The 115,343-nt window shown below is 43.5% G+C and carries 115 protein-coding genes, 13 tRNA genes, 9 rRNA genes, 1 pseudogene and 2 other annotated features (2 of these 140 cut by a window edge); of the genes and pseudogenes, 135 read left to right on the plus strand and 3 right to left on the minus strand.

Translation table 11 applies throughout. The features are described from left to right. The 124 genes and pseudogenes from ridA to MHB66_RS00925 all read left to right on the plus strand — a co-directional run. A protein-coding gene (gene ridA, locus MHB66_RS00310) for a 2-iminobutanoate/2-iminopropanoate deaminase (protein ID WP_024425639.1) crosses the window boundary here: on the plus strand, positions 1 to 238 show its 3' portion. The gene continues 140 nt to the left of window position 1, outside the view; 238 of the gene's 378 nt are visible here — the last part of the coding sequence; its start codon lies beyond the left edge, outside the window; its stop codon occupies positions 236 to 238. A gap of 224 nt (positions 239 to 462) precedes the next feature. Continuing rightward, a complete protein-coding gene (gene spoVG, locus MHB66_RS00315; protein ID WP_008357439.1) occupies positions 463 to 759 on the plus strand; it encodes a septation regulator SpoVG in 297 nt (98 codons plus the stop codon). A 198-nt stretch (positions 760 to 957) separates the two neighbouring features. Then, positions 958 to 2,328 carry a bifunctional UDP-N-acetylglucosamine diphosphorylase/glucosamine-1-phosphate N-acetyltransferase GlmU gene (gene glmU, locus MHB66_RS00320; protein ID WP_024425640.1) on the plus strand — a complete coding sequence of 457 codons (1,371 nt, stop codon included), beginning with the start codon at positions 958 to 960 and terminating at the stop codon, positions 2,326 to 2,328. 22 nt (positions 2,329 to 2,350) lie between these two features. After that, positions 2,351 to 3,304: a ribose-phosphate diphosphokinase gene (locus MHB66_RS00325; RefSeq protein ID WP_024425641.1), complete on the plus strand. Its 954-nt coding sequence runs from the start codon at positions 2,351 to 2,353 to the stop codon at positions 3,302 to 3,304. A 138-nt stretch (positions 3,305 to 3,442) separates the two neighbouring features. Further along, entirely contained in the window at positions 3,443 to 4,069 is a 627-nt protein-coding gene (locus MHB66_RS00330) for a 50S ribosomal protein L25/general stress protein Ctc (protein WP_034284155.1), read from the plus strand. Between the two features lie 140 nt (positions 4,070 to 4,209). Continuing rightward, complete coding sequence (gene pth, locus MHB66_RS00335) at positions 4,210 to 4,776, plus strand: aminoacyl-tRNA hydrolase (protein ID WP_024425643.1); 567 nt, start codon at positions 4,210 to 4,212, stop codon at positions 4,774 to 4,776. Between the two features lie 55 nt (positions 4,777 to 4,831). Then, positions 4,832 to 5,062 carry an anti-sigma-F factor Fin family protein gene (locus MHB66_RS00340; RefSeq protein ID WP_003217967.1) on the plus strand — a complete coding sequence of 77 codons (231 nt, stop codon included), beginning with the start codon at positions 4,832 to 4,834 and terminating at the stop codon, positions 5,060 to 5,062. 68 nt (positions 5,063 to 5,130) lie between these two features. Continuing rightward, positions 5,131 to 8,664 (plus strand): transcription-repair coupling factor, encoded by a 3,534-nt coding sequence (mfd, locus tag MHB66_RS00345; protein ID WP_041115203.1) that lies wholly within the window; start codon positions 5,131 to 5,133, stop codon positions 8,662 to 8,664. 139 nt (positions 8,665 to 8,803) lie between these two features. Then, positions 8,804 to 9,340 (plus strand): stage V sporulation protein T, encoded by a 537-nt coding sequence (gene spoVT, locus MHB66_RS00350; RefSeq protein WP_046314451.1) that lies wholly within the window; start codon positions 8,804 to 8,806, stop codon positions 9,338 to 9,340. Between the two features lie 187 nt (positions 9,341 to 9,527). Then, on the plus strand, positions 9,528 to 11,132 hold the full coding sequence (locus tag MHB66_RS00355) for a polysaccharide biosynthesis protein (protein WP_046314454.1): 1,605 nt from the start codon (positions 9,528 to 9,530) through the stop codon (positions 11,130 to 11,132). After that, positions 11,122 to 12,606: a nucleoside triphosphate pyrophosphohydrolase gene (gene mazG, locus MHB66_RS00360; protein WP_046314456.1), complete on the plus strand. Its 1,485-nt coding sequence runs from the start codon at positions 11,122 to 11,124 to the stop codon at positions 12,604 to 12,606. Before MHB66_RS00355 ends, mazG begins: the two co-directional genes overlap by 11 nt. Further along, positions 12,603 to 12,863, plus strand: coding sequence for an RNA-binding S4 domain-containing protein (locus MHB66_RS00365; RefSeq protein ID WP_008341839.1), 261 nt, complete (start codon positions 12,603 to 12,605; stop codon positions 12,861 to 12,863). The genes mazG and MHB66_RS00365 overlap by 4 nt, the downstream gene beginning before the upstream one ends. A gap of 73 nt (positions 12,864 to 12,936) precedes the next feature. Next, on the plus strand, positions 12,937 to 13,245 hold the full coding sequence (gene yabP / locus MHB66_RS00370; protein WP_024425646.1) for a sporulation protein YabP: 309 nt from the start codon (positions 12,937 to 12,939) through the stop codon (positions 13,243 to 13,245). Then, positions 13,242 to 13,880: a spore cortex biosynthesis protein YabQ gene (yabQ, locus tag MHB66_RS00375; protein ID WP_041115217.1), complete on the plus strand. Its 639-nt coding sequence runs from the start codon at positions 13,242 to 13,244 to the stop codon at positions 13,878 to 13,880. Before yabP ends, yabQ begins: the two co-directional genes overlap by 4 nt. A gap of 18 nt (positions 13,881 to 13,898) precedes the next feature. Further along, positions 13,899 to 14,273 (plus strand): septum formation initiator family protein, encoded by a 375-nt coding sequence (locus MHB66_RS00380; RefSeq protein ID WP_003217952.1) that lies wholly within the window; start codon positions 13,899 to 13,901, stop codon positions 14,271 to 14,273. Between the two features lie 82 nt (positions 14,274 to 14,355). Next, the gene (locus MHB66_RS00385; protein ID WP_008357409.1) at positions 14,356 to 14,751 is read left to right on the plus strand and encodes a S1 domain-containing RNA-binding protein; all 396 of its coding nucleotides are present in this window, start codon (positions 14,356 to 14,358) and stop codon (positions 14,749 to 14,751) included. A gap of 177 nt (positions 14,752 to 14,928) precedes the next feature. Next, positions 14,929 to 15,002 (plus strand) — tRNA-Met (locus MHB66_RS00390). 25 nt (positions 15,003 to 15,027) lie between these two features. Further along, positions 15,028 to 15,099: transfer RNA gene (locus MHB66_RS00395), tRNA-Glu, on the plus strand. Between the two features lie 203 nt (positions 15,100 to 15,302). Further along, complete coding sequence (gene spoIIE / locus MHB66_RS00400) at positions 15,303 to 17,786, plus strand: stage II sporulation protein E (protein WP_024425648.1); 2,484 nt, start codon at positions 15,303 to 15,305, stop codon at positions 17,784 to 17,786. 76 nt (positions 17,787 to 17,862) lie between these two features. Then, complete coding sequence (locus MHB66_RS00405; protein ID WP_034284249.1) at positions 17,863 to 18,600, plus strand: VWA domain-containing protein; 738 nt, start codon at positions 17,863 to 17,865, stop codon at positions 18,598 to 18,600. Next, a complete protein-coding gene (locus MHB66_RS00410) occupies positions 18,584 to 19,591 on the plus strand; it encodes a serine/threonine protein kinase (RefSeq protein ID WP_080943506.1) in 1,008 nt (335 codons plus the stop codon). Before MHB66_RS00405 ends, MHB66_RS00410 begins: the two co-directional genes overlap by 17 nt. 97 nt (positions 19,592 to 19,688) lie before the next feature. Beyond that, positions 19,689 to 21,092 (plus strand): tRNA lysidine(34) synthetase TilS, encoded by a 1,404-nt coding sequence (gene tilS / locus MHB66_RS00415; RefSeq protein ID WP_046314462.1) that lies wholly within the window; start codon positions 19,689 to 19,691, stop codon positions 21,090 to 21,092. A 15-nt stretch (positions 21,093 to 21,107) separates the two neighbouring features. Continuing rightward, on the plus strand, positions 21,108 to 21,647 hold the full coding sequence (gene hpt, locus MHB66_RS00420) for a hypoxanthine phosphoribosyltransferase (protein ID WP_008357399.1): 540 nt from the start codon (positions 21,108 to 21,110) through the stop codon (positions 21,645 to 21,647). A 95-nt stretch (positions 21,648 to 21,742) separates the two neighbouring features. Then, positions 21,743 to 23,644, plus strand: a complete 1,902-nt coding sequence (gene ftsH, locus MHB66_RS00425; protein WP_034284252.1) for an ATP-dependent zinc metalloprotease FtsH — start codon at positions 21,743 to 21,745, stop codon at positions 23,642 to 23,644. Between the two features lie 162 nt (positions 23,645 to 23,806). Beyond that, positions 23,807 to 24,583 carry a type III pantothenate kinase gene (locus MHB66_RS00430; protein ID WP_024427185.1) on the plus strand — a complete coding sequence of 259 codons (777 nt, stop codon included), beginning with the start codon at positions 23,807 to 23,809 and terminating at the stop codon, positions 24,581 to 24,583. Between the two features lie 14 nt (positions 24,584 to 24,597). Continuing rightward, positions 24,598 to 25,473 (plus strand): Hsp33 family molecular chaperone HslO, encoded by an 876-nt coding sequence (gene hslO, locus MHB66_RS00435; protein WP_041105733.1) that lies wholly within the window; start codon positions 24,598 to 24,600, stop codon positions 25,471 to 25,473. A 46-nt stretch (positions 25,474 to 25,519) separates the two neighbouring features. Continuing rightward, positions 25,520 to 26,428 (plus strand): peptidyl-prolyl cis-trans isomerase, encoded by a 909-nt coding sequence (locus tag MHB66_RS00440; protein ID WP_041115232.1) that lies wholly within the window; start codon positions 25,520 to 25,522, stop codon positions 26,426 to 26,428. Between the two features lie 77 nt (positions 26,429 to 26,505). Further along, on the plus strand, positions 26,506 to 27,429 hold the full coding sequence (gene cysK / locus MHB66_RS00445; protein ID WP_024425655.1) for a cysteine synthase A: 924 nt from the start codon (positions 26,506 to 26,508) through the stop codon (positions 27,427 to 27,429). 124 nt (positions 27,430 to 27,553) lie between these two features. Next, entirely contained in the window at positions 27,554 to 28,972 is a 1,419-nt protein-coding gene (locus MHB66_RS00450) for an anthranilate synthase component I family protein (protein WP_046314475.1), read from the plus strand. Between the two features lie 13 nt (positions 28,973 to 28,985). After that, positions 28,986 to 29,579, plus strand: coding sequence for an aminodeoxychorismate/anthranilate synthase component II (gene pabA, locus MHB66_RS00455; RefSeq protein WP_024425656.1), 594 nt, complete (start codon positions 28,986 to 28,988; stop codon positions 29,577 to 29,579). Beyond that, positions 29,576 to 30,424 (plus strand): aminodeoxychorismate lyase, encoded by an 849-nt coding sequence (gene pabC / locus MHB66_RS00460; RefSeq protein WP_046314466.1) that lies wholly within the window; start codon positions 29,576 to 29,578, stop codon positions 30,422 to 30,424. The genes pabA and pabC overlap by 4 nt, the downstream gene beginning before the upstream one ends. 9 nt (positions 30,425 to 30,433) lie before the next feature. Continuing rightward, a complete protein-coding gene (gene folP / locus MHB66_RS00465) occupies positions 30,434 to 31,291 on the plus strand; it encodes a dihydropteroate synthase (RefSeq protein WP_046314468.1) in 858 nt (285 codons plus the stop codon). Beyond that, positions 31,284 to 31,646, plus strand: coding sequence for a dihydroneopterin aldolase (gene folB / locus MHB66_RS00470; protein ID WP_024425659.1), 363 nt, complete (start codon positions 31,284 to 31,286; stop codon positions 31,644 to 31,646). Before folP ends, folB begins: the two co-directional genes overlap by 8 nt. Further along, positions 31,643 to 32,146: a 2-amino-4-hydroxy-6-hydroxymethyldihydropteridine diphosphokinase gene (gene folK / locus MHB66_RS00475; protein WP_024425660.1), complete on the plus strand. Its 504-nt coding sequence runs from the start codon at positions 31,643 to 31,645 to the stop codon at positions 32,144 to 32,146. The genes folB and folK overlap by 4 nt, the downstream gene beginning before the upstream one ends. Beyond that, a complete protein-coding gene (locus MHB66_RS00480; protein ID WP_024425661.1) occupies positions 32,098 to 32,331 on the plus strand; it encodes a helix-turn-helix transcriptional regulator in 234 nt (77 codons plus the stop codon). The genes folK and MHB66_RS00480 overlap by 49 nt, the downstream gene beginning before the upstream one ends. Further along, entirely contained in the window at positions 32,324 to 33,325 is a 1,002-nt protein-coding gene (gene dusB, locus MHB66_RS00485) for a tRNA dihydrouridine synthase DusB (RefSeq protein WP_024425662.1), read from the plus strand. Before MHB66_RS00480 ends, dusB begins: the two co-directional genes overlap by 8 nt. Positions 33,326 to 33,415: 90 nt before the next feature. Next, positions 33,416 to 34,915, plus strand: a complete 1,500-nt coding sequence (gene lysS, locus MHB66_RS00490; RefSeq protein WP_034284259.1) for a lysine--tRNA ligase — start codon at positions 33,416 to 33,418, stop codon at positions 34,913 to 34,915. A gap of 342 nt (positions 34,916 to 35,257) precedes the next feature. Then, positions 35,258 to 36,806 (plus strand): 16S ribosomal RNA (locus tag MHB66_RS00495). 182 nt (positions 36,807 to 36,988) lie between these two features. Next, positions 36,989 to 39,919, plus strand: a 23S ribosomal RNA gene (locus tag MHB66_RS00500). A 61-nt stretch (positions 39,920 to 39,980) separates the two neighbouring features. Continuing rightward, positions 39,981 to 40,096: ribosomal RNA gene (rrf, locus tag MHB66_RS00505) — 5S ribosomal RNA — on the plus strand. 821 nt (positions 40,097 to 40,917) lie between these two features. Continuing rightward, positions 40,918 to 40,993: transfer RNA gene (locus MHB66_RS00510), tRNA-Val, on the plus strand. A 33-nt stretch (positions 40,994 to 41,026) separates the two neighbouring features. Next, a tRNA-Thr gene (locus tag MHB66_RS00515) sits at positions 41,027 to 41,102 on the plus strand. Between the two features lie 37 nt (positions 41,103 to 41,139). Then, positions 41,140 to 41,215 (plus strand) — tRNA-Lys (locus tag MHB66_RS00520). Between the two features lie 8 nt (positions 41,216 to 41,223). After that, a tRNA-Leu gene (locus MHB66_RS00525) sits at positions 41,224 to 41,306 on the plus strand. A gap of 30 nt (positions 41,307 to 41,336) precedes the next feature. Beyond that, positions 41,337 to 41,408: transfer RNA gene (locus tag MHB66_RS00530), tRNA-Gly, on the plus strand. Positions 41,409 to 41,420: 12 nt separating this feature from the next. Beyond that, positions 41,421 to 41,506, plus strand: a tRNA-Leu gene (locus MHB66_RS00535). Positions 41,507 to 41,516: 10 nt separating this feature from the next. Further along, positions 41,517 to 41,593 (plus strand) — tRNA-Arg (locus tag MHB66_RS00540). A gap of 7 nt (positions 41,594 to 41,600) precedes the next feature. Continuing rightward, positions 41,601 to 41,677, plus strand: a tRNA-Pro gene (locus tag MHB66_RS00545). 8 nt (positions 41,678 to 41,685) lie between these two features. Next, positions 41,686 to 41,761: transfer RNA gene (locus MHB66_RS00550), tRNA-Ala, on the plus strand. Between the two features lie 125 nt (positions 41,762 to 41,886). Then, a 16S ribosomal RNA gene (locus tag MHB66_RS00555) occupies positions 41,887 to 43,435 on the plus strand. Between the two features lie 182 nt (positions 43,436 to 43,617). Continuing rightward, positions 43,618 to 46,548, plus strand: a 23S ribosomal RNA gene (locus tag MHB66_RS00560). 61 nt (positions 46,549 to 46,609) lie between these two features. Beyond that, a 5S ribosomal RNA gene (rrf, locus tag MHB66_RS00565) occupies positions 46,610 to 46,725 on the plus strand. Together the 16S, 23S and 5S rRNA genes with 9 tRNA genes alongside form the textbook arrangement of a ribosomal RNA operon. A 177-nt stretch (positions 46,726 to 46,902) precedes the next feature. Continuing rightward, positions 46,903 to 47,367 (plus strand): CtsR family transcriptional regulator, encoded by a 465-nt coding sequence (locus MHB66_RS00570; protein ID WP_003217184.1) that lies wholly within the window; start codon positions 46,903 to 46,905, stop codon positions 47,365 to 47,367. A gap of 14 nt (positions 47,368 to 47,381) precedes the next feature. Beyond that, positions 47,382 to 47,939: a UvrB/UvrC motif-containing protein gene (locus tag MHB66_RS00575; RefSeq protein ID WP_024425862.1), complete on the plus strand. Its 558-nt coding sequence runs from the start codon at positions 47,382 to 47,384 to the stop codon at positions 47,937 to 47,939. Positions 47,940 to 47,943: 4 nt separating this feature from the next. Next, positions 47,944 to 49,035, plus strand: coding sequence for a protein arginine kinase (locus MHB66_RS00580; RefSeq protein WP_024425579.1), 1,092 nt, complete (start codon positions 47,944 to 47,946; stop codon positions 49,033 to 49,035). Next, positions 49,032 to 51,467, plus strand: a complete 2,436-nt coding sequence (gene clpC, locus MHB66_RS00585) for an ATP-dependent protease ATP-binding subunit ClpC (RefSeq protein WP_007496263.1) — start codon at positions 49,032 to 49,034, stop codon at positions 51,465 to 51,467. Before MHB66_RS00580 ends, clpC begins: the two co-directional genes overlap by 4 nt. Before the next feature lie 93 nt (positions 51,468 to 51,560). After that, complete coding sequence (radA, locus tag MHB66_RS00590) at positions 51,561 to 52,940, plus strand: DNA repair protein RadA (RefSeq protein WP_025092231.1); 1,380 nt, start codon at positions 51,561 to 51,563, stop codon at positions 52,938 to 52,940. A 2-nt stretch (positions 52,941 to 52,942) separates the two neighbouring features. Then, positions 52,943 to 54,022, plus strand: coding sequence for a DNA integrity scanning diadenylate cyclase DisA (disA, locus tag MHB66_RS00595; RefSeq protein ID WP_024425581.1), 1,080 nt, complete (start codon positions 52,943 to 52,945; stop codon positions 54,020 to 54,022). Positions 54,023 to 54,175: 153 nt separating this feature from the next. Then, on the plus strand, positions 54,176 to 55,276 hold the full coding sequence (locus MHB66_RS00600) for a PIN/TRAM domain-containing protein (RefSeq protein WP_024425582.1): 1,101 nt from the start codon (positions 54,176 to 54,178) through the stop codon (positions 55,274 to 55,276). A 13-nt stretch (positions 55,277 to 55,289) separates the two neighbouring features. Then, positions 55,290 to 55,979, plus strand: a complete 690-nt coding sequence (gene ispD, locus MHB66_RS00605; RefSeq protein WP_041115162.1) for a 2-C-methyl-D-erythritol 4-phosphate cytidylyltransferase — start codon at positions 55,290 to 55,292, stop codon at positions 55,977 to 55,979. Positions 55,980 to 55,982: 3 nt separating this feature from the next. Further along, on the plus strand, positions 55,983 to 56,459 hold the full coding sequence (ispF, locus tag MHB66_RS00610) for a 2-C-methyl-D-erythritol 2,4-cyclodiphosphate synthase (protein ID WP_003216928.1): 477 nt from the start codon (positions 55,983 to 55,985) through the stop codon (positions 56,457 to 56,459). Between the two features lie 94 nt (positions 56,460 to 56,553). Then, entirely contained in the window at positions 56,554 to 58,005 is a 1,452-nt protein-coding gene (gltX, locus tag MHB66_RS00615) for a glutamate--tRNA ligase (protein ID WP_046314367.1), read from the plus strand. After that, positions 58,005 to 58,235: a binding site (T-box leader), on the plus strand. Its footprint overlaps the gene before it by 1 nt. Before the next feature lie 82 nt (positions 58,236 to 58,317). Further along, complete coding sequence (gene cysE, locus MHB66_RS00620) at positions 58,318 to 58,971, plus strand: serine O-acetyltransferase (protein ID WP_034283914.1); 654 nt, start codon at positions 58,318 to 58,320, stop codon at positions 58,969 to 58,971. Beyond that, the gene (gene cysS / locus MHB66_RS00625) at positions 58,968 to 60,368 is read left to right on the plus strand and encodes a cysteine--tRNA ligase (RefSeq protein WP_046314369.1); all 1,401 of its coding nucleotides are present in this window, start codon (positions 58,968 to 58,970) and stop codon (positions 60,366 to 60,368) included. Before cysE ends, cysS begins: the two co-directional genes overlap by 4 nt. A gap of 3 nt (positions 60,369 to 60,371) precedes the next feature. Then, positions 60,372 to 60,803, plus strand: coding sequence for a Mini-ribonuclease 3 (locus MHB66_RS00630; protein ID WP_046314371.1), 432 nt, complete (start codon positions 60,372 to 60,374; stop codon positions 60,801 to 60,803). After that, positions 60,787 to 61,536 carry a 23S rRNA (guanosine(2251)-2'-O)-methyltransferase RlmB gene (rlmB, locus tag MHB66_RS00635; protein ID WP_024425588.1) on the plus strand — a complete coding sequence of 250 codons (750 nt, stop codon included), beginning with the start codon at positions 60,787 to 60,789 and terminating at the stop codon, positions 61,534 to 61,536. Before MHB66_RS00630 ends, rlmB begins: the two co-directional genes overlap by 17 nt. Before the next feature lie 2 nt (positions 61,537 to 61,538). Beyond that, positions 61,539 to 62,051: a ribosome-dependent mRNA decay endonuclease Rae1/YacP gene (rae1, locus tag MHB66_RS00640; protein ID WP_024425589.1), complete on the plus strand. Its 513-nt coding sequence runs from the start codon at positions 61,539 to 61,541 to the stop codon at positions 62,049 to 62,051. 63 nt (positions 62,052 to 62,114) lie between these two features. After that, positions 62,115 to 62,771 (plus strand): RNA polymerase sporulation sigma factor SigH, encoded by a 657-nt coding sequence (sigH, locus tag MHB66_RS00645; RefSeq protein WP_008345424.1) that lies wholly within the window; start codon positions 62,115 to 62,117, stop codon positions 62,769 to 62,771. 76 nt (positions 62,772 to 62,847) lie between these two features. Beyond that, positions 62,848 to 62,997, plus strand: coding sequence for a 50S ribosomal protein L33 (rpmG, locus tag MHB66_RS00650; RefSeq protein ID WP_008356502.1), 150 nt, complete (start codon positions 62,848 to 62,850; stop codon positions 62,995 to 62,997). Between the two features lie 34 nt (positions 62,998 to 63,031). Continuing rightward, the gene (gene secE / locus MHB66_RS00655) at positions 63,032 to 63,208 is read left to right on the plus strand and encodes a preprotein translocase subunit SecE (RefSeq protein ID WP_008345422.1); all 177 of its coding nucleotides are present in this window, start codon (positions 63,032 to 63,034) and stop codon (positions 63,206 to 63,208) included. 171 nt (positions 63,209 to 63,379) lie between these two features. Then, complete coding sequence (gene nusG, locus MHB66_RS00660) at positions 63,380 to 63,913, plus strand: transcription termination/antitermination protein NusG (protein WP_003217197.1); 534 nt, start codon at positions 63,380 to 63,382, stop codon at positions 63,911 to 63,913. Between the two features lie 171 nt (positions 63,914 to 64,084). Continuing rightward, a complete protein-coding gene (rplK, locus tag MHB66_RS00665; protein ID WP_003216956.1) occupies positions 64,085 to 64,510 on the plus strand; it encodes a 50S ribosomal protein L11 in 426 nt (141 codons plus the stop codon). Positions 64,511 to 64,609: 99 nt separating this feature from the next. Beyond that, positions 64,610 to 65,308, plus strand: coding sequence for a 50S ribosomal protein L1 (rplA, locus tag MHB66_RS00670; protein ID WP_017359164.1), 699 nt, complete (start codon positions 64,610 to 64,612; stop codon positions 65,306 to 65,308). 49 nt (positions 65,309 to 65,357) lie between these two features. Continuing rightward, positions 65,358 to 65,498: a sequence feature (ribosomal protein L10 leader region), on the plus strand. A 69-nt stretch (positions 65,499 to 65,567) separates the two neighbouring features. Then, positions 65,568 to 66,068, plus strand: a complete 501-nt coding sequence (rplJ, locus tag MHB66_RS00675; protein ID WP_024425590.1) for a 50S ribosomal protein L10 — start codon at positions 65,568 to 65,570, stop codon at positions 66,066 to 66,068. A gap of 48 nt (positions 66,069 to 66,116) precedes the next feature. After that, entirely contained in the window at positions 66,117 to 66,482 is a 366-nt protein-coding gene (gene rplL, locus MHB66_RS00680; protein ID WP_008345418.1) for a 50S ribosomal protein L7/L12, read from the plus strand. Between the two features lie 96 nt (positions 66,483 to 66,578). Beyond that, the gene (locus MHB66_RS00685) at positions 66,579 to 67,184 is read left to right on the plus strand and encodes a class I SAM-dependent methyltransferase (RefSeq protein WP_034283897.1); all 606 of its coding nucleotides are present in this window, start codon (positions 66,579 to 66,581) and stop codon (positions 67,182 to 67,184) included. A 256-nt stretch (positions 67,185 to 67,440) separates the two neighbouring features. Further along, positions 67,441 to 71,022, plus strand: coding sequence for a DNA-directed RNA polymerase subunit beta (gene rpoB, locus MHB66_RS00690; protein ID WP_046314374.1), 3,582 nt, complete (start codon positions 67,441 to 67,443; stop codon positions 71,020 to 71,022). Positions 71,023 to 71,083: 61 nt separating this feature from the next. After that, a complete protein-coding gene (rpoC, locus tag MHB66_RS00695) occupies positions 71,084 to 74,683 on the plus strand; it encodes a DNA-directed RNA polymerase subunit beta' (RefSeq protein WP_041115160.1) in 3,600 nt (1,199 codons plus the stop codon). A 145-nt stretch (positions 74,684 to 74,828) separates the two neighbouring features. Then, positions 74,829 to 75,077 (plus strand): 50S ribosomal protein L7ae-like protein, encoded by a 249-nt coding sequence (locus MHB66_RS00700; protein ID WP_046314377.1) that lies wholly within the window; start codon positions 74,829 to 74,831, stop codon positions 75,075 to 75,077. A 113-nt stretch (positions 75,078 to 75,190) separates the two neighbouring features. Then, positions 75,191 to 75,610 (plus strand): 30S ribosomal protein S12, encoded by a 420-nt coding sequence (gene rpsL, locus MHB66_RS00705; RefSeq protein ID WP_003216962.1) that lies wholly within the window; start codon positions 75,191 to 75,193, stop codon positions 75,608 to 75,610. 121 nt (positions 75,611 to 75,731) lie between these two features. After that, complete coding sequence (rpsG, locus tag MHB66_RS00710; protein ID WP_003216884.1) at positions 75,732 to 76,202, plus strand: 30S ribosomal protein S7; 471 nt, start codon at positions 75,732 to 75,734, stop codon at positions 76,200 to 76,202. A 54-nt stretch (positions 76,203 to 76,256) separates the two neighbouring features. Next, positions 76,257 to 78,335 carry an elongation factor G gene (fusA, locus tag MHB66_RS00715; RefSeq protein WP_024425594.1) on the plus strand — a complete coding sequence of 693 codons (2,079 nt, stop codon included), beginning with the start codon at positions 76,257 to 76,259 and terminating at the stop codon, positions 78,333 to 78,335. Positions 78,336 to 78,453: 118 nt separating this feature from the next. Then, positions 78,454 to 79,644: an elongation factor Tu gene (tuf, locus tag MHB66_RS00720; RefSeq protein ID WP_034283892.1), complete on the plus strand. Its 1,191-nt coding sequence runs from the start codon at positions 78,454 to 78,456 to the stop codon at positions 79,642 to 79,644. A gap of 109 nt (positions 79,645 to 79,753) precedes the next feature. Beyond that, entirely contained in the window at positions 79,754 to 80,713 is a 960-nt protein-coding gene (locus tag MHB66_RS00725; RefSeq protein ID WP_034283889.1) for an alpha/beta hydrolase, read from the plus strand. 218 nt (positions 80,714 to 80,931) lie between these two features. After that, entirely contained in the window at positions 80,932 to 81,240 is a 309-nt protein-coding gene (rpsJ, locus tag MHB66_RS00730) for a 30S ribosomal protein S10 (protein WP_003156464.1), read from the plus strand. A 37-nt stretch (positions 81,241 to 81,277) separates the two neighbouring features. Beyond that, positions 81,278 to 81,907 (plus strand): 50S ribosomal protein L3, encoded by a 630-nt coding sequence (gene rplC, locus MHB66_RS00735; protein ID WP_024425597.1) that lies wholly within the window; start codon positions 81,278 to 81,280, stop codon positions 81,905 to 81,907. A 27-nt stretch (positions 81,908 to 81,934) separates the two neighbouring features. Then, the gene (gene rplD, locus MHB66_RS00740; RefSeq protein WP_024425598.1) at positions 81,935 to 82,558 is read left to right on the plus strand and encodes a 50S ribosomal protein L4; all 624 of its coding nucleotides are present in this window, start codon (positions 81,935 to 81,937) and stop codon (positions 82,556 to 82,558) included. Further along, positions 82,558 to 82,845, plus strand: coding sequence for a 50S ribosomal protein L23 (gene rplW, locus MHB66_RS00745; protein ID WP_003217016.1), 288 nt, complete (start codon positions 82,558 to 82,560; stop codon positions 82,843 to 82,845). Before rplD ends, rplW begins: the two co-directional genes overlap by 1 nt. Before the next feature lie 28 nt (positions 82,846 to 82,873). Beyond that, positions 82,874 to 83,707: a 50S ribosomal protein L2 gene (gene rplB / locus MHB66_RS00750; protein ID WP_024425599.1), complete on the plus strand. Its 834-nt coding sequence runs from the start codon at positions 82,874 to 82,876 to the stop codon at positions 83,705 to 83,707. Positions 83,708 to 83,764: 57 nt separating this feature from the next. After that, positions 83,765 to 84,043: a 30S ribosomal protein S19 gene (rpsS, locus tag MHB66_RS00755; protein WP_003216920.1), complete on the plus strand. Its 279-nt coding sequence runs from the start codon at positions 83,765 to 83,767 to the stop codon at positions 84,041 to 84,043. A 17-nt stretch (positions 84,044 to 84,060) separates the two neighbouring features. After that, positions 84,061 to 84,402: a 50S ribosomal protein L22 gene (rplV, locus tag MHB66_RS00760; protein ID WP_007496316.1), complete on the plus strand. Its 342-nt coding sequence runs from the start codon at positions 84,061 to 84,063 to the stop codon at positions 84,400 to 84,402. Between the two features lie 3 nt (positions 84,403 to 84,405). Then, on the plus strand, positions 84,406 to 85,062 hold the full coding sequence (gene rpsC / locus MHB66_RS00765) for a 30S ribosomal protein S3 (protein WP_003217241.1): 657 nt from the start codon (positions 84,406 to 84,408) through the stop codon (positions 85,060 to 85,062). Position 85,063: 1 nt separating this feature from the next. Then, entirely contained in the window at positions 85,064 to 85,498 is a 435-nt protein-coding gene (gene rplP, locus MHB66_RS00770; protein WP_003156478.1) for a 50S ribosomal protein L16, read from the plus strand. Next, on the plus strand, positions 85,488 to 85,688 hold the full coding sequence (rpmC, locus tag MHB66_RS00775; protein WP_003217155.1) for a 50S ribosomal protein L29: 201 nt from the start codon (positions 85,488 to 85,490) through the stop codon (positions 85,686 to 85,688). The genes rplP and rpmC overlap by 11 nt, the downstream gene beginning before the upstream one ends. A 25-nt stretch (positions 85,689 to 85,713) precedes the next feature. Further along, positions 85,714 to 85,977 carry a 30S ribosomal protein S17 gene (gene rpsQ / locus MHB66_RS00780; protein ID WP_003216906.1) on the plus strand — a complete coding sequence of 88 codons (264 nt, stop codon included), beginning with the start codon at positions 85,714 to 85,716 and terminating at the stop codon, positions 85,975 to 85,977. Positions 85,978 to 86,016: 39 nt separating this feature from the next. After that, entirely contained in the window at positions 86,017 to 86,385 is a 369-nt protein-coding gene (gene rplN, locus MHB66_RS00785; protein WP_003216882.1) for a 50S ribosomal protein L14, read from the plus strand. A gap of 35 nt (positions 86,386 to 86,420) precedes the next feature. Beyond that, positions 86,421 to 86,732: a 50S ribosomal protein L24 gene (gene rplX, locus MHB66_RS00790; protein ID WP_008356538.1), complete on the plus strand. Its 312-nt coding sequence runs from the start codon at positions 86,421 to 86,423 to the stop codon at positions 86,730 to 86,732. A 25-nt stretch (positions 86,733 to 86,757) separates the two neighbouring features. Next, on the plus strand, positions 86,758 to 87,297 hold the full coding sequence (rplE, locus tag MHB66_RS00795; RefSeq protein WP_003217159.1) for a 50S ribosomal protein L5: 540 nt from the start codon (positions 86,758 to 86,760) through the stop codon (positions 87,295 to 87,297). A 22-nt stretch (positions 87,298 to 87,319) separates the two neighbouring features. Continuing rightward, on the plus strand, positions 87,320 to 87,505 hold the full coding sequence (rpsN, locus tag MHB66_RS00800; protein WP_008356542.1) for a 30S ribosomal protein S14: 186 nt from the start codon (positions 87,320 to 87,322) through the stop codon (positions 87,503 to 87,505). Positions 87,506 to 87,536: 31 nt separating this feature from the next. Further along, positions 87,537 to 87,935: a 30S ribosomal protein S8 gene (gene rpsH / locus MHB66_RS00805; RefSeq protein ID WP_007496327.1), complete on the plus strand. Its 399-nt coding sequence runs from the start codon at positions 87,537 to 87,539 to the stop codon at positions 87,933 to 87,935. A gap of 31 nt (positions 87,936 to 87,966) precedes the next feature. Further along, a complete protein-coding gene (rplF, locus tag MHB66_RS00810) occupies positions 87,967 to 88,503 on the plus strand; it encodes a 50S ribosomal protein L6 (RefSeq protein WP_024425602.1) in 537 nt (178 codons plus the stop codon). A 32-nt stretch (positions 88,504 to 88,535) separates the two neighbouring features. Then, positions 88,536 to 88,898, plus strand: coding sequence for a 50S ribosomal protein L18 (gene rplR, locus MHB66_RS00815; RefSeq protein WP_008356544.1), 363 nt, complete (start codon positions 88,536 to 88,538; stop codon positions 88,896 to 88,898). Positions 88,899 to 88,922: 24 nt separating this feature from the next. Then, entirely contained in the window at positions 88,923 to 89,423 is a 501-nt protein-coding gene (gene rpsE / locus MHB66_RS00820) for a 30S ribosomal protein S5 (protein ID WP_007496332.1), read from the plus strand. 13 nt (positions 89,424 to 89,436) lie between these two features. After that, positions 89,437 to 89,619, plus strand: a complete 183-nt coding sequence (gene rpmD, locus MHB66_RS00825; RefSeq protein ID WP_003217067.1) for a 50S ribosomal protein L30 — start codon at positions 89,437 to 89,439, stop codon at positions 89,617 to 89,619. A gap of 30 nt (positions 89,620 to 89,649) precedes the next feature. Continuing rightward, the gene (gene rplO / locus MHB66_RS00830; RefSeq protein ID WP_003216888.1) at positions 89,650 to 90,090 is read left to right on the plus strand and encodes a 50S ribosomal protein L15; all 441 of its coding nucleotides are present in this window, start codon (positions 89,650 to 89,652) and stop codon (positions 90,088 to 90,090) included. A gap of 1 nt (position 90,091) precedes the next feature. Continuing rightward, complete coding sequence (gene secY, locus MHB66_RS00835) at positions 90,092 to 91,384, plus strand: preprotein translocase subunit SecY (RefSeq protein WP_007496334.1); 1,293 nt, start codon at positions 90,092 to 90,094, stop codon at positions 91,382 to 91,384. Positions 91,385 to 91,439: 55 nt separating this feature from the next. After that, the gene (locus MHB66_RS00840) at positions 91,440 to 92,093 is read left to right on the plus strand and encodes an adenylate kinase (protein ID WP_034283883.1); all 654 of its coding nucleotides are present in this window, start codon (positions 91,440 to 91,442) and stop codon (positions 92,091 to 92,093) included. After that, positions 92,090 to 92,836, plus strand: coding sequence for a type I methionyl aminopeptidase (gene map, locus MHB66_RS00845; RefSeq protein ID WP_003217210.1), 747 nt, complete (start codon positions 92,090 to 92,092; stop codon positions 92,834 to 92,836). Before MHB66_RS00840 ends, map begins: the two co-directional genes overlap by 4 nt. A 45-nt stretch (positions 92,837 to 92,881) precedes the next feature. Further along, positions 92,882 to 93,170: pseudogene (locus tag MHB66_RS00850) on the plus strand (RNA-binding protein). Beyond that, the gene (gene infA / locus MHB66_RS00855; protein ID WP_003217190.1) at positions 93,148 to 93,366 is read left to right on the plus strand and encodes a translation initiation factor IF-1; all 219 of its coding nucleotides are present in this window, start codon (positions 93,148 to 93,150) and stop codon (positions 93,364 to 93,366) included. The pseudogene MHB66_RS00850 and the gene infA overlap by 23 nt, the downstream one beginning before the upstream one ends. A gap of 31 nt (positions 93,367 to 93,397) precedes the next feature. Next, positions 93,398 to 93,511: a 50S ribosomal protein L36 gene (rpmJ, locus tag MHB66_RS00860; protein ID WP_003156543.1), complete on the plus strand. Its 114-nt coding sequence runs from the start codon at positions 93,398 to 93,400 to the stop codon at positions 93,509 to 93,511. A 21-nt stretch (positions 93,512 to 93,532) separates the two neighbouring features. Beyond that, positions 93,533 to 93,898, plus strand: a complete 366-nt coding sequence (gene rpsM / locus MHB66_RS00865) for a 30S ribosomal protein S13 (RefSeq protein WP_003217023.1) — start codon at positions 93,533 to 93,535, stop codon at positions 93,896 to 93,898. 20 nt (positions 93,899 to 93,918) lie between these two features. Further along, positions 93,919 to 94,314: a 30S ribosomal protein S11 gene (gene rpsK / locus MHB66_RS00870; RefSeq protein WP_003217231.1), complete on the plus strand. Its 396-nt coding sequence runs from the start codon at positions 93,919 to 93,921 to the stop codon at positions 94,312 to 94,314. Positions 94,315 to 94,489: 175 nt separating this feature from the next. Further along, a complete protein-coding gene (locus tag MHB66_RS00875) occupies positions 94,490 to 95,434 on the plus strand; it encodes a DNA-directed RNA polymerase subunit alpha (protein ID WP_003217009.1) in 945 nt (314 codons plus the stop codon). A 75-nt stretch (positions 95,435 to 95,509) separates the two neighbouring features. Beyond that, the gene (gene rplQ, locus MHB66_RS00880; protein WP_003216944.1) at positions 95,510 to 95,872 is read left to right on the plus strand and encodes a 50S ribosomal protein L17; all 363 of its coding nucleotides are present in this window, start codon (positions 95,510 to 95,512) and stop codon (positions 95,870 to 95,872) included. A gap of 125 nt (positions 95,873 to 95,997) precedes the next feature. Then, a complete protein-coding gene (locus MHB66_RS00885) occupies positions 95,998 to 96,840 on the plus strand; it encodes an energy-coupling factor ABC transporter ATP-binding protein (RefSeq protein ID WP_046314383.1) in 843 nt (280 codons plus the stop codon). Beyond that, a complete protein-coding gene (locus tag MHB66_RS00890) occupies positions 96,816 to 97,685 on the plus strand; it encodes an energy-coupling factor ABC transporter ATP-binding protein (protein WP_046314386.1) in 870 nt (289 codons plus the stop codon). The genes MHB66_RS00885 and MHB66_RS00890 overlap by 25 nt, the downstream gene beginning before the upstream one ends. Continuing rightward, positions 97,682 to 98,479 carry an energy-coupling factor transporter transmembrane protein EcfT gene (locus MHB66_RS00895; protein WP_034283880.1) on the plus strand — a complete coding sequence of 266 codons (798 nt, stop codon included), beginning with the start codon at positions 97,682 to 97,684 and terminating at the stop codon, positions 98,477 to 98,479. Before MHB66_RS00890 ends, MHB66_RS00895 begins: the two co-directional genes overlap by 4 nt. Before the next feature lie 11 nt (positions 98,480 to 98,490). Further along, on the plus strand, positions 98,491 to 99,234 hold the full coding sequence (truA, locus tag MHB66_RS00900; protein WP_034283879.1) for a tRNA pseudouridine(38-40) synthase TruA: 744 nt from the start codon (positions 98,491 to 98,493) through the stop codon (positions 99,232 to 99,234). A 165-nt stretch (positions 99,235 to 99,399) separates the two neighbouring features. Then, positions 99,400 to 99,837 (plus strand): 50S ribosomal protein L13, encoded by a 438-nt coding sequence (gene rplM / locus MHB66_RS00905; protein WP_003217042.1) that lies wholly within the window; start codon positions 99,400 to 99,402, stop codon positions 99,835 to 99,837. A gap of 20 nt (positions 99,838 to 99,857) precedes the next feature. After that, complete coding sequence (gene rpsI, locus MHB66_RS00910; protein WP_034283876.1) at positions 99,858 to 100,250, plus strand: 30S ribosomal protein S9; 393 nt, start codon at positions 99,858 to 99,860, stop codon at positions 100,248 to 100,250. Between the two features lie 175 nt (positions 100,251 to 100,425). Then, the gene (locus tag MHB66_RS00915; RefSeq protein ID WP_041115151.1) at positions 100,426 to 100,950 is read left to right on the plus strand and encodes a GNAT family protein; all 525 of its coding nucleotides are present in this window, start codon (positions 100,426 to 100,428) and stop codon (positions 100,948 to 100,950) included. A gap of 122 nt (positions 100,951 to 101,072) precedes the next feature. Then, positions 101,073 to 101,546 (plus strand): GNAT family N-acetyltransferase, encoded by a 474-nt coding sequence (locus MHB66_RS00920; RefSeq protein ID WP_041115149.1) that lies wholly within the window; start codon positions 101,073 to 101,075, stop codon positions 101,544 to 101,546. Positions 101,547 to 101,654: 108 nt separating this feature from the next. After that, a complete protein-coding gene (locus tag MHB66_RS00925) occupies positions 101,655 to 102,734 on the plus strand; it encodes a serine hydrolase (protein WP_235362393.1) in 1,080 nt (359 codons plus the stop codon). Positions 102,735 to 102,770: 36 nt separating this feature from the next. Here the strand turns inward: MHB66_RS00925 and MHB66_RS00930 are convergent, their stop codons facing one another. Continuing rightward, on the minus strand, positions 102,771 to 103,340 hold the full coding sequence (locus tag MHB66_RS00930) for a DUF4825 domain-containing protein (protein WP_046314389.1): 570 nt from the start codon (positions 103,338 to 103,340) through the stop codon (positions 102,771 to 102,773). Positions 103,341 to 103,493: 153 nt separating this feature from the next. Here MHB66_RS00930 and MHB66_RS00935 point away from each other — a divergent pair, with 153 nt between their 5' ends. The 3 genes from MHB66_RS00935 to MHB66_RS00945 all read left to right on the plus strand — a co-directional run bounded on the left by MHB66_RS00935 (position 103,494) and on the right by MHB66_RS00945 (position 105,871). Further along, positions 103,494 to 103,937, plus strand: a complete 444-nt coding sequence (locus tag MHB66_RS00935) for a DUF2521 family protein (RefSeq protein ID WP_044333888.1) — start codon at positions 103,494 to 103,496, stop codon at positions 103,935 to 103,937. A gap of 58 nt (positions 103,938 to 103,995) precedes the next feature. After that, positions 103,996 to 104,709 carry an N-acetylmuramoyl-L-alanine amidase CwlD gene (gene cwlD / locus MHB66_RS00940; protein ID WP_034283867.1) on the plus strand — a complete coding sequence of 238 codons (714 nt, stop codon included), beginning with the start codon at positions 103,996 to 103,998 and terminating at the stop codon, positions 104,707 to 104,709. Positions 104,710 to 104,812: 103 nt separating this feature from the next. Beyond that, positions 104,813 to 105,871: an Mrp/NBP35 family ATP-binding protein gene (locus MHB66_RS00945; protein WP_024425873.1), complete on the plus strand. Its 1,059-nt coding sequence runs from the start codon at positions 104,813 to 104,815 to the stop codon at positions 105,869 to 105,871. Between the two features lie 41 nt (positions 105,872 to 105,912). Here MHB66_RS00945 and gerD read toward each other — a convergent pair whose 3' ends face one another. Beyond that, complete coding sequence (gerD, locus tag MHB66_RS00950) at positions 105,913 to 106,497, minus strand: spore germination lipoprotein GerD (protein ID WP_024425617.1); 585 nt, start codon at positions 106,495 to 106,497, stop codon at positions 105,913 to 105,915. A gap of 90 nt (positions 106,498 to 106,587) precedes the next feature. Between gerD and MHB66_RS00955 the strand changes: the two genes are divergently transcribed. After that, positions 106,588 to 107,190: a KinB-signaling pathway activation protein gene (locus tag MHB66_RS00955; protein WP_046314392.1), complete on the plus strand. Its 603-nt coding sequence runs from the start codon at positions 106,588 to 106,590 to the stop codon at positions 107,188 to 107,190. On the opposite strand, the gene pdaB is transcribed toward MHB66_RS00955, so the two are convergent. After that, complete coding sequence (gene pdaB, locus MHB66_RS00960) at positions 107,183 to 107,947, minus strand: polysaccharide deacetylase family sporulation protein PdaB (protein ID WP_024425619.1); 765 nt, start codon at positions 107,945 to 107,947, stop codon at positions 107,183 to 107,185. The genes MHB66_RS00955 and pdaB overlap by 8 nt on opposite strands. Positions 107,948 to 108,323: 376 nt before the next feature. Between pdaB and MHB66_RS00965 the strand changes: the two genes are divergently transcribed. From MHB66_RS00965 to MHB66_RS00995, 7 genes are all read left to right on the plus strand, one after another. Beyond that, positions 108,324 to 109,872: ribosomal RNA gene (locus MHB66_RS00965) — 16S ribosomal RNA — on the plus strand. Between the two features lie 182 nt (positions 109,873 to 110,054). Then, positions 110,055 to 112,985: ribosomal RNA gene (locus MHB66_RS00970) — 23S ribosomal RNA — on the plus strand. Between the two features lie 61 nt (positions 112,986 to 113,046). After that, positions 113,047 to 113,162, plus strand: a 5S ribosomal RNA gene (gene rrf / locus MHB66_RS00975). 42 nt (positions 113,163 to 113,204) lie between these two features. Continuing rightward, positions 113,205 to 113,279, plus strand: a tRNA-Asn gene (locus tag MHB66_RS00980). Position 113,280: 1 nt separating this feature from the next. Continuing rightward, positions 113,281 to 113,353, plus strand: a tRNA-Thr gene (locus MHB66_RS00985). A 355-nt stretch (positions 113,354 to 113,708) separates the two neighbouring features. Continuing rightward, complete coding sequence (locus MHB66_RS00990; protein ID WP_046313577.1) at positions 113,709 to 115,148, plus strand: SulP family inorganic anion transporter; 1,440 nt, start codon at positions 113,709 to 113,711, stop codon at positions 115,146 to 115,148. Between the two features lie 62 nt (positions 115,149 to 115,210). Continuing rightward, a protein-coding gene (locus MHB66_RS00995; RefSeq protein ID WP_046313579.1) for a bile acid:sodium symporter family protein crosses the window boundary here: on the plus strand, positions 115,211 to 115,343 show its 5' portion. Its footprint extends 833 nt past the window's final position; the window shows 133 of its 966 coding nt (coding positions 1-133); the start codon lies at positions 115,211 to 115,213; its stop codon lies off the right edge, out of view.

The raw sequence follows: 115,343 nt of genomic DNA on the forward strand, positions 1-115,343 counted from the left end.
AGAACAAACACATCAAGTATTCCGTAATCTTGAGGCTGTACTTGAAGCAGCAGGTGCTTCCTTTGAAACAGTCGTGAAAGCAACTGTTTTCATCAAAGATATGGAACAATTCGCTGAAGTGAATGAAGTGTACGGTGAGTATTTCCATACACATAAGCCAGCTCGTTCATGTGTGGAAGTGGCAAGACTTCCAAAGGATGCGCTTGTAGAAATAGAAGTAGTTGCATTAGTGAAATAAACAGGCACTCTCAATGAAAGCCGTTTGGTTTCATCATATGCAGGGAAAGACATCATCATGATGTCTTTTTTTATGCTGAGAATGTAAGCGTAGTCACGAATATGACAAATAATGTATAAATATCCCGATATTTCAAAAAAAGTTTAAAAAAAGAGCAGGAGAATCACCACGATCGTTGAATACCTAAGTAATGCTTTTATATTGGGAAAAGGTGGTGAACTACTGTGGAAGTTACTGACGTAAGATTACGCCGCGTGAATACCGATGGTCGCATGAGGGCGATTGCATCCATCACGCTGGACCACGAATTTGTTGTTCATGATATTCGTGTGATTGATGGAAATAATGGGTTGTTTGTTGCAATGCCTAGCAAACGCACGCCCGATGGAGAGTTTCGCGACATTGCACATCCAATTAATTCAAGCACTCGGGGTAAAATCCAAGATGCTGTATTAAATGAATATCATCGCTTAGGCGAAGAGGAAGAAACAATTGAATATGAAGAAGCTGGAGCTTCTTAATCATACGTGAACCTAAAAAGACAGCTTTAAGAGAAAATGAATGTTTTCTTTTAAATGCTGTCTTTTTTGCGTTCTTTCTCTTGTTTCTTAAGTCTTTCATCTGTTAGAAAATTATTGTACTTCCTTATGTATCCTTGAAATCAGTCTTTATTTAGGATATATTTTTCTATGGATAATAGGGATATTGGAGGCCAATCAATGGATAAGCGGTTCGCAGTGATTTTAGCAGCGGGAAAAGGAACGAGAATGAAGTCAAAGCTATATAAAGTACTTCATCCAGTTTGCGGAAAGCCAATGGTCGAGCATGTGGCAGATGAAGCGTTAAAGCTTTCTTTAGCCAAGCTGGTGACGATTGTCGGTCATGGTGCAGAGGACGTGAAAGAGCAGCTTGGAGACAGAAGTGAGTATGCACTTCAAGAAGAACAGCTGGGAACAGCCCATGCCGTTAAACAAGCAAAGTCGTTCCTCGCGCAGGAAAAGGGAACAACCATTGTCATTTGTGGTGATACGCCATTATTGACAGCGGAAACAATGGAAGCCATGTTAAGCGAGCATCAAAAACATCAAGCAAAAGTCACTATTTTAACAGCACATGCGGATGATCCAACAGGCTATGGCCGTATTATTCGTGACGAAACAGGTGCTGTCGTGAAAATTGTGGAGCATAAAGATGCGAACGATGCAGAGCGTCAAGTGAATGAAATTAATACAGGGACTTATTGCTTTTCAAATGAAGATCTCTTCCGTGTGATTGAGCAAGTGTCGAATGAAAATGCACAGGGTGAATACTACTTGCCAGACGTTATTGAAATTCTAAAAAATGAAGGGCAAACAGTTGCAGCTTATCAAACACCGCATTTTGAAGAAACACTTGGAGTTAATGACCGTATCGCTCTATCACAAGCAGAGCAATTCATGAAGCGACGTATTAATCATCAGCATATGAAGAATGGTGTGACCTTGATTGATCCTGAGAACACGTATATTTCGCCAGATGCTGTCATCGGTGAAGATACAGTTATTTATCCTGGGACGGTCATCAAAGGGAATGTAAAAATCGGTGCAGACGCCACTATTGGGCCAAACACTGAAATTGTTGACAGCATCATCGGAGATCGAACAGTTATTAAGCAATCTGTCGTCTGCGATAGTGAGGTTGGAGTTGATGTGACAATTGGACCGTTTGCTCATATTCGCCCGTTGTCGAAAATTGGCGATGAAGTAAAAATTGGGAATTTTGTCGAAATCAAGAAAACAGTTTTCGGAGACCGTAGCAAAGCATCTCATCTAAGCTACATTGGAGACGCAGAGGTCGGAACTGATGTAAATCTTGGCTGTGGTTCCATTACAGTCAACTATGATGGGAAAAACAAATTCTTAACGAAGATTGAAGACGGCGCATTTATTGGCTGTAATTCAAATCTCGTTGCACCAGTCACTGTCGGAAAAGGGGCATATGTTGCAGCCGGTTCAACGGTTACAGAAGATGTACCGCAGGATGCATTGTCTATTGCTAGAGCAAGACAAGTCAATAAAGAAGATTATGTGAAAAATATTCATAAAAAATAATCCAAATACCCGGAGGTTTACCATGTCTAATCGTTATGCTGATGCGAATTTAAAGATATTCTCTTTGAATTCAAACCCTGAACTTGCCAAAGAAATTGCAGATCGTATCGGAGTTGATGTAGGAAAGAGCTCTGTTAAACGCTTTAGTGACGGTGAAGTCCAAATCAATATTGAAGAAAGTATCCGCGGCTGTGATTGTTATGTTATTCAATCAACAAGTGCGCCAGTCAATGAGCATATTATGGAACTGCTCATTATGGTGGATGCACTAAAACGCGCTTCTGCGAAAACTGTCAATATTGTGATCCCTTATTACGGATATGCACGTCAAGATCGTAAAGCAAAACCTCGTGAGCCAATCACTGCGAAGCTTTTTGCAAACTTGCTTGAAACAGCAGGTGCTACACGTGTGATTGCGCTTGATCTTCATGCGCCGCAAATCCAAGGTTTCTTCGATATTCCAATCGATAACTTAATGGCTGTGCCAATCTTAACAAACTATTTCGAACAGAAGAACTTAAATGATATCGTTGTTGTGTCTCCTGACCACGGTGGTGTGACACGTGCGCGTAAAATGGCAGACCGCCTGAAAGCGCCAATCGCAATTATCGACAAACGCCGTCCAAAGCCAAACGTTGCTGAAGTCATGAACATTATTGGTAACATTGAAGGCAAAACGGCGATTCTGATCGATGATATTATTGATACGGCTGGTACTATTACACTTGCTGCAAATGCGCTAGTCGAAAATGGAGCAGCTGAAGTATATGCTTGCTGTACGCACCCAGTATTGTCTGGACCAGCAGTAGAACGTATCACAAACTCTAAAATTAAAGAATTGGTTGTGACAAACAGTATTCAATTAACTGATGACAAGAAAGTTGGAAAATTCATTCCGCTTTCGGTTGGGCCTTTGCTTGCAGAAGCCATCATCCGTGTACATGAAGAAGAATCTGTGAGCTACCTTTTTAGCTGATTTTCTGATTAAAAAAGGCCCTAGGCATCAAGCTTGGGGTCTTTTTGCTATCATCATTCACGGCAAATAGGTTTAAAATGATTCGGTTATGGGTAATTATGAGAGTAGTGACAAAAAAGAAATAGGATGGTGCTGAATATGGCAACTTTAAAAGCAAATAAAAGAACTGATTTCAAACGTTCCACACTGCAAAAAATCCGTCATTCAGGACACGTTCCTGGTGTCATATACGGAAAAAATACAGACAATCTGGCTGTTTCATTAGACAGCATCGATTTATTAAAAACCTTACGTGATGAAGGGAAGAATACAATCATCACCTTAGACGTGGGTGGTGAAACGAAATCTGTGATGGTGACAGAATTACAAACAGATCCGTTGAAAAACGAACTTGTTCATGCTGATTTCCAAGTCGTTGACTTACAGCGTGAAATTGAGGCAGATGTACCAATACAGCTGATTGGCGAGTCTAAAGGGGTAAAAGATGGCGGTGTGCTTCAGCAGCCACTATTTGAACTATCTGTTACAGCGAAACCAAAAGATATTCCGCAGAATATTGAAGCTGATATTACAAACTTAGAAGTCAATGATGTCTTAACAGTTGCTGATCTGCCTGTTCAGTCATCTTATCAAATCAATAACGATCCAGAAGAAGTCGTTGCCTCCATTCTGCCGCCTCAGCAATCAGAGGTTCCTGAGCCAGATAGCGAAGAAGAGCCGCAAGAGCCTGAGGCCATTAAAGAAAAGGATGACGATGGAGAATAACTGGTCATTTAGAGACGTAACCCTCCCGCGGTTGCGTCTTTTGTGCTAGAATGAAAAGAATTCATACGTTTTTACATGAGGCAATCTGATTGGCTCATTTTTTAGGCGTGTGCTGTGTGACAAAGGAGGTTATTGGTTTCATGATTGCATTCGTTGGATTAGGCAATCCAGGAAAAGAATATGAAAAAACAAGACATAATGTCGGGTTTATGACAATAGATGAATTATCAAAAAAATGGGACATTCCTTTAAATCAATCAAAATTCCATGGACAATTTGGAACTGGGTTTGTTTCGGGGCAAAAGGTTCTACTTGTAAAGCCGCTTACATATATGAACTTATCAGGAGAATGTGTGCGTCCGCTGATGGACTATTACGATATTCCCCTTGAACATTTGAAAGTGATCTATGATGATCTTGATTTGCCAACTGGCCGGATTCGCTTACGTACAAAAGGAAGTGCAGGCGGGCATAATGGAATCAAATCATTAATTCAGCATTTAGGTTCACCTGAATTTGACCGGTTCCGTATCGGCATTGGACGTCCTCAAAACGGCATGAAGGTCGTTGATTACGTACTAGGACGTTTCTCAGAAGAAGAACAGCCTGACATCGCATCAGCCATTCAATCGTCTGTCGAGGCTTGTGAAGCGGCTTTAAAAAAGCCATTTTTAGAAGTGATGAATGATTTTAACAAGAAGGTATAAGAATGATAAGCGAAGCACATACTGATCATAAAATCTCAGCATGGGAGGATCACGTATGGCTTTGCATTATTACTGCCGCCACTGTGGTGTAAAGGTTGGCAGTCTAGATGAATCTGCTGTCCAAAGTGAAGCACTTGGATTTCATCACTTAACAAATGAGGAAAGAAACGATATGATTTCTTATAGGGAAAATGGTGATTTACATGTACAAACCATTTGTGAGGATTGCCAAGAGGCGCTTGAAAGAAATCCTGATTACCATCAGTATCATACTTTTATTCAATAAAAAAGCTTTGGTGTAGATATTAGACCAAAGCGTTTTTCTGTTTTAAACAAACAGGGAGGAGGAGCCAAATGAAAAACATACAATCATTTATCAAACAAAGTGATGATTTTCAGTCTATTTTTAATGGGCTAAAGGAAGGGTTAAAAGAACAGCTGCTTGCCGGACTATCAGGCTCCGTCAGATCTTTATTTACAGCCGCGATATCAGACGAACTGAAGCGGCCAATGTTTATTGTGACTCACAATTTATATCAGGCGCAGAAGGTAACAGATGATCTAGCAAGTGTGATGCCGGATCGCTCGGTTCTTCTCTATCCTGTCAATGAACTCATCGCTTCAGAAATTGCAGTGGCCAGTCCTGAGCTGAGAGCACAGCGTTTGGATGTCTTGAATCGACTTGCGAATGGAGAAAACCCCATTATCGTCACTCCCGCTGCTGCGGTTCGCAGGATGCTTCCGCCAGTTGAGCTCTGGAAGGAGAGTCAGATCCATTTAAAGATCGGTGAAGAAATTGATTTGGAGGCGTTTTCAAAACAGCTCGTACAAATTGGTTATGACCGGACGTCGATGGTTGCAGCGCCCGGAGATTTTAGTGTGCGCGGAGGAATCATCGACATCTATGCGTTAACGGAAGATCATCCAATCCGTATTGAACTGTTTGATACAGAAGTAGACTCGATTCGAACGTTTCATTCGGATACACAGCGTTCATTAGAAACCCTTCAAGAAATCAAAATAGGTCCTGCAAAAGAGTTAATTGTGAGAGGTCCTGAACGAGTGAGAGCCATTGAACAGCTTGATCAAGGGCTGGCGAAGAGCTTAAAGAAATTCAACTCAGATCAGCAAAAAGAACTGCTTCATCAAAATATTTCTGCTGATCGCGAGAAGCTGCTTGAAGGCATCGTGACACAGGAAATGACGAAGTACCTGTCCTATTTCTATGAAAAGCCTGCTAGTTTGCTAGATTACACATCGCAGGATACGATTATTATTTTAGATGAAATCAGCAGAATTCAGGAGATGGAAGAACAGCTTGAACAGGAAGAAGCCGATTGGACAATTAGTCTGCTTGAAGAAGGCAATATTCTCCATGATTTATCTCTATCTTTCCCGTTCCAAGAACTGATCAATCAGCAATCGAGATCCATTCTGTACTACTCTTTGTTCCTGAGACATGTCCAGCAGACAAATCCGCAAAATATCGTCAATGTATCTAGTAAGCAAATGCAGAATTTCCACGGGCAGATGAATGTGCTGGCGAGTGAAATTGAACGCTATAAAAAACAGCAATACACGGTTGTCTTCTTAGGTGCTGATGAAGAGCGGACAGAAAAGCTGTCGTCTGTTCTGCATGATTATGACATTGAAGCCGCTCTTGCTAAACCGGACGCTGAGCTTGTAAGCGGACAGGTGTATATTTTACAAGGTGAGCTGCAAACGGGCTTTGAATTGCCGTTATCAAAAATTGCTGTAATCACAGAAGGTGAACTCTTCAAGAAACGTGTGAAAAAGCAGGCACGTAAGCAAAAGCTGACCAATGCAGAGCGGATCAAGAGCTATTCAGAGCTTCAAGTCGGCGATTATGTGGTGCACATTAACCACGGGATCGGTAAATATTTAGGAATTGAAACGCTTGAAATCGGCGGCATTCATAAAGATTATTTAAATATTCATTATCAAGGAAGCGATAAGCTTTATGTACCGGTTGAACAAATTGATCAGGTGCAGAAATATGTAGGATCAGAAGGTAAAGAACCAAAGCTGTACAAACTAGGCGGCAGCGATTGGAAACGTGTGAAGAAAAAAGTGGAAACATCTGTACAGGACATCGCAGATGATCTGATTAAACTGTACGCAGAACGCGAGGCAAGCAAAGGATATGCTTTCTCGCCTGATCATGAGATGCAGCGCCAGTTTGAATCCGCGTTCCCTTACCAGGAAACAGATGATCAAATCCGTTCGATTCACGAAATTAAACAGGATATGGAGCGGGAACGTCCAATGGACCGTCTGCTTTGTGGAGATGTGGGTTACGGAAAAACGGAGGTGGCTATTCGTGCGGCCTTCAAAGCGATTGCTGATGGGAAGCAGGTAGCCCTGCTAGTTCCGACAACCATCTTAGCGCAGCAGCATTTTGACACAATCATGGACCGATTCCAAGACTACCCTGTCAAAATTGCGCAGCTGAGCCGTTTCCGTACAAGAAAAGAAACAACTGAAACGTTAAAAGGGCTGAAAAACGGAACGATCGATATGGTTATCGGCACACACCGTCTTCTTTCAAAAGACATCGTCTACAAGGATTTAGGACTGTTGATCATTGATGAGGAACAGCGTTTTGGTGTGACGCATAAAGAGAAAATTAAACAGATGAAAGCCAATATCGACGTACTGACATTAACGGCTACGCCAATTCCGCGTACGCTTCATATGTCCATGCTAGGCGTGCGGGATTTATCAGTGATTGAAACACCGCCTGAAAATCGATTCCCTGTTCAAACCTATGTGGTCGAGTACAATGGCGCTCTAGTCAGAGAAGCGATTGAGCGAGAATTAGCACGCGGCGGTCAAGTGTACTTCCTTTATAACCGTGTTGAGGATATTGAACGAAAAGCAGACGAAATCTCCATGCTGGTCCCAGACGCAAAAGTCAGTTATGCGCACGGGAAAATGAGTGAGAACGAGCTGGAATCAGTGATGATCAATTTCCTTGAAGGTGAATCAGATGTATTGGTCAGTACCACCATCATTGAAACGGGAGTCGATATTCCAAATGTGAACACGCTCATCGTCCACGATGCCGATAAAATGGGGCTCTCTCAGCTGTACCAGCTAAGAGGACGAGTCGGGCGTTCGAACCGTGTCGCTTATGCTTATTTCACGTATCGAAAAGATAAAGTTCTTTCTGAAGTTGCGGAGAAAAGACTTCAAGCCATTAAAGAATTCACAGAGCTCGGATCTGGGTTTAAAATTGCGATGCGTGATTTAACGATTCGAGGAGCAGGGAATTTACTTGGTGCTCAGCAGCATGGCTTCATTGATTCGGTTGGATTCGATCTCTATTCTCAAATGCTGAAAGAAGCCATTGAGGAAAGAAGAGGCGATACAACGGCTCAAGATAAATTCGAGCCAGAAATTGATCTGCAAATTGATGCTTACATCCCAGACACTTATATTTCGGATGGCAAGCAAAAGATTGAAATGTATAAACAGTTCAGAGCAATTGGATCGATTGAAGAGAGAAAAGAGCTTCAGGATGAAATGATCGACCGATTTGGTGAATATCCGCAAGAAGTGGCTGACTTGTTTACGATTGCGACAATGAAGGTGTACGCTGTCCAGGAACGTGTCGAGCTGATCAAGATGGAGAAAGGCATTGTCAGAATGACCCTTGATGAGAAAGCAAGCGGTGAAATCGACGGTCAAAAATTATTTGAGCTCGGCAGTAAATATGGACGTGAAATCGGATTGGGAATGGAAGGCAGCAAGCTGATTATTTCTGTCCAAACGAAAGGCAAGAAGACAGAGGAATGGCTTGAGGTTGTTCTTAACATGCTTCGAGGCCTTCAAGATGTGAAAAAAGAAACCATTCCATCTTCATAAAATTTTGTTTGTCTCTCGTGTATATTACGTTTGATGTGACGGATACTAAACTCAGGGTCAAGTGGTGAATGTTGCATAAAGTGGACGCTTTTGTTCCATTCACCCAACACATCATCAAACGAAAGAGAGGCAGCAGTGAATGAAAGCAACTGGAATTGTACGCCGCATCGATGATCTAGGTAGAGTGGTTATTCCGAAGGAGATTCGCAGAACATTGCGCATTCGGGAAGGAGATCCGCTTGAGATTTTCGTCGACCGCGATGGAGAAGTGATTTTGAAGAAGTATTCGCCGATTAGTGAGCTAGGAGACTTTGCGAAGGAATATGCTGATGCATTATTCGACAGTTTGGGTCATTCCATCCTGATCTGTGATCGAGATACGTATATTGCTGTATCCGGCAGTTCGAAAAAAGAGTACTTAAACAAATCCATCAGTGATTTACTTGAACGAACAATGGATCAGCGTAATTCTGTGTTAGAAGAAAACAAAAAAGAAATTCAACTTGTCGATGGTATTGATGATGACGTATCTTCTTATACCATTGCACCTATTGTTGCAAACGGAGATCCGATTGGCGCTGTCGTCTTATTTTCTAAAGAGCGTTCAATGGGAGAAGTGGAGCATAAAGCGGCAGAGACAGCAGCTGGCTTCTTAGCCCGTCAAATGGAACATTAGGTCTAATAACTCTATATCATTTTGATAAAACGAAAGAATGCCGATGAAATCATTTGATTTTGTCGGTTTTTTATATGGAATGAAACAAAACGAGACATGTGCCGTCTACTCCTTAGAAAGGAACGTCTTTTTCACGTATGATATAATGAGTGCGTTTAACTGTAGATCTATTTTAAAGGAGTCATCCATGAAAAATGCTGTGAATCAGCCGCACTGGCTTTTCCAGGGTGCGGTGATTTTGACCATCGCAGGCTTGTTATCAAAGGTACTAAGTGCCGTTTACCGTGTCCCGTTTCAAAACATCGTAGGGGACACAGGGTTTTATATTTATCAGCAGGTATATCCTTTCCTTGGCATTGCCATCATGCTTGGTACAACAGGTTTTCCTGTCATGGTGTCCAAGCTTTTGAGTGAGCATGGGGAAGAGAATCGACGGATCATTACAAGGGTATCCTTGATCTATATCACTTTACTGAGCCTGGTCTTATTTCTTTGTCTTTACATAGGAGCAGGCACAATTGCGGGTCTTATGGCAGACAGTCAATTAATTCTGCTCATCCAGATGAGTGCTTTTGTGTTTCTATTTCTGCCGCTCACTGTGATGCTGAGGGGAGTTTTTCAGAGTGACGGTCTGATGCTTCCAACGGCTGTTTCTCAGTTGGTTGAGCAGCTCATCAGGGTAGGTGTCCTGCTTGTTTTATCCTTCTATTTCGTGAGGCATGGCTATTCGCTTTATGAAACAGGGGCGGGTGCAGTGTTCTCTTCTATCGCGGGAAGTGCGGCCTCGCTCATTTTGCTTCTTTTCCTTTGGCTGACCTATCGAAAGCAGTCTGCTGCAAGTATGTCAGGCAAACAGGTGACACTTCGAAAAAAAGATGTTATGAAGAGTTTGGTGCTGTATACATTGACGATTTGTGTCAGCGGTTTGCTCATTTTATGGATGCAAATGATTGATGCTTTTCATCTGTATGCGTTGCTGCGCAGCGAGGGTCTCAGTGAAGCGGCGGCAAAGGCGGCGAAAGGTGTATATGACCGAGGCCAGCCTTTCTTACAGCTCGGAACGGTGTTTGCCATCAGCATCGGAACCTCACTTGTGCCATTTTTATCGGCAGCCATGAGGAATGGAGAGCATGAAACGATACGGCAAAAAGTTCGGTCATCGGTTAAGACCACGTCGGTATTAGGGATAGGGTCAGCGGTTGGACTGATTTGTATTTTAGCACCAGTAAATACAATGCTTTTTCGTAATGATTTAGGCACCGATGCCTTGCAAATATTCTGTATATCGATCGCCTTTACATCGATTGCCATTACGCAGACGGCTTTACTGCAAGGGCTCGGGCATACTGTGTACCCTGCTGTTGTGGTGGTCCTCAGCGTGCTGGTGAAATGGATTCTAACGATTGCGCTTGTACCGTTATTTGGCATCCAAGGTGCCGCATGGTCAACTGTATGTGGTTTTCTCACAGCAGCCGTGCTCAATGCCGTTTATTTGAAGCATAAAGGATGGATTTCGTTGAGAGAGCTGTTCCCGGTGAAAATTCTTTTATCAGCCGCCTTCATGGCTGTGGTCTTAATAGGATATCAGGCTCTGTTTTCATGGGTCATCCCCTTTGAAAAACGTCCGTTTTCCGTTTTAGAGAGCCTGACATCAGTTTTTATTGGTGGTTTCGCCTTTTTATATAGTATTCTTAAGCTAGAAGTATTTACGGACGAGGAATGGAGACTCATTCCATTAGGAGAAAAGATTTTATATTTTAAACAGATGAGAGGGAATCAAAATGGCAGGTAAGATTACCGTCGTCGGTCTCGGGGCAGGCGACATGGATCAGCTGACGCTCGGTGTATATAAGCAGCTGAAGCAGGCGAAAGAAGTATTTATGAGAACGCAGGATCATCCGCTTACCGCAGAGTTGATGCAGGAGGTCCCAGCTCTCACCTTTTTTGATGAAATTTATGAAAAGCACGATCAGTTTGATCAGGTGTATCAGGAAATTACCGAAATATTATTTTCAGAGGCAGCGGAAAAAGACATTGTGTACGCAGTACCTGGTCATCCATTTGTGGCAGAAAAGACCGTACAGCTGCTCGTTTCCGGGCAGAAAGAGCGCGGGATTGAGGTGTCTGTCGCTGGTGGACAAAGCTTTCTAGATGCGACATTCAACTCCTTGCAGATTGATCCCATCGAGGGATTACAATTCGTTGATGCAGGGGATATGAGAGCGGATGATCTGAAATTAACCCAGCACGTCCTGATTTGTCAGGTATATGATCAGATGACAGCTTCGAATGTGAAACTCACACTGATGGAAAAGCTTCCCGACGATTATGAAGTTTATATTGTGACTGCAGCTGGAAGCAGTCAGGAACAGATTACTGCCGTTCCTTTATTTGAACTTGATCGAGATGTGTCGATAAATAACTTAACGAGTGTTTATGTTCCTCCAATTCAAGATGAACAGCTGCTTTATCAACAATTTGACACCTTCCGTGACGTTATACGTACATTAAGAGGTCCGGGCGGCTGTCCATGGGATCAAAAACAAACAAATGAATCACTCAAACCATATTTAATTGAAGAATGCTATGAACTGCTTGAAGCGATAGATGAAGATGACACAGATCATATGGTGGAAGAGCTTGGCGATGTGCTGCTGCAGGTGCTGCTTCACGCTCAAATTGGCGAAGATGACGGTTATTTCTCAATCGATGACGTCATTCAGCATGTCACAGAAAAAATGATTCGGCGGCACCCCCATGTGTTTGGTGACACGAATGTTTCTGAGGCAGCAGATGTGGTTGCCAACTGGGAAAAAATCAAGCAGCAGGAGAAGCCAGAGCGGACCGGTTCTATTTTGCAATCGATTCCGGCGACACTTCCAGCACTAACAAAGGCATATAAGCTCCAAAAGAAAGCTGCCAAGGTAGGCTTTGATTGGACAGATGTTCAAGATATTTGGAACAAATACGAAGAAGAAAAGCAGGAATTTCTCGATGAAGTGGCAGAGAAGACGGACGAAGGTGCAACGAAGCAGATGAAAGATGAATTTGGAGATCTTTTGTTTGTTCTTGTCAATATTGGCCGGTTCTATCACTTAGAGCCTGAAACGGCGCTCGCTTCTGCCAACACAAAATTCATACGGCGCTTTCAGCATATCGAACAAAAAGCAAAGGACATAGGCCGTTCATTAGATGACTTAACGCTAGAGGAAATGGACGAGCTATGGAACGATGCGAAACGCATAGAAAGAGGTGAAGACACATGAGACTAGATAAATTTTTAAAAGTGTCCCGTTTAATTAAAAGAAGAACATTGGCAAAAGAAGTAGCTGATCAAGGCAGGATTTCTATTAACGGAACACAGGCGAAAGCAAGCTCTGACGTGAAAGAAGGAGATGAGCTGCAAATCCGCTTTGGTCAAAAACTAGTGACTGTTCAAGTCAACGAGTTAAAGGACACGACGAAAAAAGAAGAAGCGGCTGGCATGTATACTGTGCTAAAAGAAGAAAAAACAGCAGAATAGGGCTTGTTCTAAATGACCCTCTTATCACATACAATGCAGTAACATGCAAGTATGAGATATGGGGGATGTATAGATGAATCAATATTATAATCAACCTCAAGGCACGAAGCTGTCATCAGACGCGGAGCATAATGTCACAATGCGAAACAGAAAGCATTTAGATATTACTGGTGTCAAACAAGTGGAAAGTTTTGATAGTGAGGAATTTCTGCTGGAGACGGTCATGGGGATTCTCGCCATCCGCGGAGAAAATCTGCAAATGAAAAACCTAGACGTCGAAAAGGGCGTTGTGTCGATTAAAGGGCGTGTTTTTGATTTAATCTATGTGGATGAGCAGCACGGGGAGAAAGCTAAAGGATTTTTTAGCAAGCTGTTTAAATGACGCTGACAGTCCAGTTTTATACGATGCTTTCCATGGCGGCGATGGGCATCTGGCTGGGCGCATCGCTTGATACGTACAAGCTGTTTGTGAATCGGGAAAAAACAGCAAAATGGCTTTTGGTTATCCACGATCTCCTTTTTTGGATGGTACAGGGTCTCTTATTCTTTTACGTCCTGCTGCTGACAAATGAGGGAGAATTCAGGCTTTATATTTTTCTAGCCGTTGCTCTAGGTTTCTCGATGTATCAGGCATTGATGAAACATCTGTATCTTAAGATTCTCAAGTTTATCATGATGTGTGTATATCAGACCGTTCTCTTCCTGAAAAGGCTGGTCATGTCGATTGTCTTCCAGCCGATCCGCTGGATGATCACATTGGTCATAAGTGCTATACTGTTCTTGCTCCACTCGCTCTTACGTCTAGTTCGTTTTACGTTTCGGCTCGTGTGGAAGGTGCTGTCGATTGTTTGTTATCCGCTCATCTGGTTACTCAATGTGACCATTATTCATCGGATTCCCGAAAAATGGCGAACATCAATGAGATTGTTTTTCTCAAAAGGAGCAGGAATTTTACAAGGGGCCAAGAAATTATCTGGTACCATCAAAACGAAATGGAAACAATTCTGGACAAAGTGAGAGAGGAGGCCTTCAATCTTGAACAAGAGAAAAAGAAATATCGCACAAATTCAAAATGATTACCAAAAACAAATGGAACAGCAAGCGCAGCGCTTAAAACGCAAACGTCGCGGACTCCTTAGAAGGCTTACCGTGTTTGGTGTAATCGTGCTCATGTTTGCTGTCTTGGTGACAAGTGCCCTCTGGTCGCAATCGTCTTCACTAAAGGAAAAAGAAGAGAAGAAGGTTGCGCTCGAAAAAGAGTTGAAGCAATTACAAACAAAGCAGGAAGATATTTCTGATGAAATTAAGAAGCTGAAAAGCAAGGAATACGTACTCGAACTGGCACGACGGGACTATTATATGTCCAAAAAAGGCGAAAAAATCTTTGATGTGGGCAATAAGAGCGATTAGCCTTGTTGACACTTAAAATTCAGTTTATGTATAATTGAACAAATGAGATTTTTTTATAAGTCTAAGGAGGAGCACTTTTTTTATGTCGATTGAAGTTGGCAGCAAGTTACAAGGGAAAGTTACGGGCATTACAAATTTTGGAGCTTTTGTGGAGTTGCCAGGCGGTTCAACTGGTCTCGTTCATATCAGTGAGGTAGCCGATAACTATGTAAAAGATATTAATGAGCATTTAAAAGTCGGTGAACAAGTTGAAGTGAAAGTGATTAACGTTGAAAAAGACGGTAAAATCGGCTTGTCCATTAAAAAAGCAAAAGATCGTCCTCAACAACAATCAAGACCAAGCAGAAATGATTTCCGTCCGAAGGAATCGTTTGAACAAAAAATGAACAAATTCTTAAAAGATAGCGAAGATCGCTTAACATCTTTAAAACGTAACACGGAATCAAAACGTGGGGGGCGCGGAGCAAGAAGAGGTTAACTTGTTGCTGCTTTCTATATATTTTCACAACAAAGCATCTGCTGTTCAGCAGGTGCTTTTTTTCATGATCCATACGACATTTTTTGAGATTTCGTCATTTAATTTAAAACTTTCTATTGACGGACAAGCGAATCCTTTGTATTATAGTTCTTGTGCTTCTTAGCGCATTTTCATTATGGCGGTGTAGCTCAGCTGGCTAGAGCGTACGGTTCATACCCGTGAGGTCGGGGGTTCGATCCCCTCCGCCGCTATCCTTTTAACTAGAACATAAAGCAAGGCCCGTTGGTCAAGCGGTTAAGACACCGCCCTTTCACGGCGGTAACACGGGTTCGAATCCCGTACGGGTCATCTTCGAAACAGCTTTCTATAGGAAAGCTGTTTTTTTGTGCCTTCGTAAAATTCTGATGAAAGACATCGACTTTCATGAAAGTATGCCTCTTTGACGAATAAAGCGTCGAACGTTTTATGGAAACGACAACTTCTTTTGACAAAATTTCTTTTTCACCTTCGCTATAATGACAAGCAACGAATATCAGGTGGGGGATGAGAAGATGGAAAAACTAGAAAGAAGAACTGATTTAACAGGAGCGGGGTTTGAAAGAATCAGTGCGGGATTAAAAAAGATGAAAAACCTGTTTCTTCATCACACGCATTCTCTTTTTTTCTATAAAGGGTTTATTTATGTTGTTCTAGGCTTTTTATTAGGACGAGCCTTTATATTATCTGAAATTATGCCGTTTGCTCTGCCTTTCTTTGGCTCCATGCTGCTTATTAAAAGAGATAAGGCGATGCTTGCTTGTCTAGCTTTACTCGCAGGGGCGATGACGATATCACCTCAAAATGCATTGTTTGTGTTTGCGTCGCTGCTCATGTTTCTCCTTATGTCAAAGGTGGTTTCTTTCATCATCAAAGACCCAGTGAAAACATTACCGGTTGTCATTGTTCTCTCAATGCTGATCACCCGAGGAGCGTTTGTTTACTTAGAGCAAGGTGCTGTGCAAAGCTATGATTACGTCATGGCGGGTGTCGAAGCAGGACTTGCCTTCATTTTGACTCTGATTTTTCTTCAAAGCCTGCCGATTTTTACAGTCAGGAAAATTAAACACTCATTAAAGGTCGAAGAAATTATTTGTTTTATGATTTTAATTGCCTCAGTTTTAACTGGTCTTGCTGGGATCACATTTCAAGGAATGCAGGCAGAGCATATTTTGTCACGTTATGTAGTGCTGACATTTGCCTTTATTGGCGGAGCCAGTATTGGTTGTACGGTCGGTGTTGTGACAGGATTAATTCTCGGTCTCGCTAACATCGGAAACCTTTATCAGATGAGTCTTCTTGCCTTTTCAGGCTTATTAGGCGGATTGCTGAAAGAAGGGAAAAAAGCAGGGGCAGCCATCGGCTTAATTGTGGGTTCCTTACTCATTTCACTGTACGGGGAAGGATCAGCAGGTCTCATGACCACACTGTATGAATCACTTATAGCGGTTGCACTCTTTTTGCTCACGCCGCAATCAGTCACCTCCAAGGTAGCGAAATACATTCCTGGTACGGTAGAGCATGTACAAGAGCAGCAGCAATATGCTCGGAAGGTACGAGACGTGACAGCAAAAAAGGTAGATCAGTTCTCTCATGTATTTCATGCGCTGTCTGAGAGTTTTGCGACATTTTACGAATCCATTCCTGAAGAGAAGAAGCAGGAAGAGGATGTAGATCTTTTTTTAAGTACGATCACAGAACGATCCTGTCAAACGTGCTATAAGAAAAATAAATGCTGGGTGCAGAACTTTGATACAACCTATGAACTAATGAAACAAGTTATGCATGAATCTGATGAAAAAACGTATGAGCATAACCGAAAATTGAAAAAGAAATTTAGTCAGCACTGCTCAAAATCAAAACATGTCGAGGAATTGATCGAAGAGGAGATCGCTTACTATAAAGCCAATCAGACATTGAAGAAAAAAGTCCAAGACAGCAGACGTCTTGTGGCTGAACAGCTGATGGGGGTCTCGCAAGTAATGGAGGATTTTTCCCGGGAAATAAAACGAGAAAGAGAACAGCACTTTATTCAGGAAGAGCAGATGATAGAAGCGCTTCAGCACTTTGGCATTGAAATCCAGCAAGTAGAAATCTATAGCTTGGAGCAGGGAAATGTGGATATTGAAATGAGAATCCCATATTGCCAAGGGCATGGGGAATGTGAAAAAATCATTGCTCCAATGCTTTCAGATATTTTAGAAGAACAGATTTTAGTCAAAGCAGAGCAGTGTGCAGAGCATCCAACAGGCTATTGCCACGTTGTATTTGGCTCTGCTAAATCATACCGAGTGGCTACAGGCGTGGCACATGCAGCAAAAGGCGGAGGACTGGTATCTGGAGACAGCTACAGCATGATGGAGCTTGGTGCGGGCAAGTATGCTGCAGCTATTAGTGATGGAATGGGCAACGGAGCACGGGCTCATTTTGAAAGCAATGAAACGATTAAGCTGTTAGAAAAAATATTGGCGTCAGGTATCAATGAAAAAGTGGCGATTAAAACCATTAATAGTATTTTATCTTTAAGAACGACGGACGAGATCTATTCAACATTGGATTTATCGATCATTGATTTACAGGATGCGAGCTGTAAGTTCCTCAAAATTGGTTCAACACCCAGCTTTATTAAACGGGGTGATCAGGTGATGAAGGTACAAGCAAGCAACTTGCCAATCGGTATTATTGATGAATTCGAAGTCGAGGTTGTGAGTGAACAGATGAAGGCAGGAGATCTATTGATTATGATGAGTGACGGCATTTTTGAAGGGCCAAAGCATATTGAAAATCATGATCTGTGGGTGAAACGGAAAATGAAAAGCTTTAAAACAGAAGATCCCCAAGAAATTGCTGATTTATTAATGGAAGAGGTCATTCGAACAAGAGCAGGCCAAATTGATGACGATATGACAGTTGTTGTCATCAGGCTCGACCACAACACACCAAAATGGGCTTCCATTCCGACCGGTACATTCTATCTTGAGAAACAAGAGATTTCTTAAAATATCGTATAATATGAATTTCTTCTGGCGATGATGGGGATATAAGCATTCAGTTACAATCCCAGGAGGAATGAAGATGCGAAAAGGTCACGTCAACCAAATCTTATTGATTACAGATGGCTGCTCAAATCACGGGGAAGATCCGCTTGCGATTGCCTCATTGGCAAAGGAACAAGGGATTACAGTCAATGTCATTGGCATTATGGAAGAAAACAGACACGATCATGAAGCGATGAAGGAAGTAGAGGGGATTGCTCTCGCAGGCGGAGGTATCCATCAAGTTGTCTACGTCCAGCAGTTATCTCAAACAGTACAAATGGTCACAAAAAAAGCGATGACACAAACCTTGCAAGGTGTTGTGAATAAAGAATTGCAGCAAATTCTCGGCAAAGATGCTGAAATTGAAGAACTTCCACCTGATAAGCGCGGGGAAGTAATGGAGGTTGTAGATGAGTTAGGAGAGACGGTTCACCTTCAAGTACTCGTGCTTGTTGATACAAGTGCAAGTATGAAACCGAAGCTGCCGACCGTAAAAGAAGCACTCATCGACCTTTCCATCAGTTTAAATTCAAGAATTGGAGAAAATCAGTTTGGGATGTGTGTATTTCCCGGGAAAAACTCAGATGCTGAAATTGTGTTGAATTGGACGCCTCGATTCGATTCATTATCATCTATTTTCCCAAAACTGACCACTGGAGGAATCACCCCAACGGGACCAGCGCTTCGGGAAGCACTTCAGCATTTCAAATCAGTTCGTTCACGCAAAGGGCTGCTTGAAGCAAAGGAAGAGCATGATGATGAATTCGGCTTCTAACATACCGTTAGGCACGGTGATTCAAGGGAAATGGCACCACCATCATTACCGTATTGTAAAAGAGCTTGGAAAAGGGGCGAACGGTGTTGTCTATCTGGCCGAATCGCCACATGGGCAAGCGGCCCTTAAAGTGAGTGATGACAGTATGCTCATTGCATCTGAAGTCAATGTTTTAAAATCCTTTTCAAAGGCTCCTGTGAAAACCATGGGGCCTTCTTTTTATGATATGGATGATGCGATTTATCCTGGTATGCCTCAAAAACGCTCTTTTTATGTGATGGAATATGTCAGAGGCCCATTACTGCTTGAATTTGTGAAACAAAAGGGTGATGAGTGGATTGTGGTTTTAATGATTCAGCTTTTATCTAGCTTGGCTCATTTACATCAGGAAGGCTGGATTTTTGGTGATTTAAAGCCGGATAATCTCATTGTTTCTGGGCCCCCGGCCACGATCCGGTGCATTGATGTGGGAGGAACGACGAAAGCGGGCAGGGCAATTAAGGAGTATACCGAGTTTTTTGATCGAGGCTATTGGGGATTCGGTACACGAAAAGCTGATCCAACTTATGATTTATTTGCTCTGACGATGGTGATGGTGAACTGTGCGTATAAGAAAGAATTCAAAAAAGGAGCAGAACCAGAAAAGCAGCTTTATCGAGCTATTGAAGGACATCCTTTATTAAAGCGATATGAAAGGGTGTTAAAGGCTGCTCTACAAGGTAAATATCAATCAGCAGCAGACATGAAAAGTGCGATGTTGAAAGAAGGACAGCTGATTGCATCAAGGAAATCGCGCCAGAAGAAGCAGCAGCAAAAAAACGCGCCAAAACCTGCTGTTAATCAAAATCAACAAGTGACCTCACGATCGCGGGCTGCAGCAGCAAAGAGAACGTCAGTGCGTAAAAAATCAGGCGGACTTTTTGAAACCATTCTTATCGTGTGCAGTGTACTCGCTCTTTACTGTGCATATGTGGTTTTGTTCCTGTTGTAGAGCCGGAAAAAAGCAGGCTTCTTCTTTGCTTGGAGCTACTGAAAGTGATAGGATATGTATATCTTTAAATTACCTGCTCTTTTGTGAGGAGGAAGTTGTGAGTAGAATTGAATCTTTTTTGAAAAAACATGATGTTTACCTTGAAAATACGACAGTCATTGTCGGGGTTTCCGGCGGACCGGATTCCATGCTCTTACTGCATGAACTTAACAAGCGTCGCAAAGGTTCCTATCAGCTGATTGCAGCCCATGTAGATCACATGTTCAGAGGAGAAGAGTCCTTCGCTGATTTGGCATTTGTTGAGGCTTACTGTAAGGGGCACGAGATCCCTTTTGAATCGTCCCGCATACAGGTCACCCAATATGCAAAAGAAAACCGCTTAAACAAACAGGCAGCTGCAAGGGAGTGCAGATATGCTTTCTTTCGTCAATTGATGGAGCAATACAACGCTCAATTTATAGCGCTTGCACATCATGGAGACGACCAAGTAGAAACAATGATGATGAGACTTGTGAGAGGGACTGTTGGTATTGGACTCGCGGGTATCCAAGCAAAACGTCCTTTTCAAGGCGGATGGCTGATTCGTCCGCTCATTGGATACTCTAAAGACGACGTGCTAAAAGTTTGTGAAAAAGAACATGTCCCCTATGTCATTGATCAAAGCAATCATACGGATGACTACTTGAGAAACCGGGTAAGAAGACATATTCTTCCCGTGTTAAAAGAAGAGGCACCTCATGTACATGAAAGCTTTCAGTTTGTAAGTGACATGCTGACTGAGGATGAGCAATACTTGCAGGCTTTAACAAAGGAACAAATGAACCAAGTGATAACGAGTCAATCGCCTAAGCAAATTGAGATCAAAACGAAGCCTTTGCTTGACCTGCCTTTGCCTTTACAAAGAAGAGGCATTCAACTAATATTAAACTATCTTTATGAAAACACTCAATCAGCGTTTTCAAACCAGCATATTCTAGGGACTTTAGACTGGTTATCTCATACAGATCAACCGTCTGGATCATTAGATTTGCCAAAAGGTTTACAAGCTGTCAAGTCTTATGATCACTGTATGTTTACCTTTGAACGATCGCATGTATTAGACCAGTCTTATGCTCTTCACTTAAAGGCTGAGCTCGGAGAAGAGCTTTTTCTCCCAAATGGACAGTCTATCGTCGTATCAAATCATGTTCCGAAGGATGCACGGAACGGAAACCATTTTTTCTTGCTTCAAAAAGATCATGTTCGTCTCCCTTTGATCATTCGCTCACGAAAAAATGGTGATCGAATCAAACTTAAAGGGATGAATGGATCAAAAAAGGTGAAGGATATATTTATTGATAAAAAAGTGCCTCTTGCAGAAAGAGACAGCTGGCCGATCGTCACTGACTCGGATCATCAAATCATCTGGATCCCAGGTCTGAAAAAATCCGTTTTTGAAGAAATTGATATGACAAACAGCGATCTCATTGTATTACAATATAGACAGCACGAAAATTTGTAGGGGGCAAGCAAAAGCATGAAACAAGATATTGAAAAGATTTTGATCTCAGAAGAAGAGATCCAGCAAAAAGTGAAGGAACTGGGTGCAACATTAACCAGCGATTATGATGGTAAATTTCCCCTGGCTATTGGTGTTTTGAAAGGGGCTCTTCCATTCATGGCAGACCTGATCAAACACATTGATACATATTTAGAACTTGATTTTATGGATGTATCTAGCTACGGAAAGTCTACCGTATCTTCTGGAGAAGTAAAGATCATTAAGGATCTAGATACTTCTGTTGAAGGAAGAGATATTTTGATTATGGAAGATATCATCGACAGTGGGTTAACTTTGAGCTATCTGGTAGAGCTTTTCCGATACCGTAAAGCAAATTCCATTAAAATTGTGACATTGCTTGATAAACCAAGCGGCCGCAAAGCAGACATCAAAGCAGATTATGTTGGATTTGAAGTGCCAGATGCATTTGTTGTCGGCTATGGATTGGATTTCGCTGAACGTTACCGAAACCTCCCGTATATTGGAGTGTTAAAACCATCTGTTTACGAAGGCTGATCAGCATACGTATACATGAGGTTATTGGTTGTGTTGGAATGATTTTCTATGATACTATTGAACATAGTTGTGCTTACTGTGGGAGGAGGTAAGGAATGAATCGGGTTTTTCGTAATACGATTTTTTATATACTTATTTTATTACTTGTGATAGGGGTCGTCAGTTGGTTAGGATCCCCAAATCAAAAGCCTGAGAACATGTCTTACAGCAAATTTTCGCAAAATCTAAGTGCGGGAAAAGTGGAGAGTATCTCCATTCAGCCTGTAAGAGGGGTTTATGAAATTCGTGGTCAATTAGATGGCGCGAAGAAAGATCAATACTTCATTACCCATGTTCCAGATGGTCAAGGTGTTGACCAAATTTACAGTGCACTGAAGAATACAGATGTAAAAGTAGAACCAGCACCTGAAACAAATGGATGGCTGCAAGTTCTGACAACCATCATTCCGTTTATCATCATCTTTATCCTGTTCTTCTTCTTATTGAACCAAGCTCAGGGCGGCGGAAGCCGAGTCATGAACTTTGGTAAGAGTAAGGCGAAGCTTTACACAGAAGAGAAGAAACGTGTGAAATTTAAAGATGTTGCCGGTGCAGATGAAGAGAAGCAAGAGCTTGTAGAAGTGGTTGAATTCCTGAAGGATCCACGTAAATTTGCGGAGCTTGGCGCAAGAATCCCTAAAGGGGTTTTACTAGTAGGACCTCCAGGTACAGGTAAAACATTGCTTGCGAGAGCATCTGCAGGAGAAGCAGGCGTTCCTTTCTTCAGCATCAGTGGTTCTGACTTCGTCGAGATGTTCGTCGGTGTCGGTGCATCACGTGTACGTGATTTATTCGAAAATGCGAAAAAGAATGCACCTTGCTTAATCTTTATTGATGAGATTGATGCAGTGGGTCGTCAGCGTGGAGCCGGTCTTGGCGGCGGTCATGATGAGCGTGAACAAACGCTTAACCAGCTTCTTGTTGAAATGGATGGTTTTAGTGCCAACGAAGGTATTATTATCATTGCTGCGACGAACCGTGCAGATATTCTAGACCCTGCATTGCTGCGTCCGGGACGTTTTGACCGTCAAATTACGGTTGACCGCCCAGATGTTATTGGCCGTGAAGAAGTACTGAAAGTTCATGCGAAAAACAAACCGCTTGACGAGTCAGTCAACTTAAAAGCCATTGCTAGCAGAACACCAGGGTTCTCTGGAGCAGATCTTGAGAACTTACTAAACGAAGCAGCACTTGTTGCTGCCCGTCAAAACAAAAAGAAAATCGATATGCGTGATATCGATGAAGCGACTGACCGTGTCATCGCTGGGCCGGCGAAGAAAAGCCGCGTCATTTCGAAGAAAGAACGTAATATCGTGGCTTACCATGAAGCAGGTCATACCGTCATTGGTCTTATCCTAGACGAAGCGGATATGGTGCATAAAGTAACGATCGTTCCTCGTGGTCAGGCAGGCGGATATGCGGTCATGCTTCCAAGAGAAGACCGTTATTTCCAAACGAAGCCAGAGCTTCTTGATAAAATTGTCGGCTTGCTCGGCGGTCGTGTTGCAGAGGAAATTACGTTTGGCGAAGTAAGTACAGGCGCTCACAACGACTTCCAGCGTGCAACAGGCATTGCAAGAAGAATGGTTACAGAGTTCGGTATGTCTGATAAACTTGGTCCGCTTCAATTCGGTCAATCACAAGGAGGTCAAGTATTCCTTGGCCGTGATTTCAACAATGAGCCGAATTACAGTGAAGCGATCGCTTACGAAATTGACCAAGAAGTTCAGCGTTTCATTAAGGAGAGCTACGAACGTGCGAAGCAAATTCTCACTGAGAATAAAGATAAGCTAGAAATCATCGCACAGGCCCTTCTAGAAGTTGAAACATTAGATGCTGAGCAAATTAAATCTCTTTACGAAACTGGAAAGCTTCCAGAGCGTGTATACGCAGATGACGAAGAGAAAAACGATGATGTGAAAGTAAACATCAAGAAAAAAGAAGATGAGGAGATCTAATCTCCTTCTGTGAAAGCTGCCGGGATCACCGGCAGCTTTTTTTATTTCGATTCATGAATGGATCGGTTTCGAATTGTTTACAAATGGAACTCAATTCGTGTATGGTATGATAGAAAGTCGAAAAATGCTCTTTTTGAGAAACTATTCAAAGTGGTGATGAAGTTGTTACTCGTGATAGATGTAGGAAACACAAATACCGTTTTAGGTGTTTATCATAATGGCGATCTAAACTACCATTGGCGAATTGAAACAAGCCGTCATAAAACAGAAGATGAATTTGGTATGTCCATCAGGGCTTTATTCGATTATGTGGGGCTGATGTTTGACCAAATAGAAGGGATCATCATCTCGTCTGTTGTCCCGCCTATGATGTTCGCACTTGAAAGAATGTGCGAAAAGTATTTTCACATAACACCCCAAATTGTAGGGCCTGGAATGAAGACTGGATTAAACATTATGTGTGACAATCCAAAGGAAGTCGGGGCAGATCGAATTGTCAATGCAGTAGCAGCCATTCACCTATATGGGGCGCCTCTTATTGTGGTAGACTTTGGAACAGCAACAACCTACTGTTATATCAATGAACAAAAACAATACATGGGTGGAGCGATTGCACCGGGTATTACCATTTCAACTGAGGCTTTATATACAAGAGCGGCGAAGCTGCCGAGAATTGAAATTGTCCGTCCAGATCACATTGTTGGAAAAAACACCATCAGTGCGATGCAATCCGGCATCCTTTATGGATATGTTGGCCAAGTCGAGGGAATAGTGAAACGGATGAAGCAGCAAGCCAAACAAACACCGAAAGTCATTGCAACAGGCGGTTTGTCTACATTGATTGGAAATGAATCAGACTGTATTGATATTGTCGATCCGTTCCTCACATTAAAAGGACTGCAGCTCATTTATGAACGTAATCGTGTCGGTGTATTATAGGAGGTTTAAATCAAATGGATTACTTAGTTAAAGCGTTAGCATATGACGGAAAAGTCCGCGCATATGCTGCAAACACAACAGATACAATCAACGAAGCACAAAGAAGACATCATACGTGGCCGACTGCATCAGCAGCCATCGGCAGAACGATGACAGCAACAGTCATGATGGGTGCTATGCTGAAAGGTGAGAATAAGCTAACTGTCAAAATAGAAGGCGGTGGACCAATCGGCGCCATTATTGCTGATGGAAATGCAAAAGGCCAGGTACGAGGATATGTCTCAAACCCACAAGTTCACTTTGACTTAAATGAACATGGCAAGCTGGATGTGAGACGTGCAGTCGGAACATCTGGAACGTTAAGTGTTGTCAAAGATATCGGGCTGAAGGACCACTTTACAGGACAAACGGAAATCGTCTCAGGTGAAATTGGAGATGACTTCACTTATTATCTTGTTTCTTCTGAGCAAGTGCCTTCCTCTGTAGGCGTAGGTGTCCTTGTCAATCCAGATAATTCGATACTCGCAGCAGGCGGTTTCATCATTCAATTGCTGCCTGGTACAGAAGATGCTGTCATTGAAAGACTAGAAAAGCGCCTGTCAACCATTGAACCAATCTCTAAACTCATTGAAAAAGGGATGACACCAGAACAAATATTAGAAGAAGTACTCGGTGAAAAGCCTCAAATTTTAGAAACTGTACCCGTCGAATTTTCTTGTAACTGCTCAAAAGAACGGTTTGCAAATGGCATTATCAGCCTAGGAAAAGCCGAAATTGATGATATGATTGAACAAGACGGACAAGCAGAAGCTCAATGCCATTTTTGTAACGAAACGTATGTATTTACAAAAGAAGAGCTGGAAGAGCTACGTGAAGAATTAACCCGCTAAGCTCTAAGCAGCGGGTTTTCTTTTTAGAATGGAAAGGAGACGAAAGATGAGACTAAAAGCAAGAGTGGTATGGACATTTATCCTCGTGTTGCTCATGATTAATGCCGTTGTCATTGCATATGTATTAACAAAGTCACAAATGTCACAGGCCTCTTCTAACGGGAAGAGCGGTGAGGAAATTGCGTCGATTGGAAAAGAGAAGGTGACGCGTCAAGAATGGTTAAAGAAAATGGAAGACCGCTACGGAAAGGCGACACTTGAGCAAATGATCAATCAAAAGGTGGTCAATCAGCTTGCCAAGCAAAACAAGCTGGAAGTGTCTTCAAAAGAGATCAATCGTGAATTGCTTATGCTCAAAGCGGTGTCTAATAATTTCTATGAAGATGGACATACAAGTGAGAAGGAATGGAAAGAACAGATTCGTTATCAAATTTTATTAGAGCAGCTTTTAACAAGAGATGCCGTCGTTTCTGAAAAAGAAGCGAAATCGTTTTATGAAAAAAACAAGGACTTATATCAATATGATGATTCATACCGCATTCGCCATATCGTCGTGAAGACAAAGAGCGAGGCTGAAAATGTATTGAAAGATTTAAAAGGTGGATCTAGCTTCGAAGCCGTAGCAGCTGAACGTTCAATCGACCGTTACACCTCACCATACGGCGGAGATCTTGGATTTGTGACAGAAGAGCAGGAAAGTATCCCGGCCCTATACATACAAGAAGCTCAAAAGCTTCAGCCAGATGAATGGACGAAAGAGCCGATTCAGACCAAAAACGGGTATGCCATTATTCAGTTAAAAGAAAAATTAAATGGCCGCTCTTTCTCCTACGAAGAAGTCAAAGATCAGATTAAAAGGCAGATCGCTATGGAAGATCTAGGTGAAAAGGCGAATGTCAAAACCCTGTGGAAAGAAGCAAAAGTCACATGGTTTTACGATGGCGAGCAGGACTAAAAGCATTGACAAAATTTTTTGAAATTGATAATTTAATATTAATACAATAAAATTACTCGGAGATAGAGGTGTTAGTGATGGCTCGTATTGCAAATTCAGTTTTTGAACTAATAGGAAATACACCAGTCGTTAAATTAAACCGTTTAGTAGATGAAGACAGTGCGGATGTCTACTTGAAACTTGAATATATGAACCCGGGCAGCAGTGTCAAAGATCGTATTGCTTTAGCGATGATCGAAGATGCTGAAGCAAAAGGAACATTAAAAGCCGGCGATACGCTTATTGAACCAACAAGCGGAAACACGGGAATCGGCCTTGCAATGGTAGCGGCTGCTAAAGGAATTAACGCGATTTTGGTTATGCCGGACACAATGAGTCAGGAGCGCCGCAACCTTTTACGCGCTTATGGTGCGGAGCTTGTCTTAACACCAGGTGCAGAAGGAATGAAAGGTGCCATCAAAAAAGCAGAAGAATTGGCAGAGGAGCATGGTTACTTCATGCCTCAGCAATTTAGCAATGAAGCCAATGCGGAGATTCACCGTCGTACAACTGGGAAAGAAATCCTTGAACAATTTGACGGCGAGCTTGATGCATTTATTGCAGGTGTTGGTACGGGCGGTACGATTACAGGTGCTGGTGAAGTCCTAAAAGAAGCCATCCCATCCATCCAGCTTTATGCAGTAGAGCCGACAGATTCCCCTGTATTGTCAGGCGGGAAGCCGGGTCCGCATAAAATTCAAGGAATTGGAGCAGGTTTTGTTCCTTCAATCTTGAACACAGAAATATATGACGGCATCATCCAAGTGAAAAACGAAGATGCATTTGAGCTTGCAAGAAAAGCAGCGAAAGAAGAAGGAATTCTTGGCGGTATTTCTTCAGGAGCAGCTATTTACGCAGCGCTTCAAACAGCGAAGAAGCTTGGTAAAGGGAAAAAGGTTCTCGCCATCATCCCAAGTAATGGAGAGCGTTACCTCAGTACACCTCTTTATCAATTCGATTAAACCAATCACCCCAGCATTTGCTGGGGTTTTTTCATGAATTCTGAAGATGGAAAGCAAATACTGTTTTCTAAATAAATTGGATTGCATTACAATAAGATTAATGAAAATGAAAAAGGATGATAACATGACACAACGCAGGCCGATGGGCATCAAAATTCCTTTTACGAAAGATGCATTCTTGAAAAGATACGAACAATTAACTGCTCGTGAAACACATCATGTGCTTCTTGAAAGTGCACGCGGCGGTTTATATAGCATCGCTGGTATTCACCCGATCGCTAAAGCGAAGGGGAAAGATGGGATGACGACCATCCATTATCAAGATGAGGTGCTGTTCAAAGAAGGTGATCCATTCAGAGCGTTTACGGATTGGTTTCAAACCCTTCAAACCGAAACGAACGACGAATACCCCGACTTTCAAGGCGGAGCGATTGGGTTTTTAAGCTACGATTATGCTAGATACATCGAGCATTTTAAGATGCTGGCAATTGATGATCTACAAACACCAGACCTTTATTTCCTCGTGTTTAATGATGTTGCAGTTTTTGATCATGAAGAAAACGCGCTGTGGCTGATTACGCACATAGAGGAAGCTGAATCAGGGAGTGAAGCGAACCAAAGGCTTGAAGAATGGAAGCAAAAATGGACAAGCTCTTCAGAAGAATCAGCACAATCACCTGTCAATGAATCTTCCACAGAATTTGTACCGGCATCACCTTTCACTGAAGAAACCTTTGGGGAAGCAGTAGAGAAAATTAAGCAATATATCGCAAACGGTGATGTGTTCCAAGTGAACTTATCCATCAGACAAGATGAACAGCTTCACACTCACCCGTATAATTTATACAAAACGTTACGTCAAGTCAATCCATCTCCTTATATGTCTTACCTGCATACGCCTGACTTCCAGATTGTTTGTGGATCTCCAGAGCTGCTTATTAAGAAAAAAGGAACTCAGCTAGAAACAAGACCAATTGCCGGAACAAGATCACGAGGCAAAGACGACGCTGAGGATCAAGCGCTGGCAAAAGAGCTCATTGAAAATGAAAAAGAACGCGCAGAGCATGTGATGCTCGTTGATCTTGAGCGGAATGATCTTGGACGCGTATCCACTTATGGATCCGTAAAAGTGAACGAATTTATGGCGATTGAGAAATATTCGCACGTGATGCATATTGTATCCAATGTACAAGGAGAGCTGCGTGATGAATTTGACGCGGTAGATGTCATGAGAGCTGTATTCCCAGGTGGAACGATTACAGGTGCTCCAAAAGTGAGGACGATGGAAATCATAGAAGAACTTGAGCCAACAAGACGTGGGCTTTATACTGGATCTATAGGCTGGTTTGGATTCAATCAAGATATGCACTTTAATATCGTCATTCGTACTGCGTATTGTACAGAAGGAAAAGCCTTTATGCAGTCAGGTGCGGGGATCGTCATAGATTCTGTCCCTAAACACGAATATAAAGAATCGATTAAAAAAGCCTATGCAGTGAAAAAAGCATTACAGCTGAGCAAAGAAGAGACTATTTTGAGTTAGAGGTGAGCAGAGTATGATTTTAATGATTGATAATTATGATTCATTTACGTACAACCTGGTCCAGTATTTAGGTGAGCTTGGAGAGGAATTGATCGTGAAACGGAATGATCAAGTAACCATTCAAGAAATTGAAGAGCTCAAGCCGGATTTTCTCATGATTTCTCCAGGACCATGCAGTCCTGATGAAGCGGGAATTAGTATGGAGGCGATCAAGCACTTTGCAGGAAGCATTCCAATCTTCGGTGTGTGTCTAGGTCACCAATCCATCGCGCAAGTCTTTGGCGGGGATGTCGTTCGAGCAGAGCGCCTAATGCACGGTAAAACGTCAGAGATTAAACATGATGGAAAAGGTGTTTTCACAGGACTTCAAAATCCGCTCGTCGCAACGAGATATCATTCATTAATTGTCAAAAACGAGACGCTGCCAGAGTGCTTTGACGCAACAGCCAGCACAAAGGAAGGCGAGCTCATGGCGATTCGTCATAAAGAACTGCCGATTGAAAGTGTGCAATTCCATCCTGAATCGATTATGACGTCCTTCGGAAAAGAAATGCTGAAAAATTTCATTGAAACCTATCGTAAAAAGGGGCATGAAGTAAACGCATGATCATTTATCTGAACGGTCAGTATATAGAGGAGAAAGACGCGACTCTTTCTCCTTTTGATCATGGTTTTCTATATGGCATCGGTGTATTCGAAACATTTACCAGCCTGGCAGGACAAGTCTTCCTGTTGGATTGGCATCTTGAAAGGCTCAATCAATCATTACGTGACCTTTGCATCGAATCCACAATAGAGAAACCATTTGTACTCGACATCATTCATACTTTACTAAATAAAAACCAAATAGCCGGCGGCCATGCGAGAATTCGCTTGAATGTTTCTGCGGGCAGAGGCAATGGGTTTTCTGCAGACCCTTATGAAGAGCCTGTCGTTTTTGTCATGATCTCTCCATTCCGTCCAGAATCTATTTTGGATGAGAAAAAGGGAGTCATTCTTCAAACAAGAAGAAATACACCAGAAGGGCCAAAACGCCTCAAGTCTCATCACTATATGAACAACCTGCTCGGGAAAAGAGAAGTGGGGAACGACCCGGCGTTAGAAGGCATCTTTTTAACAAAAGAAGATGATGTGGCAGAAGGCATTACCTCGAATATATTTTGGCGAAAAGATGATGTGGTCTATACACCGTCACTTGATACAGGCATTTTAAATGGGGTCACTCGTCGATACTGTATGGAAACGCTCCACGCGATGGGGGTCTCGCTAAAGGAAGGACGATACCCAGTCTCACATTTGCTCTCAGCTGATGAGGCATGGATGACCAATTCTGTTCAGGGAGTTGTGCCTTTCGGGTGTATAGGAGACATCCACTTGCTCAAAAACAGCCGGACCATCTCAACAAAGTTAAGAATGCAATACACAAAAGAACGTCAAGACCATAAAGAGTAGGTGGACACAATGACACAACAATTGATAAAACAGCCTAAAATCATTCAGGCCAAGCATCACACCCTTAGCTATGAAGAAAAGACATTGGTCATGGGCATTTTAAATGTCACGCCTGACTCTTTTTCAGATGGAGGAAAGTTTAATCAAGTAGATAAAGCGCTGGCTCATGCAGCGCAGCTGATAGAAGACGGGGCGCATATTATTGATATTGGCGGAGAATCGACTCGCCCGGGAGCGGCACTTGTCTCAGAACAAGAGGAGCTTTCAAGGGTCATTCCTGTCATTGAGAAAATCACAAAAGAATTAGATATACCTATTTCTATTGATACGTATAAAGCCCGTGTTGCAGATGAAGCGGTGAAAGCTGGAGCCTCTATCATTAATGATGTATGGGGAGCGAAGGCAGATCCCAAAATGGCACATGTGGCGGCGAAGCACAATGTCCCAATCATTTTAATGCACAATCGACCAGAACGAAACTACACACATCTGATTTCAGATATGATCGCCGATTTGAAAGAAAGTGTCCAAATTGCCCAGCAAGCGGGTGTCCGTGATGACATGATCATATTAGATCCAGGTGTAGGATTTGCGAAAAATAAAGAGGACAACCTGAAGGTCATGAATGAACTCGAACATTTTTGTCACCTTGGGTATCCACTGCTGCTGGCTACATCTCGAAAACGATTCATTGGTGCTGTCTTAGACCTGCCGCCTGAAGAACGTACTGAAGGAACAGGTGCGACGGTCTGCCTTGGGATTCAAAAGGGCAGTGCGATGGTCCGTGTACATGATGTAAAAGAAATAGCAAGAATGGCAAAAATGATGGATGCCATGCTGAATAAGGGAGGCGCTTATCATCGATAAAGTATATGTAAACGGAATGGAATTTTACGGGTACCACGGTGTATTTGCAGAAGAAAATAAATTAGGGCAGCGATTCCGCGTGGACTTAACAGCTTCACTTGATTTAAGTAAAGCCGGACAAACTGATGACCTCAATGAGACCATCAACTATGCAGAGCTTTACCAAATCTGCAAAAGCATTGTAGAAGGCGAGCCGGTCAATCTTGTTGAAACACTGACAGAAAGAATTGCAAACCAAGTGTTAAAGGACTTTCCGACAGTTCAGGAATGTACAGTGAAGGTGATCAAACCAGATCCCCCAATTCCAGGACATTATCAGTCCGTTGCAATTGAAATGACGAGATCGCGCACATGAACAATACAGCATACATCGCATTAGGCTCAAACATAGGTAAAAAAGAAACCTATTTAAAAGAAGCCGTCAAAAAACTGCATGAACATCCAGAGGTTCAAGTGGAATTAATCTCATCGATATATGAAACAGCACCTGTAGGCTATGAAAACCAAGATGACTTTTTAAACATGGCCGTGAAAATTACCACTTCACTTCGTCCGGAGGAACTACTGTCTCTTACTCAGAAAATCGAGCAGGAGTTAGGCAGAACAAGAGAAGTGAGATGGGGACCGCGAACGGCTGACCTTGACATTTTACTTTATAATCGTGAAAATATTGAAACAGAACAACTTGTAGTGCCGCATCCCAGAATGTACGAACGTTTATTCGTTCTTGTCCCGATGAGTGAGATTTGCCCAGAAATCGGCGAAGTACAAATAAATGCCGTAACAGACCAAGAAGGTGTAAGCATATGGAAAAAGACATGTGGGGTAGAAGAATTCGTGCATACCGAAAGCTAAAAGGGTATACTCAGGAAGGGTTCGCGAAAAGACTAGGCATCTCTGTCTCTGTCTTAGGAGAAATTGAGCGAGGCAATCGATTACCAACAAACCAATTGGTTGGTCAAATAGCAGATGCTTTAAATATAACGGTGGAAGAACTTTCGCCAATTCTTGAAGAAGAAAGGAGGGGGAAAAATGTTTAAAATCGGGGATATCGAGATTAAAAACAAAGTAGTGCTCGCACCAATGGCTGGTGTGTGCAACTCTGCCTTCAGACTGACGGTGAAAGAGTTTGGAGCGGGCTTAGTCTGCGCTGAAATGGTCAGTGACAAAGCGATCCTGATCAACAACGCGAGAACAATGGGTATGCTATACATTGATGAACGGGAAAAGCCTTTGAGCCTTCAGATATTTGGAGGGGAAAAAGACACACTCGTCGAAGCGGCAAAGTTCGTAGACCAGAATACCACAGCTGATATTATTGATATTAACATGGGCTGTCCTGTACCAAAGATTACGAAATGTGATGCAGGAGCGAAATGGCTCCTTGATCCAAACAAGATTTATGAAATGGTCTCTGCTGTCGTAGAAGCTGTAGACAAACCAGTTACTGTGAAAATGAGAATGGGCTGGGATGAAGACCATATCTTTGCTATCGACAATGCCCGTGCTGTTGAACGAGCTGGTGGACAAGCGGTTGCGCTTCACGGACGGACACGCGTGCAAATGTACGAAGGAACAGCGAATTGGGATATTATAAAAGAGGTTAAACAATCTGTATCAATTCCTGTCATCGGCAATGGCGATGTCAAAACCCCTCAAGATGCAAAACGTATGCTTGATGAAACAGGTGTGGACGCTGTTATGATCGGAAGAGCCGCACTTGGAAACCCGTGGATGATTTATCGAACGGTTCATTATTTAGAAACGGGTGAACTGAAAGAAGAGCCAAACGTGCGTGAGAAAATGTCAGTGTGCAAACTTCACTTAGACAGACTCATTGACCTGAAAGGCGAGCATGTCGCTGTTAGAGAAATGAGAAAGCATGCAGCATGGTACTTAAAAGGGGTCCGCGGCAACGCTGACGTAAGAAACCAAATCAATCAAAGTGAAACGAGAGCGGAGCTTGTACAAGTTCTTGATGACTTTACGATCGAAGCCGAGGCAAAAGAGCTTCAAAGTATAAAAGTAGGATAAGACTATCTTTCTTTTTGTAGCTCACTGCTAGTGCATGTACTGGCAGTTTTTCTGCTTTTCTCTGCAAAATACATTATTGGAGTGATATAAATGAGTAATGAAGGGCTTAATAACGAAGAATTAAATGACCAATTCCAGGTCAGACGTGACAAAATGAATAAAATGAGAGAAGAGGGTATCGATCCATTCGGTGAACGATATGACCGTTCTCATCAATCTGCGCAAATTATCGCTGAATATGACGAGTTTTCTAAAGAAGACTTAGAAGGAAAAGCGGCTCAAGTAACAATCGCTGGTCGTATGATGACAAAGCGCGGAAAAGGAAAAGCTGGCTTTGCGCATATTCAAGACCTAGAAGGACAAATTCAAATCTATGTTCGTAAAGATAGTGTAGGGGAAGAAGCTTATGAATTATTCAAAAGCTCAGACCTAGGCGATATCATTGGTGTAACAGGAACTGTTTTTAAAACTAATGTAGGAGAACTTTCTATTAAAGCGACTAGCTTTGAGGTTCTGACAAAAGCACTTCGCCCGCTTCCTGATAAATATCATGGATTAAAAGATGTTGAACAACGCTATCGTCAGCGCTACCTGGACCTCATTGTAAATCCAGAAAGTAAGCAGACGTTTATTATGCGAAGCAAAATCATTCAATCCATGAGAAGATACTTAGATTCTAAAGGATACTTAGAAGTTGAAACACCAACAATGCACAGCATTCCTGGTGGTGCATCAGCACGTCCTTTCATTACTCATCACAATGCACTTGATATGCCGCTTTATATGCGTATTGCGATCGAGCTGCACTTAAAACGCCTAATTGTCGGTGGTCTAGAGAAAGTATACGAGATTGGCCGCGTATTCCGTAATGAAGGGGTATCGACTCGTCATAACCCAGAATTCACTATGATTGAGCTGTATGAAGCATACGCAGACTACAAAGATATCATGAATCTGACTGAAAACTTAATTGCTCATATTGCCCAAGAGGTGCTGGGAACAACAACCATTCAATATGGAGAAGATGAAATTGATCTCAAACCTGAATGGAAGAGACTGCATATGGTTGAAGCGGTCAAAGAAGCAACAGGTGTAGACTTCTGGCAGGAGATGTCTGTAGAAGAAGCAAAACAGCATGCTGCTGATCATGGTGTTGAAATCACGAAAAATATGACAGTAGGTCATATTATCAATGAGTTCTTCGAGCAAAAAGTAGAAGAAACATTGGTTCAGCCTACATTCATTTACGGACATCCAGTGGAGATTTCTCCATTAGCTAAGAAAAATCCTGAAGATCCTCGCTTCACAGATCGTTTTGAGTTGTTTATCGTACGCCGTGAGCACGCAAATGCATTCACAGAGCTAAACGATCCAATCGATCAAAGAGAACGATTTGAAGCTCAATTAAAAGAACGTGAAGAAGGAAATGACGAAGCACATCTAATGGATGACGATTTTGTTGAAGCATTAGAATACGGCATGCCTCCAACAGGTGGTTTAGGAATCGGGATCGACCGATTAATCATGCTTTTAACAAATTCTCCATCAATCAGAGATGTACTGCTTTTCCCACAAATGAGAAACCGCTAATACATCAATCAAAGCGCCATTTTATCTATGGCGCTTTTTATTTTTCATAAAATGAAACTTTTTTTAAAAAAACTATTGCAAGGAAAGAATCCAGATGGTATATTATTATTCGTTGCCGCAAAACAGCAACGAGGTTAAAAAAAGAAATTGAAAAAAGTTCTTGACTTTAACTGACGCAAAATGTTAAGATATTAAAGTCGCTTACGAGCGATAACGAAAATGATCTTTGAAAACTAAACAAGACAAAACGTACCTGTTAATTCGAGTTTTTATAAAAAAATCCTATGAAACTTCATAGGTAGTCAGTCAAACTGGCGAAAAGCAAAACTTCGGTTTTGTATTTTTTCGGAGAGTTTGATCCTGGCTCAGGACGAACGCTGGCGGCGTGCCTAATACATGCAAGTCGAGCGGACAGAAGGGAGCTTGCTCCCGGATGTTAGCGGCGGACGGGTGAGTAACACGTGGGTAACCTGCCTGTAAGACTGGGATAACTCCGGGAAACCGGAGCTAATACCGGATAGTTCCTTGAACCGCATGGTTCAAGGATGAAAGACGGTTTCGGCTGTCACTTACAGATGGACCCGCGGCGCATTAGCTAGTTGGTGGGGTAATGGCTCACCAAGGCGACGATGCGTAGCCGACCTGAGAGGGTGATCGGCCACACTGGGACTGAGACACGGCCCAGACTCCTACGGGAGGCAGCAGTAGGGAATCTTCCGCAATGGACGAAAGTCTGACGGAGCAACGCCGCGTGAGTGATGAAGGTTTTCGGATCGTAAAGCTCTGTTGTTAGGGAAGAACAAGTGCGAGAGTAACTGCTCGCACCTTGACGGTACCTAACCAGAAAGCCACGGCTAACTACGTGCCAGCAGCCGCGGTAATACGTAGGTGGCAAGCGTTGTCCGGAATTATTGGGCGTAAAGGGCTCGCAGGCGGTTTCTTAAGTCTGATGTGAAAGCCCCCGGCTCAACCGGGGAGGGTCATTGGAAACTGGGAAACTTGAGTGCAGAAGAGGAGAGTGGAATTCCACGTGTAGCGGTGAAATGCGTAGAGATGTGGAGGAACACCAGTGGCGAAGGCGACTCTCTGGTCTGTAACTGACGCTGAGGAGCGAAAGCGTGGGGAGCGAACAGGATTAGATACCCTGGTAGTCCACGCCGTAAACGATGAGTGCTAAGTGTTAGGGGGTTTCCGCCCCTTAGTGCTGCAGCTAACGCATTAAGCACTCCGCCTGGGGAGTACGGTCGCAAGACTGAAACTCAAAGGAATTGACGGGGGCCCGCACAAGCGGTGGAGCATGTGGTTTAATTCGAAGCAACGCGAAGAACCTTACCAGGTCTTGACATCCTCTGACAACCCTAGAGATAGGGCTTTCCCTTCGGGGACAGAGTGACAGGTGGTGCATGGTTGTCGTCAGCTCGTGTCGTGAGATGTTGGGTTAAGTCCCGCAACGAGCGCAACCCTTGATCTTAGTTGCCAGCATTCAGTTGGGCACTCTAAGGTGACTGCCGGTGACAAACCGGAGGAAGGTGGGGATGACGTCAAATCATCATGCCCCTTATGACCTGGGCTACACACGTGCTACAATGGACAGAACAAAGGGCTGCAAGACCGCAAGGTTTAGCCAATCCCATAAATCTGTTCTCAGTTCGGATCGCAGTCTGCAACTCGACTGCGTGAAGCTGGAATCGCTAGTAATCGCGGATCAGCATGCCGCGGTGAATACGTTCCCGGGCCTTGTACACACCGCCCGTCACACCACGAGAGTTTGCAACACCCGAAGTCGGTGAGGTAACCTTTATGGAGCCAGCCGCCGAAGGTGGGGCAGATGATTGGGGTGAAGTCGTAACAAGGTAGCCGTATCGGAAGGTGCGGCTGGATCACCTCCTTTCTAAGGATATATGGAGCAGCGTACGTTTTCGTCTTGTTTAGTTTTGAAGGATCATTCCTTCAAAACATGTCTCTAGCGAGACAGGATTGTTCTTTGAAAACTAGATAACAATAAGTAATACATTCACATTGAATGCAATGCAAAGTTCATCACACATAGTGATTCTTTCTAAAGTAAGAAATGGTTAAGTTAGAAAGGGCGCACGGTGGATGCCTTGGCACTAGGAGCCGATGAAGGACGGGACGAACACCGATATGCTTCGGGGAGCTGTAAGCAAGCTTTGATCCGGAGATTTCCGAATGGGGAAACCCACTGCTCGTAATGGAGTAGTATCCATACTTGAATACATAGAGTATGAGAAGGCATACCCGGGGAACTGAAACATCTAAGTACCCGGAGGAAGAGAAAGCAAATGCGATTCCCTGAGTAGCGGCGAGCGAAACGGGAACAGCCCAAACCAAGAGGCTTGCCTCTTGGGGTTGTAGGACACTCTATACGGAGTTACAAAGGAATGATATAAGCGAAGAGGTCTGGAAAGGCCCGCCAAAGAAGGTAACAGCCCTGTAACTGAAATGTCGTTCTCTCCAGAGTGGATCCTGAGTACGGCGGAACACGTGAAATTCCGTCGGAATCCGGGAGGACCATCTCCCAAGGCTAAATACTCCCTAGTGACCGATAGTGAACCAGTACCGTGAGGGAAAGGTGAAAAGCACCCCGGAAGGGGAGTGAAATAGATCCTGAAACCGTGTGCCTACAAGTAGTCAGAGCCCGTTAACGGGTGATGGCGTGCCTTTTGTAGAATGAACCGGCGAGTTACGATCCCGTGCAAGGTTAAGCAGAAGATGCGGAGCCGCAGCGAAAGCGAGTCTGAATAGGGCGCATGAGTACGTGGTCGTAGACCCGAAACCAGGTGATCTACCCATGTCCAGGGTGAAGTTCAGGTAACACTGAATGGAGGCCCGAACCCACGCACGTTGAAAAGTGCGGGGATGAGGTGTGGGTAGGGGTGAAATGCCAATCGAACCTGGAGATAGCTGGTTCTCTCCGAAATAGCTTTAGGGCTAGCCTCAAGGTAAGAGTCTCGGAGGTAGAGCACTGATTGGACTAGGGGCCCCTACCGGGTTACCGAATTCAGTCAAACTCCGAATGCCGATGACTTATCCTTGGGAGTCAGACTGCGAGTGATAAGATCCGTAGTCGAAAGGGAAACAGCCCAGACCGCCAGCTAAGGTCCCAAAGTATACGTTAAGTGGAAAAGGATGTGGAGTTGCTTAGACAACCAGGATGTTGGCTTAGAAGCAGCCACCATTTAAAGAGTGCGTAATAGCTCACTGGTCGAGTGACTCTGCGCCGAAAATGTACCGGGGCTAAACGTATCACCGAAGCTGCGGACTGTTCTTACGAACAGTGGTAGGAGAGCGTTCTAAGGGCTGTGAAGCCAGACCGGAAGGACTGGTGGAGCGCTTAGAAGTGAGAATGCCGGTATGAGTAGCGAAAGACGGGTGAGAATCCCGTCCACCGAATGCCTAAGGTTTCCTGAGGAAGGCTCGTCCGCTCAGGGTTAGTCGGGACCTAAGCCGAGGCCGAAAGGCGTAGGCGATGGACAACAGGTTGATATTCCTGTACCACCTCCTCACCATTTGAGCAATGGGGGGACGCAGGAGGATAGGGTAAGCGCGGTATTGGATATCCGCGTCCAAGCAGTTAGGCTGGGAAATAGGCAAATCCGTTTCCCGTAAAGGCTGAGCTGTGATGGCGAGCGAAATTTAGTAGCGAAGTTCCTGATTCCACACTGCCAAGAAAAGCCTCTAGCGAGGTGAGAGGTGCCCGTACCGCAAACCGACACAGGTAGGCGAGGAGAGAATCCTAAGGTGATCGAGAGAACTCTCGTTAAGGAACTCGGCAAAATGACCCCGTAACTTCGGGAGAAGGGGTGCTTCTTAGGGTGTTAAAGCCCCGAGAAGCCGCAGTGAATAGGCCCAGGCGACTGTTTAGCAAAAACACAGGTCTCTGCGAAGCCGTAAGGCGAAGTATAGGGGCTGACGCCTGCCCGGTGCTGGAAGGTTAAGAGGAGCGCTTAGCGTAAGCGAAGGTGCGAATTGAAGCCCCAGTAAACGGCGGCCGTAACTATAACGGTCCTAAGGTAGCGAAATTCCTTGTCGGGTAAGTTCCGACCCGCACGAAAGGCGCAACGATCTGGGCACTGTCTCAACGAGAGACTCGGTGAAATTATAGTACCTGTGAAGATGCAGGTTACCCGCGACAGGACGGAAAGACCCCGTGGAGCTTTACTGCAGCCTGATATTGAATGTTGGTACAGCTTGTACAGGATAGGTAGGAGCCTTGGAAACCGGAGCGCTAGCTTCGGTGGAGGCATCGGTGGGATACTACCCTGGCTGTATTGACCTTCTAACCCGCTGCCCTTATCGGGCAGGGAGACAGTGTCAGGTGGGCAGTTTGACTGGGGCGGTCGCCTCCTAAAATGTAACGGAGGCGCCCAAAGGTTCCCTCAGAATGGTTGGAAATCATTCGCAGAGTGTAAAGGCACAAGGGAGCTTGACTGCGAGACCTACAAGTCGAGCAGGGACGAAAGTCGGGCTTAGTGATCCGGTGGTTCCGCATGGAAGGGCCATCGCTCAACGGATAAAAGCTACCCCGGGGATAACAGGCTTATCTCCCCCAAGAGTCCACATCGACGGGGAGGTTTGGCACCTCGATGTCGGCTCATCGCATCCTGGGGCTGTAGTCGGTCCCAAGGGTTGGGCTGTTCGCCCATTAAAGCGGTACGCGAGCTGGGTTCAGAACGTCGTGAGACAGTTCGGTCCCTATCCGTCGCGGGCGCAGGAAATTTGAGAGGAGCTGTCCTTAGTACGAGAGGACCGGGATGGACGCACCGCTGGTGTACCAGTTGTTCTGCCAAGGGCATCGCTGGGTAGCTATGTGCGGACGGGATAAGTGCTGAAAGCATCTAAGCATGAAGCCCCCCTCAAGATGAGATTTCCCATTCCGCAAGGAAGTAAGATCCCTGAAAGATGATCAGGTTGATAGGTCTGAGGTGGAAGCGTGGTGACACGTGGAGCTGACAGATACTAATAGATCGAGGACTTAACCTATATTCTAATGTGAAGCATGAACATTGTTATCTAGTTTTGAGAGAACATTCTCTCCATCAGGTTTGGTGGCGATAGCGAAGAGGTCACACCCGTTCCCATACCGAACACGGAAGTTAAGCTCTTCAGCGCCGATGGTAGTTGGGGGTTTCCCCCTGTGAGAGTAGGACGCCGCCAAGCTTCTATTAGGATCAGTTCCAGTCGGAACTGGTCTTTTTTGTGTTTTTGAATGACTTGCTTCTATATAATAGGTTCGTAAAGTAAAAATACGTTGTTTCCTCGTTGATTGCTAAATAAATCAAACTTTACTTTCCTTCAATTTAACATTTCAGTCATCATATGAACCAGCAGTTCAAATTATCAAGAGTCAACACTAAAAGCATAAGAAAACCTCTCCTTGGACTAAATAGATGTAAAGAGGTGATGTATAGGGTCACGAGATAGAAAGGCACCCTCACCCCAAAGGGGATAGTCAGCTATTGCTAAATTTTTAACTTAAAAGGAGAAAGAAACAATACTAATATTAATTCTCCTGGTAAAACTTTATATCGATGATAAGACTGTTGAGTGTTTGAAGCAGCAGAAAAATTAATGTGAAACGATTTGTTGAAAAATAGTAAAGACCAGTAATTATTTTTACACTTTTTTAGGCAAAAAAGATTTCTCAGAAAAATAAAATAATAATAGAATTTCTTTTTTGGATGTTTTTTATCCAGAGATATATGAAATAAAACAAGGATATGAAAGCTTCGAAATTGCTGTTTTTGCAATGATAGAGCCATATAAGCGCTCTTTTTAACAAAAAAACATAAAAAAATGAAAAAAAGGCTTTTAAAATGATGAGACAAGTGGTAAACTTCTTTAGGTGCCTTAACGAAAAGGTGAAAAAACAGCTTTAAAATAAATTCAAAAATTATTTTAAAAAAGTCTTTACAAACAATATCTTATCGTTATATAATACTATTTGTCAGATCGAGAGACACTTCGAAACGACACAATATGGAGGATTAGCTCAGCTGGGAGAGCATCTGCCTTACAAGCAGAGGGTCGGCGGTTCGAGCCCGTCATCCTCCACCATATTTATTCTTACATAATGTTAGGATAGATAAAGCCGGTGTAGCTCAACTGGTAGAGCAACTGACTTGTAATCAGTAGGTTGGGGGTTCAAGTCCTCTTGCCGGCACCACTTTCATATGGTAAGATAGACAAGTCGCTTTTAAAGCGAGCCATTAGCTCAGTTGGTAGAGCATCTGACTTTTAATCAGAGGGTCGAAGGTTCGAGTCCTTCATGGCTCACCATGTTTCATGCGGGTGTGGCGGAATTGGCAGACGCGCTAGACTTAGGATCTAGTGTCTTTATGACGTGGGGGTTCAAGTCCCTTCACCCGCATTGCCAAATAAAATAAAGAAATCCTGTAATGCGGAAGTAGTTCAGTGGTAGAACACCACCTTGCCAAGGTGGGGGTCGCGGGTTCGAATCCCGTCTTCCGCTTATACCATCCACGCCGGGGTGGTGGAATTGGCAGACACACAGGACTTAAAATCCTGCGGTAGGTGACTACCGTGCCGGTTCAAGTCCGGCCCTCGGCATTATAAATAAGCGCCCGTAGCTCAATTGGATAGAGCGTTTGACTACGGATCAAAAGGTTAGGGGTTCGACTCCTCTCGGGCGCGCCATTAAGATCGGGAAGTAGCTCAGCTTGGTAGAGCACTTGGTTTGGGACCAAGGGGTCGCAGGTTCGAATCCTGTCTTCCCGACCATCTTTTATGGGGCCTTAGCTCAGCTGGGAGAGCGCCTGCCTTGCACGCAGGAGGTCAGCGGTTCGATCCCGCTAGGCTCCACCAATATGATCTTTGAAAACTAAACAAGACAAAACGTACCTGTTAATTCGAGTTTTTATAAAAAAATCCTATGAAACTTCATAGGTAGTCAGTCAAACTGGCGAAAAGCAAAACTTCGGTTTTGTACTTTTTCGGAGAGTTTGATCCTGGCTCAGGACGAACGCTGGCGGCGTGCCTAATACATGCAAGTCGAGCGGACAGAAGGGAGCTTGCTCCCGGATGTTAGCGGCGGACGGGTGAGTAACACGTGGGTAACCTGCCTGTAAGACTGGGATAACTCCGGGAAACCGGAGCTAATACCGGATAGTTCCTTGAACCGCATGGTTCAAGGATGAAAGACGGTTTCGGCTGTCACTTACAGATGGACCCGCGGCGCATTAGCTAGTTGGTGGGGTAATGGCTCACCAAGGCGACGATGCGTAGCCGACCTGAGAGGGTGATCGGCCACACTGGGACTGAGACACGGCCCAGACTCCTACGGGAGGCAGCAGTAGGGAATCTTCCGCAATGGACGAAAGTCTGACGGAGCAACGCCGCGTGAGTGATGAAGGTTTTCGGATCGTAAAGCTCTGTTGTTAGGGAAGAACAAGTGCGAGAGTAACTGCTCGCACCTTGACGGTACCTAACCAGAAAGCCACGGCTAACTACGTGCCAGCAGCCGCGGTAATACGTAGGTGGCAAGCGTTGTCCGGAATTATTGGGCGTAAAGGGCTCGCAGGCGGTTTCTTAAGTCTGATGTGAAAGCCCCCGGCTCAACCGGGGAGGGTCATTGGAAACTGGGAAACTTGAGTGCAGAAGAGGAGAGTGGAATTCCACGTGTAGCGGTGAAATGCGTAGAGATGTGGAGGAACACCAGTGGCGAAGGCGACTCTCTGGTCTGTAACTGACGCTGAGGAGCGAAAGCGTGGGGAGCGAACAGGATTAGATACCCTGGTAGTCCACGCCGTAAACGATGAGTGCTAAGTGTTAGGGGGTTTCCGCCCCTTAGTGCTGCAGCTAACGCATTAAGCACTCCGCCTGGGGAGTACGGTCGCAAGACTGAAACTCAAAGGAATTGACGGGGGCCCGCACAAGCGGTGGAGCATGTGGTTTAATTCGAAGCAACGCGAAGAACCTTACCAGGTCTTGACATCCTCTGACAACCCTAGAGATAGGGCTTTCCCTTCGGGGACAGAGTGACAGGTGGTGCATGGTTGTCGTCAGCTCGTGTCGTGAGATGTTGGGTTAAGTCCCGCAACGAGCGCAACCCTTGATCTTAGTTGCCAGCATTCAGTTGGGCACTCTAAGGTGACTGCCGGTGACAAACCGGAGGAAGGTGGGGATGACGTCAAATCATCATGCCCCTTATGACCTGGGCTACACACGTGCTACAATGGACAGAACAAAGGGCTGCAAGACCGCAAGGTTTAGCCAATCCCATAAATCTGTTCTCAGTTCGGATCGCAGTCTGCAACTCGACTGCGTGAAGCTGGAATCGCTAGTAATCGCGGATCAGCATGCCGCGGTGAATACGTTCCCGGGCCTTGTACACACCGCCCGTCACACCACGAGAGTTTGCAACACCCGAAGTCGGTGAGGTAACCTTTATGGAGCCAGCCGCCGAAGGTGGGGCAGATGATTGGGGTGAAGTCGTAACAAGGTAGCCGTATCGGAAGGTGCGGCTGGATCACCTCCTTTCTAAGGATATATGGAGCAGCGTACGTTTTCGTCTTGTTTAGTTTTGAAGGATCATTCCTTCAAAACATGTCTCTAGCGAGACAGGATTGTTCTTTGAAAACTAGATAACAATAAGTAATACATTCACATTGAATGCAATGCAAAGTTCATCACACATAGTGATTCTTTCTAAAGTAAGAAATGGTTAAGTTAGAAAGGGCGCACGGTGGATGCCTTGGCACTAGGAGCCGATGAAGGACGGGACGAACACCGATATGCTTCGGGGAGCTGTAAGCAAGCTTTGATCCGGAGATTTCCGAATGGGGAAACCCACTGCTCGTAATGGAGTAGTATCCATACTTGAATACATAGAGTATGAGAAGGCATACCCGGGGAACTGAAACATCTAAGTACCCGGAGGAAGAGAAAGCAAATGCGATTCCCTGAGTAGCGGCGAGCGAAACGGGAACAGCCCAAACCAAGAGGCTTGCCTCTTGGGGTTGTAGGACACTCTATACGGAGTTACAAAGGAATGATATAAGCGAAGAGGTCTGGAAAGGCCCGCCAAAGAAGGTAACAGCCCTGTAACTGAAATGTCGTTCTCTCCAGAGTGGATCCTGAGTACGGCGGAACACGTGAAATTCCGTCGGAATCCGGGAGGACCATCTCCCAAGGCTAAATACTCCCTAGTGACCGATAGTGAACCAGTACCGTGAGGGAAAGGTGAAAAGCACCCCGGAAGGGGAGTGAAATAGATCCTGAAACCGTGTGCCTACAAGTAGTCAGAGCCCGTTAACGGGTGATGGCGTGCCTTTTGTAGAATGAACCGGCGAGTTACGATCCCGTGCAAGGTTAAGCAGAAGATGCGGAGCCGCAGCGAAAGCGAGTCTGAATAGGGCGCATGAGTACGTGGTCGTAGACCCGAAACCAGGTGATCTACCCATGTCCAGGGTGAAGTTCAGGTAACACTGAATGGAGGCCCGAACCCACGCACGTTGAAAAGTGCGGGGATGAGGTGTGGGTAGGGGTGAAATGCCAATCGAACCTGGAGATAGCTGGTTCTCTCCGAAATAGCTTTAGGGCTAGCCTCAAGGTAAGAGTCTCGGAGGTAGAGCACTGATTGGACTAGGGGCCCCTACCGGGTTACCGAATTCAGTCAAACTCCGAATGCCGATGACTTATCCTTGGGAGTCAGACTGCGAGTGATAAGATCCGTAGTCGAAAGGGAAACAGCCCAGACCGCCAGCTAAGGTCCCAAAGTATACGTTAAGTGGAAAAGGATGTGGAGTTGCTTAGACAACCAGGATGTTGGCTTAGAAGCAGCCACCATTTAAAGAGTGCGTAATAGCTCACTGGTCGAGTGACTCTGCGCCGAAAATGTACCGGGGCTAAACGTATCACCGAAGCTGCGGACTGTTCTTACGAACAGTGGTAGGAGAGCGTTCTAAGGGCTGTGAAGCCAGACCGGAAGGACTGGTGGAGCGCTTAGAAGTGAGAATGCCGGTATGAGTAGCGAAAGACGGGTGAGAATCCCGTCCACCGAATGCCTAAGGTTTCCTGAGGAAGGCTCGTCCGCTCAGGGTTAGTCGGGACCTAAGCCGAGGCCGAAAGGCGTAGGCGATGGACAACAGGTTGATATTCCTGTACCACCTCCTCACCATTTGAGCAATGGGGGGACGCAGGAGGATAGGGTAAGCGCGGTATTGGATATCCGCGTCCAAGCAGTTAGGCTGGGAAATAGGCAAATCCGTTTCCCGTAAAGGCTGAGCTGTGATGGCGAGCGAAATTTAGTAGCGAAGTTCCTGATTCCACACTGCCAAGAAAAGCCTCTAGCGAGGTGAGAGGTGCCCGTACCGCAAACCGACACAGGTAGGCGAGGAGAGAATCCTAAGGTGATCGAGAGAACTCTCGTTAAGGAACTCGGCAAAATGACCCCGTAACTTCGGGAGAAGGGGTGCTTCTTAGGGTGTTAAAGCCCCGAGAAGCCGCAGTGAATAGGCCCAGGCGACTGTTTAGCAAAAACACAGGTCTCTGCGAAGCCGTAAGGCGAAGTATAGGGGCTGACGCCTGCCCGGTGCTGGAAGGTTAAGAGGAGCGCTTAGCGTAAGCGAAGGTGCGAATTGAAGCCCCAGTAAACGGCGGCCGTAACTATAACGGTCCTAAGGTAGCGAAATTCCTTGTCGGGTAAGTTCCGACCCGCACGAAAGGCGCAACGATCTGGGCACTGTCTCAACGAGAGACTCGGTGAAATTATAGTACCTGTGAAGATGCAGGTTACCCGCGACAGGACGGAAAGACCCCGTGGAGCTTTACTGCAGCCTGATATTGAATGTTGGTACAGCTTGTACAGGATAGGTAGGAGCCTTGGAAACCGGAGCGCTAGCTTCGGTGGAGGCATCGGTGGGATACTACCCTGGCTGTATTGACCTTCTAACCCGCTGCCCTTATCGGGCAGGGAGACAGTGTCAGGTGGGCAGTTTGACTGGGGCGGTCGCCTCCTAAAATGTAACGGAGGCGCCCAAAGGTTCCCTCAGAATGGTTGGAAATCATTCGCAGAGTGTAAAGGCACAAGGGAGCTTGACTGCGAGACCTACAAGTCGAGCAGGGACGAAAGTCGGGCTTAGTGATCCGGTGGTTCCGCATGGAAGGGCCATCGCTCAACGGATAAAAGCTACCCCGGGGATAACAGGCTTATCTCCCCCAAGAGTCCACATCGACGGGGAGGTTTGGCACCTCGATGTCGGCTCATCGCATCCTGGGGCTGTAGTCGGTCCCAAGGGTTGGGCTGTTCGCCCATTAAAGCGGTACGCGAGCTGGGTTCAGAACGTCGTGAGACAGTTCGGTCCCTATCCGTCGCGGGCGCAGGAAATTTGAGAGGAGCTGTCCTTAGTACGAGAGGACCGGGATGGACGCACCGCTGGTGTACCAGTTGTTCTGCCAAGGGCATCGCTGGGTAGCTATGTGCGGACGGGATAAGTGCTGAAAGCATCTAAGCATGAAGCCCCCCTCAAGATGAGATTTCCCATTCCGCAAGGAAGTAAGATCCCTGAAAGATGATCAGGTTGATAGGTCTGAGGTGGAAGCGTGGTGACACGTGGAGCTGACAGATACTAATAGATCGAGGACTTAACCTATATTCTAATGTGAAGCATGAACATTGTTATCTAGTTTTGAGAGAACATTCTCTCCATCAGGTTTGGTGGCGATAGCGAAGAGGTCACACCCGTTCCCATACCGAACACGGAAGTTAAGCTCTTCAGCGCCGATGGTAGTTGGGGGTTTCCCCCTGTGAGAGTAGGACGCCGCCAAGCTTCTATTAGGATCAGTTCCAGTCGGAACTGGTCTTTTTTGTGTTTTTGGGAGGTTTGACACCATATAAATGTGGAAATAATATTGTTAGTAGAGCGATTATCTTGAAAAATCGATCGAAAAAATTTATAGTAAGATTAAAGTCAAATATAGTCAAAGTCAATGGAGGAGGAGGCGGAGTGGCACAAAATATTTCTGATATCATCGAACAGTATTTGAAGGAAGTCTTGGATCAGAACGGTCGAGAAATATTAGAAATTAAACGCAATGAAATTGCAGATAAGTTTCAATGCGTACCTTCACAAATAAACTATGTTATCAATACACGCTTTACGAGCGAGAGAGGCTATATCGTTGAAAGTAAGCGTGGCGGCGGTGGCTATATCCGCATCATTAAAGTCAAAATGAATGATGAAGTCGACTTATTGAACAATATTATTTCCCAAATATATCATCGTTTATCACAGGCTGCATCTGATCATATCATCATGCGTCTTGTTGAAAATAACATTTTATCTGAAAGAGAAGCTAAGATGATGATTAGTGTCATGGACCGTTCTGTATTGCATATTGATTTACCTGAACGTGATGAACTGCGTGCTCGGATGATGAAAGCGATGTTAAATGCTTTGAAATTAAAGTAAAGCGGGTGAAAAGATTGATTTGTCAAGAATGTAATGAGAGACCAGCCACTTTTCACTTTACGAAAGTTATAAATGGAGAAAAACAAGAAATGCACATATGTGAACAATGTGCAAAAGAAAACAGTGATTCATATGCTATGAGTGGAAACCAAGGTTTCTCGATTCACAACCTATTATCAGGCTTATTGAATATTGATCCTAGCTTCACCACAAGTGCGAACAAGGGCTCGTCTATTTTTCAAGAAGCGAAAGAAGTGGATCAATGTCCTAAGTGTGGCTTAACCTTTCAGCAGTTCAGAAAAACAGGCCGATTTGGCTGTGCAGAATGCTATCGTACATTTGATCAGTATCTGAACCCTGTTTTACGGAAAGTCCATAGTGGGAATACAGTCCATAATGGAAAAGTACCAAAACGAATTGCCGGCAGCCTGCATGTTCGCCGGAAACTTGAGTTAATGCAGCAAGAGCTGAAGCAGCTGATTGAACAGGAAGAGTTCGAAAAGGCAGCGGAAGTTCGAGATCAAATTCGTGCATTAGAGCATGAGCAATCTCAGCAGAGGGAGGGAGATTAACGTCATGTCGCTCCAGCATTTTATTCAAGACGCTCTTAGTCAGTGGATGAAACAAAAAGGACCAGAAAGTGACATTGTTCTAAGCAGTCGTATCCGGCTAGCTCGCAATCTAGAGCATGTTCGTTTCCCAACTCAGTTTTCTCAAGCTGAAGCTGAAGCTGTTCTCCAGCAATTCGAGCAAAAGTTTGCTAGCCAGGAAGTGAAGGACATTGGAAACTTTGTTCTGATTCGAATGAATGAAACGCAGCCTTTAGCAAAGAGGGTACTTGTTGAAAAGCATTTGATCAGCCCCAATTTAGCTGAATCAAGATTTGGCGGCTGTTTGCTTTCTGAAAATGAAGAAATCAGTGTGATGCTGAATGAAGAAGACCATATTCGAATCCAGTGCTTATTCCCAGGTTTTCAGCTAGCCAATGCACTAAAAGCGGCTAATCAGGTAGATGACTGGATTGAAGAGCAAGTGGATTACGCGTTTTCTGAAAAGCGAGGATACTTAACAAGCTGTCCGACCAATGTAGGTACAGGTATTAGGGCTTCGGTCATGATGCATTTACCAGCATTAGCGCTCACAAGACAAATGAATCGGATTATTCCGGCCATTAATCAATTAGGTCTTGTGGTCAGAGGAATTTATGGTGAGGGCAGCGAAGCAATAGGGAACATCTTTCAAATTTCAAATCAAATGACACTTGGTCAATCAGAAGAAGACATTGTAGATGACTTGAATAGTGTGACCGCTCAGCTCATTGAACAAGAGCGATCTGCACGAAAAGCGTTATATCAAACATCTAAAATTGAACTTGAGGACAGAGTGTACCGTTCCTTAGGAATTTTGGCCAATTGTCGTATGATTGAATCAAAGGAAACAGCGAAGTGTTTGTCAGATGTGCGGCTTGGAATTGATTTAGGTATCATTAAGGGGCTTTCAAGTAATATACTGAATGAACTCATGATTTTGACTCAGCCCGGCTTCCTTCAACAATATTCAGGAGGAGCCTTAGAGCCAAATGAACGAGATATAAAACGAGCAGCGATTATTAGAGAAAGGCTGCGCTTAGAAATGCATAGGAATGGACAGGAGGATGAAACGATATGATGTTTGGAAGATTCACTGAAAGAGCTCAAAAGGTATTAGCACTTGCACAAGAAGAAGCCATTCGCCTAGGCCATAAGAATATTGGTACTGAGCACATTTTACTTGGCCTTGTACGTGAAGGTGAGGGCATCGCTGCCAAAGCGTTAGAAGCACTGGGCCTTGTTTCAGATAAAATCCAAAAAGAAGTCGAAAGCTTGATTGGAAGAGGGCAAGAGGTGTCTCAAGCTATTCCTCATTATACGCCTAGAGCGAAGAAGGTCACTGAGCTTTCAATGGATGAAGCAAGAAAGCTAGGTCATTCCTATGTAGGGACAGAACATATTCTATTAGGTCTTATTCGTGAGGGAGAGGGTGTCGCTGCCCGTGTCTTAAATAACCTCGGAGTGAGCTTAAATAAAGCACGCCAGCAAGTCCTGCAGCTGCTTGGAAGCAATGAAACAGGTGCATCTGCAGCAGGTTCTAATAGCAATGCGAATACACCAACACTAGATAGCCTGGCAAGAGATTTAACAGCTATCGCAAAAGAGGACAGCTTGGACCCTGTCATTGGCCGAAGCAAAGAAATTCAACGTGTCATTGAGGTCCTAAGTAGAAGAACAAAAAATAACCCTGTGCTGATTGGTGAGCCTGGTGTTGGTAAAACAGCCATCGCAGAAGGTCTTGCACAGCAAATTATTCATAATGAAGTGCCTGAAATCCTGCGTGATAAACGAGTAATGACTCTGGATATGGGAACTGTTGTAGCTGGTACGAAATATCGTGGTGAATTCGAGGATCGTTTGAAAAAAGTGATGGACGAAATTCGCCAGGCAGGAAATATCATTCTCTTTATCGACGAGCTTCATACACTTATTGGTGCTGGTGGAGCAGAGGGCGCGATTGATGCGTCTAATATCTTGAAGCCATCCCTAGCACGTGGAGAGCTTCAATGTATTGGGGCGACAACGTTAGATGAGTACCGTAAATATATTGAAAAGGATGCTGCGCTTGAACGACGTTTCCAGCCAATTCAAGTAGATCAGCCGTCTGTTGATGAAAGTATTCAAATCTTAAGAGGGCTTAGAGACCGGTATGAAGCACATCACCGTGTGTCTATTACAGATGAAGCGATTGAGGCGGCGGTGAAGCTGTCTGACCGTTATATTTCTGACCGATTCCTTCCAGATAAGGCGATTGATTTAATTGATGAGGCAGGTTCGAAAGTCCGTTTACGTTCGTTCACAACACCGCCTAACCTAAAAGAATTAGAGCAAAAGCTGGATGAAGTACGCAAGGAAAAGGATGCGGCAGTTCAAAGTCAAGAATTTGAAAAAGCAGCTTCTCTTCGCGATACAGAACAGCGTTTGCGTGAAAAAGTAGAAGTTACAAAGAAATCATGGAAAGAAAAGCAGGGACAAGAGAATTCAGAGGTATCTGTAGATGATATCGCAATGGTCGTTTCCAGCTGGACGGGAGTGCCTGTTTCGAAAATTGCTCAAACGGAGACAGATAAGCTTCTGAATATGGAACAATTGCTCCACTCTCGCGTGATCGGACAGGATGAAGCGGTTGTCGCTGTAGCAAAAGCGGTGAGACGTGCGCGTGCTGGGCTGAAAGATCCGAAGCGCCCAATCGGCTCCTTTATCTTCTTAGGTCCAACAGGGGTTGGTAAAACGGAGCTTGCAAGAGCACTTGCTGAGTCTATTTTCGGTGATGAAGAAGCAATGATCCGTATTGATATGTCTGAATACATGGAGAAGCACTCTACATCCAGACTTGTTGGGTCACCTCCAGGCTATGTGGGCTATGATGAAGGTGGACAGCTGACTGAAAAAGTGAGAAGAAAACCTTATTCTGTCGTTCTTTTAGACGAGATTGAAAAGGCGCATCCAGATGTATTTAATATCTTACTGCAAGTGTTAGAAGATGGTCGTCTGACTGATTCTAAAGGGCGTACCGTTGACTTTAGAAATACGATTTTGATTATGACATCAAACGTTGGAGCTAGTGAGCTGAAGCGCAATAAATATGTTGGCTTTAACGTGCAGGATGAAAGTCAAAATTACAAGGATATGAAAGGCAAAGTGATGGGCGAGTTGAAACGTGCGTTTAGACCTGAGTTTATCAACCGGATTGATGAAATCATTGTCTTCCACTCGCTTGAGAAGAAACATCTCAAAGAGATCGTGTCTCTCATGTCTGATCAATTGACAAAACGATTAAAAGAACAAGACCTATCAATTGAATTGACGGAAGCAGCAAAAGCGAAGATTGCCGACGAAGGAGTAGATCTTGAGTACGGTGCGCGTCCGTTAAGAAGAGCGATTCAAAAGCATGTAGAAGATCGACTTTCTGAAGAGCTTCTGAAGGGGAATATTGAAAAAGGTCAACATATCGTATTAGATGTGGAAGATGGAGAGATTGTCGTAAAAGCGACGGCTGCTACGAACTAATATAGTAAGAAAAAAGTGTGAGGCATACCAGTAAGGTGTATGCCTCCCTTTACTTATTTTCTGACCAGTATAAGGAGTTGTATTCTTCAATCTATGGCTAAGACAAAATCAAAATTTATATGCCAATCGTGCGGTTATGAGTCAGCCAAATGGATGGGGAAATGTCCAGGCTGCGGCACGTGGAACAGTATGACAGAAGAGGTCGTTCGCAAAGAGCCGGCAAACCGTCGAAGTGCTTTTAATCATTCTGTTCAAACCATTCAAAAACCTTCACCTATATCTGCAATTGAAACATCCGAAGAACCCCGAATTAAAACAAATTTAGAAGAATTTAACCGAGTATTAGGAAGTGGAATTGTCAAAGGTTCTCTTGTTCTCATCGGCGGAGATCCTGGGATTGGGAAGTCCACATTATTATTACAAGTATCAGCACAGCTCTCAGACAAAAATCAGAATGTGTTATACATATCTGGTGAGGAGTCCATTAAACAAACGAAGCTAAGAGCGGACCGCCTTGGCATTGAAAGCGCCTCTTTACATGTTTTGGCTGAAACCGATATGGAGTATATAACGTCTGCTATACAGGAGATGAAACCTGCTTTTGTTGTGGTGGATTCGATTCAAACCGTTTACCAAAGCGATATCACGTCAGCTCCCGGCTCTGTATCTCAAGTTAGAGAATGTACAGCGCAGCTGATGAAGATTGCCAAGACAAATGGTATTCCTATTTTTATCGTTGGTCACGTGACCAAAGAAGGCTCGATCGCAGGTCCACGCCTTTTAGAGCATATGGTGGACACAGTTCTTTATTTTGAAGGCGAGCGTCATCATACGTTTCGTATCTTACGGGCGGTCAAAAACCGATTTGGTTCAACGAATGAATTGGGAATTTTTGAAATGAGAGAGGAAGGGCTCACGGAAGTATTAAACCCATCAGAAATCTTTCTAGAAGAGCGGTCGGCAGGTGTATCTGGTTCGTGTGTTGTTGCCTCAATGGAAGGAACAAGACCTGTACTTGTCGAGATACAGGCATTAATTTCCCCGACAAGCTTTGGGAATCCGCGAAGAATGGCCACTGGCCTTGATCATAATCGAGTATCGCTGCTCATGGCAGTTTTAGAAAAACGCGTGGGGCTGCTGCTGCAAAACCAAGATGCGTATTTAAAGGTCGCAGGCGGTGTGAAGCTTGACGAACCGGCGATTGACTTAGCTATTGCCGTCAGTATTGCATCAAGCTTTAAAGATGCAGCGCCGCATCAAGCGGATTGCTTTATAGGAGAGGTCGGTCTGACGGGAGAAGTCAGAAGAGTATCAAGAATTGAACAGCGAGTGCAGGAAGCTGCAAAACTAGGATTTAAGCGAATGTTTATTCCTCAGGCGAATATAGACGGATGGAAAAAGCCGAGAGGGATTGAGTTAGTTGGTGTAGAAAATGTAGCGGAGGCACTTCGAATTTCACTAGGGGGATCATAGAAATGGAAAAAGAGAAAAAAGGAGCGAGAGAACTCGATCTCTTAGATATTGTACAGTTTGTGGCACCAGGAACACCTCTGCGGGCAGGGATTGAAAACGTCCTGAGAGCCAATACTGGCGGGCTCATTGTTGTTGGTTATAATGACAAAGTAAAGAGTGTGGTAGATGGAGGATTTCACATTAATTCGGCCTTCTCCCCAGCACATTTATATGAATTGGCGAAGATGGACGGGGCCATTATTCTTAGCGATTCTGGTCAAAAAATCTTGTATGCGAATACACAGCTGATGCCAGATGCAACCATTCATTCATCGGAAACAGGCATGAGGCACCGGACGGCTGAACGTGTAGCAAAGCAGACAGGCTGCTTAATCATTGCCATTTCTGAACGGAGGAACGTCATTACCTTATACCAAGGGAATCGTCGTTATACGCTGAAAGATATTGGCTTTATTTTAACAAAGGCCAATCAAGCCATTCAAACACTTGAGAAATATAAAACGATTTTAGATCACGCCATTTCTGCGTTAAGCGCCCTAGAATTTGAAGAGCTTGTGACCTTTGGTGATGTATTATCCGTGCTGCACCGCTACGAAATGGTACTCAGGATCAAAAATGAAATCAATATGTATATCAAAGAGCTCGGAACAGAGGGACACTTGATCCGTCTGCAAGTCAATGAATTGATTACAGATATGGAGCAGGAAGCAGCTTTATTTATTAAAGATTACGTGAAAGAAAAGATCAAAGATCCGTATGTGCTGCTCAAACAACTTCAAGATATGTCGAGCTTTGAGCTTTTAGATGATTCCATTCTGTACAAGTTACTTGGATATCCAGCTTCTACAAATATTGACGAATATGTGTACACAAGAGGATATAGATTGCTCCATAAAATCCCTAGACTGCCAATGCCAATCGTCGAAAATGTGGTTGAAGCATTCGGTGTGCTAGATCGAATTATGGAAGCGGATGTACAAGAATTGGATGAAGTAGAAGGAATTGGAGAAGTAAGAGCGAAAAAGATAAAAAAAGGATTAAAAAGGTTACAAGAAAAACATTACATTGACCGTCAGCTTTAAGAAGAGAAATTTTTCTCTATTACGGTTAAAAATGGATGAATATGGGTATATTAATGATGGTTTTGTTTTCTGTTGCTCATGATAGGAAACTTAAACATATATTAATGTCAGATGAAGGTGGATTGACAGATGAAAAATAAAGGAGGTGAAGGTATGTTAAAAAGAATCGTTCAGGCGTTTTTTATCATTTTGGGTGCAGTTGTAGGGATTTTTATCATTCCAGAGTTATTTCTGCTTTTAAATGTAAAGGACATACCTTTCATAACAAATGCTTACTCATCAGCACTAATAGGAGCCGTTGTGTTCTTCATCATTGGTAAATGGTGCACAGGTTATGTGGTAAATTGGGTGAAATGGATCGAGGATTCTCTATTGAAGGCGCCTCTTCCTGATCTTATATCTGGAAGTTTCGGATTAGTATTTGGACTTATTCTAGCATATCTTATTGTAAACGTGATCCCGCTAAACAATATCCCATATCATATTTTTGGTACCATTATTCCGATTTTCCTGGCTTTCTTTTTAGGATACCTTGGATTTCAGGTAGGATTTAAGAAGAAGGATGAAATGATAGGGCTGTTCTCCCGATCTGCAAAGGTCACAAAGAAAAAGGGAGCAGCTGATGATGAACCTGAAATAGAAGATAAAAAGCTGAAAATTTTAGACACAAGTGTTATCATTGATGGAAGAATCGCAGATATTTGTCAAACTGGATTCTTAGAAGGCGTCATGGTCATTCCTCAATTTGTACTCGAGGAATTACAGCATATTGCAGACTCTTCAGATGTATTAAAGAGAAATAGAGGCCGAAGAGGTCTAGATATTTTAAATCGTATTCAAAAAGAATTGGATATCAAAGTTGAAATTTACGAAGGTGACTTCGAAGACATTCAAGAGGTTGATAGCAAGCTTGTGAAGCTGGCGAAATTAACTTCAGGTGTTGTTGTGACCAATGATTTTAATTTAAATAAAGTATGCGAACTTCAAAAAGTAGCAGTGTTAAACATCAATGATCTAGCCAATGCCGTTAAACCGGTTGTACTGCCTGGGGAAGAAATGAAGGTACAGGTCATCAAAGATGGAAAAGAGCATAACCAAGGTGTTGCTTACTTAGATGACGGTACGATGATTGTGGTCGAAGAAGGACGCAATTACATTGGAAAAGACATTGACGTGCTCGTCACAAGTGTGCTGCAGACTGCTGCTGGAAGAATGATTTTTGCGAAGCCAAAACTTCTGGAGAAGGCGCTCTAAAGGGAGAACGAACATGTATTATGAAGTAGTTATTCCGGCTGCGGGGCAGGGGAAACGAATGAAGGCCGGCCGTAATAAGCTTTTTATTGAGCTGAAAAGAATGCCGGTCATCATTCATACACTAAAGGTGTTTGACGCTCATGCGCAATGCAAACGCATGATCCTAGCGATCAATGAAGAGGAGCGTCAAGACTTTGAAAGGCTACTCAAGGTACACGCTTTTCAAACGCCTGTTTCACTTGTCACTGGCGGTGAAGAACGTCAGCAAAGTGTATACGAAGGATTAAAGGCTGTGAAAGATGCGGACATCGTGCTTGTTCATGATGGAGCAAGGCCTTTTATTAAGCATACACAGATTGACTTGCTCGTTAAAGCAGCGATTGAAAAAGGCTCCGCAGTTGTAGCGGTACCAGTGAAAGACACAATCAAACGCGTTCAAGAAGGCAAAGTGGAACAAACCATTGAACGTCAGAGCTTGTGGGCAGTCCAGACCCCACAAGCTTTTCGTCATTCTATTTTAAAAGAGGCGCATGAATATGCGGAGCGGACAGGCTTCTTTGGAACAGACGACGCCAGTCTTGTTGAACAATTACAGGGTGAGAATGTGTATATTGTCCAAGGAGACTATACCAATATTAAGCTGACAACACCGGATGATTTATTGGTTGCCAAGGCAATTATGGATGCGGAAAGAGGGTACTAGATCATGTTGAGAATAGGACAAGGTTTTGATGTACATCAATTAACAGAGGGGAGACCTCTGATTATTGGCGGGGTCACCATCCCTTATGAAAAGGGACTGCTAGGTCATTCAGACGCTGACGTACTGCTTCATACAGTGGCAGATGCCTGCCTGGGTGCGATTGCTGAAGGAGATATCGGCAGACATTTCCCGGACACTGACCCTGAGTTTAAGGATGCAGATTCTTTTAAATTATTGCAGCATGTGTGGGCACTTGTGAAAGAAAAGGGCTACACACTTGTGAATATTGACTGCACCATCATGGCGCAAAAGCCAAAAATGGCACCTTACATTCAACCAATGTGTGAGAAAATTGCAGAAGCGCTTGAGGCAGATGTCACACAGGTGAATGTCAAAGCAACAACGACAGAGAAACTCGGATTTACAGGAAGAGGCGAAGGAATTGCTTCTCAGGCAACAGTGCTTCTTCAGAAAAAGTAAAATCCATTTTGATGAGAATGGGTTTTGATGATAAAATACGTTTATAAAAAATTGGTGTCAGACAACATGATGCAGATGAAAGGAAGTTAAACTCATGGGAAATGAAGTGCGTGTTCGTTATGCACCGAGTCCAACTGGTCATTTACATATTGGGAATGCTAGAACGGCTCTTTTCAACTATTTGTTCGCACGCAGCCAAGGCGGCAAATTTATTATTCGAATCGAGGATACGGATCAAAAGCGTAATGTAGAGGGCGGGGAGGAAAGCCAGCTTCGTCACCTGCAATGGCTCGGTATTGATTGGGATGAGAGCATTGATAAAGATGGCGGCTACGGTCCTTACAGACAATCAGAGCGTAATGATATTTATAAAAAATATTATGATGAGCTGCTAGAGAAGGACTTGGCGTATAAGTGCTATTGTACGGCAGAAGAGCTAGAGGCAGAGCGTGAAGCACAAATCGCCCGCAGCGAAATGCCTCGATATTCTGGTAAATGCAGTCATTTATCAAAAGAAGAAGAGGACAAGCTGATTGCTGAAGGAAGAGAGCCAAGCATCCGCTTCCGAGTACCAAAAGGAGAAATCATCAAATTTGACGACATGGTCAAAGGTGATATTTCATTTGAAACAGACGGCATTGGTGACTTTGTTATTGTGAAGAAAGATGGCACGCCAACTTATAACTTTGCAGTTGCCGTGGATGATCATTTGATGAAAATGACTCACGTTCTTCGCGGAGAGGATCATATTTCAAATACCCCTAAACAAATCATGATTTTTCATGCATTTGGCTGGGATGTTCCGCTATTCGGACATATGACGCTGATTGTGAACGAGAACCGCAAGAAATTAAGTAAACGTGATGAATCGATTATTCAATTCATCGAGCAATATAAGAATTTAGGCTATTTACCTGAAGCCCTGTTTAACTTCATTGCATTACTTGGATGGTCTCCAGTAGGCGAAGAAGAACTGTTTACAAAAGAGCAATTCATCGACATTTTTGATGTGAACCGACTTTCTAAGTCACCAGCTCTATTCGATATGCATAAACTAAAATGGGTGAACAACCAATACGTGAAAGCACTTGATCTTGATCAGGTTGTGGCACTAACACTTCCGCATCTTCAAAAGGCAGGCAAGGTAAGTGAGCAGCTGACTGAAGAAGAAAACACGTGGGTACGCAAGCTTATTTCTCTGTATCACGAACAATTAAGCTACGGAGCAGAAATTGTTGAGTTGACAGAGTTGTTCTTTAAGGAGCAAATTGAGTATAATCAAGAGGCAAAGGAAGTTCTAGCAGAGGAGCAAGTACCAGAAGTCATGGCATCTTTTGCAGGTCAGCTTGAACAGCTTGAGTCTTTCACACCTGATGAAATCAAGGCTGCCATTAAAGCGGTACAAAAAGAAACAGGGCATAAAGGCAAGAAACTATTCATGCCGATTCGTGTGGCTGTCACAGGACAAACGCATGGCCCAGAACTTCCGCAAAGTATTGAATTACTAGGTAAAGAAACGGTATTAAACCGCATTAAACAAATATAAGGAAATCGTTGCGAGGGAGAAGTACAATGTACTCGTCCATCACAGAAAGAGTCTCCACCGGCTGAAAGAGACTTATGGGCAGATGTTGGAAATGCACCCTCAAGACCCTTGAGGAACACGTACGTTAGTATGCAAGGGCGGTACCCTCCGTTATGGGATTAAGTTGAGAAGGCTTCAAGATAAGTGGCTTTCTAAACAGAGTGGAACCGCGTTTTCAAAACGTCTCTGTCATTTGGCAGAGGCGTTTTTTATTTGTCCAAAAAAAGAGAGCAAGTCCTAAGAGAGATTCATGGGGAAGAACGGGGGGAGCATGTGTTTTTCAAAATGCTGAAAGAAGATATTGATACTGTGTTTGATCAAGATCCTGCTGCTAGAAGCTATATTGAAGTAGTGCTAACCTATTCAGGGCTTCATGCGATTTGGGCTCACCGTATTGCGCATGCATTTTATAAGCGGAAGCTGTACTTTATTGCGCGGATCATTTCTCAGGTCAGCCGTTTTTTCACAGGGGTGGAAATTCATCCGGCGGCAACCATTGGCAGGCGGTTCTTTATTGATCACGGCATGGGCGTCGTGATCGGGGAAACATGTGAAATTGGAGACAACGTCACTGTTTTCCAAGGCGTGACATTAGGGGGAACAGGGAAAGAAAAGGGAAAGCGGCATCCGACCATTTTAGATGATGCCCTCATTGCGACAGGTGCAAAGGTGCTAGGTTCCATTACAGTTGGAAAAGGAGCCAAGATTGGAGCAGGGTCAGTCGTGTTAAAGGACGTACCCGACCATTCCACCGTTGTCGGTATACCTGGGCGAGTCGTCGTTCAAAATGGAAAGAAAATCAATCGTGATCTCAATCATCAAGATTTGCCAGATCCAATTTCCGATCGTTTCAAAGAATTGGAACGAGAAATGGAAAAGCTAAAAGGTGAGCTGGCTTCATTGAGCAGAAAGGAAGAACAATCATGACAATCAATATTTATAATACATTGACACGTAAGAAGGAAGAATTTGTCCCGCTTGAGCCAGGAAAGGTCAAGATGTATGTGTGCGGACCAACCGTTTATAACTACATTCATATCGGGAATGCTAGACCTGCTATTGTTTATGACACTGTACGTAAGTATTTAGAATACGGCGGTTACGATGTGAACTTTGTATCAAACTTTACAGATGTGGATGATAAACTCATCAAAGCAGCCAACGAACTCGGAGAAGATGTGCCGACAATTGCTGACCGGTTTATCCAGGCCTACTTCGAAGACGTCAGTGCACTCGGCTGCAAAAAAGCAGACCTTCACCCGCGAGTGACGGAAAACATGGATGATATCATTGCGTTTATTGCCACATTGATTGAAAAAGGCTACGCCTATGAAGCAGATGGCGACGTGTATTACAGCACACGCTCATTTGAAGGTTATGGAAAGCTTTCTCACCAATCAATTGATGAACTGAAGACAGGTGCCCGTATTCGTGTAGGTGAAAAGAAACGAGATGCACTGGACTTTGCTCTTTGGAAGGCTGCAAAGGATCAGGAAATCTCTTGGGATAGCCCGTGGGGCGAAGGACGCCCAGGCTGGCACATTGAATGCTCGGCAATGGTCAAAAAATATTTAGGTGATACGATCGATATTCATGCTGGCGGACAGGATTTAACATTCCCTCACCATGAGAATGAAATTGCCCAATCTGAGGCTTTGACAGGGAAGCCTTTTGCGAAGTATTGGATGCATAACGGGTATATTAATATCGATAATGAAAAAATGTCAAAATCACTTGGCAACTTTGTGCTGGTGCATGACATTGTGAAAGAACAAGATCCTGATGTGCTTCGCTTCTTTATGTTGTCGGTTCACTATCGGCACCCAATTAATTACTCAATGGATTTATTAGAAAGTACAAAGAGTGCGTTTAACCGACTCAAAACATCGTATGCGAATTTACATCACCGTCTAGAGAGCAGCACAAATATCACGGAAGACAATGCTGAATGGCTGGCAAAAATTGAAGAGCAGCGTGCAACATTTATTTCCGAAATGAATGATGACTTCAATACGGCAAATGCGATCTCTGTTTTATTCGAATTAGCGAAACAGGCGAATTATTATATGGAAAATGATCATACTTCGGAGGAAGTGATCAAGGCATTTATCGGCTTGTTCCAAGAAATTACGTCTGTTCTCGGCTTCTCATTAGAAGAAAAGCACACGCTTGACGAAGAGGTAGAAGCGTTAATTGAAAAACGCAATGAAGCTAGAAGAAATCGTGACTTTGCCCTATCTGATCAAATTCGTGATCAATTAAAGAACATGAATATTGTGTTGGAGGACACTCCTCAAGGTACTCGCTGGAAAAGAGGAGAATAGGCAATGTTGAATTTTGAAAAGCTGAAAGACGGTAAACAGCTGAACGGACTTGCGCTGGCTTATATGGGTGATGCCATTTTTGAAGTATATGTGAGGCATCACCTCCTCCAAACGGGGGCGACAAAACCAAATGAGCTGCACAAACGAGCAAGCAACATTGTTTCAGCTAAATCACAGGCTGCTATTTTATTTACGCTTCAGCAGCAAGGCTTTTTCACTGAAGCAGAAGAAGCGGTGCTGAAAAGAGGAAGAAACGCAAAATCAGGCACAGTGCCTAAAAACACAGACGTTCAAACGTATCGTTATAGTACAGCGTTTGAAGCGCTTATGGGTTATTTATTTATCGAAAAGCAGGACGAACGCTTAGAAGAGCTGATTGGTCAGGCGATTGAAATCGGAACGTCAGGGAGGAAGACAAATGAGTCAGCAACATGATTATGTCATTGGGAAAAATGCAGTGATTGAGACACTGAAGTCAGATCGGGAGTTATACAAGCTCTGGATGGCAGAAAACACTGTAAAAGGACAAGCCCAGCAGGTCATTGAACTCGCTAAAAAGCAAAATATCACCATTCAGTATGTTCCGAGGAAAAAGCTTGATCAAATGGTTACAGGTCAGCACCAGGGAATCGTTGCACAAGTAGCAGCATATGAATATGCAGAATTGGACGACCTGTATCAAATCGCTGAAAAGCGGAATGAACAGCCTTTCTTTCTGATTTTAGATGAGATTGAAGACCCGCATAATTTAGGATCTATTATGAGAACGGCAGATGCTGTAGGTGCACACGGGATTGTCATTCCGAAAAGGAGAGCGGTCGGTCTAACAACAACAGTTGCTAAGGCATCCACTGGAGCAATTGAGCATATTCCTGTTGCAAAAGTGACCAATCTTTCAAGAGCCCTTGATGAAATGAAAGAAAGAGGAATCTGGGTTGCGGGAACAGATGCGTCTGCTAAACAGGATTACAGACAATTTGATGGCACGATGCCGCTGGCTCTTGTGATTGGCAGCGAGGGAAAAGGAATTGGCCGATTGATTAAGGAAAAGTGTGATTTTCTGATTAAACTGCCTATGGCCGGGAAGGTTACTTCGTTAAACGCATCAGTTGCCGCTGGTTTATTGATGTATGAAGTGTATCGAAAACGTTATCCGTTAGGAGAATAGAGATGGATATCCTCTTAGTCGATGGATACAACATGATAGGTGCATGGCCTCAGCTGCAGCACTTAAAGGAAAACAGCTTTGAAGAAGCCAGAGACGTACTGATTCAACATTTAGCAGAATATCAAGCATACACAGGGTATCGAGTCATTGTCGTATTCGATGCCCATATGGTCAAAGGAATTGAAAAGAAGCGGACCAACCACCGAGTAGAGGTCATCTTTACGAGAGAGAATGAAACGGCGGATGAGCGGATTGAAAAGCTGGCGCAGGATTTGAATAATATCCGGACGCAAATTCATGTGGCAACTTCAGATTTTACGGAACAATGGGCTATTTTTGGACAAGGAGCTCTTCGGAAGTCGGCTCGTGAGCTTTTAAGAGAGATTGAAGTGATAGAACGAAAGATTGAAACGAGGGTCAAAAAGATTACTTCTGATAAACCAGCATCTAAGATTGAATTGTCAGAAGATGTATTGAAAACGTTTGAAAAATGGCGGCGCGGGAATCTGGAATAGCTTGACGATATTTCAACCATTAATGTATAATATTTCTATCTAGGTGCGGTCGGGGGGATCGAAGTGAATCTAAACAACAGCAAGGGTAAGTCCATCAGAGAGCAATTTTGCCAGTTGGAAGATGAACAAGTCATTGAAAGGGTTCATGTCGGAGATAGTGATGCGCTAGATTATTTAATAACGAAATACCGTAATTTTGTACGTGCGAAAGCAAGATCTTATTTCTTGATAGGAGCGGATCGAGAGGACATTGTCCAAGAGGGAATGATCGGACTTTATAAGTCTATCCGCGATTTCAGAGAGGACAAGCTTACTTCATTTAAGGCTTTTGCAGAATTATGTATTACCCGCCAAATTATCACCGCAATTAAAACAGCTACTCGCCAAAAACATATCCCGTTAAATTCCTATGTATCATTAGACAAGCCGATCTACGACGAAGAATCGGACAGAACATTATTGGATGTCATTTCCGGTGCTAAAGCGCTTAACCCAGAAGACTTAATTATTAGCAAAGAAGAATTTGATGATATCGAAATGAAGATGGGTGAACTGCTAAGCGAGCTGGAAAGAAAGGTACTTGTGCTTTATCTTGATGGCAGATCCTATCAAGAGATTTCTGAAGATTTAAATCGTCATGTGAAATCAATTGATAACGCACTCCAAAGAGTAAAGAGAAAATTAGAGAAATATTTAGAGCTTCGCGAGATTAGTCTCTAATCAAACCTATATTGACAGCTTTTTCGACACTGTGATAAGGTACTAATGAAATGATGTCGAGAAAATAGGTGTAAATATGAGGAAAAAGATTACTCTAGCCTGTAAAGACTGCGGAAGCCGCAATTATACGACAATGAAAAGTGTTGCTTCAGCAGCTGAAAGATTAGAAGTTAAGAAATATTGCAAGACTTGTAATTCACATAAAACACATTTAGAAACGAAGTAAGATTTGCGTTCTTTAATCTGTGGAGGTCTTTTACATGCGTATTATCAGTTTCTTAAAAAGTGTCGGAAAAGAAATGAAAAAGGTCAGCTGGCCAAAGAAGAACGAAATGGTCCGCTACACAATCACTGTTATTTTAACAGTCGTATTCTTTGCCATCTTTTTCTCTTTTCTTGATATAGGAATCTCACAATTAATCGAATTAATTCATTAATACTTGAATAATGGTCTGCTGAACGTGCTATAATAGATCATAATATGACTTGCCAAAAAACCCGTTTTACGGGTTTTTTCAATTGCTTGAAAATATTTACCGTTACTCGAGATTCGTCAAATAGACATTATGAAATGTGGGGAGGGAAGGACTAAATAGTCCTGAACGAAAATGGAAAAGAATTGGTATGTTGTGCATACGTACTCTGGCTATGAAAACAAAGTAAAAGCGAATTTGGAAAAGCGTGTTGAATCAATGGGCATGCAGGATAAAATCTTCCGCGTCGTCGTACCAGAAGAAGAAGAAACGGATATTAAAAATGGTAAGAAAAAAGTTGTCAAAAAGAAAGTATTCCCTGGCTATGTCCTAGTGGAAATCGTGATGACTGACGACTCTTGGTATGTCGTTCGTAATACACCAGGTGTCACTGGATTCGTTGGATCAGCTGGATCAGGCTCAAAGCCGACTGCGCTGCTGCCAGGCGAAGCCGAAACCATTCTGAAGAGAATGGGTCTTGAAGAACGCAAAACAGAAATCGACTTTGAACTGAAAGAAACAGTTAAGGTCATCGATGGACCATTTGCTAACTTCACTGGCTCTATTGAAGAAATTGACTACGATAAAAGCAAAGTCAAAGTATTCGTTAATATGTTTGGTAGAGAAACACCTGTTGAACTTGAGTTCACGCAGATCGATAAATTGTAATTTAAAAGAGCTTGAAATGAGTGTATAGAAGTGGTAATATAGCAAAGGTACGTCTTGAGTTCACTCAAGATCGCTAGCTAGTTATTTCGTCATTCATATAAAGAATGAAGTTGTTGAGTGGGAGGGGGATTCCCCTATTACCACATCACGGACTTTAAGGAGGTGTGTCTCGTGGCTAAAAAAGTAGTTAAAGTTGTTAAATTGCAAATTCCTGCTGGAAAAGCTAACCCAGCTCCACCAGTTGGACCTGCACTAGGTCAAGCCGGTGTTAATATCATGGGATTCTGTAAGGAGTTTAACGCTCGTACAGCTGACCAAGCTGGTCTTATCATTCCTGTTGAAATTTCGGTTTTTGAAGACCGTTCATTTACATTTATTACTAAAACTCCACCTGCTGCAGTTTTACTTAAAAAAGCAGCTGGTATTGAGTCTGGTTCTGGTGAACCTAACCGTAATAAAGTGGCAACTGTTAAGCGTGATAAAGTACGCGAAATCGCGGAAACAAAAATGCCTGACTTAAACGCTGCTAGCGTTGAATCAGCTATGCGCATGGTTGAAGGTACTGCACGCAGTATGGGTATTGTCATCGAAGATTAATTTTTTGTCTTGTTGGGTTGCGAGTTTGGTTTTGACAAGTTCGCAACCCTTATTCGTGGGAGGTTATTCCGCTAAAACCACATAAGGAGGATTTTTATAATGGCTAAAAAAGGTAAAAAGTATGTAGAAGCTGCTAAGCTGATCGATCGTACTAAAGCGTATGATGTAGCTGAAGCTGTTTCTCTTACAAAAAAAGCAAATACAGCTAAATTTGATGCGACTGTAGAAGTTGCTTTTCGTTTGGGCGTAGACCCTCGTAAAAACGATCAACAAATCCGCGGTGCAGTTGTACTTCCTAACGGAACTGGTAAAACTCAACGCGTTCTTGTGTTCGCTAAAGGCGAAAAAGCAAAAGAAGCAGAAGCTGCTGGAGCAGACTACGTTGGAGATTCTGATTACATCACTAAAATCCAACAAGGCTGGTTCGAATTCGATGTAATCGTTGCGACACCTGACATGATGGGTGAAGTTGGTAAGATCGGTCGTGTACTTGGACCAAAAGGTCTTATGCCAAACCCTAAAACAGGAACTGTAACGTTCGAAGTTGAAAAAGCAATCAATGAAATCAAAGCTGGTAAAGTAGAATACCGCGTTGATAAAGCTGGTAATATCCACGCGCCAATCGGAAAGGTTTCTTTCGAGGACGAAAAGCTTGTTGAGAACTTTGCAACAATCTATGACACAATCCTTAAAGCAAAACCTGCAGCGGCTAAAGGTGTATACGTGAAAAACGTTTCTGTTACATCTACTATGGGCCCTGGCGTGAAAGTGGATCCATCTTCTTTCTCTGCAAAATAATTCTTGACTTATGACAACCATTTTGATAATATCAAAATGTTGTAAAATAGAATAATGTCCATTTATACCGTAGACAGCAGGGGCCTTATGGCTTAAATAACCCGCCGAGGTGTATATGTCACAGTCTTACGTTAACGTATGCTTGTATATACAGCCTCCATGTCTTAATGGAGGCTTTTTATATGGAGAACCGTTCGTTAGGAACGTGATGGCCTGATCGGTATAAGTGTTACACAAAGAATGTACAGGAGGTGTAACCATGAGCAATGCAATCGATACTAAAAAAGTTGTCGTTGATGAAATTACTTCTAAATTTAAAGATAGTATGTCTACTGTCATTGTAGATTACCGCGGTCTTTCTGTTTCTGAAGTGACTGAACTTCGTAAACAGCTTCGTGAAGCTGGCGTAGAATTCAAAGTTTACAAAAACACTTTGACTCGCCGTGCAGTTGAACAAGTTGAACTAACGGGTTTAAACGATTTCTTAACAGGTCCAAACGCTATCGCATTCAGTAACGAAGATGTTATCGCACCTGCGAAAATCATCAACGAATTTGCGAAAAGCCACGAAGCTTTAGAAATCAAAGCTGGTGTCATCGAAGGAAACGTAGCGACTGTAGAAGAAGTGAAGGCTCTTGCGGAACTTCCGTCTCGCGAAGGCTTACTTTCTATGTTGCTTAGCGTTCTTCAAGCTCCAGTTCGTAATCTTGCTCTTGCTACTAAAGCAGTTGCAGATCAAAAAGAAGAACAAGGCGCTTAATGCGTACTTTACGTTTACGTAAAAAAACTTAAAATGGAGGAATTACAAATGGCTTTAAATATCGAAGAAATCATTGCTTCAGTTAAAGAAGCAACTGTACTTGAGTTAAACGACTTAGTAAAAGCAATCGAAGAAGAATTTGGCGTAACTGCTGCTGCTCCTGTAGCTGTAGCTGCTGGTGGCGGTGCTGCTGCTGAAGAAAAAACTGATTTTGATCTAGTACTTGCTGGTGCTGGAGACCAAAAAATCAAAGTTATCAAAGTGGTTCGTGAAATCACTGGTCTTGGCTTGAAAGAAGCTAAAGAACTTGTTGACAACACTCCAAAACCACTTAAAGAAGGTATTGCTAAAGAAGAAGCTGAAGAACTTAAAGCTAAGCTTGAAGAAGTTGGCGCTTCTGTAGAAGTTAAGTAATCTTCGCCTAATCTTTTGGGAAAGCTCGCTTTTACTGGCGGGCTTTTTCTTTTCTAATCTCCTGAAACGATTGAATCCAGAGGAGGTCCATTCACCATGAGTGACCACTATTATACGGAAAAGCCATCAGTGAAAAGCAATAAACAGACATGGGACTTCACCTTGAGAAACCGTACCTTTACTTTTACAAGTGACAGTGGAGTGTTTTCTAAGAAAGAAGTCGACTTTGGTTCAAGGCTTTTAATTGAAGCTTTTGAAGAACCTGATTTGGATGGCGATGTCTTAGATGTCGGTTGCGGTTATGGACCGATTGGCTTATCGTTAGCAAACGAAATGACTAGCCGTACCATTCATATGATTGATGTGAACGAAAGAGCAGTCGAACTTTCAAAGGAAAACGCTAAACATAATCGCATTGATAATGTCCGCATCTATCAAAGTGATTTGTTCTCGAATGTTCATTCCTCAGCTGCTTTTGCCTCTATACTGACCAATCCCCCAATACGGGCAGGGAAGAAAGTTGTACATGCGATCTTTGAAAAAAGTGCTGATCATTTATTGCCGGAAGGTGAGTTGTGGGTGGTTATTCAGAAAAAGCAAGGTGGACCATCTGCGATTGAAAAATTAGAGCAGCTCTTTGAAGAAGTCGAGGTTGTGCTGAAAAAAAAGGGCTACTATATCATCAAAGCTAAAAAAGTTTGACGCAGTTTCCTAGCTGTGTTAACATTATAAAATGCCAATGTGTATATTTTGCTTGATAGGCTTAAAAAACAACTATTTTGTATAAATTATGCATACTTGGGGAAAACTAATAAAATCGGTATTTGTTTTTGGATGTGGTTTTCTTATTTTAGAAACCCTTTTTTCTTTTGTCTTGTAAAAGTATTTCTTTACTGACATTTGAAAGACAGAAATACTTTTTACACATATAATACGCATGATTTGAGGGGTGAATCAGTTGACAGGTCAACTAGTTCAGTATGGACGACACCGCCAGCGCAGAAGCTACGCACGCATAAGCGAAGTGTTAGAATTACCAAATCTCATTGAAATTCAAACCTCTTCTTATCAGTGGTTTCTTGATGAGGGTCTTAGAGAGATGTTTCAAGATATATCCCCAATTGAGGATTTTACTGGTAACCTTTCTCTTGAATTCATTGATTACAGCCTAGGGGATCCTAAGTATCCTGTAGCAGAATCAAAAGAACGTGATGTAACTTACTCTGCTCCACTAAGAGTAAAAGTTCGTTTAATTAACAAAGAAACTGGAGAAGTAAAAGACCAAGATGTGTTTATGGGTGATTTCCCAATCATGACAGACACAGGTACTTTTATCATTAATGGTGCGGAACGTGTAATCGTTTCTCAGTTAGTGCGTTCTCCAAGTGTATATTTCAGTGGTAAAGTAGACAAAAACGGTAAAAAAGGTTTTACTGCGACTGTCATTCCAAACCGTGGCGCATGGTTAGAATACGAAACTGATGCGAAGGATGTAGTCTATGTACGCATCGATCGCACACGTAAGTTGCCGGTTACGGTTCTTTTGCGTGCTCTCGGCTTCAGCTCTGATCAAGAGATTCTTGACCTCATTGGCGAGAATGAATACTTACGCAACACGCTGGAAAAAGACAATACAGAGAATGCAGATAAAGCACTTCTCGAAATCTACGAGCGCCTCCGTCCTGGAGAGCCGCCAACTGTTGAAAATGCGAAAAGCTTGCTAGACTCTCGCTTCTTCGATCCGAAGAGATATGACCTAGCAAATGTTGGACGCTACAAGATTAATAAGAAGCTTCATATTAAAAATAGACTGTTCAATCAAAAATTGGCTGAAACGTTAGTTGATCCTGAAACAGGTGAAATTCTAGCAGAAAAAGGTCAAATTTTAGACAGAAGAGTTCTTGATAAAGTTCTTCCATACTTAGAAAACGGCATCGGATTTAGAAAGCTTTATCCTAATGGTGGCGTAGTAGAAGATGAAGTAGAACTTCAATCTATTAAGATTTATGCACCGTCTGATCAAGAAGGCGAGCAAGTGATCAACGTGATTGGAAATGCATATGTAGAGGAAGCTGTGAAAAACATCACGCCTTCTGACATCATTGCATCAATCAGTTACTTCTTCAACCTTCTTCATGGTGTAGGTGACACAGATGATATCGATCACCTTGGTAACCGTCGTCTGCGTTCTGTAGGTGAACTTCTGCAAAACCAATTCCGTATTGGTTTAAGCAGAATGGAGCGTGTTGTTCGTGAAAGAATGTCGATTCAAGACACAAACACGATCACACCTCAGCAGCTGATCAACATTCGTCCTGTGATCGCTTCTATCAAAGAGTTCTTTGGTAGTTCTCAGCTTTCTCAGTTCATGGATCAAACAAACCCGCTTGCTGAATTGACGCACAAACGTCGTCTGTCAGCGCTTGGACCGGGTGGTTTGACGCGTGAGCGTGCAGGAATGGAAGTTCGTGACGTTCACTACTCTCACTATGGACGTATGTGTCCGATTGAAACACCAGAGGGTCCAAACATTGGTTTGATCAACTCTCTATCTTCATTTGCAAAAGTGAATCGCTTCGGATTTATCGAAACACCTTACCGCCGGGTTGATCCTGAAACTGGTAAAGTGACACCGAGAATCGATTACTTAACTGCTGATGAAGAGGATAACTACGTAGTAGCACAAGCGAACGCTCAGTTAGCTGATGATGGTTCGTTTATCGATGATAATATCATTGCTCGTTTCAGAGGGGAAAACACCGTTGTTCCTCGAAACCGCGTTGACTACATGGACGTTTCGCCAAAGCAGGTTGTTTCTGCAGCGACAGCATGTATCCCATTCTTAGAAAACGATGACTCTAACCGTGCTCTAATGGGAGCGAACATGCAGCGTCAGGCTGTGCCTTTGATGCAGCCGGAATCACCGATTGTTGGTACAGGGATGGAGTACGTATCAGGTAAAGACTCTGGTGCTGCTGTCATCTGCCGCTATCCAGGTGTTGTAGAACGTGTAGAAGCAAAAAATATTTGGGTTCGCCGTTATGAGGACGTTGACGGACAACAAGTCAAAGGAAACCTAGACAAATACAGCCTGCTGAAATTTGTCCGCTCTAACCAAGGGACTTGCTACAACCAGCGCCCTATCGTAAGTGTTGGAGATGAAGTCGTTAAAGGAGAAATTCTTGCAGACGGACCTTCTATGGAAAAAGGTGAATTGGCTCTAGGACGTAACGTTATGGTCGGATTCATGACTTGGGACGGTTACAACTACGAGGATGCGATCATCATGAGTGAGCGCCTTGTAAAAGATGACGTCTACACGTCTATTCATATTGAAGAATATGAATCAGAAGCTCGTGATACAAAGCTTGGACCAGAAGAAATCACTCGTGATATTCCAAACGTTGGGGAAGATGCTTTACGCAACCTTGACGAGCGCGGAATCATCCGTATTGGTGCAGAAGTAAAAGACGGAGACCTTCTTGTAGGTAAAGTAACGCCTAAAGGTGTAACTGAACTAACAGCTGAAGAACGTCTATTACATGCAATCTTCGGTGAAAAGGCTCGTGAAGTTCGTGATACGTCACTACGTGTTCCACACGGCGGCGGCGGAATTATCCACGATGTAAAAGTCTTCAACCGTGAAGATGGAGATGAATTACCTCCAGGTGTAAACCAATTAGTCCGCGTATACATCGTTCAGAAACGTAAGATTTCTGAAGGTGACAAAATGGCCGGACGACATGGTAACAAAGGGGTTATCTCTAAAATCCTTCCAGAAGAAGATATGCCTTATCTTCCAGACGGAACACCGATCGATATCATGTTGAACCCTCTAGGGGTACCATCTCGTATGAACATCGGTCAGGTACTTGAGCTTCATATGGGTATGGCTGCACGTTACCTTGGCATCCACATTGCGTCACCAGTATTTGATGGTGCGCGCGAGGAAGATGTTTGGGAAACGCTTGAAGAAGCAGGTATGTCCCGTGATGCGAAAACAGTCCTTTATGACGGTCGAACTGGTGAACCATTCGACAACCGTGTATCTGTCGGAATCATGTACATGATCAAACTGGCTCACATGGTTGACGATAAACTTCACGCTCGTTCAACTGGACCATACTCACTTGTTACGCAGCAGCCACTTGGCGGTAAAGCACAGTTTGGTGGTCAGCGTTTCGGAGAGATGGAAGTATGGGCACTTGAAGCTTACGGTGCAGCATATACACTTCAAGAGATCTTAACAGTTAAATCGGATGACGTTGTGGGTCGTGTGAAAACATACGAAGCCATCGTCAAAGGGGATAACGTACCTGAACCAGGTGTCCCTGAATCATTCAAAGTGTTAATCAAAGAACTTCAAAGTTTAGGTATGGATGTGAAAATCCTATCTGGCGATGAAGAAGAGATAGAAATGAGAGATTTAGAAGACGATGAGGAAACGAAGAAAGCAGACGGATTAGCGTTATCTAATGACGAAGATGCTGCAGACCTCGCACCTGTCGATCTTGAACGTGACGCAGTCACAAAAGAATAGCAGAAACGATTAGAGCAAGTGACTAGGGTATAACCCGAAGATTAAAAGGGAGGTAGGCCCCTTGCTAGATGTGAACAATTTTGAGTATATGAACATCGGTCTCGCATCACCTGATAAAATCCGTTCTTGGTCTTTTGGTGAAGTGAAAAAGCCTGAAACGATTAACTATCGTACACTGAAACCTGAAAAAGATGGTCTCTTTTGTGAACGTATCTTCGGACCGCAAAAAGACTGGGAATGTCATTGTGGGAAGTATAAACGCGTTCGGTATAAGGGTGTTGTATGTGACCGTTGTGGTGTAGAAGTAACACGGGCAAAAGTCCGTCGTGAGAGAATGGGGCATATTGAACTGGCTGCCCCAGTTTCCCACATTTGGTATTTCAAAGGTATCCCAAGCCGTATGGGTCTTGTTCTTGATATGTCACCACGTGCGTTAGAAGAAGTGATCTACTTCGCTTCTTACGTCGTGACAGATCCGGGCAATACACCGCTTGAGAAGAAACAACTTCTTTCTGAGAAAGAATTCCGTGCTTATTTAGATAAATACGGTAATACATTCCAAGCAGCTATGGGTGCAGAAGCAATCAACAAACTTCTTCAAGATATCGATCTTGTAAAAGAAGTAGATACACTGAAAGAAGAGCTGAAAACTGCTCAAGGACAGCGCCGTACACGTGCGATCAAACGCCTTGAAGTATTAGAAGCCTTCCGTAACTCAGGAAACAAACCATCTTGGATGATTCTTGATGTACTTCCGGTTATTCCACCAGAATTACGTCCAATGGTTCAGCTTGATGGTGGACGTTTTGCTACTTCTGACTTGAACGACCTTTATCGTCGTGTCATCAACCGTAACAATCGTCTGAAGCGTTTATTAGATCTTGGCGCGCCAAGCATCATCGTTCAGAACGAGAAGCGTATGCTTCAAGAAGCTGTCGATGCCTTGATTGATAATGGACGTAGAGGCCGACCAGTAACAGGACCAGGAAATCGACCATTGAAATCTCTTTCTCACATGCTGAAAGGGAAACAAGGGCGTTTCCGTCAAAACTTGCTTGGTAAACGTGTTGACTATTCTGGACGTTCCGTTATCGTCGTAGGACCACATTTGAAAATGTATCAGTGTGGACTTCCGAAAGAAATGGCTCTTGAATTATTCAAACCATTCGTGATGAAGGAGCTTGTTGAAAAAGGATTAGCTCACAACATCAAGAGTGCGAAGCGTAAAATTGAGCGCGTGCAGCCAGAAGTATGGGATGTATTAGAATCAGTTATTCGTGAGCATCCAGTCTTACTAAACCGTGCACCGACTCTTCACAGACTTGGTATTCAAGCGTTTGAACCTACACTTGTGGAAGGACGCGCAATTCGTCTTCATCCACTTGTATGTACAGCCTACAACGCTGACTTTGACGGTGACCAAATGGCGGTTCACGTACCATTATCTGCTGAAGCTCAAGCTGAAGCTCGTATCTTAATGCTTGCTGCTCAAAACATTTTGAACCCGAAAGATGGAAAACCAGTTGTTACGCCATCTCAGGATATGGTGCTTGGTAACTACTACCTTACACTTGAGCGCAAAGGTGCTATCGGAGAAGGTATGGTCTTCAAAGATACTGACGAAGCCCTTCTAGCTTATCAAAATGGTTATGTGCATCTTCATACACGTGTAGCTGTTGCAGCTAGCTCGTTGAAGAATGTGACATTCACTGATGAACAGCGTTCTAAATTGTTGATTACAACAGTTGGAAAACTGATCTTTAACGAAATCTTACCGGAATCATTCCCATACATGAATGAGCCGACAAAGAGCAATATTGAAGAAAAAACGCCTGATCGTTTCTTCCTTGAAAAAGGTGAGGATGTAAAAGCTGCGATCGAGAAACAAGAAATCAATGCGCCGTTCAAAAAAGGTATTTTAGGGAAAATCATTGCAGAAATCTTTAAGAGATTCCATATCACTGAGACATCTAAAATGCTTGACCGCATGAAAAATCTTGGTTTCAGATACTCTACTAAAGCCGGTATTACGGTTGGTGTGTCTGATATCGTCGTACTAGATGATAAGCAGAAGATCCTTGAAGAAGCACAAGCAAAAGTAGATAACGTCATGAAGCAATTCAGACGTGGTTTGATTACTGAAGAAGAGCGTTATGAGAGAGTTATTTCAATCTGGAGTTCTTCTAAAGATGTCATCCAAGGTAAACTGATGAAGTCCCTTGATGAAGTCAACCCAATCTACATGATGAGTGACTCTGGAGCGCGTGGTAACGCATCTAACTTCACTCAGCTGGCTGGTATGCGTGGTCTGATGGCCAACCCGGCTGGACGTATCATTGAACTTCCGATTAAATCTAGTTTCCGTGAAGGTTTAACCGTATTGGAATACTTTATTTCCACTCACGGTGCGCGTAAAGGTCTTGCCGATACAGCCCTTAAAACAGCTGACTCAGGTTACCTCACGCGTCGTCTCGTTGACGTTGCACAGGATGTCATCATCCGTGAAACAGATTGCGGTACAGACCGTGGAATCTTGGCGAAGTCCATTAAAGAAGGAAATGAAATTATTGAGAAACTTGAAGAACGTCTGATCGGGCGTTTTGCAAGAAAACCAATTGTTCATCCTGAAACAGGCGAAGTCATCGTAGCCGAAAACGAACTAATTGATGAAGATAAAGCACTTGAAGTAGTTGAAGCAGGAATTGAGGAAGTATGGATCCGTTCTGCATTTACATGTAACACGCCTCATGGTGTATGTAAACGATGCTACGGCCGTAACCTTGCAACTGGTACTGACGTTGAAGTCGGTGAAGCGGTTGGAATCATCGCTGCACAATCAATCGGTGAGCCAGGAACACAGCTTACAATGCGTACGTTCCACACCGGTGGGGTAGCAGGAGACGATATCACTCAAGGTTTACCTCGTATCCAAGAGCTATTTGAAGCGCGTAATCCGAAAGGGCAAGCGACAATTTCTGAAATTGATGGTGTCGTTGCTGAAATTAACGATGTTCGTGACAAGCAGCAGGAAATTGTGGTTCAAGGCGAAGTTGAAACTCGTTCTTACACAGCTCCTTACAATGCACGTCTGAAAGTTGTTGAAGGTGACACAGTTACTCGTGGTCAAGTACTTACAGAAGGTTCGATCGATCCGAAAGAACTTCTTAAAGTGACTGACATGACAGCTGTTCAAGAATATCTGCTTCATGAAGTACAAAAAGTATACCGTATGCAAGGGGTAGAAATCGGAGATAAGCACGTAGAGGTAATGGTTCGCCAAATGCTTCGTAAAGTGCGTGTCGCTGATGCAGGGGATACAGATGTATTACCAGGCACACTTCTTGATGTACATCAATTCACTGAAGCGAACAAAAAAGTACTATTCGAAGGCAAACGTCCTGCAACAGGCCGTCCAGTTCTTCTTGGTATTACAAAAGCTTCACTTGAAACAGACTCATTCTTGTCTGCGGCATCCTTCCAAGAAACGACTCGTGTCCTAACAGATGCGGCGATCAAAGGAAAACGTGATGAACTGCTTGGCTTGAAAGAGAATGTGATCATCGGTAAACTTGTTCCTGCTGGAACGGGAATGCCAAACTACCGTAAAGTTAAGCCGGTTTCGCAAGTGCAGCCGTCTGACGACATGGTTCCTGTAGAGTAATCTTTCTCGTGAGATTCCTATAAAATCATCAAAAAATGGTGAAGGATGTCAAGATAATCTGTCATACGATATTGACATCCTTCTGCCATGATGATAATATAACCAAGGTGCTCAAAATAAAACCTGTTACTTTGGAGGATATTCGATGTCTTATGATAAAGTATCACAGGCTCAATCCATTATTATTGGTACGAAGCAAACAGTAAAAGCTCTGAAACGAGATTCAGTTAAGGAAGTCGTCGTAGCGAAAGATGCTGATCCTGCTTTAACCGCTAGTGTATTGAAACTAGCGCAAGAGAAGAGTGTAGACATCTTAGTGGTAGATTCCATGAAAAAGCTCGGCAAGGCCTGCGGAATTGAAGTTGGGGCAGCAGCTGTTGCCATTATGTTATAGCGTACTTGTTTTGTTTTTGCATGTATAAAATGCAAAAGCATTGTTTTTTGCCTTTTGATGAACCACCTGGGTATGTGGGTTATAAAAAAAGTAATGAAGGGAGGAATAACAACATGCCTACAATTAATCAGCTAATACGCAAAGGACGCGTGAGTAAAGTTGAAAACTCAAAGTCACCTGCACTTAACAAAGGATACAACAGTTTCAAAAAAGAGCACACTAACGTAACATCTCCACAGAAGCGCGGGGTTTGTACACGTGTCGGTACAATGACACCGAAAAAACCAAACTCAGCACTACGTAAATATGCTCGTGTACGTTTGTCTAACCTGATTGAGGTAACAGCTTACATTCCTGGTATCGGACATAACCTACAAGAGCACAGTGTAGTACTTATCCGTGGCGGACGTGTAAAAGACTTACCGGGTGTACGTTACCACATCGTTCGTGGTGCGCTTGATACTGCCGGAGTTGACGGTCGTATGCAAGGACGTTCTAAATACGGAACAAAACGCCCTAAACAAAGCAAATAATACAAACAAACATAAGGGTTTTTAGAAGTTGATATCAGATCAGTGGAGTCAGGCAGCTGACAATGATATTGAGATGAGAGACAGATAGAAATCCTTTTAAAAGAGAAGGGAGGCTATTCAGATGCCACGTAAAGGTCCTGTAGCAAAAAGAGACGTATTGCCAGATCCAATTTACAATTCTAAACTTGTATCTCGTTTGATCAACAAAATGATGATCGACGGTAAAAGAGGAAAGTCACAAACAATCCTCTACAAGTCTTTTGATATCATCAAAGAACGTACTGGTAATGAAGCGATGGAGGTTTTCGAACAAGCCTTGAAAAACATCATGCCAGTTCTTGAAGTTAAAGCACGTCGTGTAGGTGGAGCTAACTACCAAGTTCCTGTAGAAGTTCGCCCAGACCGTCGTACTACTTTAGGTCTTCGCTGGTTAGTAAACTATGCTCGTCTTCGTGGAGAAAAAACGATGGAAGAGCGTCTTGCTAACGAAATCCTTGACGCAGCTAACAACACTGGTGCTGCTGTTAAGAAACGTGAAGATACACACAAAATGGCAGAAGCGAACAAAGCATTCGCTCACTACCGCTGGTAGGATTTATACCAAACTAAAAAAACTATTCCCTAATGAGGAAGGAGAAATTACCCAATGGCAAGAGAGTTCTCCTTAGACAAAACTCGTAATATTGGTATCATGGCTCACATCGATGCCGGTAAAACGACAACGACTGAGCGTATCTTGTACTACACTGGTCGTATCCATAAAATTGGTGAAACTCACGAAGGAGCTTCACAAATGGACTGGATGGAGCAGGAGCAAGAACGTGGTATTACAATCACTTCTGCTGCTACTACAGCACAATGGAAGGGTTACCGTGTAAACATCATCGATACACCAGGACACGTAGACTTCACTGTTGAAGTTGAACGTTCTTTACGTGTACTTGATGGTGCGGTTGCTGTTCTTGATGCACAATCAGGTGTAGAGCCACAAACTGAAACAGTTTGGCGCCAAGCAACAACTTACGGAGTACCTCGTATCGTATTCGTTAACAAAATGGATAAAACTGGTGCGGACTTCCTTTACTCTGTAAGCACATTAAGAGATCGTCTTCAAGCGAACGCTCATGCAATTCAATTGCCGATCGGCGCTGAAGATCAATTCGAAGGAATCATCGACCTTGTAGAAAACGTAGCATACTTCTACGAAGATGACCTTGGAACTCGCTCTGATGCTAAAGAAATCCCTGCTGAGTATAAAGACAAAGCTGAAGAGCTTCGCAGCAGCCTAATTGAAGCTGTTGCTGAGCTTGATGAAGAGCTTATGGAAAAATACCTTGAGGGTGAAGAAATCACAATTCCTGAATTGAAAGCTGCAATCCGTAAAGGAACATTGAATGTTGAATTCTACCCAGTTCTTGTTGGATCTGCTTTCAAAAACAAAGGTGTTCAGCTTGTACTTGACGCTGTGCTTGACTACCTTCCTGCACCAACTGATGTTGCTGCAATTAAAGGTATCCTGCCAGATTCAAATGAAGAGGTTGTTCGTGAGTCTACTGATGACGCACCATTCGCAGCTCTTGCATTTAAAGTTATGACTGACCCTTATGTTGGGAAACTAACTTTCTTCCGCGTATACTCTGGAACACTTGATTCTGGTTCATACGTGAAGAACTCTTCTAAGAACAAGCGTGAACGTGTTGGACGTATCCTTCAAATGCACGCAAACAGCCGTGAAGAAATCTCTACTGTATATGCAGGGGATATCGCAGCAGCTGTAGGTCTTAAAGATACATCTACTGGTGATACTCTTTGTGACGAGAAAAATCTTGTTATCCTTGAGTCTATGGAATTCCCAGAGCCAGTTATCGATGTAGCTATCGAGCCTAAATCTAAGGCTGACCAAGATAAAATGAGTATCGCTTTAGCTAAACTAGCTGAAGAGGATCCAACATTCCGTACACAAACAAACCCTGAAACTGGTCAAACGATCATCTCTGGTATGGGTGAGCTTCACCTTGATATCATTGTTGACCGTATGAAGCGTGAGTTCAAGGTTGAAGCTAACGTAGGTGCTCCTCAAGTTGCGTACCGTGAAACATTCCGTTCTGGTGCAAAAGTTGAAGGTAAATTCGTACGTCAGTCTGGTGGACGCGGTCAGTTCGGACACGTTTGGATTGAATTCGAACCAAACGAAGAAGGCGCAGGATTCGAATTTGAAAATGCAATCGTCGGTGGGGTTGTTCCACGTGAATACATCCCAGCAATTCAAGCAGGTCTTGAAGATTCACTTGAAAATGGTGTATTAGCTGGATTCCCATTAATCGACATCAAAGCAAAATTATTTGATGGATCTTACCACGATGTTGACTCTAACGAAATGGCGTTCAAAATTGCTGCATCTATGGCATTAAAAAATGCTGTCAGCAAATGTAACCCAGTTCTACTTGAGCCAATGATGAAAGTGGAAGTTGTTATCCCTGAAGAATACATGGGAGACATCATGGGTGATATCACATCTCGTCGTGGACGTGTAGAAGGTATGGAAGCTCGCGGTAACGCTCAAGTTGTTCGCGCTATGGTTCCACTTTCTGAAATGTTCGGATATGCTACTGCACTCCGTTCTAACACACAAGGACGCGGTACTTTCACTATGCACATGGATCACTACGAAGAAGTGCCTAAGAGCATCAGTGAAGAAATCATCAAAAAAAATAAAGGTGAATAATTGATTTTGCCTTTAAACTAAAGTATAACTACTATTGAAGATCAGAAAGTGAGAGGTAACTCTTCACTTTCTATCACTCTATACCAAATACAATGAACCTTTAAGGAGGATTTTTAGAATGGCTAAAGAAAAATTCGACCGTTCCAAATCGCATGCTAACATTGGTACAATTGGACACGTTGACCATGGTAAAACAACTCTAACTGCTGCTATCTCAACAGTTCTTCATAAGAAATCTGGTAAAGGTACAGCTATGGCTTATGACCAAATCGATGGTGCTCCAGAAGAGCGCGAGCGTGGAATCACAATCTCAACTGCACACGTTGAGTATGAAACTGAAACTCGTCACTATGCACACGTAGACTGCCCAGGACACGCTGACTATGTTAAAAACATGATCACTGGTGCTGCTCAAATGGACGGCGCGATCTTAGTAGTATCTGCTGCTGATGGTCCAATGCCACAAACACGTGAGCACATCCTACTTTCTCGTAACGTAGGTGTACCATACATCGTAGTATTCCTTAACAAATGTGACATGGTTGACGATGAAGAGTTACTTGAACTTGTTGAAATGGAAGTTCGTGACCTTCTTTCTGACTATGACTTCCCTGGTGACGATGTACCAGTTATCAAAGGTTCTGCTCTTAAAGCTCTTGAAGGAGATGCTGATTACGAAGCAAAAATCTTTGAACTTATGGATGCGGTTGATGAGTACATCCCAACTCCAGAGCGTGACACTGAGAAGCCATTCATGATGCCAGTTGAGGACGTATTCTCAATCACTGGTCGTGGAACAGTTGCTACTGGTCGTGTTGAGCGTGGACAAGTTAAAGTCGGTGACGAAGTTGAAATCATCGGTCTTCAAGAAGAAAACGGTAAAACAACTGTTACAGGTGTTGAAATGTTCCGTAAACTTCTTGACTACGCTGAAGCTGGTGACAACATCGGTGCACTACTTCGTGGTGTATCTCGTGAAGATATCCAACGTGGTCAAGTACTTGCTAAACCAGGTACAATCACTCCACACAGCCGTTTCAAAGCTGAAGTTTATGTACTTTCTAAAGAAGAGGGTGGACGTCATACTCCATTCTTCGCTAACTACCGTCCCCAGTTCTACTTCCGTACAACTGACGTAACTGGTATCGTACATCTTCCAGAAGGTACTGAAATGGTAATGCCTGGCGATAACACTGAGATGGAAGTTGAACTTATCTCTACTATCGCTATCGAAGAAGGAACTCGTTTCTCTATCCGTGAGGGTGGACGTACTGTAGGTTCTGGTGTCGTTTCAACTATCATTAAGTAATAAACATACAAAAGAGACTCCTTGCAAAAGGGTCTCTTTTTTTGCTTTTCCAGATCAGAACGGCTACTATAAGCTATAGAATCTAAATGGAACCGAGAGGATCGCTGGAATGGTAAAGACATATTTGAAAAAATGGTCGATCGGCGGGATTGACCAATGGATTATGATGAAAGAAGACCAGACGAGTGAAACGAAGCCTGTCCTTTTATTTTTGCACGGCGGGCCCGGCTCGGCTCAAATCAGTTATATTGATTCCTTTCACGGGGAACTTGATCAGGACTTTACAGTTGTCCATTGGGATCAGAGAGGTGCAGGACTTTCCTATCAAGAGAATCTTCCCGATGCATCGATGACCATTCAGCAATTTATTGAAGACACGATTGAACTGACAGAGAAGCTTCTAACTTATCTAGGTCATTCAAAATTGTATATCGCAGGATACTCGTGGGGATCATTAATTGCCATACAAGCAGTACATAAGCGTCCAGATCTTTATCATGCATATTACGGGATTAGTCAGGTAGTAGATGTGTTAAAGGAAGATATCGTATCGTACGAGCTCCTTTTGAAGAAATATCATCGCAATCGTCTGTTTACTGGGTGTCTGCGATTACTGACGCCCCCTCCATGGAAACGGACATCAGCTCATGCCTTGTTTTCTCTATATAAAGAGTTTGCGAGCGTAGGTCTCACACATAGATGGAAACCGGTTTTTCAAATGCTAAAAGGGTTTCTTTTTAGTAAGCAATATCAGCTTAAAGATAAATGGAAGTTCATGAAAGGACAGAAGTTTAGTCAAGACAAGCTATGGGATCAGCTAATGAATGAGAGTATTCAATTCCGAGTTTCTACTATATTAATACCGTGCTACTTTCTCATTGGCGATCACGACATGATTACACCAGCTGCTGTATCAAAACCATATGTTGATCAATTAAAAGCACCAATCAAAGAATGGTTTACCTTTAAAGACTCTGCACATTCCCCGCACATTGAGGAACCAGATGAATTTATACGTATCATAAGAAAGACTGCTATACATCATCTTCAGGGAAAGCTTGATTTATAGGCTGAATCCCTGTATAATATGAAAAGTGTGCAAATCATAAATTTATCCGATTTATTATTGCAACACGCAGGCCAATTTGGTACAATAGTGCATGTTGGTCTTTGACTGCGATGAAGTGAGAGGTTGCTGACACACCCGGCCGCTTTGCCATGGCGAGGTGATCAGGTTTTTCTCACGGAGAACTGTCTAACGTAAGTAGGCGAAAAGGAGGGAAAATAATGGCAAAACAAAAAATTCGTATTCGTTTAAAAGCATATGATCATAGAATTCTTGATCAATCTGCTGAGAAGATTGTTGAAACGGCTAAGCGTTCTGGTGCTAGTGTATCTGGTCCAATTCCGCTTCCAACTGAAAAATCAGTTTACACAATCCTTCGTGCGGTGCATAAGTACAAAGATTCTCGTGAGCAATTCGAGATGCGTACTCACAAACGTCTAATCGACATCGTGAATCCAACTCCGCAAACAGTTGATGCACTTATGCGTTTAGATTTACCATCTGGTGTAGATATCGAAATCAAACTTTAATTCAAATAGAAAACACATATTATAGGAGGTGTGACGAATGACCAAAGGAATCTTAGGTAGAAAAATTGGTATGACGCAAGTATTCGCAGAAAACGGTGATCTTATCCCTGTAACTGTTGTTGAGGCTGCTGCTAACGTTGTTCTTCAAAAGAAGACTGTTGACACGGATGGCTATGAAGCAATCCAAATCGGTTTTGATGACAAACGTGAAAAGCTTTCTAACAAACCAGAGAAAGGCCACGTTGCTAAAGCGGAAACTGCTCCTAAGCGCTTCGTAAAAGAATTACGCGGTGCGGAGTTAGATGCGTATGAAGTTGGTCAGGAAGTCAAAGTTGATATTTTCGCAAATGGAGATATCGTAGATGTAACAGGAACATCAAAAGGTAAAGGATTCCAAGGGGCTATCAAACGCCACGGACAATCACGCGGACCAATGACTCACGGTTCACGTTACCACCGTCGTCCTGGTTCAATGGGACCTGTTGATCCAAACCGTGTATTCAAAGGTAAACTTCTACCAGGTCGTATGGGCGGAGAGCAAATTACTGTCCAAAACCTTGAGATCGTTAAAGTTGATGCAGAACGCAATCTTCTATTGATCAAAGGAAACGTACCAGGAGCTAAAAAATCTCTAGTAACTGTAAAGAGTGCAGTTAAATCTAAATAACTCTCTTAGGAAAGGAGGAAACAAGTCATGCCAAAAGTAGCATTATATAACCAAAACGGTTCTACTAACGGTGAAATCGAATTAAACGCTTCTGTGTTTGGAATCGAGCCAAACGAAAGCGTAGTATTCGATGCTATTCTTATGCAAAGAGCTTCCTTACGTCAAGGAACTCATAAAGTAAAAACTCGTTCTGAAGTACGTGGCGGAGGTCGTAAGCCTTGGAGACAGAAGGGTACAGGTCGTGCTCGTCAAGGTTCTATCCGTTCACCACAATGGCGCGGAGGCGGTATCGTATTCGGTCCAACACCACGCAGTTATTCTTATAAATTACCTAAAAAAGTTCGCCGCTTGGCTATCAAGTCAGTATTGTCTTCTAAAGTAATCGACAACAACATCATCGTTCTTGAAGATCTGACTCTTGATGCAGTGAAAACGAAAGAATTCGCAGGCATCCTTAAAGGATTATCTGTCGAGAAGAAAGCGTTGATCGTCACTGCGGATGCAAACGAAACAGTTGCTTTATCTGCTCGTAACATCCCTGGAGTAACAGTTGTTGAAGCTAACGGTATCAACGTTCTTGACGTTGTCAACCACGACAAACTTCTGATCACTAAAGCAGCGGTTGAAAAAGTAGAGGAGGGACTTGCATAATGAAAGATCCTCGTGATGTTCTAAAGCGCCCTATCATTACTGAACGTTCTGCTGATCTAATGACAGAGAAGAAGTACACGTTCGAAGTTGATGTCAGAGCTAACAAAACAGAAGTGAAAGACGCTGTTGAAGAAATCTTTGGAGTGAAAGTTGAGAAAGTCAACGTTCAAAACTACAAAGGAAAATCAAAACGCGTTGGACGCTACACTGGTATGACTAGCCGTCGCAGAAAAGCGATCGTGAAATTAACTGCTGACAGCAAAGAAATCGAAATTTTTGAAGCGTAAATCTTAAAAAGAAGGAGGGAAATTCAAAATGGCGATTAAAAAGTATAAACCAACCAGTAATGGTCGTCGTGGCATGACTACTTCAGATTTTGCTGAAATCACGACTGACAAACCAGAAAAATCGTTGCTTGCACCGCTACACAAAAAAGGCGGACGTAACAACCAAGGTAGATTGACTGTTCGTCATCAAGGTGGCGGTCACAAACGTCAATACCGTATCATCGACTTTAAGCGTGATAAAGACGGTATACCTGGACGCGTTGCTACAATCGAGTATGATCCAAACCGTTCAGCTAACATCGCTCTTGTAAACTATGCAGATGGTGAGAAACGTTACATTCTTGCTCCGAAAGGAATCCAAGTTGGTACTGAAGTTACTTCTGGACCAGAAGCTGACATCAAACCAGGTAATGCTCTTCCACTTATCAACATCCCAGTTGGTACAGTTGTGCATAACATTGAATTAAAACCAGGTAAAGGTGGACAATTAGTTCGTTCTGCTGGTACTTCTGCTCAAGTTCTTGGTAAAGAAGGTAAATACGTTCTTGTACGTTTGAACTCAGGAGAAGTTCGCATGATTCTTTCTGCTTGCCGTGCGACTATCGGTCAAGTTGGAAACGAGCAACACGAATTAATCAACATCGGTAAAGCTGGACGTTCTCGCTGGAAAGGTGTACGCCCAACAGTTCGTGGTTCTGTAATGAACCCTAACGATCACCCACACGGTGGTGGTGAAGGACGCGCTCCAATCGGACGTAAATCACCAATGTCTCCATGGGGTAAACCGACTCTTGGATTCAAGACTCGTAAGAAAACCAACAAGTCTGATAAATTCATTGTACGTCGTCGTAAAAACAAGTAACGGGGTTGTCTACGGTTCATTTAGGACCGTAGTTCAATCACGAAGGGAGGTTCCACAATGGCTCGCAGCTTAAAAAAAGGACCATTTGTTGATGATCATTTGATGGCTAAAGTCGAGAAATTGAATGAAACTGACAAAAAGCAAGTCGTAAAAACTTGGTCTCGTCGTTCTACAATTTTCCCACAATTCATCGGTCACACAATCGCTGTCTATGATGGACGCAAACATGTACCTGTTTTCATTTCTGAAGATATGGTAGGTCACAAATTGGGCGAATTCGCACCAAGCCGTACTTACAAAGGTCATGCTAGTGACGATAAAAAAACAAGACGCTAATGAGAGGAGGCTTTTAAATGCAAGCTAAAGCTGTCGCAAGAACAGTCCGTATTGCTCCTCGTAAAGCACGTCTAGTAATGGACCTGATCCGAGGTAAGCAAGTAGGAGAAGCAGTTTCTATCTTAAACCTTACACCTAAGGCTGCTTCACCAATTATTGAAAAAGTATTAAAATCTGCTATCGCAAACGCTGAGCACAACTACGAGTTGGACGCTAACAGCCTAGTGATTACTCAAGCATTCGTTGACGAAGGTCCAACACTTAAGAGATTCCGTCCACGTGCTATGGGTCGTGCGAGCGCAATTAACAAACGTACTAGCCACATTACAATCGTTGTATCAGAAAAGAAGGAGGGATAATCCGTGGGTCAAAAGGTAAATCCAGTAGGTCTTCGTATTGGCGTCATTCGTGATTGGGAATCTAAATGGTTCGCAGGAAAAGATTACGCTGACTTCTTACATGAAGACTTGAAAATCCGTGAATTCATCAGCAAGCGTTTGTCTGACGCGTCTGTTTCTAAAGTTGAAATCGAACGTGCTGCAAACCGCGTAAATATCACAATCCACACGGCTAAACCAGGTATGGTAATTGGTAAAGGCGGATCTGAAGTTGAAGCACTTCGTAAAGCTCTTAACAGCCTAACTGGCAAACGTGTACACATCAACATTCTTGAAATCAAGAGAGCAGATCTTGATGCTCAGCTAGTTGCTGAAAACATCGCTCGTCAACTTGAAAACCGTATTTCATTCCGTCGTGCACAAAAACAAACAATCCAACGCACAATGCGTGCTGGAGCACAAGGAATCAAAACAATGGTTTCTGGTCGTCTTGGCGGTGCAGATATTGCTCGTTCTGAATATTACAGTGAAGGTACTGTTCCATTGCACACACTTCGTGCTGACATCGACTATGCTACTGCTGAAGCTGACACTACTTATGGTAAGCTTGGCGTAAAAGTATGGATCTATCGTGGAGAAGTCCTTCCAACTAAGAAGAATACTGCGGAAGGAGGAAAATAATATGTTATTGCCAAAACGCGTGAAGTATCGCAGAGAACATCGTGGAAAAATGCGTGGTCGTGCAAAAGGCGGTACTGAAGTACATTTCGGTGAGTACGGTATCCAGGCTCTTGAAGCTTCTTGGATCACAAACCGTCAAATCGAAGCTGCTCGTATTGCTATGACTCGTTACATGAAACGTGGCGGTAAAGTTTGGATTAAAATTTTCCCTTCTAAGCCATACACAGCTAAACCTCTAGAGGTCCGCATGGGTTCCGGTAAAGGTGCTCCAGAAGGATGGGTAGCTGTAGTAAAACCGGGCAAAGTTTTATTTGAAATTTCTGGTGTGTCTGAAGAAGTTGCTCGTGAAGCTCTTCGTCTTGCATCTCACAAATTGCCAATTAAAACGAAGTTCGTAAAACGTGAAGAAATTGGTGGTGAATCAAATGAAAGCTAATGAAATTCGTGACCTTACCACTGCTGAAATTGAACAAAAAGTAAAGTCTCTTAAAGAAGAACTTTTCAATCTTCGTTTCCAATTAGCGACTGGGCAGCTTGAAAATACTGCTCGCATTCGTGAAGTGCGTAAATCAATCGCACGCATGAAAACTGTGATTCGTCAAAGAGAAATCGCTGCTAATAAATAATAATTAGAGGGGAGGCCCCGCAAACATGAGCGAACGTAACCAACGTAAAGTGTATCAAGGTCGTGTTGTTTCTGACAAAATGGATAAAACCATCACTGTTGTAGTTGAAACATACAAAAAGCATTCACTTTATGGCAAACGTGTAAGATACTCTAAGAAGTTCAAAGCACATGATGAAAACAACCAAGCAAAAATCGGAGACATCGTAAAGGTCATGGAAACTCGTCCTTTATCTGCGACTAAACGCTTTCGTCTAGTTGAAGTTGTCGAAGAAGCCGTTATTATCTAATAAAGTTCGGATTTCTTTTTCCGAAAGGAGGTAACATTAATGATTCAACAGGAGACTCGTTTAAAAGTAGCTGACAACTCTGGCGCACGCGAAGTACTAACGATTAAAGTTCTTGGTGGCTCTGGACGTAAAACGGCTAACATCGGTGATGTCATTGTTTGTACGGTTAAACAAGCAACACCTGGAGGCGTTGTCAAAAAAGGTGAAGTTGTGAAAGCAGTTATCGTTCGTACTAAGAGCGGAGCTCGCAGAAACGATGGATCTTACATCAGTTTCGACGAAAATGCATGTGTCATCATTCGTGACGACAAGAGCCCACGTGGAACTCGTATCTTCGGACCAGTAGCACGTGAACTTCGTGAAAACAACTATATGAAAATTGTTTCTCTAGCACCAGAAGTACTTTAATGAATACAATCCGCGACTCAAGGAGGTGCGATTAAATGCATGTTAAAAAGGGCGATAAAGTAGTGGTTATCTCTGGTAAAGATAAAGGTAAACAAGGTGTCATCCTTGCTGCTTTCCCTAAAAAGGAACGTGTTTTAGTAGAAGGTATTAACCTTGTGAAAAAACACTCTAAACCAACCCAAGCTAACCCTCAAGGCGGAATTTCTGAACAAGAAGCGCCGATCCACGTATCAAACGTAATGCCGCTTGATCCTAAAACGGGTGAAGTGACACGTGTTGGGTATAAAGTTGAGGACGGAAAGAAAGTCCGTGTAGCGAAAAAATCTGGGCAAGTTCTAGATAAATAGTAAATAAGGAAGGGAGGTCTTTCTCATGAACCGCCTTAAAGAAAAGTATGTAAAAGAAATTACACCTGCATTAGTTTCTAAGTTTGAATACAAATCAGTAATGCAAGTGCCAAAAATCGAAAAAATCGTGATCAACATGGGTGTTGGTGACGCTGTTCAAAACGCTAAAGCAATCGATACTGCTGTTGAAGAATTAACGTTTATCGCTGGTCAAAAACCTGTCGTTACTCGTGCGAAGAAGTCTATTGCTGGATTCCGTCTACGTGAAGGAATGCCAATCGGTGCGAAAGTAACACTTCGCGGAGAGCGCATGTATGATTTCCTTGATAAACTTATTTCTGTGTCTTTACCACGTGTACGTGACTTCCGCGGGATTTCTAAGAAATCTTTCGACGGTCGTGGAAACTACACGCTTGGTATTAAAGAACAGTTAATCTTCCCAGAAATTGATTACGATAAAGTAACAAAGGTCCGCGGTATGGATATCGTTATCGTTACTACTGCCAATACGGACGAAGAAGCACGTGAGTTATTAACTCAAGTAGGTATGCCGTTCCAGAAATAATCAATGAAAGGGAGGCGAAATCGTGGCTAAAAAGTCTATGATTGCGAAACAACAACGCAAACAAAAGTTTAAAGTTCAAGAGTATACGCGCTGCGAACGATGTGGTCGTCCACATTCAGTTATTCGTAAGTTTAAACTTTGCCGTATTTGTTTCCGCGAACTTGCATATAAAGGACAAATTCCTGGCGTTAAAAAAGCCAGCTGGTAATCCCCATAAATGGGAAGGAGGTTATTAAATAATGGTTATGACAGATCCGATTGCAGATTTGCTGACTCGTATTCGCAATGCGAACATGGTACGTCATGAGAAGCTAGAAGTACCGGCTTCAAAAATCAAAAGAGAAATTGCTGAAATCTTAAAGCGTGAAGGTTTTATCCGTGACGTTGAGTACGTCGAAGACAGCAAACAAGGAATTATCCGTTTGTTCCTTAAATACGGCCAAAACAACGAACGTGTTATCACTGGTCTTAAAAGAATCAGTAAACCTGGTTTACGCGTATATGCGAAATCAAATGAAGTACCACGTGTACTTAACGGACTTGGAATCGCAATTATTTCTACATCACAAGGTGTTTTATCGGACAAAGAAGCCCGTGCTAAACAAGCTGGTGGAGAAGTACTTGCTTACGTATGGTAAAAAAAGTTTAAGATGAATGGAGGTGCTTGGTATGTCTCGTATAGGTAAAAAACTAATCGAGATCCCTTCAGGAGTTACTGTGACAAACAACGATAACACAGTGACAGTAAAGGGACCAAAAGGTGAACTAACTCGTGCATTTCACCCTGATATGGAAATTAAAATTGAGGACAACGTCTTAACTGTAAGCCGTCCGTCTGAAAATAAAGAACACCGTGCATTACATGGTACAACACGCAGCTTGATTGCAAACATGGTTGAAGGTGTATCTAAAGGTTTCGAAAGAGGTTTAGAACTTATCGGTGTCGGTTACCGTGCAGCTAAATCTGGAAACAAACTTGTTCTTAACGTTGGATACTCTCATCCAGTTGAAATCGTTCCTGAGGCTGGAGTTGAAATCGAAGTTCCATCTCAAACGAAAGTAATCATTAAAGGTATCGATAAAGAGCGTGTAGGAGCTCTAGCTTCTAACATCCGCGCTGTCCGTGCTCCAGAGCCTTACAAAGGTAAAGGAATTCGTTACGAAGGTGAATTCGTTCGCCGTAAAGAAGGAAAAACTGGTAAGTAAGATCGCTTAATGTGAAGAAAGGAGTGACTCGGATGATTACGAAAACTAGCAAAAACGCTACTCGTCTTAAAAGACATGCTCGTGTTCGTGCGAAACTTTCAGGTACTGCTGAAAGACCTCGCCTTAACGTTTTCCGTTCTAACAAGAATATCTACGCTCAAGTAATTGATGATGTTAACGGTGTAACACTTGTAAGTGCTTCTACTCTTGATAAAGAGTTAAAGATCGAGAATAGTTCTGACACTGCAGCTGCTACGAAAGTTGGCGAACTTGTTGCAAAACGTGCTGTTGAAAAAGGAATCTCTAACGTGGTATTTGACCGCGGAGGATACCTATATCATGGACGTGTAAAAGCTCTAGCTGAAGCTGCTCGTGAGGCTGGACTTAAATTTTAATAAAAGAAGGAGGGACACATCCGAATGAGTCGTATTGACCCAAGCAAATTAGAGTTAGAAGAACGCTTAGTTACGGTTAACCGCGTAGCGAAAGTTGTTAAAGGTGGACGTCGTTTCCGTTTTGCAGCTTTAGTTGTTGTCGGTGACAAAAACGGTCATGTAGGTTTCGGTACTGGTAAAGCACAAGAAGTACCAGAAGCGATCCGCAAAGCTGTTGAAGATGCGAAAAAGAATTTAATTGAAGTACCAATGGTTGGAACTACAATTCCACATGAAATCATCGGTCGATTCGGTGCAGGAAACGTTCTATTGAAGCCTGCTTCAGAAGGTACAGGAGTTATCGCTGGAGGCCCAGTTCGTGCGGTACTTGAGCTTGCTGGTCTAGCTGATATCCTTTCTAAATCTCTAGGTTCTAATACACCGATCAACATGATCCGCGCAACACTTCAAGGTTTAAGTGAGCTTAAACGTGCTGAAGATGTAGCGAAGCTTCGTGGAAAATCTGTAGAAGACCTGTTAGGATAAGGAGGGAACAATAATGGCAAATAAATTAGAAATTACCCTCAAACGCAGTGTAATCGGTCGCCCTGAAGATCAGCGTGTCACTGTTCGTACTCTTGGTCTTAAGAAAACAAACCAAACAGTCGTACATGAAGACAATGCAGCGATCCGCGGCATGATTAACAAGGTGTCTCATTTAGTTTCTGTTAAAGAACAATAAAACATTTTTAATCGATAAGGAGGTGCCCAAATGAAACTTCATGAATTGAAGCCTTCAGAAGGTTCACGTAAAGTACGCAACCGTGTTGGTCGTGGTATTGGATCAGGTAACGGTAAAACTTCTGGTAAAGGTCATAAAGGTCAAAACGCTCGTTCTGGCGGCGGTGTACGCCCTGGTTTCGAAGGTGGTCAGATGCCTTTATTCCAACGCCTTCCAAAACGTGGTTTTACAAACATCAACCGTAAAGATTACGCGGTAATCAACTTAGACAGATTAAACAGTTTTGACGAAGGAACGGAAGTAACTCCTGAACTTCTTCTAGAGACTGGTGCAATAAGCAAGTTAAAAGCAGGAGTAAAAATTCTTGGCAACGGTAAATTAGAAAAAAAATTAACTGTAAAAGCCAATAAATTCTCTGCTTCTGCGAAAGAAGCGATTGAAGCTGCTGGCGGTACAGCCGAGGTGATCTAACTTGTTTAAGACAATCTCCAATTTTATGCGCGTGAAAGATATACGGAATAAGATTATATTCACACTTTTAATGTTAGTCGTCTTTCGTATAGGTGCTTTCATCCCTGTGCCTAATGTGAACGCCGAAGTTCTCCAGGCACAGGATCAAATGAGTGTTTTCGGAATCCTCAACACGTTTGGGGGCGGGGCACTTTTCCAATTCTCCATTCTTGCAATGGGGATTATGCCGTATATCACTGCTTCGATCATCATTCAGCTCTTGCAGATGGATGTTGTTCCGAAGTTTACTGAGTGGTCAAAGCAAGGAGAGGTTGGCCGCCGAAAATTAGCACAATTCACAAGGTATTTTACAATTGTTCTAGGATTTATCCAGGCGCTAGGAATGTCATATGGATTTAACAATATGGCAGGAGGCATGCTGATTGAAAACCCTGGTGTTTCAACGTATCTCTTAATTGCGGTCGTACTCACTGCGGGAACAGCATTTTTAATGTGGCTGGGTGAGCAGATTACTGCTCACGGTGTTGGTAACGGTATTTCGATTATTATCTTTGCCGGTATCATCGCTGGTATCCCTCAAACATTAAAACAAGTGTACGCTCAACAATTTGTAGGTGGAGATGGACAGCTGTTCATGCAAATCCTTAAAATTGCCCTTATTGTCATTGCCATTCTTGTCATTGTTATCGGTGTTATTTACATTCAAATGGCAGTGAGAAAGATTGCAATTCAATATTCAAAGGGAACTGGCCGTGCACAAATGTCTGCTAGTCAAGCAACGCACCTTCCATTAAAAGTGAATCCAGCAGGGGTGATTCCAGTCATCTTTGCCGTTTCTTTCATTATTACTCCGCAGACGATCGCATCGTTCTTCGGAACCAATAATGTGACAACTTGGATAACCAACAACTTTGACTATACTAAGCCAATCGGTATGACGATTTATGTAGCACTGATTGTTGCTTTCACATATTTTTATGCCTTTGTCCAAGTCAATCCTGAACAAATGGCTGAAAATCTGCAAAAGCAGGGTGGCTATATCCCGGGAGTTCGTCCAGGGAAAATGACTCAAGATAGAATTACGAGCATTTTGTACCGACTCACGTTTGTGGGCGCCATTTTCTTAGCCGTGATTTCAATACTTCCTATCTTTTTCATTCAATTCGCTGGATTACCTTCCGCTGCACAAATTGGCGGCACAAGTCTTCTCATTGTTGTAGGTGTTGCACTTGAAACAATGAAACAGCTTGAAAGCCAATTAGTGAAACGAAATTACCGTGGATTTATGAAATAAAACAGAGGGCTGGGCAGCTGCCCAACCTCTCTAAGTAAGGAAGGGGAAATCCGAAATGAACTTAGTCTTAATGGGGCTTCCGGGTGCTGGTAAAGGCACTCAGGCAGAACGAATTGTTGATGATTATGGGATCCCTCATATCTCAACAGGAGATATGTTCCGCGCTGCTATGAAAGAGGAGACACAACTTGGGCTCGAAGCAAAATCCTTTATCGATAAAGGAGAGCTTGTTCCTGATGAGGTCACAATCGGTATTGTTAGAGAAAGACTTGGCAAAAATGATTGTGAACAAGGTTTTCTTCTGGACGGATTTCCGCGAACAGTCGCTCAGGCTGAAGCTTTAGAAGAAATTCTAAAGGACCTTGGCAGAACGATTGATTATGTCATTAATATTAAAGTCGATAAAGATGCTTTGATGGAGCGTCTGACTGGCCGAAGAATTTGCAAAAATTGCGGAGCAACATATCATTTAGTATTCAATCCACCTGCGAAAGAAAATGTTTGCGACAAGTGTGGAGGCGAGCTTTATCAACGTGCAGATGATAATGCAGAAACCGTTTCGACTAGACTTGAAGTAAACTTAAAGCAGACTGAACCTTTACTGAACTTCTATTCAGAAAAAGGATATCTTGTAAACATTGATGGTGCGAAGCACATTAACGATGTGTATGCAGATATCAAGGACCTGCTTGGAGGATTAAATAAATGATTATCTGTAAAACTCCTCGCGAGCTTGAGATTATGAGAGAAGCTGGACGTATTGTCGCACTGACTCATGAAGAGCTGAAGAAACATATAAAACCAGGTATTTCGACAAAAGAATTGGATCAAATTGCCGAACGTTTTATTACAAAGCAGGGTGCAATCCCATCTTTTAAAGGGTATAATGGTTTTCGCGGGAGCATTTGCGTTTCGGTGAATGAAGAACTCGTTCACGGTATTCCTGGTAAACGGGTTTTACGTGATGGTGACATCATTAGTATCGATATTGGCGCAAAGTTAAATGGCTATCATGGTGACTCTGCTTGGACTTATCCAGTTGGGGTAATCAGTGATGAAGACCGCAAACTACTGGAAGTCACAGAGGAATCTCTATATAAAGGCTTACAGGAAGCAAAGCCAGGCGAACGTCTGTCGAACATTTCCCATGCCATACAAACGTATGTTGAAAATGAAAATTTTTCAGTTGTTAGAGAATATGTTGGACATGGGGTCGGACAGGATCTTCATGAGGACCCTCAAATTCCTCATTATGGTCCGCCCAACAAAGGCCCGCGGCTAAAACCTGGGATGGTGTTGGCCATCGAACCGATGGTGAACGCAGGCAGCCGATATGTGAAAACATTGGCTGATAACTGGACGGTTGTAACGGTTGATGGGAAAAAGTGTGCTCACTTTGAGCATACGATTGCGATTACAGATACAGGTTTTGATATACTGACTAAGATTTAGGTCTTCACTGAAGCCTTTCAGGCCCAAATCGGGCAGGTTGTCTGTATAGTCCAAAGAAAGAACAAGATCAGTATACAGGTGTCATCGGCATGTTCGTTGGCTGCCATGTACTAATCGCAGACGGAGAAAAGCGTAAATTTCATTCTCCTAAGAAAAAATATCAATCATATAACCTTTTATGATTGCGTATCTCCGGAAGTTCAGAACAGTATATTCAAAACAGGTCGGGTGATAGATGGACAATTGAGAGATTCTCATTTGGACATTTGTCAGAGAGCAAGTTACTGATTTGAAGAAGGGAGAACACTTGAATGGCGAAAGACGATGTAATTGAAGTGGAAGGTACTGTAGCAGAAACTTTGCCAAACGCAATGTTCAAAGTTGAACTAGAGAATGGTCATACAGTTTTGGCTCATGTATCAGGAAAAATCCGTATGCACTTCATTCGCATTTTACCTGGAGACAAAGTTACGGTAGAATTATCTCCATATGACTTAACTCGTGGTAGAATTACGTACCGTTACAAATAAAGCAACTCCGGAAGAAGGAGGTTGGAAACACATGAAAGTGAGACCATCTGTTAAACCTATCTGTGAAAAATGTAAAGTGATTCGCAGAAAAGGAAAAGTAATGGTGATCTGTGAAAACCCAAAACATAAACAAAAACAAGGCTAATAACAAGGAGGTGCCCAAATCATGGCTCGTATTGCTGGTGTAGATATTCCACGTGATAAGCGTGTTGTCATTTCTTTAACATATGTTTTTGGAATTGGTCGTACGACTGCGCAACAAGTCCTTAAAGAAGCAGGTGTTTCTGAAGACACTCGCGTTCGCGATCTAACTGAAGACGAACTTGGTAAAATCCGTGATATCATTGACAAACTTAAAGTAGAAGGTGACCTTCGTCGTGAAGTTTCACTTAACATTAAGCGTCTAATTGAAATCGGAAGCTACCGCGGAATCCGTCATCGTAGAGGACTTCCTGTTCGTGGACAAAACACAAAAAACAACGCGCGTACTCGTAAAGGTCCGCGTCGTACTGTAGCTAACAAGAAAAAATAAGTAAAGGAGGTAGTTAAAGAATGGCTGCTGCTCGTAAACAAAATACGCGTAAACGTCGCGTGAAAAAGAATATTGAAGCTGGAATCGCTCATATCCGTTCCACTTTCAACAACACGATTGTAACGATTACTGATGTTCATGGAAACGCAATTTCTTGGTCAAGTGCTGGTGCATTAGGATTCAGAGGTTCTCGTAAATCTACTCCTTTCGCTGCACAAATGGCTGCTGAAACTGCTGCTAAAGGTTCTATCGAACACGGTCTTAAAACACTTGAAGTAACTGTTAAAGGTCCTGGTTCTGGTCGTGAAGCTGCAATTCGTGCACTTCAAGCTGCAGGTCTTGAAGTTACTGCAATTAGAGACGTAACTCCAGTTCCTCATAACGGATGCCGTCCACCAAAACGTCGCCGCGTGTAATTTGTTTGTATAGATTTTGTGTCCCTGTCAATAATGGGTTATGATACAGTTATTTATGAGACGAATACACGACTCGTTGCCTGAGCACATACGGGACTAAACAATGAGGAATTTCGGATGGAATCTCATATGATTCTATTCGAGGTTTCGACGTTTTGAAGGAGGGTTTTATTAGATGATCGAAATTGAAAAACCAAAAATCGAAACGGTTGAAATCAGCGACGATGCCAAGTATGGCAAGTTTGTCGTAGAGCCACTTGAGCGTGGATATGGTACCACTTTAGGGAACTCCCTTCGTCGTATCCTTTTATCCTCACTTCCTGGTGCAGCTGTAACATCGATCCAGATAGATGGTGTCTTACACGAATTCTCAACGATCGAAGGCGTGGTTGAAGATGTTACAACGATTATCTTAAACATTAAAAAGCTTGCACTCAAAATCTACTCTGAAGAAGAGAAGACGCTTGAAATTGATGTACAAGATGAAGGTACTGTAACAGCTGCTGATATTACACACGACAGCGATATTGAAATCTTAAATCCAGATCTTCACATCGCAACTCTTGGCAAGAATGCGAGCTTCCGTGTTCGCTTAACTGCACAAAGAGGTCGCGGGTATAATCCTGCTGATGCAAACAAAAGAGACGATCAGCCAATCGGTGTGATTCCGATCGACTCAATCTATACACCTGTATCTCGTGTGACTTATCAAGTGGAGAACACCCGTGTTGGGCAAATCACAAACTATGATAAATTAACACTAGATGTATGGACTGATGGAAGCACAGGACCGAAAGAAGCGATCGCTCTAGGTTCTAAGATTTTAACTGAACACTTGAATATTTTCGTTGGGTTAACTGACGAAGCTCAGCATGCTGAAATCATGGTTGAGAAAGAAGAAGACCAAAAAGAAAAAGTGCTTGAAATGACAATTGAAGAGCTTGATCTTTCTGTTCGTTCTTACAACTGTTTGAAGCGTGCGGGTATTAACACTGTTCAAGAGCTTGCTAACAAGACAGAAGAGGATATGATGAAAGTTCGTAACCTTGGACGTAAATCTCTTGAAGAAGTGAAAGCGAAACTAGAAGAACTTGGACTGGGTCTTCGTAAAGACGATTGACTAGTTTCATTGTGAACTAGGATTTTCGTGTGTTTTTTATTCATACAGCATCTCTAATTAAGGAGGGGACATCACATGGCATACAGAAAGCTAGGACGCACTAGTGCACAACGTAAAGCAATGCTTCGTGACCTAACGACTGATTTGATCATCAACGAACGCATCGAAACAACTGAAACACGTGCGAAAGAACTTCGCTCTGTAGTTGAAAAAATGATCACTCTTGGCAAACGCGGAGATCTTCATGCTCGCCGTCAAGCTGCAGCTTACATTCGTAATGAAGTAGCTAACGCTGAAACAAACCAAGATGCACTTCAAAAATTATTCGCTGACGTTGCAACTCGCTACGAAGATCGCCAAGGTGGATACACTCGTATCATGAAGCTTGGACCTCGTCGCGGCGATGGCGCACCAATGGCTGTCATTGAATTAGTTTAATCACATATCGTGTATCTAAGAAAGGGCGGGACAGTTCATAACTGGATCTATGCCCTTTTTTAGGTACTACGGCTTTTTTAGGAATAAGCAAAGAAGAGGTTGAGCTGAGAGGAGGTCCGGTAGAGATGGGGAAGACATTAATTGACGTAAAGGACATTGTATTTCGTTATCACAAGGATGCGGACAAGCCCGCTTTAGATCAAGTGTCACTGCATGTGAATCAAAATGAATGGCTCGCCATTGTTGGTCATAACGGTTCAGGTAAATCCACACTTGCCCGTGTGCTGAATGGGCTCATTTTACCGGATGCTGGTACGGTCAAGGTTGGAGAGATTGAGCTCAAAGAAGAAAGTGTTTGGGATATTCGCCAAAAGGTTGGAATGGTCTTTCAAAACCCAGATAACCAATTTGTGGGCTCAACAGTTCGTGATGATGTGGCTTTTGGTTTAGAAAATAACGGGGTTGAGCGGGAATTGATGATAGAACGTGTAGATTGGGCTGTCAAACAGGTCAATATGCAGGAGTTTCTTGATCAAGAGCCGCACCATCTATCAGGCGGGCAGAAGCAGAGAGTCGCTATTGCAGGTGTGCTTGCCGCAAGCCCTGACATCATGATCTTGGATGAAGCAACATCAATGCTTGATCCGATTGGCCGTGAAGAAGTGTTAGAGACTGTTAGACTACTGAAGGAACAAGGAACGGTCACAGTCATTTCCATCACACATGATTTAGACGAGGCTGCCAAGGCAGACCGCGTCATTGTGATGAATGGCGGGAAGAAATTTGCCGAGGGAACGCCAGAGGAAGTATTTGAACTAGATGAACAGCTGGTTCAGATTGGACTTGATCTGCCATTTTCCTATCGATTGAGCAAGCAATTGAAGCAGCAAGGTGTGCCGCTTGCAAATGCCCATTTGACACAAGAAGGATTGGTGAAAGAGCTATGGACATTACGATCAAAGAATTAGAGCATCGTTATCAAATGAAAACGCCGTTTGAGCGTCTCGCTTTGTATGATGTCAATGCTTCCATCAAAGAGGGCAGCTATGTCGCTGTCATTGGTCATACGGGCTCTGGTAAGTCTACATTGCTGCAGCATTTAAATGGATTGCTCAAACCAACGAAGGGGAGCATTGCGCTTGGAAAGACAGTTTTACAAGCCAATAAAAAGCAGAAGGATATGAAACCTCTCCGGAAAAAGGTAGGCATCGTGTTTCAGTTTCCTGAGCATCAGCTCTTTGAGGAAACCATCCTCAAGGATATCTGCTTTGGCCCGATGAACTTCGGCGTTCCTCAAGAGAAGGCAGAAGCGAAGGCGAAGGAGATGCTGAAACTGGTTGGTCTTCCTGAGTCCCTATTATCTCGATCTCCCTTTGAACTAAGCGGCGGTCAAATGAGACGTGTGGCGATTGCAGGCGTTTTAGCGATGGAGCCAGAAGTGCTTGTGCTTGATGAGCCGACTGCTGGGCTGGATCCACGCGGGCGGAAGGAAATCATGGACATGTTCTATGACCTTCATCAAAAGGCAAACCTCACCACGATTCTGGTTACACACAGTATGGAAGATGCCGCTCATTATGCGGATCAAATGATTGTGATGCATAAAGGGACAGTGAAGGCGACAGGCACGCCGAGAGAGTTGTTTGCCAATCGTACAGACATGTCTTCGTTTGGTCTCGACCTCCCAGAAACGATTAAATTCCAGCAGACTGTAGAAGAAAAGCTTGGTATTACGTTTCCAAGGCCGCTTCTGACCATGGATGAAATGGCAGAAGCCTTAACAGCTCTTTATCAGGAGGACACGACATCATGATGGATAGTATGATTATCGGCAAATATGTGCCAGGTTCATCCTTTGTCCATCGTCTTGATCCAAGGACAAAGCTGTTATCAATTTTCTTTTTTGTCTTTATTGTTTTTTTTGCTAATAATTACATCACTTACGGGCTTTTAGGTGTCTTTACCATCCTTGTGGTGATGGTTTCTCAGGTGCCGCTATACTTTATTCTCAAGGGAATGAAGCCGATCCTATGGATTGTCCTGTTTACCTTTATTCTGCATATTTTCATGACAAAGGATGGCGCCTTGCTATTCCACTTTGGTTTTCTGAATATTTATGAAGAAGGTTTAAAGCAAGGAATATTCATTTCACTCCGTTTTGTCTATCTCATCATGATGACGACACTTCTTACGTTAACCACAACGCCTATAGAAGTGACAGACGGGATGGAGAAGCTTCTGCACCCATTCCGTAAAATCAAACTGCCTGTTCATGAGCTTGCTCTCATGATGTCCATCTCTCTTCGGTTTATTCCGACGTTATTAGAAGAGACGGATAAAATCATGAAGGCACAAATGGCACGAGGTGTTGATTTTACAAGCGGGCCTTTAAAGGATCGCATGAAAGCCATCGTTCCTTTGCTTGTTCCGCTTTTCGTCAGTGCGTTTAAGCGTGCAGAAGAACTGGCGACCGCGATGGAAGCGAGAGGCTACCGCGGGGGAGAAGGACGGACGAAGTACCGTCAGCTTGTCTGGGGCATGAAGGACACGTTCACGCTGCTTTTATTCATCTTGTTAACAGCACTCCTTGTGCTGCTTAGAAATTAGGTGATTCCTAGATGAAGGTCAAATGTACCGTATCCTACGATGGGACACATTTTAAAGGCTATCAGGTGCAGCCAGGGCAGCGAACCGTTCAGACGGAGATAGAGTCAGCCCTTGCAAGAATGCACAAACAGGATGAACTGATTCCGATTGTGGCTTCCGGCCGGACGGACAGCGGTGTCCATGCAAAGGGACAGGTCATCCATTTTGACACCCCGCTCTCGATCCCGATGGAGAGATGGCCTTTTGCCCTTAACAGCCTGCTGCCGGATGATATCCGTGTTCTAAAGGCTGAGGAGGTCGATGACTCGTTTCATGCCAGATTTGGTGTAGTTTCCAAGGAGTACCGTTATAAGGTCTCAACGGAAACGCACCAAAATGTGTTCACGAGACAGTATGCCTGCCACTATCCTTACCGGCTGGATATCGATAAAATGAGAGAAGCCGCTGAGCACCTGATTGGGACGCATGACTTTACAAGCTTCTGTGCGGCCAATACAGAGGTTCAGGACAAGGTGAGGGTTATTTATGCCCTTGAGTGGAAAAACGTCTCAGACGGGCTTGAAATGCGTGTGAGAGGGAATGGCTTTTTATACAACATGGTGCGGATTATCGCTGGAACGTTGCTTGAAATCGGTTCTGGTAAATTTCACCCTGAGGAGATAAAAGCTATGCTTGCCGCCCGAAATCGCGAAGCGGCAGGCAAGACTGCGCCTAGTCACGGACTGTATTTATGGGAAGTTTTCTATGACAACTAAACCAGGTGTAACATGTTCTTGACACAGGAAGCAGAAAGTTATAAGATATCATATGGTATGTATTTCAACCCCACAAATAAGCCCCGGAAGACTTATCTGTGTTTTGAAATAGAACGTAGCATTTGATTCAAGGAAAATTCATTGATTTATTTAGGAGGGAAACTCATGCGTACAACACCAATGGCGAACGCAAGCACAATTGAGCGCAAATGGCTAGTTGTTGATGCGGCAGGCAAGACTCTAGGTCGTCTTTCTACTGAAGTAGCATCACTTTTGCGCGGTAAGCACAAACCAACTTATACACCACACGTTGATACAGGTGATCACGTCATCATCATCAATGCTGAGAAAATTGAATTAACAGGTAAGAAATTGACGGACAAAATTTACTACCGTCACACGATGCACCCAGGCGGTTTGAAACAAAGAACTGCTCTTGAGATGCGTACAAACTACCCTGAGAAAATGTTGGAGCTTGCTATCAAAGGTATGCTTCCAAAGGGTCCACTAGGTCGTCAAATGTTCAAAAAATTAAATGTGTACCGTGGTTCTGAGCATCCACATCAAGCACAACAACCTGAAGTTTACGAACTTCGCGGTTAATTATAAGGGAGGTTAACAATTTGGCACAGGTTCAATATTACGGTACAGGTCGTCGTAAAAGTTCTGTAGCGCGCGTTCGCTTAGTTCCAGGTGAAGGCCGTATCGTCGTTAATAATCGTGAAATTACTGAATACATTCCATTCGCTGCTTTAATCGAAGACGTGAAACAGCCTTTGAACATCACAGAAACAGCTAACAGCTACGATGTTCTTGTAAATGTTCACGGTGGTGGATTCTCTGGTCAAGCTGGAGCAATTCGTCACGGTATCTCTCGTGCTCTTCTAGAAGTAGATCCTGAGTACCGTACACCACTTAAACGTGCTGGACTTCTTACTCGTGACCCTCGTATGAAAGAGCGTAAGAAATACGGTCTTAAAGGCGCACGTAGAGCTCCTCAGTTCTCAAAACGTTAATCAATTTTATATTGTATGGACGTTTTACAAAGGTTTGTTACAGACAAACCTTATAAAAAAAGCATCAGCATCCTGCTGGTGCTTTTTTATTTGTGTTTTTTTCTGTTTGGAAACATATAAAATAGGATCATAGCAAGGTTTCTATTTAAAAAACGAAGTCTATGGAGGGTGTCATATGAATCTAACAACAGAAAGGTGTATCATTCGATCATTTGCTGAGGATGATTGGCAGGATGTCTATGCATATACATCTAATGAGACGGTGATGAAGTATATTCCGGAAGATGTATTTTCTAAAGAAGATGCGAAGGAATTTGTCAAAAATAATTGTCATGAAGATGCTAAGTATGTTGCTGTCCTTTTAAAAGAAGATCATACATGTATCGGGCATATCGTGTTTCATCCTTACTTTGGTGAGCACACATATGAAATTGGCTGGGTTTTCAATCCTGCCTATCAAAACAAGGGCTATGCATCAGAAGCGGCTTATGCCGTTCTGCATCATGGTTTTCACACAATGAATTTACATCGAATCATTGCGACTTGTCAGCCTGAAAATGTGCCATCGTGGAGAGTGATGGAGAAATTGGAGATGAGGAGAGAGGGGTATTTTAAAAAATGTATACCACAAGGAAATGAGTGGTGGGATGAGTTTTACTATGCCATCTTACAAGAGGAATGGTTCGTGAAGAGGGCTTGATCAGTTTTCATGGTATGAAATACTTTGATGAAAAAGCAGCTGATCAAATCTTATATGAACACTCTTAACTGGTATTTTGGTAAGTGAAAACAATCTTCCATCCATCATAGGAGGTGCTTTCATTGAATTTAAATCAATTGACATTGAGAGAAGCCGTGCAAGAAGACCTCGACAAAATCGTCTTCATGCTTTCAGATGATAAGTTAGGTCAAAAGAGAGAGCGTTACACTCGCCCATTATTAGAAAGTTATATCAAAGCCTTTCGTTCAATCGATGCTGATCCAAATATTGAACTCATTGTTGCGTGTGACCAGGAAGAAGCAGTTGGTGTTCTTCAGTTAACCATGACGCCATTTCTTACACATCAAGGGGGATGGAGAGCATCCATCGAAGGAGTTCGTACGGCTTCGAGTCATAGAGGAAAAGGAGTCGGTTCGCTGCTTATAAAGTGGGCCATTCAACGCGCAAGCGACCGCGGCTGTCATATAATTCAACTGACAACAGATAAACAGAGGCCAGAAGCACGCCATTTTTATGAGAAATTAGGATTTGAAGCCACTCATGAAGGAATGAAGCTGCATTTGCCTCATGAATAAGGATATCAAGAAGCGGAGGATTCACGTACCTCTGCCTTTTTTGTGCCTTTATTAGGAATATTTGCTATATTTAATATATAAATCCTCTGTTATTTGGAAAGGAGAAACATGTTACTCAAAATCGGTCTAGTTGTCATAGGTGTGGTCATACTTTACGAGGTGGTTCAAGTCTTGCTGTATAAAAGAGATATGAAGAAAACGAAGGAAGATCTTTTGACATTTGTCGCAAAAAACAAAAAGGATGTTTCAGTGACAATCATTGAAAATGATGATGTGGTGTTAGAATGGAATGCTGATCAAAAAACACCACTTGCAAGTACGGTGAAATTAGTAGTTTTATTTCATTTTGTTAAAGCTGTATCGAGCGGCGCCATCAAGCTAGAGGAAAAAGTGGCATTGTCTGATATAGAGCGGTTTTATATTGATAGAACAGACGGTGGTGCGCACGCGTACTGGCTGGAGGTCAATGATTTTTCTGAGCATGCGGCTTTATTAGATGTTGCCAAAGGGATGATGCAATTCAGTTCGAATGCTTGTACGGATTATTTGATTGACCGGCTGGGCTTAGAAAAGATCAATGATCAGATGAAACAAGCAGGTCTTACAGAACATGATGAACTCATGCCGCTGACGCCAATGATTTTGTGGTCCGCTTATGTATCTGATCGTCGGCGGGATGCATTCAAGAAAATGAGCGGTGTATCCGAAGAACAATACAAATCTCTAATGAATGAGATTTTTAATATCATGAAAAATGACCCAGAGTATAAAAAGGCGTTAGAAGAAAAAATGAAAAAAAAGAACTTATTAGGCTGGCGTATACAATCATTACTGACGCAAAAGCTGACAAAGTCTACAACCAATCAATATGCACAATTTATGAAACGTCTCCAGGATGAGCTGTTAACAATAGAAGAAAAGAGTCTTTTTAGCCAAATCGTACTGGGAGAAACATTGAAAAAGGAAACAGATCAATATCTTTGGTATAAAGGCGGAGCAACATTGTTCGTTTTCACAGGTGCTTTATATCGAAGAACAGATACATCTTCTATATCCATTTCTCTTTTTATCAATGATCTGAAAGCGAACAATTCTCACTGGATTGGGGGAGTATTCAACGAATTTATGCTTACTGCAGCAGTGGATCAAAACTTTCGACAACGATTGATACAGGCTTTCACTACATAAACATCAAAAAACAGAGGGAAACACCCCTCTGTTTTATTATTTCTGCATTGGAAACGTTTTGTATACATCTTGGCGTTTCTCTTTTGACTTCACAACTCCATCAACCAGTTCCTTTTGCCAAAGTGTTGTATCGTCTTTGTACTTTTTAAAAGGGTGAGGGAGTTTTTTTTCTATCTGTTTTCTTTTAAACGTGACGGACGGCTCGTCTTTCGAGCTCATGTTAAGTGTCACTTGCTCTACGTTATCGACAAGAATAAAAAGTGCGATGGCGTTGTATAAATACGTTTTTTCGATCGTATCCTTTTGATCAAACCAGAAGGCGTCAAACTGTTCTTCTGTATAGCCTGCATTTTCTTTTACTCCATACGTGACGTCTAATGCTTTCCCATCGATGATTTCAAATTCACGTATTACGCCTCCAGGAAGATCTGATAAGATTTCACGAATGGCTGAATTGTCACCGAGATACGTGTTTTTGTGTGTTGAAAGTTGTTTTAAGGATATGTCTTCTATTCCTTTTATACCGCTCTTTTTCTCTGCGGCTTGACTGCTGCATGCAGATAAGACGACAGTTAATAGCAGCAGGATATACATCCATTTCTTCATTGATTTTGCCCCTTTATTGTTTCTTTCTATATGTAAATATCTATTTTATCACAATTTTCCATTCCGATCGTTCACTGACCGTCATTTCCATTTACTGAACTGCATGTTTTGTTCAAACCAACGAACAATACAAAGAAAAAAGGAGTTCAGTCCATGGCAGAAGTGCTTTCATTTTATCAACTAAAAACAAAACGAGATGTCACGCTTGAAAAGAAGCTTTTGCGTACATTGTCTCTTCAACAAGTAACGGCCGCTTCTGAGAAATTCACAAAGAAGCTGTTTCCATTTGCAGATGATCCAGCCGGTATAATGAGTGATGGCTGCATCGATTTCGCCATTGAAGCTTTCTTAGCTGGCGGGAGATACGGTGAGTCGAGTAAATACGGCGAATCATTCGACGATATCAAAAAGCGGTCCTCCCAGGAGGAAGCTGAGCTGATTGAAGAGCTCGCAGGGTGCTTGCAATCGTGGGGGAATATGTTCCGTATGGAGCGGAAGATGTCATGTTTATATCCATTTGCGAAGGATTTTTTAAGCATGTGGTGGCAGGAAGGCTTTCGTGAATCAGAAAAAAGACACAAGCTTCGGCTGCACTAAGCATATTTCCAGTCCTTGTCCCATATCTATAAAATAATGGTGTATGGGAGGGACAGGGATGAAAAGAAAGCTGAAGTGGACAGGGTTTTTAATTGGGTTTATTGTCCTCTTATTCTTATTCAGGTTTCAATTTCTAAATGATGATTCATGGAAATCGTGGAATTTGCCTCTAAGCGGGAAGATCATCTATTTAGATCCGGGTCACGGCGGTCCAGATGGAGGGGCTGTAGGAGGAGAACTGCTTGAGAAAGAGATTGCACTGGATGTATCCATGAAGATACGTGACTATTTGCAGGAGCAGGGAGCGCTTGTTCTCATGACCCGAGAGGATGATTCTGATTTATCATCAAAGAATACAAGGGGATATGCCAGAAAGAAAGCGGAGGATTTAAGGAACCGCGTCAAAGTCATCAATGAATCTGAAGCGGATCTCTATTTAAGCATTCATTTAAATGCGATACCATCAAACAAATGGAGCGGGGCTCAGACGTTTTTTTATGGAAAGTATGAAGAGAATGAAAAGGCAGCGAAGTTTATTCAAGATGAATTACGCAGAAATCTTGAAAACACGGATCGAAAGGCGAAGCGGATTAATGGCATTTATTTAATGCAAAATGTCACAAAGCCAGGAGCTCTTGTGGAAATTGGATTTCTCTCCAACCCGAAAGAGGCTGGCCAGCTGGCAACACCTAAATATCAGGATCAAATTGCTGCCTCTATTTATAAAGGGATTTTAAGATATTTAACAGAGCAAAAAGAGCCTCCTGAATAAGGGGCTTTTTCCTTTTGATCGCAGGCAAACAGGACAGACATTGTAAGGATATGTATGATATACTTGGATTGTAAACGAATTCAATAAAGGGTGAGGTTCTGCTATGATCGGACAAGATGATGTGAGAAAACTAGTTGGGAAGATGGACGAACCTTTCCTTCATATACCGCTTGGTGAGCTGGATGCCATCAAGGAAATCAGCCTAAAGCCTGAGAAAGAGCATGTGAGCCTAAAGGTGGCCATTGCTAAAACAGGCACTGCTGAGCAGATGAAGCTGCAGCAAGACATCGTACAAGCCTTGAAAGCAGCAGGTGCTAACACAGTAGGACTTCGTTTTGAGGAACTGCCTCAGGAAACACTTGAAAAGTTTATGCCATCACAAGATGAGGAAGAAACTCTGCTTAACTCTAAAAATCCGCCTGAGTTCTTAGCGATTGCGAGTGGAAAGGGCGGCGTTGGTAAATCGACTGTTTCTGTTAACCTTGCTGTAGCGCTGGCTCGTCTAGGGAAAAAAGTCGGGCTGATTGATGCTGATATTTATGGCTTTAGTGTACCGGATATGATGGGAATCACTGTCAGACCAACAGTTAAAGGGGAAAAAATTATTCCTGTGGAGCGCTTTGGTGTCAAAGTGATTTCAATGGGCTTTTTTGTTGAAGAAAATGCACCGGTTATTTGGAGAGGACCGATGCTTGGAAAAATGTTAAATAACTTCTTCCATGAAGTTGAGTGGGGAGAATTAGATTACTTACTATTAGACCTTCCGCCTGGAACGGGAGATGTGGCGCTTGATATTCATACAATGCTGCCTAGCTGTAAAGAAATCATTGTCACTACACCGCATCCGACAGCTGCCTTCGTTGCAGCAAGAGCAGGCGCAATGGCACTGCAAACAGATCATGAGGTGCTCGGGGTCGTTGAGAATATGAGCTATTATGAAAGCAAAAAAACAGGTGAAAAGGAATACGTCTTTGGAAAAGGCGGCGGGGACAAGCTGGCTGAAGAGCTGCGTGTATCAGTCCTTGGCCAAATTCCTTTAAGACAGCCTGATTGGAATGAGGATGATTTTGCGCCTTCTGTCTATGATGCAAGTCATCCGACAGGAGAAGTGTATCAACACATTGCGAATAAAGTCATTGAACAATTAGCAGTGAAAGCATAATGAAAGCCCGAGTGGATGAATGCCACTCGGGTGATGTTTAACTAATCGCTTCCTTCGCTATCTTTCGAGCCGGAATCACTGCCGCTCTCGGATGCTGCCTTTTTGAGCTCATCTTCGAATTTCTTCTTATAAAGAGGGCTGCTTAATGTTTCCGTAATGACTTTTTCTAAGTGTTTTCTAAACTCTTTGCTTTTTACCAATTCACCGTATTTCTTTTCCATCTCAGGATCCTTGAGAATATCCATCATCAGCTGTTGATAGTCAGGATCCTTCATTAGCTGTTTTAACATTCTTTCATGCTGTTGCTGCATGGATTTTGCGAAAGTCTCGGCAAATTTAGAATCCTCAAAGACCTTCTTCCAGAACTCTTTGCCTTTATCAGAAGTCAGTGTTTTCTCTATCGTTTTTTTCACAGTTTGTTCATCCATTACCAAAGCTTCATTCATTGCCTCGTCATTTAATAACTGTTGAATGGCCTTTTTACCGTCATCTGTCTTTAATATATCGACGACCATTTTTTTTGTTTCGTCATAGTCCATATTAGATGAGGATTGGGTTTTGGGAGCACAAGCTGTTAGAGATAAAAGAAGAAAACAGCTCATTATACGCAAGATGCCTTTTGACATACTGTGGCTCCTTTCGTTACATGTCTTACTTTTAATATGAATGTTTCACGTAAATTTATACATAACAAAAATAGGGGTTGGATCAATTCAATGAAAAGTCGGGATTTAGTTCGTTTTTTCTTCTCTGTGCTAGCTGTTGGAGCGGTCATTACAAGCGTGGTAGGCTTTGCGCTGGAGTGGGGGAAATACCAGAAGCTTTTTATATCGTTTGAAATTCTAGAGATCGCATCTGTGTTGTTTTGGTTCATTGGTGTAGGGATGATCTTTAGTGTCATTAGTCAGATGGGGTTTGTTGTCTTCTTGACGGTGCACCGGTTTGCGTTAGAGATTTTCCGGTCACATTCTTTATGGAATACCATTCAGCTGTTTCTTGTGATTTTTGTGCTGTTTGATTTAGCTTACTTGCGATTTTTGTTTTTCGGGGAGAATGTTTCATTTCTTCCATACTTGTGGCTGCCTGTTTTTATCGGTGTGTTTGCATTGATCGTGGCTTATTTTAAACAGCAGCAGTCCTCTAAGAAAACATTTATTTCCGCAATGTTTCTCATGGTCGTCATCACGTCGTTAGAATGGTTCCCGGCGCTCAGAGTCAATGAAGAGGACTGGCTGTATTTAATGCTGTTCCCGCTATTAGGCTGTAATGCGTTTCAGCTGTTAGCGATGCCGCGGTTTTCAAAAGCGAAAGCTACTTAACTTCTGATGACTTTGTTTTCGTGTTGGAGATCAGTTCGCCAACCGTCACATTTTTTAAATGCTTTTCTTTTATTTGTTTCAAAATAGCTGGTAAGGCTTGAGCGGTTTGGGTTGCTGAATCTGAGGCGTGAAGGAGAACAATGTCTCCGCTTTTCATTCGATCATTTACATTTTGAACAATTTGGTCGACACCCGGATTCAGCCAATCCTGTGAATTGATGCTGTAATGAACAACGGTATAACCGTACTGTGTGGCAATTTTCAGTGCTGTTTCGTTAAACTGTCCAGTTGGCGGTCTTAATAGTTGAATGTCATCTAGTCCAAGCTTTTGAAATGTATTTTGTGCACGGACAAGATCTTGCTTGATTTCACTATCTTCAAGCTGGCTATAATTTTTATAAGCATAGCCGAGGCTTCCAATTTGATGGCCGTCCTCCCTAATTTGTTTCACGATATCAGGATGACGCTCAGCCCAAGAAGCAGACAGAAAGAAAGTGGCGTTCTTTATACCGTACTCTCGAAGGACATTTAAAATAGGAACAGCCTTCTCATCCCCCCAGCCAATATTAAAAGTTAGAGAGACATGTTTTGATGAAGTCTCTCCTTTATAAATGGCCCGGGGTCCATGTTCAGTTTTAAATACCGACAGCGGCGGTGCCTTTTGTACATAAAAAAAGGTTGCAGCTGCAAGGGCTGCTACAAGAATAATGACAACTTGCTTCAGCCGTTTAATAGGCAACACATATAATCGACTCAATTCAAACACTCCTGCCTTGTCCAAGATTGTTACTTGATTGTATGCAGGACAAGGGTTTAAGATGCTTAATAAAACTATTTCAAAAAAAGTTTCGAAAAGGCGTTGACCGATAGAACGTTTTCGTGATATATTATTAATCGTCGCTGACACACAGTGACAAACACAAAACGCTTCGGGAAATAAACTTGAAAAAAGTTGTTGACATAAGATGAAGCGAAATGTTATATTATTAAAGCCGCTAAGAACGGCGGAGATGATCTTTGAAAACTAAACAAGACAAAACGTACCTGTTAATTCGAGTTTTTATAAAAAAATCCTATGAAACTTCATAGGTAGTCAGTCAAACTGGCGAAAAGCAAAACTTCGGTTTTGTACTTTTTCGGAGAGTTTGATCCTGGCTCAGGACGAACGCTGGCGGCGTGCCTAATACATGCAAGTCGAGCGGACAGAAGGGAGCTTGCTCCCGGATGTTAGCGGCGGACGGGTGAGTAACACGTGGGTAACCTGCCTGTAAGACTGGGATAACTCCGGGAAACCGGAGCTAATACCGGATAGTTCCTTGAACCGCATGGTTCAAGGATGAAAGACGGTTTCGGCTGTCACTTACAGATGGACCCGCGGCGCATTAGCTAGTTGGTGGGGTAATGGCTCACCAAGGCGACGATGCGTAGCCGACCTGAGAGGGTGATCGGCCACACTGGGACTGAGACACGGCCCAGACTCCTACGGGAGGCAGCAGTAGGGAATCTTCCGCAATGGACGAAAGTCTGACGGAGCAACGCCGCGTGAGTGATGAAGGTTTTCGGATCGTAAAGCTCTGTTGTTAGGGAAGAACAAGTGCGAGAGTAACTGCTCGCACCTTGACGGTACCTAACCAGAAAGCCACGGCTAACTACGTGCCAGCAGCCGCGGTAATACGTAGGTGGCAAGCGTTGTCCGGAATTATTGGGCGTAAAGGGCTCGCAGGCGGTTTCTTAAGTCTGATGTGAAAGCCCCCGGCTCAACCGGGGAGGGTCATTGGAAACTGGGAAACTTGAGTGCAGAAGAGGAGAGTGGAATTCCACGTGTAGCGGTGAAATGCGTAGAGATGTGGAGGAACACCAGTGGCGAAGGCGACTCTCTGGTCTGTAACTGACGCTGAGGAGCGAAAGCGTGGGGAGCGAACAGGATTAGATACCCTGGTAGTCCACGCCGTAAACGATGAGTGCTAAGTGTTAGGGGGTTTCCGCCCCTTAGTGCTGCAGCTAACGCATTAAGCACTCCGCCTGGGGAGTACGGTCGCAAGACTGAAACTCAAAGGAATTGACGGGGGCCCGCACAAGCGGTGGAGCATGTGGTTTAATTCGAAGCAACGCGAAGAACCTTACCAGGTCTTGACATCCTCTGACAACCCTAGAGATAGGGCTTTCCCTTCGGGGACAGAGTGACAGGTGGTGCATGGTTGTCGTCAGCTCGTGTCGTGAGATGTTGGGTTAAGTCCCGCAACGAGCGCAACCCTTGATCTTAGTTGCCAGCATTCAGTTGGGCACTCTAAGGTGACTGCCGGTGACAAACCGGAGGAAGGTGGGGATGACGTCAAATCATCATGCCCCTTATGACCTGGGCTACACACGTGCTACAATGGACAGAACAAAGGGCTGCAAGACCGCAAGGTTTAGCCAATCCCATAAATCTGTTCTCAGTTCGGATCGCAGTCTGCAACTCGACTGCGTGAAGCTGGAATCGCTAGTAATCGCGGATCAGCATGCCGCGGTGAATACGTTCCCGGGCCTTGTACACACCGCCCGTCACACCACGAGAGTTTGCAACACCCGAAGTCGGTGAGGTAACCTTTATGGAGCCAGCCGCCGAAGGTGGGGCAGATGATTGGGGTGAAGTCGTAACAAGGTAGCCGTATCGGAAGGTGCGGCTGGATCACCTCCTTTCTAAGGATATATGGAGCAGCGTACGTTTTCGTCTTGTTTAGTTTTGAAGGATCATTCCTTCAAAACATGTCTCTAGCGAGACAGGATTGTTCTTTGAAAACTAGATAACAATAAGTAATACATTCACATTGAATGCAATGCAAAGTTCATCACACATAGTGATTCTTTCTAAAGTAAGAAATGGTTAAGTTAGAAAGGGCGCACGGTGGATGCCTTGGCACTAGGAGCCGATGAAGGACGGGACGAACACCGATATGCTTCGGGGAGCTGTAAGCAAGCTTTGATCCGGAGATTTCCGAATGGGGAAACCCACTGCTCGTAATGGAGTAGTATCCATACTTGAATACATAGAGTATGAGAAGGCATACCCGGGGAACTGAAACATCTAAGTACCCGGAGGAAGAGAAAGCAAATGCGATTCCCTGAGTAGCGGCGAGCGAAACGGGAACAGCCCAAACCAAGAGGCTTGCCTCTTGGGGTTGTAGGACACTCTATACGGAGTTACAAAGGAATGATATAAGCGAAGAGGTCTGGAAAGGCCCGCCAAAGAAGGTAACAGCCCTGTAACTGAAATGTCGTTCTCTCCAGAGTGGATCCTGAGTACGGCGGAACACGTGAAATTCCGTCGGAATCCGGGAGGACCATCTCCCAAGGCTAAATACTCCCTAGTGACCGATAGTGAACCAGTACCGTGAGGGAAAGGTGAAAAGCACCCCGGAAGGGGAGTGAAATAGATCCTGAAACCGTGTGCCTACAAGTAGTCAGAGCCCGTTAACGGGTGATGGCGTGCCTTTTGTAGAATGAACCGGCGAGTTACGATCCCGTGCAAGGTTAAGCAGAAGATGCGGAGCCGCAGCGAAAGCGAGTCTGAATAGGGCGCATGAGTACGTGGTCGTAGACCCGAAACCAGGTGATCTACCCATGTCCAGGGTGAAGTTCAGGTAACACTGAATGGAGGCCCGAACCCACGCACGTTGAAAAGTGCGGGGATGAGGTGTGGGTAGGGGTGAAATGCCAATCGAACCTGGAGATAGCTGGTTCTCTCCGAAATAGCTTTAGGGCTAGCCTCAAGGTAAGAGTCTCGGAGGTAGAGCACTGATTGGACTAGGGGCCCCTACCGGGTTACCGAATTCAGTCAAACTCCGAATGCCGATGACTTATCCTTGGGAGTCAGACTGCGAGTGATAAGATCCGTAGTCGAAAGGGAAACAGCCCAGACCGCCAGCTAAGGTCCCAAAGTATACGTTAAGTGGAAAAGGATGTGGAGTTGCTTAGACAACCAGGATGTTGGCTTAGAAGCAGCCACCATTTAAAGAGTGCGTAATAGCTCACTGGTCGAGTGACTCTGCGCCGAAAATGTACCGGGGCTAAACGTATCACCGAAGCTGCGGACTGTTCTTACGAACAGTGGTAGGAGAGCGTTCTAAGGGCTGTGAAGCCAGACCGGAAGGACTGGTGGAGCGCTTAGAAGTGAGAATGCCGGTATGAGTAGCGAAAGACGGGTGAGAATCCCGTCCACCGAATGCCTAAGGTTTCCTGAGGAAGGCTCGTCCGCTCAGGGTTAGTCGGGACCTAAGCCGAGGCCGAAAGGCGTAGGCGATGGACAACAGGTTGATATTCCTGTACCACCTCCTCACCATTTGAGCAATGGGGGGACGCAGGAGGATAGGGTAAGCGCGGTATTGGATATCCGCGTCCAAGCAGTTAGGCTGGGAAATAGGCAAATCCGTTTCCCGTAAAGGCTGAGCTGTGATGGCGAGCGAAATTTAGTAGCGAAGTTCCTGATTCCACACTGCCAAGAAAAGCCTCTAGCGAGGTGAGAGGTGCCCGTACCGCAAACCGACACAGGTAGGCGAGGAGAGAATCCTAAGGTGATCGAGAGAACTCTCGTTAAGGAACTCGGCAAAATGACCCCGTAACTTCGGGAGAAGGGGTGCTTCTTAGGGTGTTAAAGCCCCGAGAAGCCGCAGTGAATAGGCCCAGGCGACTGTTTAGCAAAAACACAGGTCTCTGCGAAGCCGTAAGGCGAAGTATAGGGGCTGACGCCTGCCCGGTGCTGGAAGGTTAAGAGGAGCGCTTAGCGTAAGCGAAGGTGCGAATTGAAGCCCCAGTAAACGGCGGCCGTAACTATAACGGTCCTAAGGTAGCGAAATTCCTTGTCGGGTAAGTTCCGACCCGCACGAAAGGCGCAACGATCTGGGCACTGTCTCAACGAGAGACTCGGTGAAATTATAGTACCTGTGAAGATGCAGGTTACCCGCGACAGGACGGAAAGACCCCGTGGAGCTTTACTGCAGCCTGATATTGAATGTTGGTACAGCTTGTACAGGATAGGTAGGAGCCTTGGAAACCGGAGCGCTAGCTTCGGTGGAGGCATCGGTGGGATACTACCCTGGCTGTATTGACCTTCTAACCCGCTGCCCTTATCGGGCAGGGAGACAGTGTCAGGTGGGCAGTTTGACTGGGGCGGTCGCCTCCTAAAATGTAACGGAGGCGCCCAAAGGTTCCCTCAGAATGGTTGGAAATCATTCGCAGAGTGTAAAGGCACAAGGGAGCTTGACTGCGAGACCTACAAGTCGAGCAGGGACGAAAGTCGGGCTTAGTGATCCGGTGGTTCCGCATGGAAGGGCCATCGCTCAACGGATAAAAGCTACCCCGGGGATAACAGGCTTATCTCCCCCAAGAGTCCACATCGACGGGGAGGTTTGGCACCTCGATGTCGGCTCATCGCATCCTGGGGCTGTAGTCGGTCCCAAGGGTTGGGCTGTTCGCCCATTAAAGCGGTACGCGAGCTGGGTTCAGAACGTCGTGAGACAGTTCGGTCCCTATCCGTCGCGGGCGCAGGAAATTTGAGAGGAGCTGTCCTTAGTACGAGAGGACCGGGATGGACGCACCGCTGGTGTACCAGTTGTTCTGCCAAGGGCATCGCTGGGTAGCTATGTGCGGACGGGATAAGTGCTGAAAGCATCTAAGCATGAAGCCCCCCTCAAGATGAGATTTCCCATTCCGCAAGGAAGTAAGATCCCTGAAAGATGATCAGGTTGATAGGTCTGAGGTGGAAGCGTGGTGACACGTGGAGCTGACAGATACTAATAGATCGAGGACTTAACCTATATTCTAATGTGAAGCATGAACATTGTTATCTAGTTTTGAGAGAACATTCTCTCCATCAGGTTTGGTGGCGATAGCGAAGAGGTCACACCCGTTCCCATACCGAACACGGAAGTTAAGCTCTTCAGCGCCGATGGTAGTTGGGGGTTTCCCCCTGTGAGAGTAGGACGCCGCCAAGCTTTTTGTTTATATCCTTCCAATGGAAGAAGTTACTTTATCATTCCGCAGTAGCTCAGTGGTAGAGCTATCGGCTGTTAACCGATCGGTCGTAGGTTCGAGTCCTACCTGCGGAGCCATGCTTCCATAGCTCAGTAGGTAGAGCACTTCCATGGTAAGGAAGAGGTCAGCGGTTCGAGCCCGCTTGGAAGCTTTCCTCTATATGTTGATATGACAAGGTTTCTCGATGATGAGAAGGCTTTTTTTGTTTGTTTACATATATATTAAATTGCTCGATGATCAATAGACTGATGACTTTAGGAAAGCGAATAAAACGGCTTGCACAGCATTGTTGCATCGCTTTTTTACTTATCTCCTTCTTTTTGTTCTTGATTCTTCAGTCTCTTTCTTTTATTCTTACTAAAGTGCTATCCTCTATATCAAAAGACTCTGTACGTTCCTCTTTTCCCCCGAAAGTGAAGTATCGTTTGTTTTTCCTTTCTTCATCTCCAGGTATAGTTGATCTTCTTTTTCCATGTACGGAATGTATATAAAAAGGAGTAGATGGTTTGAAAGATTTATTTGTAAAGCAAGAATGGTTTGGACATGTACGTCAGGACGTTCTTGCGGGTATATTAGTCGCACTGGCTTTAATTCCTGAAGCTATTGCGTTTTCGATTATTGCGGGCGTTGATCCGAAAGTCGGGTTGTATGCATCGTTTTGTATTGCGATTGTGATTTCGTTTGTTGGTGGACGCCCAGGCATGATTTCGGCTGCAACAGGGGCTATGGCTCTCGTCATGGTTCACTTGGTTGCTGATCATGGGTTGCAATATTTGTTTGCAGCTACGATTTTGACGGGTTTGATTCAAATTGTGTTCGGATTGTGCCGAGTATCTCGTTTGATGAAATTTATTCCGAGGTCCGTCATGGTTGGCTTTGTCAATGCGTTGGCTATTATGATCTTCATGGCTCAGCTTCCACATTTCGTTGGGGAATCATTAGCCATGTATATGATGACAGGTGGTGCCCTGCTGATCATTTATTTATTGCCTATGGTGATAAAGGTGATACCTTCCCCACTCATTGCCATTATTGTAATGACGATATTGGCTGTATTTGGACATATTGATGTTAGAACAGTTGGAGATATGGGAGAGCTTCCTAGTTCTTTGCCTGTTTTTCTGATTCCTCAAGTTCCGTTTAGCTGGGAAACACTTGCTATCATTTTTCCTTATTCTTTAGCACTTGCGATGGTTGGTTTACTTGAGTCTCTTTTAACCGCACAGATTGTCGATGAGATGACAGAGACGTCTAGTAATAAGAACAAGGAAGCGAGAGGTCAAGGGATTGCCAATGTGGTTGCGGGATTCTTTGGCGGTATGGCTGGTTGTGCAATGATTGGCCAATCTGTGATTAATACGAAGGCAGGAGGACGAGGCCGGCTTTCTACCTTTGTAGCGGGTGCTTTTTTAATGGTGCTGATTTTTGTACTAGGTGATGTCGTGGTTCAAATTCCGATGGCTGCTCTTGTGGCTGTGATGTTCATGGTTTCCATTGGCACATTTGATTGGAGTTCTTTTCAGCAGCTAAAAAAGAATCCGAAAACAGATTCTATTGTGATGGTTGTCACGGTCGTGACGGTGGTGTTGACTCATGATTTATCAAAAGGCGTTTTTGCAGGTGTACTGCTTAGTGCGGTATTCTTTGTCGCAAAGATATCGAAGCTTCATATTACGTCTAAAGAAAGCCAGGCAGGTACTTGGGAATATCGAGTTAAAGGACAAATTTTCTTTGCTTCTGTCACTGACTTGATCCAAGCTTTCCATCAGGGGAAAGAACTCCAATCTGTTGTGATTGATTTGTCTGAAGCACGTATATGGGATGAATCAGGTGTATCAGCGATAGAACGTATAAAGGAAAGGTATCAAGCAAATGGCGTCCAGGTGGACGTAGTTGGAATGGATACATCAAGTCAAAAGCTTATGAAACAGGTGAGTGGTTCTTAAAAAGGCCTTTCTGTCTGTTACAATAGAAAAGGTTAGAAAGTGAAGGGATGGAGGTGGCCGGCATGCTTGTGCGTTTGAATCAAGTACTCGGCCGGATGATGCCGCTCATTACACCTTTTAGTGTGTTACTCGGTGTTTTATTGGCGGCCTATTTAAAGGATTTTACGTTTTTAGTGCCATGGGTATTTGCTGTTA

The sequence above is a fragment of the Bacillus sp. FSL L8-0167 genome (genome assembly GCF_038630295.1).
In the GTDB taxonomy this organism is placed as follows: domain Bacteria; phylum Bacillota; class Bacilli; order Bacillales; family Bacillaceae; genus Bacillus; species Bacillus safensis.

Coding starts and splice junctions, on each gene's coding strand:
- rpmJ (WP_003156543.1), top strand. CDS start 93,398: ATGAAAGTGAGACCATCTGTTAAACCTATCTGTGAAAAATGTAAAGTG.
- cysK (WP_024425655.1), top strand. CDS start 26,506: ATGGCTCGTATTGCAAATTCAGTTTTTGAACTAATAGGAAATACACCA.
- gltX (WP_046314367.1), top strand. CDS start 56,554: ATGGGAAATGAAGTGCGTGTTCGTTATGCACCGAGTCCAACTGGTCAT.
- rplB (WP_024425599.1), top strand. CDS start 82,874: ATGGCGATTAAAAAGTATAAACCAACCAGTAATGGTCGTCGTGGCATG.
- MHB66_RS00700 (WP_046314377.1), top strand. CDS start 74,829: ATGTCTTATGATAAAGTATCACAGGCTCAATCCATTATTATTGGTACG.
- rlmB (WP_024425588.1), top strand. CDS start 60,787: ATGAGTCAGCAACATGATTATGTCATTGGGAAAAATGCAGTGATTGAG.
- rplJ (WP_024425590.1), top strand. CDS start 65,568: ATGAGCAATGCAATCGATACTAAAAAAGTTGTCGTTGATGAAATTACT.
- cysS (WP_046314369.1), top strand. CDS start 58,968: ATGACAATCAATATTTATAATACATTGACACGTAAGAAGGAAGAATTT.
- dusB (WP_024425662.1), top strand. CDS start 32,324: ATGTTTAAAATCGGGGATATCGAGATTAAAAACAAAGTAGTGCTCGCA.
- cwlD (WP_034283867.1), top strand. CDS start 103,996: ATGAAAAGAAAGCTGAAGTGGACAGGGTTTTTAATTGGGTTTATTGTC.
- MHB66_RS00365 (WP_008341839.1), top strand. CDS start 12,603: ATGAGACTAGATAAATTTTTAAAAGTGTCCCGTTTAATTAAAAGAAGA.
- MHB66_RS00405 (WP_034284249.1), top strand. CDS start 17,863: ATGCGAAAAGGTCACGTCAACCAAATCTTATTGATTACAGATGGCTGC.
- MHB66_RS00875 (WP_003217009.1), top strand. CDS start 94,490: ATGATCGAAATTGAAAAACCAAAAATCGAAACGGTTGAAATCAGCGAC.
- disA (WP_024425581.1), top strand. CDS start 52,943: ATGGAAAAAGAGAAAAAAGGAGCGAGAGAACTCGATCTCTTAGATATT.
- rpmG (WP_008356502.1), top strand. CDS start 62,848: ATGAGGAAAAAGATTACTCTAGCCTGTAAAGACTGCGGAAGCCGCAAT.
- rplE (WP_003217159.1), top strand. CDS start 86,758: ATGAACCGCCTTAAAGAAAAGTATGTAAAAGAAATTACACCTGCATTA.
- rplL (WP_008345418.1), top strand. CDS start 66,117: ATGGCTTTAAATATCGAAGAAATCATTGCTTCAGTTAAAGAAGCAACT.
- spoVT (WP_046314451.1), top strand. CDS start 8,804: ATGAAAGCAACTGGAATTGTACGCCGCATCGATGATCTAGGTAGAGTG.
- MHB66_RS00885 (WP_046314383.1), top strand. CDS start 95,998: ATGGGGAAGACATTAATTGACGTAAAGGACATTGTATTTCGTTATCAC.
- MHB66_RS00955 (WP_046314392.1), top strand. CDS start 106,588: ATGAAAAGTCGGGATTTAGTTCGTTTTTTCTTCTCTGTGCTAGCTGTT.
- rplP (WP_003156478.1), top strand. CDS start 85,064: ATGTTATTGCCAAAACGCGTGAAGTATCGCAGAGAACATCGTGGAAAA.
- MHB66_RS00450 (WP_046314475.1), top strand. CDS start 27,554: ATGACACAACGCAGGCCGATGGGCATCAAAATTCCTTTTACGAAAGAT.
- MHB66_RS00410 (WP_080943506.1), top strand. CDS start 18,584: ATGAATTCGGCTTCTAACATACCGTTAGGCACGGTGATTCAAGGGAAA.
- rpsH (WP_007496327.1), top strand. CDS start 87,537: ATGGTTATGACAGATCCGATTGCAGATTTGCTGACTCGTATTCGCAAT.
- tuf (WP_034283892.1), top strand. CDS start 78,454: ATGGCTAAAGAAAAATTCGACCGTTCCAAATCGCATGCTAACATTGGT.
- MHB66_RS00330 (WP_034284155.1), top strand. CDS start 3,443: ATGGCAACTTTAAAAGCAAATAAAAGAACTGATTTCAAACGTTCCACA.
- MHB66_RS00890 (WP_046314386.1), top strand. CDS start 96,816: ATGGACATTACGATCAAAGAATTAGAGCATCGTTATCAAATGAAAACG.
- lysS (WP_034284259.1), top strand. CDS start 33,416: ATGAGTAATGAAGGGCTTAATAACGAAGAATTAAATGACCAATTCCAG.
- rplC (WP_024425597.1), top strand. CDS start 81,278: ATGACCAAAGGAATCTTAGGTAGAAAAATTGGTATGACGCAAGTATTC.
- rpmC (WP_003217155.1), top strand. CDS start 85,488: ATGAAAGCTAATGAAATTCGTGACCTTACCACTGCTGAAATTGAACAA.
- MHB66_RS00340 (WP_003217967.1), top strand. CDS start 4,832: ATGGCTTTGCATTATTACTGCCGCCACTGTGGTGTAAAGGTTGGCAGT.
- MHB66_RS00945 (WP_024425873.1), top strand. CDS start 104,813: ATGATCGGACAAGATGATGTGAGAAAACTAGTTGGGAAGATGGACGAA.
- nusG (WP_003217197.1), top strand. CDS start 63,380: ATGGAAAAGAATTGGTATGTTGTGCATACGTACTCTGGCTATGAAAAC.
- hslO (WP_041105733.1), top strand. CDS start 24,598: ATGGATTACTTAGTTAAAGCGTTAGCATATGACGGAAAAGTCCGCGCA.
- spoIIE (WP_024425648.1), top strand. CDS start 15,303: ATGGAAAAACTAGAAAGAAGAACTGATTTAACAGGAGCGGGGTTTGAA.
- folP (WP_046314468.1), top strand. CDS start 30,434: ATGACACAACAATTGATAAAACAGCCTAAAATCATTCAGGCCAAGCAT.
- rpsQ (WP_003216906.1), top strand. CDS start 85,714: ATGAGCGAACGTAACCAACGTAAAGTGTATCAAGGTCGTGTTGTTTCT.
- MHB66_RS00325 (WP_024425641.1), top strand. CDS start 2,351: ATGTCTAATCGTTATGCTGATGCGAATTTAAAGATATTCTCTTTGAAT.
- rplM (WP_003217042.1), top strand. CDS start 99,400: ATGCGTACAACACCAATGGCGAACGCAAGCACAATTGAGCGCAAATGG.
- rae1 (WP_024425589.1), top strand. CDS start 61,539: ATGGATATCCTCTTAGTCGATGGATACAACATGATAGGTGCATGGCCT.
- hpt (WP_008357399.1), top strand. CDS start 21,108: ATGAAACAAGATATTGAAAAGATTTTGATCTCAGAAGAAGAGATCCAG.
- ispD (WP_041115162.1), top strand. CDS start 55,290: ATGTATTATGAAGTAGTTATTCCGGCTGCGGGGCAGGGGAAACGAATG.
- rpsL (WP_003216962.1), top strand. CDS start 75,191: ATGCCTACAATTAATCAGCTAATACGCAAAGGACGCGTGAGTAAAGTT.
- MHB66_RS00600 (WP_024425582.1), top strand. CDS start 54,176: ATGTTAAAAAGAATCGTTCAGGCGTTTTTTATCATTTTGGGTGCAGTT.
- rplV (WP_007496316.1), top strand. CDS start 84,061: ATGCAAGCTAAAGCTGTCGCAAGAACAGTCCGTATTGCTCCTCGTAAA.
- MHB66_RS00480 (WP_024425661.1), top strand. CDS start 32,098: ATGGAAAAAGACATGTGGGGTAGAAGAATTCGTGCATACCGAAAGCTA.
- radA (WP_025092231.1), top strand. CDS start 51,561: ATGGCTAAGACAAAATCAAAATTTATATGCCAATCGTGCGGTTATGAG.
- rpsE (WP_007496332.1), top strand. CDS start 88,923: ATGAGTCGTATTGACCCAAGCAAATTAGAGTTAGAAGAACGCTTAGTT.
- MHB66_RS00725 (WP_034283889.1), top strand. CDS start 79,754: ATGGTAAAGACATATTTGAAAAAATGGTCGATCGGCGGGATTGACCAA.
- MHB66_RS00895 (WP_034283880.1), top strand. CDS start 97,682: ATGATGGATAGTATGATTATCGGCAAATATGTGCCAGGTTCATCCTTT.
- pabA (WP_024425656.1), top strand. CDS start 28,986: ATGATTTTAATGATTGATAATTATGATTCATTTACGTACAACCTGGTC.
- rpsK (WP_003217231.1), top strand. CDS start 93,919: ATGGCTGCTGCTCGTAAACAAAATACGCGTAAACGTCGCGTGAAAAAG.
- MHB66_RS00915 (WP_041115151.1), top strand. CDS start 100,426: ATGAATCTAACAACAGAAAGGTGTATCATTCGATCATTTGCTGAGGAT.
- rplD (WP_024425598.1), top strand. CDS start 81,935: ATGCCAAAAGTAGCATTATATAACCAAAACGGTTCTACTAACGGTGAA.
- folK (WP_024425660.1), top strand. CDS start 31,643: ATGAACAATACAGCATACATCGCATTAGGCTCAAACATAGGTAAAAAA.
- MHB66_RS00355 (WP_046314454.1), top strand. CDS start 9,528: ATGAAAAATGCTGTGAATCAGCCGCACTGGCTTTTCCAGGGTGCGGTG.
- MHB66_RS00685 (WP_034283897.1), top strand. CDS start 66,579: ATGAGTGACCACTATTATACGGAAAAGCCATCAGTGAAAAGCAATAAA.
- rplR (WP_008356544.1), top strand. CDS start 88,536: ATGATTACGAAAACTAGCAAAAACGCTACTCGTCTTAAAAGACATGCT.
- yabP (WP_024425646.1), top strand. CDS start 12,937: ATGAATCAATATTATAATCAACCTCAAGGCACGAAGCTGTCATCAGAC.
- rpmD (WP_003217067.1), top strand. CDS start 89,437: ATGGCAAATAAATTAGAAATTACCCTCAAACGCAGTGTAATCGGTCGC.
- map (WP_003217210.1), top strand. CDS start 92,090: ATGATTATCTGTAAAACTCCTCGCGAGCTTGAGATTATGAGAGAAGCT.
- pabC (WP_046314466.1), top strand. CDS start 29,576: ATGATCATTTATCTGAACGGTCAGTATATAGAGGAGAAAGACGCGACT.
- MHB66_RS00385 (WP_008357409.1), top strand. CDS start 14,356: ATGTCGATTGAAGTTGGCAGCAAGTTACAAGGGAAAGTTACGGGCATT.
- ftsH (WP_034284252.1), top strand. CDS start 21,743: ATGAATCGGGTTTTTCGTAATACGATTTTTTATATACTTATTTTATTA.
- MHB66_RS00580 (WP_024425579.1), top strand. CDS start 47,944: ATGTCGCTCCAGCATTTTATTCAAGACGCTCTTAGTCAGTGGATGAAA.
- MHB66_RS00930 (WP_046314389.1), bottom strand. CDS start 103,340: ATGAAGAAATGGATGTATATCCTGCTGCTATTAACTGTCGTCTTATCT.
- infA (WP_003217190.1), top strand. CDS start 93,148: ATGGCGAAAGACGATGTAATTGAAGTGGAAGGTACTGTAGCAGAAACT.
- rpsJ (WP_003156464.1), top strand. CDS start 80,932: ATGGCAAAACAAAAAATTCGTATTCGTTTAAAAGCATATGATCATAGA.
- mfd (WP_041115203.1), top strand. CDS start 5,131: ATGAAAAACATACAATCATTTATCAAACAAAGTGATGATTTTCAGTCT.
- rplQ (WP_003216944.1), top strand. CDS start 95,510: ATGGCATACAGAAAGCTAGGACGCACTAGTGCACAACGTAAAGCAATG.
- gerD (WP_024425617.1), bottom strand. CDS start 106,497: ATGTCAAAAGGCATCTTGCGTATAATGAGCTGTTTTCTTCTTTTATCT.
- rplO (WP_003216888.1), top strand. CDS start 89,650: ATGAAACTTCATGAATTGAAGCCTTCAGAAGGTTCACGTAAAGTACGC.
- pth (WP_024425643.1), top strand. CDS start 4,210: ATGATTGCATTCGTTGGATTAGGCAATCCAGGAAAAGAATATGAAAAA.
- MHB66_RS00840 (WP_034283883.1), top strand. CDS start 91,440: ATGAACTTAGTCTTAATGGGGCTTCCGGGTGCTGGTAAAGGCACTCAG.
- ispF (WP_003216928.1), top strand. CDS start 55,983: ATGTTGAGAATAGGACAAGGTTTTGATGTACATCAATTAACAGAGGGG.
- MHB66_RS00925 (WP_235362393.1), top strand. CDS start 101,655: ATGTTACTCAAAATCGGTCTAGTTGTCATAGGTGTGGTCATACTTTAC.
- rplN (WP_003216882.1), top strand. CDS start 86,017: ATGATTCAACAGGAGACTCGTTTAAAAGTAGCTGACAACTCTGGCGCA.
- secE (WP_008345422.1), top strand. CDS start 63,032: ATGCGTATTATCAGTTTCTTAAAAAGTGTCGGAAAAGAAATGAAAAAG.
- MHB66_RS00630 (WP_046314371.1), top strand. CDS start 60,372: ATGTTGAATTTTGAAAAGCTGAAAGACGGTAAACAGCTGAACGGACTT.
- rplX (WP_008356538.1), top strand. CDS start 86,421: ATGCATGTTAAAAAGGGCGATAAAGTAGTGGTTATCTCTGGTAAAGAT.
- yabQ (WP_041115217.1), top strand. CDS start 13,242: ATGACGCTGACAGTCCAGTTTTATACGATGCTTTCCATGGCGGCGATG.
- mazG (WP_046314456.1), top strand. CDS start 11,122: ATGGCAGGTAAGATTACCGTCGTCGGTCTCGGGGCAGGCGACATGGAT.
- truA (WP_034283879.1), top strand. CDS start 98,491: ATGAAGGTCAAATGTACCGTATCCTACGATGGGACACATTTTAAAGGC.
- fusA (WP_024425594.1), top strand. CDS start 76,257: ATGGCAAGAGAGTTCTCCTTAGACAAAACTCGTAATATTGGTATCATG.
- MHB66_RS00440 (WP_041115232.1), top strand. CDS start 25,520: ATGAGACTAAAAGCAAGAGTGGTATGGACATTTATCCTCGTGTTGCTC.
- rpsG (WP_003216884.1), top strand. CDS start 75,732: ATGCCACGTAAAGGTCCTGTAGCAAAAAGAGACGTATTGCCAGATCCA.
- rpsM (WP_003217023.1), top strand. CDS start 93,533: ATGGCTCGTATTGCTGGTGTAGATATTCCACGTGATAAGCGTGTTGTC.
- rpsS (WP_003216920.1), top strand. CDS start 83,765: ATGGCTCGCAGCTTAAAAAAAGGACCATTTGTTGATGATCATTTGATG.
- clpC (WP_007496263.1), top strand. CDS start 49,032: ATGATGTTTGGAAGATTCACTGAAAGAGCTCAAAAGGTATTAGCACTT.
- rplF (WP_024425602.1), top strand. CDS start 87,967: ATGTCTCGTATAGGTAAAAAACTAATCGAGATCCCTTCAGGAGTTACT.
- rplA (WP_017359164.1), top strand. CDS start 64,610: ATGGCTAAAAAAGGTAAAAAGTATGTAGAAGCTGCTAAGCTGATCGAT.
- MHB66_RS00935 (WP_044333888.1), top strand. CDS start 103,494: ATGGCAGAAGTGCTTTCATTTTATCAACTAAAAACAAAACGAGATGTC.
- glmU (WP_024425640.1), top strand. CDS start 958: ATGGATAAGCGGTTCGCAGTGATTTTAGCAGCGGGAAAAGGAACGAGA.
- rplW (WP_003217016.1), top strand. CDS start 82,558: ATGAAAGATCCTCGTGATGTTCTAAAGCGCCCTATCATTACTGAACGT.